Below are 113,808 nucleotides of genomic sequence, written 5' to 3'. Positions count from 1 at the left end.
AGTGAGTCCGGCAACTGGCTGTCGGCCTGGGCGCTGTTCGGCTACGCGGTGCTGTTTTCTTTCGCTTACCTCGAGCTCACGGCCGGGACCGGGGCCTTGTTGCTGTTCGGGGCGGTGCAGGTGACCATGATCGGGCTCGGGCTGAGGCGCGGCGAGCGCCTCGACATCGTGCAGGTCACCGGCGTGGTGCTGGCCTTCAGCGGCCTGGTCGGGCTGCTGTTGCCCGGGCTGTCGGCGCCGCCCCCGCTGGCGGGTGCGATGATGCTGGGCGCCGGGATTTGCTGGGGCGTGTACTCCATGCGCGGCCAGGGGGCGCGCGACCCGACGCGGGTGACGGCCGGAAACTTCATGCGCACAGTGCCTATCACCGCGGCGCTCAGCCTCTTCATGCTGGGGCAAGCCAGCATCGATACCGCAGGGTTCGCGTATGCGGTGGCGTCGGGCGCGCTGACTTCCGCGCTCGGTTATGTGCTGTGGTACTCGGTGGTGCCGTTGATAAAGTCGGTCACCGCGGCCACGGTGCAACTGTCGGTGCCGGTGATCGTGGCCGTGGGCGGGGTCGCGCTGCTGGGGGAACCGATCACCCTGCGGCTGGTGCTGGCCGCCGCAGCGGTGCTCGGCGGCATCGCGCTGGTGATTCTTGAAAAAAGCCGCAATGCGGCCGGAGCAGAATGATGAGTGATATCGACCGCGCTGCACTGGAACGCTTCTTCACCGCCGCTCCTTTCATCCGCGAGCTGGGTCTGGAACTGGTGTCGATAACGCCGGGCGAGTGCCGCAGCCGGCTGGAGATCGCTGCGCGGCACTTGCAGCAGGATGGTTTCGTCCATGCCGGTGTGCAGGGCGCCATGGCCGATCACACCGCCGGCGCCGCGGCCGCCTCGCTGCTGCGACCGGGCCAGCACATCCTCGGGGCGGAGTACAAGATCAACCTGTTGCGCGCCGCCCGGGGCGAGTCGATGTACTGCGTGGCGCGTGTCATCAAGGCCGGCCGCACGCTGACCGTGGCGGAAGCGGAGAACTGGTGTGTGGCCGGCGGTGAGGAAAAGCTCGTATCGAAGGCGCTGGTGACCCTGGCGGTGGTTGGTGAGACGCTCACAGGCGGGCGGTCCTGAGGCCATGCGCGGCTGCCGTCGACGTTACTGGCCGGCCGTGCTCGCGATGGGCGCGGCGGTGGCCCTTGCCGGGCCGGAGCTCGAACTGCGCGTCGGCGATTTCCGGCAAGGCCTGGAAGGCTGGCAGGCGCGTGAATTCAACGGCGCCACCACGTATCGGCTGGTGACTCTCGACGGTGAGCAGGTGCTGGAGGCTGAAGCCGACGGCGCCGCCTCAGCCCTGTTTTACGAGGCCGACATCGATCCTGGGCAAACCCCCTGGCTGAGCTGGCGCTGGCGCGTGGAGTCCACCTTTGGCCCCGCTACCGATGAGCGCCGCAAGTCCGGGGACGACTACGCTGCACGCATCTACGTGGTGCGCAGCGGCGGATGGGCCTGGTGGCGCACCCGGGCGCTCAACTATGTCTGGTCCAGCGGCCAGCCGGAGGGCGCGCGCTGGCCCAGCGCCTATGCCGGCGACAATGTCCAGCTCATAGCACTGGACAGCGGTGCGGATCGCGCCGGCGAGTGGGTGCACCATGTGCGCGACCTGCGGGCAGACTGGCGCCAGGCTTTCGGCGAGGAGCTGGACAGCCTCGACGGGGTTGCCCTGATGACCGACGCGGACGACACCGGCGGCAGCGCGCGTGCATGGTACGCTGACATCCGCCTTTCGGGCGCGCCACCGGAGCGCTGAACATGCTGCAGAGCTACGTCAAGAAGATTCTCTCCTCGCGTGTCTATGATGTCGCGATCGAGACGCCGTTGCAGCGCGCCCCGAACCTGTCGCGCCGGGCCGGTTGCCGCGTGCTGCTGAAGCGCGAGGACCTGCAGCCGGTGTTCTCGTTCAAGATCCGCGGTGCCTACAACAAGATCGCCCAGCTGCCCGAGCCGGCGCGTGCGCGCGGCGTGATCACGGCCTCCGCCGGCAACCATGCGCAGGGCGTGGCGCTCGCGGCCCGGGAGCTCGGGCTCAAGGCCACGATCGTGATGGGGCGCAATACGCCCAGCATAAAGGTCGACGCCGTGCGTGCGCTGGGCGCGAAAGTGGTGTTGCACGGCGACACCTACGACGACGCGGCTGCGCACACCGCCGAGCTGGTGGCACGTGAGGGCCTCACCTACATCCCGCCCTACGACGACCTCGACGTGATCGCCGGGCAGGGCACGGTGGGAATGGAGATCATGAAGCAGCATGCCGGTCCGCCCGGCGCGATCTTCGTGCCGGTGGGCGGCGGCGGGCTGATCGCCGGCGTCGCGGCTTTCGTGAAGTATCTCGCGCCCCAAGTGCGCATCGTGGGCGTGGAGCCGGAGGGTTCCGCCTGTCTCGCGGCGGCGCTGGCCGCAGGGCGCCGGGTGCGGCTGCCATACGAGAGCCTCGATTTGTTCGCGGACGGTGTGTCTGTGGCGCAAGTGGGCCGCGAGCCATTCAAGGTGGCGAAGCACTGGGTCGACGAGGTGATCGTCGTCAACACGGACGAGATCTGCGCTGCGGTGAAGGACCTGTTCGAGGACACGCGCTCCATTGCCGAGCCCGCCGGGGCGCTGGCCGTCGCCGGCCTGAAGAAGTACGCGGTGCGGGGACTGCAGAGCGGCGAGTGCAGCCCGGCAACGAGCCTGGTCGCCATCGTCAGCGGCGCCAACGTGAACTTCGATCGCCTGCGCCACATCTCGGAGCGCGCGGAGCTCGGCGAGCAACGCGAGGCCATCCTCGGCGTCACCATCCCCGAGGAACGCGGCAGCTTCCGCCGCTTCTGCGCCACGCTCGGCAAGCGTTCGGTCAGCGAGTTCAATTACCGTTACGCCGACCCAAGCGCCGCGCACGTCTATGTCGGCCTGCAACTGGGTGCGCCGCGGGATCGCGCCGAGGTGACGCGCAAGCTGGGAGAAGCCGGGTACGCCGTCGAGGACATGACGGAGAACGAGGCCGCGAAGCTGCACGTGCGCCACATGGTCGGCGGCCGCCCGCCGGGCGACAAGCCCGAGCTGCTGTTCCGCTTCGAGTTCCCCGAGCGGCCCGGCGCGCTGCTGAACTTCCTCACCGGCCTGGGCGCCGACTGGAACATCACCCTGTTCCACTATCGCAACCACGGCGCCGCCTGGGGTCGCGTGCTGGTGGGGTTCGAGGCCGAGCGCAAGGACCGCGCGCGCCTGCTCAACGACCTGCGCAACATCGGGTATCGCTTCTGGGAGGAGAGCGACAATCCCGCCTACCGGCTGTTCCTGCGTTGAGGTGACGGCCGCCTAGAGACCGCGCGCCCACGCCGGGCGGAACGGCGCGTGCTCCGGCCGCGCGATGGCGTCGCGGACCTGGGCCAGCAGGCGCGCCTTGTCCGTACCCAGCGTGCCCTTGAGCACCAGCCAGTTCGAGGCATGGTCGGAGCGGAACATGGTCCGGCGCAGCTCCAGCCCTTCCAGCAGCCTTTCCATCTCGTGCAACAGCCCGGGCAGGTCGAGGGGTTCCCAGTCCGGGAAACCGGCGCGGAAGCGCTGTTCTCCCATGGGGAAGCTCACGACCAGCGTGGCGAGGTACTCCGGCTGGGTGAGGTTGGCCAGCCGTGCCGAGTTGTCGGCATGCTGGCGGGACAAGGCGCTCCCGCCCAGTCCGTTGAGAATCATGACGGAGCGGCGGATGCCAGCTTCGGCGAGCTTGTCGAGCGCTGCGCGCGTCGACTCGAATGTCTCGCCCTTGCGGACCTTCTCCAGCACTGCGTCATCGCCGGACTCGGCGCCGACGTAGGCCAGTGCGAGCCCGGCGTCACGCAGCTCGGCCAGTTCCGCCACCGACTTGCGCCGCAGGTTGCGCGGCAGGCAGTAGCTCGAGACCCGCTCGACCGTCGGCATGTGGGCGCGGATCGCCTCGAGGATGGCCAGCAGGCGGTGCGTGGGGAGCACCAGCGCGTCGCCGTCCGCGAGGAATACGCGCCGCAGCTGGTCGCCCAGCAACTCACCGGAGCGGCGGATGCTGTCCATCACTTCCGCCTCGTCGCGGGCCCGGAATTTCTTCTGCGGCGCCGTATACATCTCGCAGAAGGTGCACTTGTTCCATGAGCAGCCGTCGGTCACGGGCAGGATCAGCGAGCGGGCCTCGCTGGGCGGCCGGAACACGGGCTCGATGTAACGGATGGGAAAGGCGCCGGGCATGGACCGAGATTGTATCTCGCCCGGCGACGGCCTACCTGGTTCAGATGAACTCGGCCGAGCGAGTGGCCGCGGTAACGATGAAGATGCGGTCGTTGTTGCTGTCCGGATCGGACGGGAAGACAAAGAAGCCGGGACGGTTGGGTGAATAGCCCTGGCAATAACCGACCAGCGTCTCGCCGTCCTCGAACTCGACGCGCATCTTTTTGCCGAAGCCGGTGCGATCGACGTCAGCCTGCTCCCGCCGCTCCGGGTCGCCGTCGAAGTCCTTGACGAAAAACACCGCCTTCAGGTCGGCGATGGTGATTTCCCGACGCTCGCCCGAGTCCCGTTCGACCACGTGGAAGCTCGGCTTGTTGGGAAAGAAATTGTTGGTGACGCCCTTCACGAGCGTCCCGTCCAGGCAATGCGCCACCACCGTGTTCTGCATCACAGTACCTCGCTGGGCTAGAAGGGTATGCGCCCCGTCAGCCCGTCCTTCAGCATCACCCAGTCGCCCATGAAGCTGTACAGCGGGTGCTTGAAGGTGGCTGGCCTGTTTTTCTCGAAGACGAAATGACCGACCCAGGCAAAGCCATAGCCGATCACCGGCAGGGCCAGCAGCAGCAACCACTTCTGCGTGAACAGCACATAACCCAGCACGCCCAGCACCAGCAGGCTGCCGACGTAGTGCAGGCGGCGGCACGCGGGATTGCTGTGCTCCTCGAGGTAGTAGGGGTAGAACTCGGCGAAGGAGCTGAATGTTCTTTGTGGGGTCACGGCGCTCATACCCGCTACATCCTCGACATCCGCGGCGACACAAACCGTGATTCTAGCCACGGTTTTTGCATTTGGCTCAATCGGCCTGGCAGCCGATGCAGCGCGTGGCAGCGGGATCGACCGGCGGACGGCACCGCCGGGTTTCCTTGGCCGCGGTCGGTCAGGGAAACAACTCGGCCAGGAAGTCCTGCAGCAGGCGCCAGGCGCGCCGATCTGCGGCGGCGTCGTACAGCAGTCCGCTTGCCGGGCTGGCCGCCGCCGGATTGGTGAAGGCATGCTGCACATGGCCGAAGGCATGCAGCTGCCAGTCCGCGCCCGCATCGCTCAGCTCGCGCGCGAGGCGGAGCACGGACTCAGGCGGCGCGAGCGGATCATCCCAGCCGTGCATGACAAGCACTTTCGCCCCGATCGATCGCGGCGACAGGTCCCCGGGGGGATCCAACAGGCCATGGAAGCTGGCCACGCCGGCGACCCGTTCCTCGCAGCGCGCGAGGTCCAGCACGCAGAGCCCGCCGAAGCAGAAGCCGATCGCGGCGATCCGCGCGGCGTCCACTTCGGGCTGGGCCATGGCGGCCTCGAGGCCGAGGCGCAGCCTGCGTTGCAACGCCGCGCGATCCTCGAGCAATGCCTGCATCCAGGGTTTCCCGGCGGCATTGTCGTCGGTGACGCGGCCCTTGCCGTACACGTCGAGCGCGAAGCCGGCGTAGCCGAGTCGCGCCAGGGCCTCGGCCTTGGCGCACTCGAAGCCGGTGCGCCCCCGGATGGCATGCGCCACCAGCACGACGGGCCGGCGCGCGCCCCAGTCATCGTCCACGGCCAGGTAACCCTCCAGGGGCTGGTCTCCGTCCATGTATTCCACGTGTCGCGGCTGGATGCTCATGCGCCTGGTCCTGCTGGCCTGGATCCCGTAACTCGTTGCACGCCCCGCAAGCGCTGCATCACGCTGAGTACGGTGACCAGCAGCGCCGGCAGGAAGGTCAGCGTCACCAGCGTCGCGAACAACAGGCCGGTCAACACCACCACGCCCACGCCGCGGTACAGCTCGGTGCCCTCGCCGGGAATGAACACCAGCGGCGCCAGGCCGAACAGCGTGGTGATCATGGACATCATGATGGGGCGGATGCGGGTTGCGACGGCATCGCGCACCGCTTCTACCGGGTCTTTCTCGCCCTCGCGCAAGCGCGCCAGCGTACGGTCGACGATCAGGATCGGGTTGTTCACCACCACGCCCAGCAGGATGAGGAAGCCGAGCATGGTGATCATGTCGAACGGCTGGTGGACGGCGTCGAGCCCCACGGCCGGCAGCATCGACCCGATCCAATTGAGCAGCGCCAGTCCGCCGATGCCCCCCGCGATGCCCAGCGGGACGGACGTGAGGATGACGAAGGGCCAGCCCCAGTGGCTGAAAATGGCTACCAGGACCAGCAGGCAGAGCACGATGGACACCAGGTAGTTGTCCGCCAGGGCGGAGCGGGTTTCCATGAGCTGGTCGGAGGCGCCGGAGATGTCGATGCCCACTTCGGGCGGCAAGTGGCCTTCGGCACGCAGCCAGTCGACGACTTCGGCCTGGACTTCGCCCAGCGCCGTCTCGAGCGGCACGGATCGAGGCGGGATGATGTTCAGCGTGACCGCGCGGCGGCCGTTGAGTCGCCGGATGGAGTCCGTATCCACCGTCTCGACGATCTCGGCCACCGCGGACAGCGGCACGATGCCGGCATTCGGCGCATAGATCGGCAAGTCCTCGACCGCCGACAGCTGCTGCTCGCTGCCCGCCTGGCTGAACAGGAAGATGTCGATCTTGTCGTCGCCGCGGAAGTACTCGTCGACGAAGGCGCCGTCGGTCAGTGCCGCCACTGTGAAGCCGATCTGGCGCGCGTCGAGCCCCATCTCTGCGGCCCGCTCCCAGCGCGGGCGGATTTCCACCAGCGGCTGGTCCAGCGACAGCGAGGAGGGCGAGGAACCGATCCTGGGGTTGTCGAAGATCGCCTCCGCGCGGTCGTAAGCGAGCTGTGCAACCTGGTAGATCTCAACCAGGTCGCGTCCCGTGATGTCGAGATTCACGCTGCGCGTGCCGCCGTCGTTGCTGGAGATGATGGAGCCGCGACTGGAGAAGGCGCGCATGCCGGGATAGCTGCGAAAGTGCTCGTCGAGCGCCGTCATGAGCGCGTCGATCTGTCCCGGGTCGACGGTCTCGGCCAGCACCCGCAGGTTGTCGGCGCTGACCGAGAGATTCATGTATTTCATCGCCGGCACCGCTGTCTCGCCGCGCGCGAAGCGCTCCGGGTCGTCGCCGACGAAGGGCAGCAGGTATTCCTCCACCTGCGCAGCGACCTTGCGCATCTCGGTGAGGTTGTAGCCGGGCGGCGCCAGCATGCGGGCGAAAGTCTTCGGCTCTTCACCCTCCGGCAGGTACTCGGCGGGTGGCGTGAGCAGCAGGATGATGGCCAGCACGCCCGCTACGGTCGCCCCGAGGACGGCCGCGCGTCGCATGCCGGTCGCGATGAGCCAGCCGACGCCCGAGACGAGGCGGTCCCGCAGCCCCTGGCCGACGGCGACGGGGGCGCTGCGCACGCCGAACTGGAGGCGGGCGCTCAGGCTGGGCACGACCGAGATGGCCACCAGCATGCTGGCGAGGATGCAGGCGGCGATGGCGATGGCAACGTCGGAGTAGAGCTGGCCGGCTTCCTGGCTGATGAAAAAGATCGGCGCAAACACCAGCACGGTGGTCATGGTGGAAGCGAGCACCGCAGGCCAGACCTGGCGCACGCCGTCGATGGCGGCAGCGTGGCGGTCCATGCCCTCGCGGCGACGGCGCTCGATCGCCTCCAGCACCACGATGCTGTTGTCCAGCGTCATGCCGATGGCGAAGGCGATGCCCGCCAGGGAGATCACGTTGATGGTGCGCCCGGCCGCCAGCAGGCCGAGGAACGCGGCGATGGTGCAGATGGGGATGCCGATCACGCCCACCAGGGTGGCGCGCATCGAGCGCAGGAACAGGAACATGACGGCGGTCGCGAGCAGCGCGCCGAGCGCCAGGTTCTGCCAGACGTTGGCGACCGAGGCCTCGACATAACGCACATCGTCGCTGGTCAGGCTCATTTCCATGCCGGCTGGCCCGAGCACCTGGCTGTTGATCTCGTCCACCGCGGGCAGCAGCGCGCGCTTGATGTCGATCACGTTGGAGCCGGGCTCGCGATCGACCGCGATGCTCATGGTCGGCCGGCCATTGGACGAGGAGACGCTGCGCAGCTCGTAGTGCGAGAGTTCGACCTCGGCGACATCGCGCAGGCGGATCAGGCTGTCCCCGCGTTGCGTGACGATAAGGTCCTCCAGCTCCTCGAGATCGTTGAAGCGGCCGATGGTGCGCAGCAGGTAGCGCCGCTTGCCCAGTTCCAGGTCGCCCCCGGAGGCGTCCCGGTTGCGCGCACGCACGGCGTCGCGGATCGCGTCCAGCGTGATGCCGCGCTCGGCCAGCGCGGCCGGGTCCACCAGGATCCGCACCTGCCGGTCGGCGCCGCCCCAGATGTTGATGCGCGACACGCCGTCGACGCGCTCCATGCGCGGCCGCACGTTCTCGTCGATGAAGTCGTACATCATTTTCATGTCCAGCTCGAAGGGATTGCCCTCGAGCGGCGCGATGCGGAAGAACATGAAGGAGTTCTGCGAGAAGGAGCTGGCTTCCAGCCGGGGCTCGTCCACGTTCTCCGGGTAGGCGGGCACCTGGCTCAGCGCGTTGTTGACGCGGATCAGCGCCTCGTTGATGTCCGTGCCGAAGGGGAACTCCAGCTCGATCTCGGCGCGCCCGTCGCTGGCGCGGGAGATCATGCGCTTGAGGCTGGGCAGGCTGCGCAGGTACTGCTCCTGCTCCACCAGGATCTCTTTCTCCACGTCCTGGGGCGTGGCGCCCGGCCAGCGCGTGTCGACACCGATGACGCGCACCTCGAGATCCGGGATCATCTGCACCGGGATGCGCGTCGCTGCGAGGATGCCCAGCACGCAGATCACCAGCACCACCACGGCGACTATGGTGCCGTGGCGCACCATGCCGGCGAACATCAGGAGATCGTTCCCGGACGACTCATGGCGCGTCGACGAAGGCGAGGGATTCGCCCTCGGCCAGGCCCTCGTTGCCGCGCGTCACCACGCGGGCGCCGGGCGGCAGCGCGCCCGCGAGTTCGGCATTCGCCCCGGCGAGGCGCAGCACTTCCACCTGCGCCTGTCGGGCGACCCAGCCGCCGTCCTGCGGCAGGGCCAGCCAGAGCGTGGTCGTGCCGTCCGGATAACGGAGGATGGCGTCGCGCGGCACCAGGGTGGCGGCCTGGCCACCGGGAATCGCTATTTCCACCCGCGCTGACATGCCCGGCGTCAGGCGCCCCGATTCATCGTGCACCAATAACCGCAGCAGGAAGGTGCGCGCCGCGGGGTCGTTCACAGGCACCCGGGCATTCACCTTCGCATCCAGCGCCTGCCCCGGCAGCGCCTCGGCGAAAGCCGCCAGCTCGACCTGGTCTCCGAGGCGGTTCCAGAATTGCTGCGGCACTCGCACGTCCAGCCACAGGTCGTCCACGGCGACCAGTTCCAGCACCGCGGTGCCTGTTCCAACCCATTCACCCGCCTCGGCGAGACGCTGACTCACGACGCCGTCGAACGGCGCACGCACCACGTGCTGCAAGACGCGTTCGCGGGCGATCGCGAGTTCGGCCTGGGCACGCGCCACTGTCGCTTCAGCCAGCTGCAGCGCCGCCTCGCGCGCCTGCACCTCGCTGTCCGGCAGCACGCGGCGTTCCAGCAGCCGCCGACCTTCGTCGCGCAAGCGCCGGGCCTCGGCCAGTGCGGCCTGCGCCTCACCCAGGACGGCGCGAGCGCGCGCCTCTTCCAGCTCCGCGGAACGTGCCTCGAGCTTGACCAGGATGTCGCCGGCGCTGGCCGTGTCCCCGGCGTCGACGCGCATCTCGGCTACCAGTCCTGGCACCTGTGGCGACAGGCGCGAGGCCTGGCGCGGCGTCAGGTTGCCGCTGAGCGATAGCGTCTGTGTCGCTTGCCCGGTCTCGGGGATCGCCACTGTGACTGGCGTGGCGGCCTGCAGCAAGGCGGGCAGCAAGGCGGCGGTCAATGCCAGGAGTCCTGGTAGTGCAGAAAGGTGGCGTGACAATATTGTTCCTCCGCCAGGTGTTTCGGCCCGGCGCGCAAGGCGGATTCGCATACCCTAACCGCCGCGTCGCGGCGCTTCAATTCAGGCCGGACAGGAAGTCCTTTACGACGATGACGGTATCGACGGGCGCTTCCTCGTGCGGTACGTGTCCGAGAGCCTCGAATACCACGAGCCGGCTGCCGGCAATGTCGCGCGCAAAACCTTCCCCGCTGGCGAGCGGAATGAGCCGGTCGCGACCGCCCCACAGGATCAGCGTGGGCTGGGTGATGGTCGCGATCCGCCTGGCGCGCGCGTCGGTCGGCATGACGTGCGCGAAGCGCAATCCGAGGGCGTGGCGATTGCCCTCGCGCAGTGCGAGCTCGTAGTAGCGGTCGACGAGGGCCTCATCCACGCGGTGCGGATCGCCATATACATCGTGCAGGCTGGCGCGGACCACGCGCCTTGGCAGCAGGCGCTCGATGAGCGGACGCAAGGCGGGATAGCGCGCCAGCTGGAACGCGAGCGGTACCGACTCAGGCGTGAAGGGGTAGCCCACGGCGTCGACCAGCACCAGCGCGGCCACGCGCGCCGGCATTTCGACGGCGCTCTCCCAGGCGACCTGGCCGCCAAAGGAGTTGCCGGCAACGACGACTCGCTGCAGCCCCAGCGAGTCGAGCAGCGCGGCGATGAACTCGATGTAGCGCTCGATACTGTAGTCGTCGTGCGGGAACGGACCGGTGAGCCCGAACCCGGGGAGATCGACGCGAACTACGCGCCGCTCCGGCGACAGCTCCCGCGTCCAGCCGTTCCAGGTGTGCAGGCTCGCCGAGGTGCCATGCAGGAGCAACAGCGGCAGGGGATCGTCTCGAGGCCCCTCGTCGCGCAGGTGTACCTGCATGCCCTGGATGGTGACGAACTCGGAGGGCGGCGGCGCCCAGCGCGCCGCCAGATCAGCCACAGGCCGGTCCGGCGCCCAGGCGTCGCCGACCGCCACCAGCACGGCGGCGAGAACGATGAGGGCCAGGGCGAGGAGAGCATTGCGCAGTGGCATTCAGGCGGTCTCAGTCCGGCTGGAATAAGCCAGGTTCCTTGCAGGGGGCGTCATCCTGCTTCGTTGCGGAATCACAGCCGGTCGTACTTGCGCGCATGGCCGCGTGCCTTGTCGGCGGGATATTTCTCTGCGTTGAGATCGATCTTGCGATGTGCCGCTGCGACGAGGTCGATGCCGAGGCGATCGGCCAGGCGCACCAGGTAGACCTGCACGTCCGCCAGCTCCAGCGCGACCGCGTCCAGCGCCTCCTGCGACAGCTCGGCGCTCTGCGTCTCGCTGAGCCACTGGAAGTGCTCCAGCAGCTCGCCGGTCTCGGCCGCCAGCGCCATGGCGAGGTTCTTAGGCGAATGGAACTGTTCCCAGTCGCGCTCGGCGGCGAACTCCGCCAGGCGGCGGCTGAGATCCTCGAAGCGAGGCTTGGACATGGACGGGCTCCCGGGCGTCAGCGCAGGCGTTTCAGGATAACCAGCGCCAACAGGTAGACAAAGGCCAGCGGCAGGGTGAACAGCATGATGAGCGGCCACAGGTTCGATCCGGCGGCGAGGGCGAACAGGGTGTAGGCCGTCACCGGCACCGTGCCCCACAGCGGGACCAGCGCCAGGCGCCGCCAGCCGCCGTCCCAGCGCCGCCAGAGAATGAGCTGCAGGGCAAAGTACCCCGGGACGGACCAGCCCATCAGCATGATCAGCAGTCCCCAGCCATCCATTCCGGTCTTCTCTCCGCGCCGCCAGTCGCGGCAATCTAGCATGCCGGGGGAGGGGGCATTAACCTTGTAGCGTCACCGTTCCCGGCAGATCGAGGCAGGCTGCAGGCACCGATGGACTACCGTTACGCCGCCATGGCCATGGCACCGCTGCTGCTCGCGCAGGGACTGCGTGTCCGGCGCACGGCAATGCGCCTGCCGGAGCCGCCGGGCCCGCGCAGCGGCACTGCGGGAGAAGGGACACCGTTGCGCCTGCTGGTGGCCGGCGACTCCGCCGCGGCCGGGGTGGGCGCGGCGAGCCAGGACGAGGGTCTCTCCGGCGCCATCGTCGGCGCCCTGCAGGGTCGTTTCCGCGTGAGCTGGGAGGTGCGGGCGACGACCGGGCTGCGCACTGCCCAGGTCTTGCGCCGGCTGGAGTCGGGTGCGGCGGCACCTTTTGACGTGGCCGTCATGTCGCTCGGCGTCAACGACGTCACGGGCGGGACGCGGTCCGCCGACTTCGTCGCCCAGCAGGTCCGGCTGGCCGCGCTCTTGCAGTCGCGCTACGCGGTGCGGCTCACGGTGCTGACGGGGCTGCCGCCGATGCACGCGTTCCCCGCCTTGCCGCAGCCGCTGCGCTGGGTGCTGGGTGAACGCGCCCGGGCGTTCACGCGCCTGCTGGAATCAGTGGCCGAGTCGGCACCGGGCTGCGTCGTGCTCACGCCGCGCCTGCCGCTGGACGTCCGGTACATCGCCGTCGATGGATATCATCCCGGACCGCTGGCTTATGCCGAATGGGGCAGGGAGGTGGCCGAGTTGGTAGTCCGGCAGTTCGGCTCCGGCTGAATCAGCCTGCCAGGGCGATCACCACGCGCTTGTTGCGCTTGCCCTTGCTCTCGACCTTGCGCACCTCGATCGGCCCGATCTCGCCGGTGGCGGCGACGTGCGTGCCGCCGCACGGCTGCAGGTCCACACCCCGAATCTCCAGCAGGCGGACTTTGCCCACGCCGCGCGGCGGTTGCACGGACAGGGTGCGCACCAGCTCCGGCTGCGCATCGAGCTCCGCATCCGTGATCCAGCGCGAGGTGACGGGCTGGTTGGCCATGACGAGCGCGTTCACGGCGTCGGTGACGCGGGCCTTGTCGATCTCGTCCTGGGTGTCGAAGTCGAGCCGGCTCTTCTCGGCGCCGACCTGGCCGCCGGTGACGCCGTAGCGCAGCACGGCCCCCAGCAGGTGCAGGCAGGTGTGCATGCGCATGTGGGCGTAGCGCCGGTCCCAGTCGATCTCGGCGTGGATGCGCGTGCCCGGCGCGGGCGGCGGATCGTTGCCCTCGAGCAGGTGCATGACGACGCCGCCTTCTGCTTTGCGCGTGTCCCGCACGCGCCAGGCGCGCCCGTCCTCGGTGCGCAGCCAGCCCGTGTCGCCCGGCTGGCCGCCGCCCAGCGGGTAGAACACCGTCTGGTCGAGCACCACGCCGTCCGGACCGGCCGCGACGACCTCGGCCGCGCAGTCGCGCCTATAGGCGTCCTCGGTGTACAGCGCACGCGTGGCCGTCATGGCGTGGCCTCCGCGTCGTAGCGGTCGAACCAGCCGATGATGTGCAGCACCTTCTCGATGGCGTTGCTGGGGCGATGCACGATGCTGTGCGGTGCTTCCGGGATGCGCACCAGCGCTGCCTCCACGCCCCTGAGCTTGAGCGCCTGGAAGTACTGCTCGGACTCGGACATGGGCGTGCGCCAGTCGTGCTCGCCGGTCAGCACCATGGTCGGCGTGACGACGTTGCCCACCAGCGAGATCGGCGAGCGCCGCAGGTACTCTTCCGGGGCTTCCCAGGGCATGGCGCCGAACCAGTAACGGGTGGCGATGATGGGGATGTCGGTGACGAAGGCGAAGCTGTACCAGTTGATCACCGGCTTCTGCACCACCGCGGCGCGGAAGCGGTCGGTCTTGCCGATGGCCCAGCTGGTGAGCACGCCGCCGCCCGAGCCGCCGGTGATGTAGAGGCGCGCGGGGTCGACGTAGCCCTGCGCGATGACCGCATCGATGCCGTCCATCAGGTCGTCGTGGTCATGGCCAGGGTAGGCCTTGTCGATGAGGCCCGCGAATTCCGCCCCGTAGCTGGTGGAACCGCGCGGGTTGGTATAGAGGACGACGTAGCCGGCCGCGGCGTAGGACTGCAGCTCGTAGGTGAAGCGCGGGCCGTAGTTGGCGAAGGGTCCGCCGTGGATCTCCAGCACGAGCGGGTATTTCTTTGCCGGGTCGAAGCCGGGCGGCTTGATGATCCAGCCGTGGATCCGGCGGCCGTCTACGGAAGACTCGTACCAGATTTCCTCGACCTCGCCGAGGCTGCGCTGGCCGAGCAGGTTCTCGTTCAAGGCCGTGAGTGTCTTGACGCGCCCACGGCGGTCGGCGACCGCGACCTCGGCCGGCCGCGCGGTGCTGGCCTGGGTGAACGCGATCGTACCGTCGCGCGCCACGCTGTAGCTGGCGCCCGGGTAGGGCCGGCCTATGGAGGCACCGCCGAGCCCGCTGGCCGCTTCCCGCGCGTTGCCACGCAGGTCGGCCAGCCCCACGCGCGTGACGCCGAACTCGTCGTACTGGAAGTACACGCCGCGACTGTCCGCCGCCCAGTAAAGCTCGCCGATGTCGCGGTCGAGCTCGCCGGCCAGCCTGCGAGGCGCTCCTCCATTGCGGCCGATGAGCCACAATTCCTGCTGCGTGTAGGCCCGCTCGCGGTCAGCGAAAGCGCGGAACGCCACCCACTGTCCGTCCGGCGAGACTCTCGGCCCGATGACCGGCCCCTCGTGCTCGAACAGCGTGACCAGCTCCCCGGTCCCGAGCTCGAGGCGATACAGCCCGGCGCGAAGCGGCTGGTAGTCGGCGTCGTCGCGGCGATTGGCGGCGAACACCAGGGCTTTTCCGTCGGGCGTCCAGGACACCGTGCCGCCATGGTCGAAGTCGCCCGCGGTGACCTGCAGCGGCGCGCCGCCGTCCGCGGGGACGACGAAGACATGGCGGTGACCGGCACGGCGGTAGCCGCGACCGTCGTTGCGATACACCAGCCGGTCGATGAGTTTCGCGCGCTCGGCCCACTGCGCGCCCTTGGGGGCCGGCGGCATTTTCACGAAGGGCTCGGGACGATCGGGCACGAACAGGGTGAAGGCGATGCGCGTGCCGTCGGGCGACCAGGCCAGTCCCGAGGGCGACTCGGTCAGCTGGGCCAGGCGTGCCTCGCGATCATTTTCCAGCCAGCGCACGTAGAGCTGGGCGCTGCCGTCCTGGTTGCCGACGTAGGCCAGCCGCGTGCCGTCCGGTGACCAGCGCGGCTGCACGTGGTTCTCGCTGCCGGTGGTGAGCGGCTGGTGATTGTCCCCGTCCACGTCGACCAGCCAGAGGTTCTGCCGGTAGCGGTCCGCCATGATGTCGGCGTGGTTGCGCACGTAGGCGATGCGGCGACCGTCGGGGGCGATTTTGGGGTCGCTGGCCCATTGCAGCTGGAACAGGTCCGCGGGCTGCAAGGCCGGCGGCGCGGCGAAAGCAGGCAGGCTGAGGGCGAGCGCGAGGGCCGCGAGAGTGAGATGACGCATGCGTATGTCCCGTCGGAGATCAGGACGCGCGATTATTGCAGAAATGCGGTCAGGAACGCGGGAGGAGGGCGAGCTTGCCTATGGTCTGGCCGGACTCCAGCCGATGCTGCGCTGCGGCAGCATCGGCGAGCGCGAAGGTCTCCACGGGGAGCGGCTGCAGGCGCCCGTCGGCGAAACGTTCCAGCAGCCACAGCATGCCCTCGCGCAGGCTGGGTGCATGCGACTGCAGGAAGCTGAGGTTCGCCGCCAGCACGCTGCGATTCTCCTGGGTCATGCGCAGCGGATTGAAGCGCGGCGTGCGCAGCCAGTCCCAGGCGAGCCGCGCCCAGTTCAGGCGGCCGTCATGCGGCAGCATGCTGTGAAAGCCGTAGATCACCAGTCGGCCGGTGGGCGCGAGGTGGCGATAGCTCTGGCGCAGGGTCGCGACGCCGTTGGCGTCGAAGATCGCCTGGTAGCCCTCGGGCGCATGGCGCCGTGCGGTGGTCCAGGTGTTCTCCAGTGACTTGTCGATCACCGCGTCGGCGCCCATCGCCACGGCATGCTCCACCTTGTGCGCGGCGCCGACCACGCCGATCGCGCGGGCATCCGCCAGCCGCGCCAGCTGCAGCAGCGCCGAGCCGACGCCGCCGGCTGCCGAGTGCACCAGCCAGCTTTCGCCCGGGACGGGGTGCACCTGGCGATGCACCATCCACCACGCGGTGAGAAATACCGTCGGCAGCGTCGCCGCCTGGACCCAGTCGAGCAGGGGCGGCTTGGCAAACACGCCCGCGGCGGGCAGCCGCAGGTGGCTGGCATAGCCATTGAACAGCGTCAGGCCGACGACCTCGTCGCCGGGTCGCCAGGCGTCGACGCCGTCACCGATCGCGGTGATCCGGCCTGAAACCTCGAAGCCGGGCGTAATGGGATAGCCGTGCAGTTTCTTCGCCGAGGCGTAGAGACCCATGCGGATGATGCCGTCCGCGTAGTTGACGCCGCAGGCCTCGCAGGCAATCACGACTTCGCCTGGGCCCGGCTCCGGGTCTGGCGCTTCGACCAGCTGCAGGGCGTCGTAGCCGCCGGGCTTTTGAATGACGATCTTGTGCATATTGGCCTAGAGTGTAATGCGACTGCGCACCAGTGAGGACTCCTGCTCCCATGTCTGCCGCGATCGGGATTCGTCGACTGAGGAAAGACGAAATGGAAACTGCCGCCGCTTTGCTGGCGCGCGGCATGGCGGACAACCCGAACCACGTCCATGCCTTTGGCGCAGATGAGGCGCCGCGGCGCGCGGCCCTCGAGGGGATGTTTCGCATGATCCTCGCGCACCAGGCCGACGAAGGCCGGGTGCTCGGTGCATTCCACGGCAGGCGGCTGGCTGGCGTGTGCGGCATGATGCCGCCCGGCAGGTGTCCCTCCACCCTGGGCAGCCGCTTTGCGGCCCTCTCCGCACTGTTCATGGGCAGCGGACTGCGGCATTCGCGCAGCGTGCTGGACTGGCTGGAAGACTGGACCGCGACCGATCCCGACGTGGAACACTGGCACCTCGGGCCGGCCGCGGTCGAGCCGACGCTGCGGCGCCGCGGTATCGGCGACGCCTTGCTGCGCGCCTGCTGCGAAATGCTCGACGCCGAGGGTGTCGCGGGATACCTCGAGAACGATCGCCGCGAGAACCTCGCCTGGCTGCGCCGCCATGGCTTCGAGATCATCGATGAGCACCAGGTCCTCGGCGCACCCAACTGGTTCATGCTGCGGACCCCGCCGGATGCCGCGGCGCAGCCGGCCGAAGGTTAAGATGCGGCCATGGCACTGAAACGCAAGCTCTACTCCGGGCAGGATTTCCGGCGCGCGCTGTCCATCGCCGAGCTGCGCGAGGTGGCACGGCGGCGGGAACCGCACTTTGCCTTCGAGTACGTCGATTCGGGGGCGGAGGACGAGGTGACCTTGCGGCGGAACCGCGCCGCATTCGAGGCGCTGGCCTTCGTGCCCGGGCTGCTGGTCGATACCACCGGACGCAACCAGCGCCGCATGATGCTGGGACAGGAAGCGGCGGCGCCGCTGGTCATCGCGCCGACGGCGCTCAACGGCGTGCACTGCCGTGACGGCGACCTGGCGCTGGCTCGCGCTGCCGCGGCCGCCGGAATCCCTTTCTGCCTCAGCACATTCGCCAACGTTCGCCTGGAACGGCTGGCGCGCGAAGTGGCGGGGCGGCACTGGATGCAGCTCTACCTGCTGACCGACCGGGCGATCGCGCGCGACATCGTGGCCCGCGCCGACGCGGCCGGCTTCGAGGCGCTGGTGGTCACCGCCGACGCCAACGTGTTCGGCCAGCGGGAGTGGGACAAGCGCAACTACCGCGGTCCCGGGCGCCTCACGCTGCGCAACATGCTGGATGTCATGCGTCACCCCCGCTGGCTGGTCGACGTCATGTGGCCGCAAGGCTTCCCGCGCTTCGCCAACGTGTACGACTTCCTGCCGCCCGAGGCGCGCAGCGCGCGCGCCGGCGTGGCCTACCTGCCGCGATTGTTGCAGCCGGACATCAGCTGGGCGGACCTGGAGTGGTTGCGCAAGGCCTGGCCGCGCAAGCTGCTGCTCAAGGGCGTGCTGAGTCCCGCCGACGCCGAGCGGGCTGCCGAGCTCGGCTGCGACGCCGTCGTGTTGAGCAACCATGGCGGTCGCCAGCTCGACGGCTGCGTGTCGCCGCTGGAGATGCTGCCGGAGGCGCGGGCGGCGGTGGGCGATACCTGCGAGCTGTACATCGACAGTGGCTTCCGGCGCGGCACGGACGTGCTGAAGGCGCTGGCGCTCGGCGCGCAGGGTGTGTTGATCGGTGCCGCGACGCTCTACGGTCTCGCGGCAGGCGGCGAGGCGGGTGCACGCCATGCCCTCGACATCCTCAGCGGCGAGATCGACCGTGCCCTGGGCCAGCTCGGTTGTCGCGAGCTCGGTGAACTGGGTCCGCAAGTCCTGCGTCGCTGCCCGGCCCCTTGATTGACCCGGTTTACTCGACGAGCTTCGCCCGGCGCAGCCGCTTCTCTATGGCCCGTGCAGCCTCGTCCATGATCTCGTAGCGCGTGTCCCGCGGCGGGATCACGACGTCGATGGTGTAGAGCAGCCGGCCGACGGACACGCTGTAGACATCGGCCGACAGCGACACTGCAGCCTCGGTGGCGAGATACGTCGGCGCCGCGACCACTTCGTAGTTGTAACGGAAGAAGTCCAGCGGGGTTTCGCTGCGGCGCTGCACCTTCACACTTTCGCGCTCCCCGGTCTCGGTGACGGCGAAGTCCTGGTGCTCCAGCCGGGTCACCACCACCAGCCCTGCGCCGGTCGAGGTTACCGCCGCGGCAACGGTTTCGCGCTGCAGCGGCACGGTGTTGTCAGTGTGGCGGCTGCTGGCCCAGGCCTGGTTGCCGGCTGCGCGCAGGCGGCCGGCCAGCAGGTCCTCGAAGGTCCTGCGGTTGGTCAGGTCGCGCCCGACGCCGACCACCAGCACGCCCTGCGGCGCCTCGGCCGGTGCCTCCGCATGCCAGGTGGAGGCCACGCGCGTCGGCTGGGCGCAGGCGGCGAGCAACAGGATAGCTGCGAGTGCGGCCAGGCGGCCCGTGTGCTGGATGCAAGACAAGTCAATCTCCTCAGAATTTCTCGGGGCGCAACACGCCGACGTCGCTGAAGAACAGGATCATGGCGTAGTGGTCGTAGTAATGCTTGCGCAGGTGGCCCGAGATTTTCGCCGCGATCGTGGCATCGCAGACAATCTCGACCCGGATGTTGCTGCTCGCGTCCCAGCCGGCGCTGCGCGCGCCGCGGCTGCCCTCGCCACGGGCGTCGCTGATGGTGTAGCCGTGGGCGCCGAGCCGCTTCAGGTCGTCCACGAGCCGGCGCTCGAGGGCGGCCTCGGTGACGATGGTGACCAGTTTGCGCGCGTCGGCCTGCATGTGCTCATCCTCCCAGTTGCGACAGGGTTTCCGCAAGCCGGTGATACAGCGGGATGCCGACCAGGATGTTGAAGGGGAAGGTGACGCCGAGCGAGGCCGTCAGCGACAGCGTGGGATTGGCTTCCGGCAGGGCGAGGCGCATGGCGGCCGGCACGGCAATGTAGGAGGCGCTCGCGGCGAGCACGGCCAGGAGCGTGATGCCGCCGGTGGAGAGCTCGAACAGCCAGCCCAGCGAGGCGCCCACCGTGGCGCCGAACAGGGGGAACAGGATGCCGAAGGCAGCGAGGAAGAGGCCGTGCCGACGCAGGCTGCCCACCTGGCCCGCCGCTACCAGCCCCATCTCCAGCAGGAACAGCGCCAGCACGCCGTGGAACAGGCCGAAAAACAGCCCCCCGACCGGCTTGAGCGCCTCGGGCCCGGCGGCCCAGCCGATCAGCAGGCCGCCCACCAGCAGCACGATGCTCTTGCCGAGAAATACTTCGTGCGCCAGTTCTTTCCAGTCGGTCTGCGAGGAGACGCCGCGCGCCAGCATGATGCCCACGACGATCGCCGGCATCTCCAGCAGCACCAGCATCAGCGGCATGTATTCCTCGTAGGGAATTTCCCGCGCCACCAGCCAGGCGACCGCGACCGCGTAAGTGCCGACGCTGACCGAGCCGTAGTGGGCCGCGATCGACGCTGCATCCGCCCGCTTCAGCCGGCCCAGGCTGCGCAACAGGGGATAGGCGACCAGCGGCAGCAGGGCGCCCATGAGGATCACGGCGAATATTTGTGGCAGGAGGGCGCCCAGCGACTGCCGCGCCAGCTCGGCGCCGCCCTTGAGGCCGATCGCCAGCAGCAGGATGACGCTGAGGAACTCGTAGATCGACCCGGGCAGGCGCAGGTCCGACCGGCCCAGGCCGGCCACGAGCCCGAGCAGGAAAAACAGGACGATGGGGTCGATGCCGCTCATGGAGCGCAATTATGGAGCAATGCGCCGCGCGGCGGTAATCGCAGCGCAGCTGCGCATGCAGGCCGGCCTGTGCCAGAATCCGGCGCCAGGACTCGACTGCCGGAGATCGCCATGCTGCGCCATGCCTTGCTTGCCTTGTTCGCTCTCCTCTTGTTGCCGGGCGTTGCACACGCCCAGCAGGATTTCAGCGACGTCACGATCAAGACCACGCCGTTGCGCGGCGGGATTCATCTGCTTACCGGCCGGGGCGGCAACATGGTCGCCAGCGTGGGCGATGACGGCGTGTTCCTGGTGGACGACCAGTACGCGCCGCTCACCGAGCGCATCCAGGCGGCGCTTGCCAAGCTGACCGACCAGCCGGTGCGCTTCGTCATCAACACCCACTGGCATGGCGACCACGTCGGCGGCAACGAGAACTTCGCCACGGCAGGCGCTGTGATCGTAGCGCACGAGAACGTGCGCGAGCGCATGAGCAGCGACCAGTTCATGGCCATTTTCGACCGCACCGTGCCGGCCTCGCCGCCGGGGGCGCTGCCGGTGGTGACCTTCGAGCAGGGCGTGAGCCTGCATCTCAACGGCGACACCGTACGCGTGATTCACGTCGCCAACGCGCACACCGACGGCGACTCGCTGGTGTTCTTCGAGAACGCCAACGTGCTGCACATGGGCGACGTGTTCTTCAACGGGCTCTACCCCTTCATCGACCTGGGCTCGGGCGGCGGCATCCACGGCATGATCGCCGCGGTCCGGAGCGGACTGGAGCTGGCGGACGAGGACACGATCGTGGTGGCCGGGCACGGGCCCAACTCCGATCGCGCCGGAATGCAGGCCTACCTGGAGATGCTGGAGAGCTTCCGCGACCGCATCGCGGCGCTGAAATCCGCCGGCAAGACGCTGGAGGAAGTCGTCGCGGCGAACCCGACCGCCGACTTCGACGCGACCCATGGCGGGCGTTTCATCTCTCCCGAGCGCCTGGTCGGCTTCATCTACGAGTCGCTCTGAGCGCGCTAGAAACGCACCGTGAAGCGCAGGTAGAAGTCGTCGTCGACACGCAGTTGCGGCGTGTCCGCGGGAACCTTGATTTCCTGGCGCTGCCGCAGCCGCGCGGTCATGGTCCACTTGCTTGAGATGCGCCACTCGTAGCGCACCTCCATGAGCCGGTCGTTGTTGCGGAAATCTGGCGACAGCAGCCAGCCGGCGTAGGCCTTGCCGTGCACGAAGGCGATGTCGTGCCCGGGCGCGAAGTCCCACAGGTTGACTGAGAACTGCCAGGCCAGGCCGTCGGCATCGCCGGTGTCGGCCGGGTTGTACAAGGCCGCCGCCGGCGTCTCCGGGGCATAGCCGGACTCGGCGCCGACTCCGCCGCGCATGGGGCCGACGGGCAACTCGGCGAACAGCTTGGCCGTGAACGCGAAGTAATCGTCCCGCGCCGGCGCGTCCAGGCCGTCTGTCGCCAGCGTCGCAGGCATCCAGGTCACGGCGAACAGCCGCTGGGTGAGCGGGCCGAGTGGTTCGGCGGCCTCCAGCGCTGCGAACATGATGATGTGACTGCTGTCGTCGTCAAACGTCAGCGGCGCGCGGGCCACCTGGCCGGAACCGCTGCTGGCGTTCGACTGCAACACCAGGTGGCTGCGCCAGGCCGCGCGCGTACCGTAGGTGAGATGCAGGCCGTCCGTCCAGTTGATGTCCGTGTTCGGGCTGTTGTAGCGGTCCAGGCTCTTGGAAGCGACGCCCTTGAGGGCGAACTTGCCCTGGAAACGGCCAGCACGCAGCGACCAGTTGCCGTCGACCGGAGCGTAATCCAGGTACAACTCGTCGATGGTGGCGTCGCCGAATTCGAGGCCGGTGCGCGTCGGCGCCCACGCCTTGAGCCAGAAGCGGGTGCGGTCCTGGTCCGTGCTGTAGCGGCCGGCGAGACGGGCACGGGCTTTCCATTCCTCGGAGAGGCGGGTCTCCGCGCCGAGCCGCAGCCGCAGGCGCAAGTCCTCCTCCCGGCTCAGGGTCTCGCTTTCCCGGGTTTCCCGTTCGCTGGCGGCGAACGCGATGCGGGCGTCGCCGAAGAACTTGTAATCTCCGGTCTCGGCGGCCGTGGCCGGTCCGCTCGCAAGCGCGATGCACAGGGCGATGGAAGTGGTTCTGCCGGGTTTCATGTCGATTCCTGCTTGTTGTTTTTTTCAGTCGGGCGTGCGCAAGTTGCCCTCGGCGATCGCCACCGCGGTGCCGCCCACGCGCACCGCGACCAGGTCGCCGTCATCGAGCTCGGCCTCGATCATCAGGGTGCTGGGACGTCCCAGCCCGGCGCCCTGCTCGATGGTCACGGTCAGGATGCCGTCCGTGGTCCCCAGCCGCGGGGCGAGCCACGCCGGGAAGGCCGTGGCCGCCGAGCCCGTGGCCGGATCCTCTGGAATCCCAAGCGCGGGCGCAAACATCCGCGCACGGTAGCGAGTGCCGCCCGGTCCTTCCATTGGCGCAACCACGTAGACCTGGTTTGCCCACCATCCCTTGAGGATCTCTTTCCAGCGCTGCAGGTCCAGCTCCGCGCGCGCCAGCACGTCGGCGTCCCGTACCGGGATGACAAGGTAAGGAATACCTGCGGAAACGGCCGCCGGTCCCCAGTCGCCGGCCAGAATGTCGGTGGGCCTGAGCCCCAGCAAGGCCGCCAGCGCGGCCGTCGGCGGCGCGGGGGGGCCGACCTCGGGCAGCTTCGCTGCCCACAGCCAGGCACTGCGCCGGTCCTTCTGCTGCCGCAGGCTGACGCGCACGGGGCCGATGGCCTGGCCGAACACCAGTTCCGGGCTCTCCCATCCCGCGTCCGCCAGCGCGAGTGCGGCCCCGATGGTCGGGTGCCCGGCAAAGGGCAGCTCCTGCGTCGGCGTGAATATGCGCAGGCGATGGGTCTCGCCGCGATTGCGCGGCGGCCGTATGAAAGCGGTTTCGGACAGGTTGAACTCGCGTGCGATCTGCTGCATCTGGGTCGTGGACAGCCCCTCGGCTTCCGGCAGCAAGGCCAGCGGATTGCCGCCGTAGGGGCGATCCGTGAACACGTCGAGCACGAGGTAACGGCGGCGGTTGCGGCTCAAGCAGGCGGCCTCCCCACTGTCGAGCGGCGCTCGTGTCGCCGGCGCAGCAGCCAAACCGGCAATGCCGCCATCATCAGGCAGCCGAAGACGAGCAGGCTGATGGCGGCAAGCGGCTCGGGCCAGGACGCAGGCAACAGCTGTGGGCCGGTGTCCAGCAGGTCGAGGATGCCGATCGCTGCCAGCACCGCGCCGGCGGCATCGACCAGCACGAGCCGCAGCGGCACGCGCACCCGGTGTACGTCTGCATGCACCCTCATGCGCGGGCCTCGAGGAACTGCGCTGCCACCCAGCTCGACCAGGCGGCGATGGTCATCGACGGCGGCCCGCCCGGCGCTGCCGGGAGCGCCGCGGCGTCCGCCACGAACAGGCCGGGGAAGCCGTAGACTTCGCCGCGGCCGTCGATCACGCCCGCTGATTCGTTGGCGCCCAGCGTGGCGCCCCCGAGTGGATGCACTGTGAAAGGCTTGCGCCGAATCCTGACCTTGCGGCCCGAGGCCTCGGCCACCTCCCGAAAGACGTGCTCCGCGCGCTGGAACACGGGGCTGGCGTCGCGGTCGTAGCGCACGCGCAGCCGTCCCTTGTGCAGCCGCACGCGACCGTCGGCCCGATCCGCCCCCATGGCCATGAGCATGAGCCCCCGCCGCAGCTTGCGCCGCAGCGGGGCGGGCATGGGCATGCCGTCGATGCCGACCAGCCCGACCTCGATCAGCATGGGGTCGTCCGGCCTGCGCCCGTCGCGCGGCGCGATGACGCCGTGACAGGGCAGCCCACGACTGTAGTCGGCCTCGGCGTCGTCCAGCGCCCACCACGCCACGGCGTCGCCGTTGGTGCCGAAACGCCGTCCGAGCGCGGGCATGCCGTCCAGCCCGCGTGCCTCGTCCCGGCTCGAGAGCAGCAGGCGCAGCGTATTCATCGTGCCGGCGGCCAGCATCACGTTCTCGGCGTAGAACGGCTCGATACGCCCGGTGTAGAGGTTCCGCGTCTGCACGCAGTAGCGCGCCGTGTGGGTCTGGCGGCAGAGATGCACCGAGATCGCTTCGTGCAGGTCGAGCACGCGCAGGCCGCGGCGCATGGCCGGCGCCAGGAAGGCGAAGTCCAGCGTGGTCTTGGTGCCGAAGCGGGAGCCGAGCAGGCCGCCGTCCTTCCAGTCCGCCTCGCGGCGACGGATGCCTTCGCCCCAGTCGATTTCCCGGCTGGTGCCGGGAGTCTCCGGGAACTGGACCGCATGCCACGGGCGCTCCAGCGTGGGAGCGGCGTCGAACTGGCGCGACTCCCGGTAACGCTGCGCCGTCAGGTTCGGGATGGCGTCCTCGAGGCGCGGCGGGCGGCCCCCCATCTCTTCCATGACGCGCTGGTAGTGGGGCTCCAGCGCCGCGCTCGAGACTTCGGGGTGATGGCCGTCCCAGTAGCCGTCCACCCGGGGGCGGTCGTTCAGGGCGGTGTAGACGTGGCTGCCGCCGCCGACGCCGGATGCGGACAGGGTGGTGACGTCGCCGGCCGCATGGATTTCGAACAGGCCGTAGCGGGACAGGCCGAGGCCCTGGCGTGGCAGCCAGCGCCCGTGCACCCGCCGCAACCCGCGCGTGTACACCTGCATGCCTGCCGGGTAGCGGATCCGGTTGCCGATCCCCATGGATTGGACCGGCAGGGTATCTCGCCACGGGCCGCGCTCCAGCAGCGTGACGTCGACGCCGGCCTCGGCCAGGCGGGCGGCGGCCACGCTGCCGCCAAATCCGCTGCCGATGACGAGTACTTCGTGTACGCGGGCCACCGTGTCTCCTTGCGACGGTTGTCGCCGTGATTATGGCGCATGCGACAAAAAGTTTGCCGCACTCACCAAATATACGTAAATCTGCGTAGAATCAGGCGCTGGCGCGAACAGTGGGGGGTGTTCGGTGCTTTGGCAACTGGCCGGGACTGCCTAGCGGTACAGGCATTTCCGGCTTAACACATATGGCCGCGCAACCTGGTCCTCCCGGCGGGGAGCGGCACCTGTGACGCTTTTCACTGAGCTGAGGCGCCGCAAGGTGTTCCGCGTCGCCGCCGCCTACGCGGTCATGGCCTGGCTGCTGCTGCAAGTGGCAGACATCCTCCTCGACAACTTCGGCGCCCCGGAATGGGTGTTCAAGTCTTTCACCGTGCTGCTGGTGCTCGGCTTCCTGCCCGCCGTGATCCTGGCCTGGGTGTTTGACCTGACGCCCGGCGGGCTGCAGCGCACCCCCGATGCCGCGCCAGCAGAAACTGGCGTGACAGCGGACAGCGGGATGGCCGGCCGCGAGCAGCTGACCAACCGCGTCATCCTCGTCGGCGCCCTCTTGATCATCGTCGTCATGGCGACCGAGCGTATCTGGTTCGCGGGCCGCGGCAACGCCTTGGACTTGCCGGCGGCGGCCCCGGCGGCCGGTCTCGCAGAGCCGGATGGCCCGCCGGCAGCGGCCGACCCCGCGCGCTCTATTGCCGTGCTGGCCTTCGAGGACCTGAGCCCCGAAGGCGACCAGGCCTATTTTGCCGAGGGCATTTCCGAGGAACTGCTCAACCTGCTGGCGCGCAGCGAGGGTTTTCGCGTCGCGGCGCGCACGTCCTCTTTCAAGTTCAAGGGCAGCGACGCCGACATCGGCGAGATCGGCCAGGCGCTGAACGTCGAGACCGTGCTGGAAGGCTCGGTGCGCAAGGCCGGAGACCAGGTGCGCATCACCGCCCAGCTGATCGAGGTCGACAGCGGCTTCCACATCTGGTCGGACACCTACGACCGTCGCCTCGAGAACATTTTCTCGGTGCAGGACGAGATCGCCTCGGCCATCGTGCGTGCCCTGCAGCTGGAGCTGGACGTCGGCGTCGAGACGGCCGGCCGCACGGAGAACGTGGCTGCCTACGATCTCTACCTGCGCGGGCGCCAGCTGGGGCGCGAACCGAGCCGGGCCGGCCTGCTGCGCGCCATCGAGCATTTCGAGGAGGCCCTGACGCTCGACCCGCGCTTCGCGGCCGCCTACAGCGGCATCGCCGAGGCCTGGGTCTGGCTGGAGGATTACGGCGGGGTGCCCTCCACCGAGGCCTACCCGAAGGCCGAGCAGGCGGCGCGCCGAGCCATTGCGCTGGACCCGCAGTCCGCGGAGGCGCACGCGGCGATGGCCTTCGTGCGGCAGCGCTACTACAACGACGCGGTAGGGGCCGCGCGCTCGTTCGAGCGGACTCTGGAGCTCAATCCGAACTACGTCACGGCGTACAACAATTACGGCGACGTGCTGCGTGACATGGGCAATTTAGAGCGCATGATCGAGGTGCATCGCAAGGCGGTGGAGCTCGATCCGCTGTCGGTGTTCATGCGCACGCGGCTGGCCTCGAAGTACATCGACGTCATCCGGTTCGACGCGGCGCGCGAACTGCTGGACGAAGTCCTCGCCGAATATCCGGATAACGATTATGCGAAGGAAGAGCTCGCCAACCTGGCGGTTGCCCAGGGCCGTCTGGCGGACGCGATCCCCGAGTATCGCCTCGTGCATTTTTCCCGTCCCGGCGACCCGTTCTCCGCTGCCATGATCGCCATCGTGGCGACCCGCCTGGACGATCGTGCGCTGGCCGGGGCCTGGATCGAAGCCGCGCGGCAGCAGGGCGAGAACAACCGCTGGGAACTGCTCGCCCGCCGGCCGCTGGTCGAACGGGACGGGGACTGGGCGGCGATGGCGGAACTTGGACGCGTCACCCCCGGTCCGGAGGGCGCCTTGTTGCGCGGCACCGCCGCGGCGCGCGCCGGGGACTGGCTCGAGGCCCGACGCCTCCTGCTGGAGGCCCTGCAGCTCGACGGTTACGACGCCACCCAGCCGGCGCGCCTGAGCCACATGCGCACGCTGACTGAGCTGGCGTGGGTGGAGCAGCAGCTCGGCCTGGAAGACTGGGAGGACCGTGCCGCAGTGGTTGAGGCCGTGGTCGAAGAGCTGCGTCGTCAGGGCGCCGGTTCTATTGACGAGAACGGGGTGAGCCCGGACTACGTCATGGCGCGGCTGGCGGCCATGCGCGGTGACCGGGCCGGGACGCTGGCCGGGCTGCAGGCCGTGTGGGACGCCCGTTTCCTGTCGCACTGGTTCCTGGCGACCGATCCCGTCCTGACGCCCTGGCGGGAGGACCCCGAGTTCATCGCCCTGGCCGAGCAGGTGCGCGCCCACGCCGCATCCGAGCGCGCGAAGCTGGCGGGCCTGGAGGTGTTGCCGTGACCTCGCCCGGGAGCAATGCGCCAGGGCATGCGCCCGGCCTGCTGGCCGACCTGAAACGACGCAATGTCTGGCGCGCCGGGCTCGCCTGGCTGGCGCTGTCCTGGTTCCTCATTGCGCTGGCCGACCTGCTGCTGCCGGCGCTCGGCCTGCCGGATGCTGCGGTGCGCTGGCTCATCATCGTGCTCGGGTTGCTGCTGGTGCCGGTGATGTCTTTCGCCTGGCTGATCGAGCTGACGCCGGAAGGTATCCGCATCGATCGCGGTCCGGAATTCGACAACCCGGAGAATGCGCGCACCGCACGCCGCATGGACCAGGTGACCATCGTGCTGCTGCTGCTGGCGATCGGGTTGTCGGCCATCCGCCAGTTCGTGCTGCCGCATCGGGTTGACGCGCCGGACGTCGGGGCGGCGCAGGTCGAGCAGTCGGCACCCGAGCCGGCCCCCCGGTGGACACCGGCGGGGGAGATCGATCCGCGCTCCATCGCGGTCCTGCCTTTCGCCAACCTCAGCCCGGACCCGGAGAACGCCTATCTCGCCGACGGCATGGCGGAGGAGATTCTCAACGTGCTGGCGCGAGTCGAGGGGCTGCGCGTCGCATCCCGCACTTCGTCTTTCAGCCTGCGCGACCGGCAGCTCGCCGTGCGCGACATCGGGCAGGAGCTGGGCGTGGCCCACCTTTTGGACGGTTCGGTAAGGCGACAGGGCGACGAGCTGCGCATCACGGCGCAGCTGGTCGAGGCCGCGACCGATCGCCAGGTCTGGTCCGGCAGCTTCGACCGGCGCCTTACGGACATCTTCACGCTGCAGGAAGAGATCGCCCAGGCCATCACCGACGTACTGGCCGACACGCTCGGCGTGCGAGAGGTGCAGGTGCGGCAGCCGACGACCGACCTCAAGGCCTACGAGCTGTATCTCCGTGGCCGGCAGATGTTCGCGCAGCGCGGGGCCAACCTGCCGCCGGCGCGGGAGTTGCTGGAGCAGGCCGTGGCGCGCGATCCGCGCTTTGCCGAAGCCTGGGCCGCGCTGGGCGGCGTGATGCTGGTGATGCCGTCTTATTTCTCCGACATGCCTTCAGACCAGGCGGCTGAACAGGCACGCTCCGCGACGAGCCGCGCGCTGGCGCTGGTGCCGGACCTGCCGGAGGCGCTGGCCGTCAGCGCCCGTCTTGCTGCCGAGCGAGGCGAGCGTCTCGCCGCGGTTCAGCTGGCGGAACGCGCGCTGGCGCGGGACCCGAACAACGCCAACAGCTGGATGTGGCATGGCCTCAACCTGCTGGAGGCCGGGCATGTGAAGGCGGCGCGGGAAGCGTTCGAGCGCGCCAACGGCCTCGACCCCCTGAGCGGCATCCACTTCGGCTGGATCGGCGCCACGCAGGTGATCGAGGGTGAGCATGAAGCGGCGGAGACCAGTCTTTTGCGGGCGCATGAGCTCGGCTGGCGCGGCCCCGCCAGCGCCTGGCTGGTGAAACTGGCGCTGGTGGACGGTTATGGTCCCGAGGCCGAGCGACGCTTCCGCCAGTGGTTCCAGGACGACGGACGCATCGCGCCTGAGCATCGCGTGGTCTACGAGCAAGTCGCGCCGGCAATGTCGAACCCGGCGCTGAGGGCTGAGGCCGGCGCCGCCGTGGCCGCGGCCGTGGCGGCCTGGCCGGAGCGTGAATGGAGCCAGCTCTACCTGATGCTGGGACTGCCCGACGAAGCCGTTCGCGAGGCGCTGCGCAGCAAGCCGGACGCAGGCCAGATCCTGCTACTGATGACCTGGTCGAGCGTGGACCGCGCTTTCCGCGAGCACCCGCGTTTCGCCGAGCTGGCGCAGCGTGACGGCCTGCTGGAATTCTGGGAGCGCTTCGGCGACCCGGATCATTGTCGCCGTGTCGGTGTGGCCCCGCAGCGACTGGAGTGCGAGCGTTGAGCCTGTACAACGAGCTCAAGCGCCGGAACGTGTTCCGCGTGGCGGCGGCTTACGTGGTGATCGGCTGGCTGATCCTGCAAGTGGCCGAGATCGTGCTGGGCTTCATCGGTGCGCCGGAGTGGGTGGGCAAGGCGCTGATCGCGCTGTTGCTGCTTGGCTTCGTGCCGGTGCTGGCGATCGCCTGGGTGTTCGAAGTCGGGCCGGAAGGCATCCGCCGCGACGACGGCAGCAACGCGCGCGACGCCAGCCCGCAGGCGCGCCGGCTCGACGTCATCACGCTCGGGGCGGTGGTGCTGGTGGTGATCCTGCTGGCCTGGCAGCACCTCGGCACGGCGCTGCAGGGGCCGCAGCAGGAGGCCGCGGGTGATGCTGCGCCTGCGGCTGTCGCACAAGGGCAACCTGCACCGGAACAGGCACGGCGGCCGCGCCTGGAGCCGCCGCCCTTCGAGCCGCTGCCGGGCTCCATTGCCGTGCTACCGTTCGCCAACCGCAGCGCCGAGCCCGACACCGCGTATTTCGTCGACGGCGTGCACGACGACCTGCTCACGCAGCTGGCGCGCAACGGTGATCTCAGGGTCATCTCGCGCACCTCGATGATGGAGTACCGCGACACCACCAAGAACGTGCGCCAGATCGGCGAGGAACTCGGCGTCGCCACCATTCTCGAGGGGGCGGTGCAGCGCGCGGGACAGAGGGTGCGCATCAACGCGCAGCTGATCGATACGCAGACCGACGCGCACCTGTGGGCGGAAACGTTCGACCGCGAGCTGACGCCGGAGAACGTGTTCGAGATCCAGTCCGACATCGCCGCGGCCATCGCGGCGGCGCTCGGCAGCGCGCTGGGCGTGGGAGAGCCAATGAGCTCGGGCGCGGCTGTGCCCACCAAGAGCGCCGAGGCTTACGACCTGTTCCTCAGGGCGCGCGCGACGCGCGAGGTCTGGGCCGAAGCGGAAACCCGCGCCAGGATGGCGCTGTATCGCCAGGCACTGGAATTCGACGAGAACTTCGTGCTCGCGATGGCCGAGCTCGGGCGCGAGTACACGAACATTTTCTGGCACCACAGCCGTCGTGATGAAGACCGGCGCGAGGGCGGCCGCTGGATCGACCGCGCGCTCGCACTCGAGCCCGACAATCCCGAGGTGCGGCTGGCGCGCGCCGAGTTCCTTTACCGGGCGTACCTGGATTACGAGGGCGCGCTCGAAGAGCTCGACCGGGCTGCGATCGGGCTACCGGGGAGCGCCGAGATGGTGGCGCTGCGGGGCTTCATTCTGCGTCGTGCCGGCCGTGTGCAGGAGATGATCGAAACCATGCAGTCCGCAGCACTGCTGGCGCCGCGGTCGGAGCAGGTCCTGGTCACGCTGATCGAGAATGCGTGGCTGGTCGGCGACGTGGACGAAGTGGAGCGCTGGCATACGCGCCTCGAAGCGCTCCAAGGCGACGCGCCTGCGCAGGGAATGGCCTGGCGCCCGCGGTTCAGGCTCCAGGTGCTCGGCGACCCTGCGCCACTGGAGCGCTTCGTCACGACGTCGAGCCGGGACCTGCCTGACTCCCAGGCTGCGTATCAAGAAGGACTGTTGTATTACCTGTCCGGGGACTACGCGTCGGTGGAGCGCCTCCTCGGCGACGACGGGGAAAAATGGTTCGAGGACCAGTTCGAACTGGTGCCGACAGCGTTGATGCGCGCCCGCCTGTCCTGGGCCCAGGGCAACAGCGCCGAGTCCGCCGCGCAGGCGAAGATGGCATTGACCACGCTCGACGCCGTGCTGGCACAACATCCGGATGACTACCGGGCCCTGATGGCGCGCGCGGAGGCGCTGGCGCTGCGGGGCGAGGACGAAGCGGCACGGGAAGCCGCTCGCCAGGCATTGGCGCAGCGCATCCCCTCGCGCGACATGGTGATCCGGTCGGAGCTGACCGCACAAAGGCTGATAGTGACGGGCCTGCTCGATTCGCCGGAGACGCTGGCGGCGGCCATGGACGACTACCTGAAGCTCGAGATGAAGTACTGGGGTTTCGACGGCCTGATGCTGCGTCCGGTGTTCAAGCAGCATCGCGACCACCCGGCCTTCCAGGCGCTGGCCGCCAAGTACTCGCGCAAGGGGTCCGGATCGTGAGCCTGTTCGCCGAGCTCAAGCGCCGCAAGGTGGTGCGGGTTGCGGTGGTGTATGCCGCCACGTCCTTTGCGCTGCTGGAGGCGGCGGACCTGATGCTGCCGCGCCTCGGCGTGCCCGACTGGTCCATGAACCTGATCGTCGGCCTGGTGGTGCTGGGTTTCCCCATCGCGCTGATCATGGGCTGGGCGCTGGAGCTGACGCCGGAGGGCGTGAAGCGGACGGATGACCTACCGGACCCGGCAACGCCCGAGGCAGCGCCCGCGCTGCTGGGCAAGCGCACCGTGTTCCTTGCGGCCTTGCTGGTGGCCGTCGGCATCGGGTTGGGCGCGGGCTGGTTCCTGAAGCCGGCCGTAGAAGACCCGGGCGAGGCGCCGGTCCCGACTGCCGCCACGACCGCGGCTGACGATGCGGTGCAGGCGGCCACGACGACGGCAGCGGCAGACACGGCGGACGAGCCGGACAAGAACACCATCGCGGTGCTGCCCTTCGTGAACATGAGCGCCAATCCCGACAACGTGTTCTTTGCCGAGGGCATAGCGGAAGAGTTACTGAACATCCTGGCCGGCGTGGACGGACTCAAGGTCGCGTCGCGCACGTCGGCCTTCTCGTTCCGCGGCAAGGACACGCCGATTCCGCAGATCGCACGCGAGCTCGGCGTGCGCCACATCCTCGAGGGCTCGGTGCGGCGGCAGGGCGATCGTGTGCGGATCACGGCCCAGCTCATCGAGACGGAGAGCGACACCCACCTGTGGTCGGAGACCTTCGAGCGCGACCTGGTCGACATCTTCCGCGTGCAAGAGGAAATCGCCCAGGCGATCACCCTGGCGCTCAAGGACGTACTCGGGGTGCGCCAGGTTTCTGTGGCTGCGACGACGACCGACCTCACGGCATACGAGCTTTTCCTGCGTGGCCGCACGCGTTTCTACCAGCGTTTCGGCCTGGATGAGGCAATTGCCGACCTGCGGTCTGCGGTCGAGCGCGACCCGGATTTCGCGGAGGCCTGGGCGTTTCTCGGCGCGGCCAGCTTCGTGGTCGGCAACGGCGGTTATCCCACCGAGCTCGATCGCGCGCGCCTGATGGACGAGGCCGGGGCCGCTGTGGAGCGGGCCCTCGCCCTTGACCCGGAACTCGCGACTGCAATGGCGGTCAAGGGCCAGCTGCTGACACGTAACAGGGACCCGGCCCAAATCGTGGAAGGCTTGCAGCTGCTTGAGCGCGCTGCCAGTCGGGTGACCGCCGATTCCTCTGCGCCGCTCTGGCTCGGCTTGTCCCTGCTGGAGCTCGGGCGTGTCGATCGCGCCCTGCCGTATCTCGAGAAGGCCAATGCGCTGGACCCGCTGGTCGGGATCAACCAGGGTTATCTCGGCATTGCCTATGTCACCGCTGGGCGAGCCGAGGAAGCGATTCTTCTCGGCCTGCGCTCCCAGGAACTCACGGGCAGTGTTTTCTGGTCTTTCCAGATGCTCATCGAGCTGGTGAACTCCGGTGCCGAGGCGCGGGCTTACGAGTTGCTCGGCGCCATGCTGGCCGCTGACGACCTCAACCCGGTAGACCGGCAGTTCTTTACCGAGATGCAGCTTGCAATCTCAGATCCCGCGCAGCGCGACGCGGTGTTTGTGTCCGGCGAGCCTGGCGCAGACGAGGTCGACCGTTTCCGGGCCGTGGTCAAGGACCTCATGTTCCGTAATGGTGCGCGTGCTATCAGCATGGGGGACTTGAGAGTCAGCCAGCTGATGCTGACGATCGGCGCGTGGTTGCCATCGCTGGGGTGGCTGCGGGAGGACCCCGCCCTTTATGCGTACATGGACCGCATCGGCACCGTGGGCTTCTGGGAGCTGGACGGTTTCCCGCCGGGCTGCCGGCCGGTCGATGGCCCCGCCGGGCGCCGGCTGGATTGCAGCGGGTACGGCCAATGAGTTTCTTTACCGAACTCCGGCGCCGCAAGGTGATCCGCGTGGCCGCAGCCTATCTCGTGGTGGGCTGGGTCATCATCGAGGTGGCCAGCACGGTGGCCCCGAACCTGAACCTGCCCGAGTGGACGGCGCGCATGGTGACGCTGCTGGTCATCCTCGGCTTTCCGCTGGCGCTGATCCTGGCCTGGATCTTCGAGGTCACGCCCGAAGGCATGCAGGTGACCGAGGGCCGCACGGGCAGCAAGCGGTTCTACGCGATCGTTGTGCTGGTGACGGCGGCTGCCTTGGGGTGGACGCTGTGGCCCACATCCGAGTCGGAGCAGGCGCCGGTGCAGGCCGAGGCGGACGGCTCTGATGAATCCGCGGGGGCGGCCCGCGCCACAAGCGATCCGGCTCCGCGCCCGGCCGTGCCCGTGCGGGCCAGCGCGGAGAAGTCCGTTGCAGTCCTGCCTTTCGTCAACATGAGCGCGGACCCGGAGAACGAGTTTTTCGCCGACGGCATCTCGGAAGAGCTGCTCAACGTGCTGGTGAAGGTCGAGGACATCGGCGTGGCCTCGCGCACCTCGTCGTTCGCCTACAAGGGCCGTGAGCTCGGCGCGGCCGTGATTGCGCAGGAACTGAACGTCAATCACATTCTCGAGGGCAGTGTGCGCAAGTCGGGGAACCGGGTGCGCATCACGGCCCAGCTCATCGACGCCGTGAACGACCGCCATCTCTGGTCGGAGACCTACGACCGCGAGCTGACGGACATCTTCGCCATCCAGGACGAGATCGCCAATGCCATCGTGGCGGCCCTGCGCGGGACGCTCGGCAGTGGCGGGAGCGAGCGCGCTGTAACGGTGCGCGCGGATACCGGCAACCTCGACGCCTACGAGCGCTACCTCAAGGCGCGCGAGCTGTTCCTGTCCCGTACCAGCCTCGACGAGTCGGTGCGCCTGTTCGAGGAGGTGGTGGCGCTCGATCCCGGGTTCGCGCGCGGCTGGGAGGGTCTTGCAGCCGCCGCCGCGGTGATCATCGACTGGGAGGCGGTTTACCCGGACACGGATGTCGCGGCCATGGATGCCCGGGCGCTCATGGCGGCAGAGCGGGCGCTGGCGCTCGATTCGACGCTCGCCATGCCATGGGCGGTGCGTGCCCTGCTGATGCAGTACCGCTTGCCAATCCCCTTTGCGGAGACGCTGGCCCTGTTCGACCGGGCCCTCAACGCCGACCCGATGCTGGCGTCGGTCTATCTCTGGCGCGCCATCACCTGGGTCAATCTCGGCTTCATGGACCGGGCGCTGGCGGACCTCGAGGCCTGCCTGGCCATCGATCCCGCCTACGGTAACTGCGTGCGCTGGAAGGCACTCGCGGTCGCCTTCTCTGGTGACGACGACCAGGCCCTGGCGCTGTACGAGCAGGGCGTGCTGGCAGGCTTCACGCACAATCGTGGCGACACCTTCCTGTTCCGCCTCGTGGCGCGCGGGGGGCGGCTGCCGGCCTTGCTGATGATGCGCGACCTGGACATGTCGCTGGAGCTGCAGCATGCAGTCCTCGCAGCGATCGAACAGGGCGAGACACCCGCGGACATGGATGGGCTGATGGCGCGCAATCCGCGTTTCGATACGCCCAACTGGCACTTCGTCCTGCACGACTACGAGCGCGCCGCTGAATCCTCCGCGCGGCTCACCACCATGGTCGCGCAGTGGGATCCGCTGCACGCGGCGTTCCGTGACTCTCCGGCCTTCCGCCGCATCGTCGAGCGGCAGGGCATCCCCGACTACTGGCGTGAGCACGGCTACCCGCCGCAGTGCCGGCCGGTGGGCGAGGACGATTACGAGTGCGCGCCATGAGCCTTTGGAACGAACTCAAGCGGCGCAACGTGGTGCGGGTCGGGGCGGCCTACCTGGTGGTGTCCTGGTTGCTGATAGAGGTCAGCGACACGATTTTTCCGCGGCTTGGGCTGCCGGACTGGACCGTGACGCTCGTGATCGCACTGGCGATCCTGGCCTTCCCGCTGGCGCTGTTCCTGTCCTGGGCCTTCGAGCTGACGCCGGAGGGCGTGAAGCGCACCGAGGAGGTCGAGCCTGCCGTATCGGTCACTCCGCAGACCGGGCGGCGTCTCGATCGCTTCATCGTCGTGGTGCTGTTGTTCGTCATCGGCGGGCTGGTGGTGGAGCGCATCTGGTTTGCAGGCAACCAGGATGACGTGCCGGCGTCGACCGAGGTGGCCGCCGCTGCCAAAGAGGCGGCTGAGCGGGCTGCGGTTCCTGTCGCTGCGGCAGAGACCGTCGCCGAGTCCGCGAGCGGCATTGCCGTGCTGCCGTTCTTGAATATGAGTCCGGACCCGGAGAACGAGTACTTCGCTGACGGAATTTCCGAAGAGCTGCTGAACATCCTGGCGGGGGTCGACGGCCTCAAGGTTGCCTCTCGCACCTCGGCGTTTTCCTTCAAGGGGAAGAATGTCCCGGTGGCCGAGATCGGCGAGCTGCTCGACGTGCAGCATGTCCTCGAGGGCTCGGTACGCAAGCAGGGCAGCCGCGTGCGCATCACGGCCCAGCTGATCGATGCGGAGAACGACGCCCACCTCTGGTCGGAGACCTACGAGCGCGACCTGGTGGACATTTTCCGGGTGCAGGAGGAGATCGCGGTGGCCATCACGACTGCGCTCGCGGACATCCTCGGCACGCGCCAGGTCTCGGTGGCTGTGCCGACGCAGGACCTCGAGGCCTACGAGTATTTCCTGCGCGGCCGCTCGCGTTTTTACCAGCGCGGCCTCGACATGGACGTCGCGATCGCGGACCTGCAGGCGGCCGTCGATCGCGATCCAGGCTTTGCCGAGGCGTGGGCCTTCCTCGCAGCAGCGACCGGTGTGGTCGCCGGTGGCGGCTATTCGACCGAGTCGGATCCCGCGGTCCTCATCGAGCGTTCGGACCAGGCATTGGCGCGGGCGCTGGCCCTGGACCCCGAGATACCGATCGCGCTGGCCAGCATGGGCCGCGGCATGGTCGAGCAGGGCCAGGTCGCGGATGGCCTCGCCATGCTCGAGGAGGCGGCCCGGCAAGTCTCTCCGGACACATCGCCCCGCCTCTGGCTCGGCATCTCGCTGGCGGAGTTCGGGCGCGTCGACTTTGCGTTGCCCTGGTTCGAGAGTGCGCATGCCCAGGACCCGTTGGTGTCAATCAATCACGGCTATCTCGGTTACGCCTATGCCGTGGTCGGGCGCGAAGACGAGGGCCTGCGGATTGCCAGGCGGGGACTGGAGCTGAATCCGAGCGGCTGGTACTGGACGCAGTTGCTTGCTATCGAGGCCGTCAACCGGGGCGACCTCGAGCAGTTCGTGGAGCTCACAGCATCATTGGACAGGGATTCCGAGCAGTTGCAGGCGATCCAGGCTGCCGTCATGGATGCTGACAAGCGGGACGCCCTCTTCGGCTCCATCCCCACCGAGGGCTCGGGCCCCAATACCTTGCGCGTCATCCTGGCGTTGATGATGCGAGATACGGACCGCCTGTTCGAGGCCGTGACGCTCACCAGTCGCAGCGGCCAGAACTACATGCGCTTCGCCGCCTGGCTGCCGTCGCTCGGCTGGCTGCGCGAGGACCCACGCTTCTACCAGTTCATGCGCGACAGCGGCGCCGAAGCCTACTGGGAAGCCGAGGGTTACCCGGGAGGCTGCCGGCCGGTGGATGATCCGGAGGGCCGGCGGCTCGATTGCAGCGAGTACGCGCCATGAGCCTGTTCGCGGAGCTCAAGCGGCGCAAGGTCATCCGTGTTGCCGTGGTCTACGCCGCGACGGCGTTCGCCGTGCTGCAAGGCGCCGACATCATGCTGCCGCGGATGGGGGTGCCGGACTGGGGCATGAACCTCGTGGTCGCGCTCATCCTGCTCGGGTTCCCGATCGCGCTGGTGCTGGCCTGGGCCCTGGAGCTGACACCGGAAGGGGTGAAGCGCACGGACGACGTGGCGGACGCGCAAGTTGCGCAGGAAACGACGCCGGCGCTGCTCGGCAAGCGCACCTTGCTCGTGGCCGGGCTGCTGGTGGCGGTCGGCATCGGGCTGAGCGCCGGATGGTGGCTGAAGCCGGGGACGGACGATCCCCAGGGACCGGTCGCCGGCGGGCCCACGCCACCGGCAGCCCCCGAGGCGCCGGCGGAGAATCCCGTGGCCGCGGCCGGCGGCGAGTCTGCCAGCCCGAGCGTGGCGCGCGAGGACGGTCTGATCGCCGTGCTGCCGTTTCGCAATCGCAGCGTGCGCGAGGAGGACGCCTTCTTCGCCGAGGGCATTCATGACGACCTGCTCACCCAGCTGTCGAAGATCGGCTCGCTGAAAGTAATCTCGCGCACCTCGATGATGCGCTATGCGGACACGGACAAGTCGGTGCCGGAGATCGCCCGTGAGCTGGGCGCGGCCGTGGTGCTGGAAGGGGCAGTGCAGCGGGCCGGCGAGCACGTGCGGGTCACCGTGCAGCTGATCGACGGCGCCAGCGACGTGCATCTGTGGGCGGAGAGCTACGATCGCGAGTTGACGACCGAGACCATTTTCGCGATCCAGGCCGACATCGGGCAGGCGGTCGCCAATGCAATGCAGGTGGTGCTGAGTCCCGAAGAAACCGATGCATTGCGCGCCGGGTCGACCCGCAACCTGCAGGCCTACGAGGCGTTCCTGCGCGGCAAACTGTTGTCGGGCTACTCGGGGATCTCGTCCGAAACCTCACGCCAGGCGATTGCCGAGTTTGACCGGGCCATCGCGCTCGATCCGGAGTTTGCCGAGGCCTATGCACGCAAGGCGGATATCCAGCTGGTGAGTTTCTGGCTCGCGGTTGGCCCGCGTTCGCTGCGCGAGGACGCCCGGAAAAGCGTGGCAGAAGCGAAGCGGCTGGCGCCGGATAGTATCGAGACCCGGCTGGCCGAAGCGCGACAGTACTACTTCGCCCAGCTCGATTTCGCCTCGGCCGACCGGATCCTGCAGGGGATCCTCGCGGAGGTGCCAGACCATGCCGAGGCCTGGGAGTCCAGCGCGTACGTGGCCCGCCGCGATGGCCGCTTCGACGATGCGATCTTCGCTTTCGAACGCGCGCTGGCGATCAATCCGCAGGCGGTCGACGTGATCAATTCCATGGTGGAGACGACCGCGCAGGCGCGCGGCGACTTCGCTGCGGCCGCCGCCTGGCTGGAGCGCGCGGAGCGGCTCGGCGGCGACACCCGGATTCGCGAGATCTGGTTGCATGAGTGGCAGGGCGACGTGGAAGCGGCCTGGGCGGCGATCGACGGGCCATTGCCGAATTTCGTCGATACCCCGGCACGTATCGCTATATTCTCCCGCGACGCCGAGCGTATCGAGTCTGCGCTGTCACCCGCGCTCTGGCCGGAGGACCAGCGATCCCCGGGCGATTTTCCCGAGACCTATGCGATGGCGAGGGCCTGGGCCTTGCTGGTCATGGGCCGGCAGGCCGAGGCCGATCGCCTGCTGGCGGAAATCAAGGACCGGATGGACCAGCGCAGCGACCCCTATCCCTCGCGTTGGCTCGGCAACGCCTACTATCAGCCTGTCGATCTGCCCGGCCTCATGGGCGACCTGGAGGGCGTGCGGGCGGCTGAGGCGGATTTCCTGGCAAACGCGCCGCGTGACGTCTGGGGCTTGCACTCGATCCTGCCCAGGCTGGCTGGCGCCTTTGCGCGTGCCGGCGATCCCGATCGGGCCGTGCATTACCTCGAACAACAGGTGGAGATCTTCGGCCCGCACCGGTTTCTCCTGTTCGCGATCGACCCGGATTTCGACTCGCTGCGCGAGCATCCACGCTACCTGGCGCTGCAGGCTCGCTACCAGGCGTGGGCGGAGGCGCAGACCAATGAGTAGCATTTTCGCGCAGTCGAAACCACGACTTGGCATTGCGGCGGATTCATGCCGGGCGCAGGGGGTCGATGACCTCCAGGAAGCCGAAGCGGTGAAAATCGGTATCGCGGGTCACGATGCGGGCGATGCCGTGCTCGCGCATCAGCGTCGCGGTATGCAGGTCATGCATCAGGTTGCCGCGCGCCTCCGGCAGTTCGTCGAGGCACTGGCGCAGCACGGCCGCGTGCCGGCGAGTCGCGGTCAGGACGCTGAGGCTGGGCGAGGCCAGCAGCGTCTCGATGAATCGCCAGGCCGCGGCGTTGGTCCACGGGCTGCGGTACACGCGCGGGTGCGTGCTGACGCGCAGGAACTCGTAGCAGATCCCCCAGGTCAGGAACCAGGGCGCCGCCTGGATCCGGGCCTGCTCGACCAGGTCGCGGCAGGGTGCGTGGTATTCGCTGTCGGCATCGGCGGCGTACAACAGCACGTTGGTATCGACGACGAACATCGCCGGCACTCAGTCCCGCTCCATCCGGTCTTGCAGTGCGTCGCGATCAGATACGTCCACATAGGCGCCGCCGCTTTGCCATTGCGGCAACGGCTCGCGCACCTGGTCGGCGCCTTCCTCCACCTCGTCCAGTACTCGGCGCAGCCCGGCCTCGACCAGTTCCGACATGGTCCGGCCCTGGCGCGCCGCCGCTTCACGCAGGCGCTGCATCACGCTGTCATCGATGTTCAGGGTGGTTTTCATATGGCAAACCATATGAACGGTATGGCTGTATGTCAAGGAGCCTGGTCTTGAGCCTTCTCGCGGAGCTGAAACGCCGCAAGGTGGTCCGGGTGGCGGTCGTCTATGCCGCCACGGCCTTCGCTGTCCTGCAGGCGGCCGACATCATGTTGCCGCAGATGGGCGTCCCGGCCTGGGGCCTTAGCCTGATCGTGGCCCTCATCGTGCTGGGCTTCCCGATCGCGCTGGTACTGGGCTGGGCGCTGGAACTGACGCCGGACGGTATCCGGCGTACCGCGGCAGCCGATGAGTCAGAGTATGCGCAGGGCGAATCGACTGGAGTCACGCCGGCGCTGCTGGGCAAGCGCACAGTCTTGGTCGCTGGGCTCCTCGTGGTGCTCGGTATCGGGCTGGGTGCGGGCTGGTTCCTGCGTCCACTGGGCGCGCCCGAAGTGGCGCCGGCAAGTGAATCAGCCGCTGCGACCGCCACCACCACGCCGGTCGTCACCGACAAGACCATCGCGGTGCTGCCGTTCGCCGATTTCAGCCCGGCGCGTGACCACGAGTGGTTTGCCGACGGCCTGACCGAGGAAATCCTCAATGCGCTGGCGCGGACGCCGGACCTGCTCGTCACCGCGCGCACCTCCTCGTTCCGCTACAAGGGCAGCACGCTCGACATCCCGCAGATCGCGGCTGAACTCGGCGTGGCGCATGTGCTGGAAGGGTCGATTCGCAGCACGCCGCAGCGCATCCGCGTCACGGCCCAGTTGATTCGTGCCGCGGACGGCTTCCACCTGTGGTCAGAGACCTATGATCGCGACCCGGCCGACATGATCGAGATCCAGGAGGACCTCGCCCGCAACATCGCCCTGGCCATGGAGACCACCATGGACCCGCAGGCCCTGGCGGACATGGCGAAGGTCGGTACCCGCTCGGTGGAGGCGTACCAGGCTTATATCCGTGGTGTGGCCACGACCTTCGGCGACGTCGGCGATATCAAGCGAGGCGGAGAACTCTTCGAGCTGGCGCGGACCCTGGATCCCGGCTTCGCCGCGGCTCATGCGCAGGCGGCGCAATTCTGGTTGTCCCAGCTCGACATCACGCGGATCAACTCCGGCCTGACCGAGTTGTCTCCGCCGGAAATCGAAGCTGAATTCAAGCAACGAATCCGACTGGCCATCGAGAACGCGGAATCGGCCGCGGAGCGGGCCGGCTACGAGGCAAGCGAGGCGCTGCTGGAGTCACGCTGGCGCAAGGCCATCGAGCTGTACGTAGCCTACCTGGCCGAGCGGCCCGGTGATTCGCTGGCGAGAGGTGAGTTGCTGAACGCGGCCACGCGCGCCAGTGACCGGGAAGCGTTGAGCCGGGCACTCGAGGCGATCTGGGACGATGCACCGGTGCGCCAGGAGGCGGCGTTCTGGTATGCCAACTACGACTACCGCACGGGTGACTATGCCGGCGCCGCGGACCGGGCGCTCATCCTGGCGCAGCGTTGGCCTGACAATTACGACCTCCTGTACCAGATGCATCGGACGCTGCTCTGGGACAGGCGGGTCGCGGCCGCCCGAGAGGTCCTGGAGCGCATGCAGCAGGTCGCGCGGGGCGATGAGCCGTGGGCCGTGGTGCCGCCGGCGCGCCAGGCTTGCGCGGAGGGCCGCCGCGCCGACGCGGAGCTGATTCTCGCCAACATGGATCCCGAAAACGTGCCTTTGCGGTGGCACCTCCTGATGGTGCTCGGCGACCACCAGGCTGCGACTGACCTGCTGATGCCACTCGATCGCGATGGGCGAGTCTATGCACTTGCAAGCTTCCTGACGTACCCGCATTTCGATCCACGGCCCTTCCCCTCGCTGATGCGCATCCTCGAGCGCGAGCAGATCCAGCGCCCGCCGCCGGTGCCCTTGCCGTTTGCTTGTCCGCCGCGGGAGCCGGAGGCATGAGCCTGTTCGCCGAGCTCAAGCGCCGCAACGTGTTCCGCGTCGCCATCTTCTACGTGGTCACCGCCTGGCTGGTGATCGAGGTGGCGGAGACCGTGCTGCCGATTTTCGACGTGCCGCACGGCGTGCTGCGCGGGCTGGTGGTGCTGCTGGTGATCGGGCTGGTGCCGGCGCTGGGGCTGTCGTGGATTTACGAGCTCACCCCGGAAGGGATCAAGCGCGACGCCGGGGCGTCCCCGGAGCAGGCGGCCACCACGAGCCACAAGCTCAACTGGGCCACGCTGGTGGTCGCGGTCGCAGCGATCGGCTTAGTCGTTTACGACCGGCTCACGCCCGAGGCGCCGGCAGTACCGGTTGCGGCGCAGGCGGTTGCCGATGCCTCTGGGGAGGAGACGGCATCGGAGGCAGGCCCGACACTGGCCGTGGCCAGCGATGCCTCAATTGCGGTGCTGCCGTTCGCCGACCTTTCGCCGGCGGGTGACCAGGAGTACTTCTCGGACGGCATGGCCGAAGAGATCCTGAATGCCCTGGTGAAGGTCGATGGGCTGCATGTCGCCTCGCGCACCTCGGCTTTCGGCTTCAAGGGCCAGGAAAGCCTGGGCATGCGCCGTATCGCGGAGCAGCTCGGCGTGCGCCACGTGCTCGAGGGCAGCGTGCGCAAGGCGGGCGACAACCTGCGCATCACTGCCCAGCTGATCGATGCACACGCGGACCGGCATCTCTGGTCGGATACCTTCGACCGGCCCTTGACGGCGGAGAACGTGTTCTCGATCCAGGACGAGATCGCGACTTCGATCGTTGCCGCCCTGATGGACTCGCTTGGCATGAGAGAGGCGGCCAAGCCGATCCTCGGCGCGCCTACGGCCAACTTCGATGCTTACGACCTCTACCTGCAGGCGCGAGCCCTTTTCCTGGCGCGTACCCGCCTGGACGAGGCCGACCAACTGCTCGCGCAGGCGCTGGAACAGGATCCGGGTTTCGCCAAGGCCTGGGAGCTGCGCGCTGGTGTGAACGCCATCATCTACGAGTACGGCTACTCGGACCTGTCCAAGGACGAGAGCACACGGTTGGCGACGGACTATGCCGAGCGGGCGCTGGCCCTGGACCCGGCAAGCGCCGGCGCGCTGGCCACGCTGGCGTTCATACGGACCAACGCGGTCATCGACCGACGGGCGCGGCACGACTGGGCCGAGATCATCCGCGACCTCGAGCGCGCCGCGGAGCTCGATCCGGGCAACGCCTCGACCCTGAACTGGCTGGGCCTTTCCCTGGGCTACGTCGGTCGGCTGGAGGATTCGCATGCGATGTTCAAGCGCTGCAGCGTCCTCGACCCTTACTTCGGTCCCTGCGCCGAGAACCTGTACGACATCCTGATGTCGCTCGATCGGCCGGAAGAGTCGATGCAGGCATTCATGGCAGCCCTGGATCGTGGCGCAGTGACCGGCGGCCTGTACATCAACTTCAACCTTTTGGCGTACTTCGAGGAAAAACTGGCCTTCATGCTTGCGGCCAACCAGCCGGACTGGCTCTTCGGCTGGCGGCGACACGAGGAGCTCTACGAGGCTTATCGCGATCCCGCCAGCGCTGACCCCGAGTTTCTCCAGGAGCTGCGCGAGTTCGTAGAGCGTGAGAAGAACCTCGAGTCGGGCTACCTGAAGGACCTGCTCATCCCGCTCGGCGCCTACGACCTGACGCCTTTCCCGATCCTGGTCTGGGGCCAGCGCTATGCCGGTTACCGTGCTTCGCCGCAGTTCAACCAGTTCATCCGCCAGACGGGTACTTTCGAATACTGGCGCGACCACGGCTTTCCGCCACAGTGCCGGCCGCTCGGGGAGGACGGGTTCGAATGCGATTGAGGAGTCGAAGATGAGCGACAAAACCAACGAAACCCGACGTAACTTCCTGCGCGGCTCCGTGGGCGCGGCGGCCGTGGTCGCCAGTGCGCCGCTTCTCGCAGCCACTACGCCGAAACAGACCGAGGGCCCCTTCTATCCGGTGCACGAACAGCGCGACACCGACGCCGACATGACACGGGTCGAGGGTCGGGCCGGGCAGGCGATCGGCGAGGTGGTGGAGGTATCCGGGCGCGTGCTCGACGAGGACGGCAACCCGGTCGCGGACGCGCTGGTCGATGTCTGGCAGGCCAATGCGCACGGCCGCTACGCGCACGAGCGCGATCGCAACCCGGCGCCGCTAGACGAAAATTTCCAGGGCTGGGCGAAGTTGATCACCGACGCCGAGGGGCGTTACCGTTTCCGTACCATCCGGCCCGGCGCGTACCCGGTGAGGGATGACTGGACGCGCCCACCGCACATTCACTTCAAGGTCGCGCGACGCGGCTACCATGAACTGACCACGCAGATGTATTTCGCCGGCGACCCGCTCAACGACCGCGACCTGTTGCTGCAGTCGGTGTCCGAGCCGGGCCGCAGCATGCTGCTGGTCGAGTTCACCGCTGCACCGGGTGCCGAAGTGAAGCAGGGTGTGTTCGATATCGTGGTGCGCCGTGTCTGAAGGATCCCGCCCCGGCCTGTTCAGCGAGCTGAAGCGCCGCAACGTGTTCCGCGTGGGTGCGGCCTACGTGGTGGTGGCTTGGCTGGTGCTGCAGGTGGGCGACCTGGCAGCAGATAACCTGGGTTTCCCGGGCTGGTTCATGCCCATGCTGTTCGTGCTGTTGGGACTGGGCTTCCCGGTGGCCGTCATCCTCTCCTGGGCCTTTGACCTGACCCCGGAAGGCGTGCAGCGCACGAGCGTCGACGACGTCGGCCCGCGGCGCCCGGGTGCGGGGCCGCTGGACTGGGTGATCGCGCTCGGCATCCTGGTGGTGATCGGGATGTTCGTGGTCGATCGCTTTGGCGTTGGGCCTGCCGATCCGTCACCGGAGGGCACCTCGGTCGCCAAGACTGGCGCCCTGGAGGATCGGGACGCGGGCTCGATCGCCGTGCTGGCCTTCGAGAACATGAGTCCCGACCCGGAGAATGCCTATTTCGCCGAGGGCATATCCGAAGAGATCCTCAACATCCTCGCCGACATCGACGGGCTGCATGTCGCTTCGCGTACCTCGGCCTTTTCTTTCCGCGGCAGTAATACGCCTATCCCGGAGATCGCGCAGGCGCTCGATGTGCGGCACGTGCTGGAAGGCTCGGTGCGCAAGCAGGGCAACCGCGTGCGCATCACAGCGCAGCTGATCCGGGCCGACACCGACGGGCACGTGTGGTCGGATACTTTCGACCGCGAGCTGGTGGATATCTTCGAGGTGCAGGAGGAGATCGCGCAGTCCATTACTGACGCGCTGGGCGAGGTGCTCGGCACGCGGCAGGTCTCGGTGACGGCGTCGACCTCGGACCTCGACGCCTACGAGCGCTTCCTCCGCGGCCGGGCGCGATTCCACCAGCGTCGGGAGTTTGCCGAGGCCATCGCGGACCTCGAGTTGGCTGTCGCGCAGGATCCTGCTTTCGGCGAGGCATGGATCTACCTCGCAGCGGCAAACTCCGTCGCGCCGGGCTATTACGAAGACGGCGCTTTCGATCCTGACCAGATGTTCCCGGCCGCACGTCGCGCGATCGAGCGCGCCCGTACTCTGCGGCCGGAAGACCCGATGGTATTCGCCATCGATGCGATGTTGCGCGCCGAAGAGGGTGACCAGGTCGCGGCGTTGGACCTGGTCCGCCAGGCCGCCGGAATGCGCTCGCAGGACTCGACCCCGGAGCTCTGGTTGGGCCTGACCTTGTACGTTGCCGGCTATGTAGCAGAATCCGTAGGTGCGTTCGAGCGCGCGGTCGAGATGGACCCGCTGGTCGGGATCAACCACGGTTACCTGGCTATCGCGTACCTCGCGACCGGGCGCGAGGAGGCGGCCGTGTCACTGGCCCGACGTGCCATGGAGCTCGGCTGGGGAGCCGCGATGTGGGTCTACGCTATTGAACTGGCGGCGCGCGGTGAGCGCGACCAGGCCCTCGTGGTGCTGCGCGGGTTGTCCGATGGCGCCAGCCAATTCGAGCCTTTCAGGGTCGCGCTGGCTGCCGCCATCGCCAACCCGGCTGTGGCCGGCGCCCAGCTCCAGGTGGATTCCGTCCGACCCCCGGAGGAACTGCTGGCTGTCGAGCGGACCGGCGAATATCTCGACCTGCTGGCCGCTACCGCCGCTGCCGGGCCGGTATCCAACCAGACCGGCTGGTTGCGCATGGCGTGGTTGCCGACATTCAGGGCAGTACGCGAGGACCCGCGATTCTTCAGGGCGGCGGGCGACATGGGCCTCGTAGAACTCTGGGAGGCGCGCGGCTATCCCGATGGCTGCGCCAGGGTGAGCGACGCCGCCGGCGACCGGCTGGATTGCGCGGGAAGCCACCAAGGGTCGCCCTAGACGACCCTCGGCGGCCCCAGGCAGGCGCCCTGGTCAGTCCCCGACCACCTCGGACTCGACCACGAGATCCAGCACGTAGATCGGTGTGGCCGGGAAGCCGGCCGGGACAGGGGGCTCGAACCGCTTCAGGCGCAGCACGTTGCGGATGCCCGGCTGGTGCTGGTAACCCTCGATGTCTGCCGTGAGGGGCTGCCATTCGCCCGGCGTGCCGACCCGCAGTCCCTGCTCGTCGAACAGCACCTCGCGCACCTGCAGGCACTGGCCGTCGCCGCGGGGCGAGCCCTCACAGGGCACGGTCTGTGCAGCAACCTCGAAAAAGACCCGGCTGGGCGCGCCGAACCGGGCCGCGGGGGTCAGTTCTCCCGTCAGTACCAGCGTATCGCCCGCCGCGGTCAGCAGCGCCAGCGTGGGCTGCGCGCCCGCCACCAGGACCGGCTCCAGCGTCCCGGCCATCAGTGCCGTAAGTGCGGCATCCGCCGCCATGAGCGGTGCCGGACAGGCCATCATGGTGCTCATCCCGCCCGTCACTTCGAGCATGCCGTCGGCGTTGACCACGAATGCGCCGCGCAACCCGTTGCAGCCGCCCTGCGCATGCAGACGCGACCCTTCGAAGGTCAACGCGAAGGCCCGCTCCGGGTCGGGGAACAGGGCGTCGATGCGCTGGTTGTTCGTGTCGGTCGCATTCACCAGCGCCCAGCGGTGGTCTACCAGCATCTCGCCCAGGCCCTGGCGGCTGACGTCTCCGGTCGCCGCTGACTTCTGCAGGACATGCTCCGACCTGTTCCATGCCGGCTGGGCCTGCCCGGGTTCCAGCAGCAGGAGCCGTCCCTCGCCCACGGCGAAGCGCTGCGCGTCACCTGCGGTGTCGAGGGCAATGATGTTGGCTTCCGGCCCCCACTCGAACTGCCCCCGTGCAGTGGTCGGCGCGGCGTCACGGACGAGGCGCCGGGAAGCTTTTTCGAAGCTGCCATCCTGGCCCAGGGTCAGCTGCAGGTGCAGCCCCGGGCAATCGGTGCAGGGCAGCAGGCCCTCGTAGGTCCCGGCCCAGTCGAGCGCATTGCGACTGGTGTGCATGTCGACGGCCGGGGCAGGGACCGGCTCCGCCGCCGGGGCCGGCTCCGCGGCAGGCGCTGCCGGGGCATCGGTGGCTTGTTCAGGCTGGCAAGCCGCGATAGCGACTGCCGAGAGCGCGAGAAGAAGGTATCGCATTTCCATGGGCCTCTTGAGGAGTATCAGTTATCAATCAAAGCGGCAGCAGCAGCGGCACCAGGACGACGCTGGCGACCAGGACCACCAGTGCAAACGGTACGCCAAGGCGGAGAAAGTCTGTGAAGCGGTAATTGCCCGGCCCGACGACCAGCGTGTTCACAGGCGACGAGACGGGGGTCATGAACGCCGCGGACGCCGCCAGGGCCACCATCATCGCGAAGGGTAAAGGGGAAGCCTCGAGGTACTTGGCAACCGCGATGGCCACCGGCGCCATGAGGATCGCAGTGGCGGTGTTGGAAATGAACATGCCGATCACCGCCGTGAGGACGAAGATCGTCCCCAGGACCATGCGGGGCGATTGCTCGCCCACGGCCCCCAGCAGCGTCTGTGCTGCCAGGTCCATGCCGCCGGTCCGCTCCAGGGCGAGGGCAAAGGGCAGCATGCCGACAATAAGTACCAGGCTCTGCCAGTGAATCGCGCGGTAGGCGCTGGTGACGTCGATGCACTTGAACGCCCCCATCAGCAGGCAGCCGAGCAGCACCGCGTGCACGTTCGGCACCAGGCCCGTGACCAGGAGTACGACGACCAGGGCCAGGATGCCCAGCGCCTGAGGTGCGCGGTCATGCGCCGGCAGGACGTCGTCGAGTTCGACCGGCAGGTTCAGCAGCACCAGGTCGTGGAAGTCACGCTGCAGTTGCTGGATCTCCGTCCAGAAGCCGGTCAGCAGCAAGGTGTCGCCGACGCGCAGCCGCTGCTGCAACAGGTCTTCGCCCATCACCTTGCTGCCACGCCTGAGGCCGATCGCGGTGAGGCCGAGATCGTCCCGCAGCCGCGCCTCCAGCAAGGTCAGGCCCACCAGGCTCGATTCGGCGGGCACGATCGCTTCCACCATGCCCAGGTCCTGCGTCCGGTCCGTCAGGTAGCTGTGGTTGGGGCACAGGGGCAGCCTTTCCACGCCATAGGTTTCGGCGAGCTCGGTGATCGTGACCTCGGGCGCGATGATGTCGAGCAGCAGGATGTCGCCGGCCTGGAACTCGGTCGTCGGCGCCGGCCGCAGCAGGCGCCCGGCCCCGCGCTCGATGGCGATCAGGTTGACGCCGGCGGAGCGCAGGTCGATGCGCTGCATGCTCTGGCCGAGCACGGGCGAACCCGGCTTGATGCGCACACGGATCTCGCGGTTCGCGAGCTCGTAGCGCTCGATCCAGTCGCGAAAACTGGGGCGCCGCCGTTCGGCCAATGTGCCCGGTGCTGCATCCGGAAGCCAGCGCCGCGCGACCAGCATGTAGAGGATTCCCAGCACGAGCACCGAGATGCCGAACGGGGTGATGGTGAAAAAATCGAACGCCGGCTTGCCCTGGCGCACGAGCTCGGCGTTGACCATAAGGTTCGGGGTCGTGGCGACCAGCGTCATCATGCCGCTGATCAGCGCGGCGACGCTCAGGGGCATCATCAGCTTCGAGGCCGCGATCCCGCCCTGCTGGCAGATCCTGAGCACCACCGGGATGAAGATGGCGACGATAGCGGTGGAGCTCATCATGGAGCCGACGACGCCGACTGACGCCATCAGCAGCACCATGAGCCTGGTTTCGCTGCCCCCCGCCTTGCTGCTGATCCAGTCGCCCAGGCGGCGTGTGACACCGGTGCGCACCAGCCCCTCGCCAAGGACGAACAGCAACGCCACGAGGACGATGTTCGGATTCGAGAAGCCGGCGATGGCCTCGCCGATGGTGACCACCCCGGTGAACGGCAGGACCGCAATCACCAGGAGTGCAACCACGTCCATCCGTGGACGGTTGCGTACGAACATGGCCACTGCTGCTGCGAGCAGCAGCAGTACCAGCGAAAGACTAGCCGTCAAGCTCAGTCACACAACAGGCGCACCCGGCGCTCGGCCCGGTCGAAGTCCTCGTCCGTCTCCGCGGCCAGCAGCTGTTCCTTGGCCGCAATGCAGGCACTTGCTGCGGCTTCGGCCTGGGCCGGCACAGCGGCTGCTGCTGCTGCGGCTGCTGCTGCAGCTTCACAGCGCTCGTCCGCTGCCAGACGGATGTTGTTGAACTGGCCCCGTTCCACTGAAACGCAATCGCCTCTGCGGAGTCCGGCCTGCTCGGTCACGATCCGGATCGTGTTGGTGCCGCCGATGAGGACGGTGTACTCAAAGCCGGTCGATGAGCCTGCCGCGCCGCCCACCCGGCCGCCGATCGCCGCACCACCGATGCCGCGCAGCGCCCGGTTGCTCCTCGACTGGCCCGAGCCGCTCGCCACGCCGGCGATGCCGCCGAGCAGCGCGCCCGCGGCCTGGGCGTCCGGGTTCTGCAACTCGACCTGGCGCACGGCCGTGATGCGGCCATAGTTGATGCTGGTGGCCTGGGCCAGCGCCTCGCCGGCGATGAGCGTACAGCCCAGCACTGCGACGCTGAGCAAATGAAGACGGGTAATGTGAAGGCGCATGATTAATTCTCCTGTCAAAGTCTGGGTTTTACCAAAATCACTCAACGCGCACCGAAGCGGTACAGGGCCCCGAGCGAGACCATGAACACCCGCGTGTCGTGGAAATCGACGTCGGAATCGTCCTCGCCCCACAGGACGCTACCCACGGCCTGCCAACGGCCGCTGGCGGTCGGCAACCGGTAGAACAGCGTCGTATCCAGAGCAAAGCCGTCGGAGTCGATCCGGCGCCCGTACAGCGGGTTCCGTTCATCCCGGCTGGTGCCGCCCAGGATGACGTTGGTGGCTAGGGTGTAAGCGCGCGTCAAGTAAACATAGCTGAGCTGTAAGCGATAGCTGTCCCCGGCCAGGGCGCCGCCATCGCGGTCGTCGACGGTGTAGCGCACAAAGGGGCGCAGCAGGTGGTTGCGGCCGGCGCCGAGACGATAGAGGTAGGAGACGTCGAATGCGTACTGGGTCCCGTCGCGCCGCAGCGCGGACTGGCATGCCGCGTCGCAGGCCACGCTGAAGACGCCCTGGCCGCTGCGCTCGGTGTCGAAGGACAGGTCGCGGTAAGTGAATCCCAGCTGGAACGCCGAACCCATGACACGGGCCCACTGCAGCCGCACGCCGTTGGCGTCGCGATCGGTTTCCTCGCGCCGGACGCCTTCGGCGTAGGGATCTTCCCAGGCCTTGGTCTGGATGCCGCTGGCCAGGGCGGCGACCTCGATCGTGCCCGCGTCGCCCACGTTGCTGCGCACGCCGAACTGGGTCACCGCATCCAGGGTGACCAAATCCTCGAGGGAGTTGCCGAAGAATAGCTGCCAGCCGCCAGCGGTGGTGTAGTTGATCTCGCCCGTGGCCAGGGGGTGGAAAGTGTCGTCGCTCGTCGGCCGCTGGTTGATCGAGCTGATGACCGGGTTGCCGACCTCGATGATGCTGTTGCCCACGACTACATTGCTGCGCACGTCGGTGGACCCGGCAGCCACCACCACGAAGCCGCGCCAGCCGGGCGTATCGGGCACCGGCTCGACCGCGAGCGCGGGCGCCGACAGGGTCACGCCCAGGGCGGTCAACAGTGCGAGCCGGACACGGCGGTGAAGCATCAGGGGGCTCCTAGAAGGACCATGCGACGCCGGCGCCCGGGCCCTGCTGGCTCAGGTCGTAGCGCTGGAAATTGATGCCGCTGCCGGTCTCGTAGTCGTAGGAAATGTAGCGGTAGCCCAGGTACCAGGAGAACGTTGGGGTCTGCTGGCGCACCAGCGTCGCCCAGCCGTGCAGCGTCAGGTCCGAGCCGACGCCGAACCCGCCGATGTCGCCCCGCAGGCTGAGTAACCACTTCTCGTCGAGCTGCGACTTGTAGTTCAGGCCGATGAGCGGATCGACCCAGTCGGCGTCGCGGCTGGCGGAGACGGTCTGGCCGGCCGCGCCGACGCGGAGATCGGCCGACAGGTCGAAGTAGGCGAGGGAAAACAGCGCCTCGACGCGCGGGCTGACGCGGCGGCCGACGGTGCCCATGACGGTCAGCTGGTCAGTGTTGATGCGCGCGCCGACGATGCCCTGTGGGCCGGTCCCCCGGTCGCCGAGGCTCATGTAGGTCGCGTCGGCGGCGAAGGACCAGGTGCCGTTCTCGATCCGGTACTGCGCCATGGCGCCGAATTTCAGCGCATCGAATACGTCGGAGATGCTCTTGTCGACATCTACCGTGACCGGACCGATCTGCGCCTCACCATCTATGCTGACGCCCATGCCGTACAGGTAGATGGTTTGCTGCCATTCGCTGGGCGCGTCCTGCGCCACGGCGGTTGAGGACATAATCAACGATGCGGCGAGCGCCACAGCTGTCTTGCTTGATCTGAACATGGTCCACCTTGGTTTTCTTGCACACGGGGCAGCCGGCTGGGCGCTGCGGCGCGGCCGTCTATACAAGTCCATTGCCAGGACGGGGCTAAAGTCTCTTGGGAAGAATCAATGTGCCCCACCGCTGCCAGCCCGTCTAATGTGTTTTTCCTGCTGCAGCGATGCTTTTTGCGCATCGAGATGCGTGGAACATACTGCCGCGCAACGCCGGCGCGGATGATGTCCTGGTTGCGACAGGCCAGTTGTGGCGCGCCGAAAAAGGGCGAAAATGGCTCCTGACGCATTACTGGTGCGAGGATGGCGCCTCGCTTTCGTCTCAGCCATGGGGTTTATTCGATGGCGGTCATGAATGATCGTTGGTTACGCAAACTCAGCCGGTTTCGACCCTCCTTGAGCATCGTCGGCGTGCTGGTCGGGACGGTCTTCTTCGCGATTTCACTGTCGCCTTCGCTGCTGCCGCGACCATTCGTGGTTCAGGGCGTCCTGTCGGGCGCATCGTTCGCGGTCGGCTACGGCCTGGGCGTCGCCGGGCTGGTCCTGTGGCGTTTTCTCAAGCTGCCGGTCGCCGGGCCGCGCCTCCGCCGCGCGCTGACCATCACTGGGAGCGTGCTGTGCGCGCTTGTGGCCATCGCTTTCCTCTGGCAGGCCTCGACCTGGCAGAACTCGATTCGCGCATTGATGGGCATGGAAGCGGACGGGGGGTTGCGACCGAGCGTCATCGGCCCGGTCGCGATCCTGGTGTTTGCCGTCCTGCTGGCGCTGGCCCGGCTGTTCCGGCGCCTGTTCAGGTTCCTGTCCCGGCGGCTCGACGTCTACGTGCCGCGGCGCGTGTCGTACCTGGTGAGCATCATGCTCGCCGTGGCGGTGTCCTGGTCGGCAATCGACGGGGTACTGGTGAGCGCGTTGTTAAGGACGGCCGACAACTCGTTCCAGCAGCTGGACGCGTTGATCGAGGACGACCTGCCGCGCCCGACGCGCCCGGAACAGACCGGCAGCGCGAACTCGCTGGTCGCATGGTCGAGTCTCGGGCGACAGGGGCGGCGCTTCGTTTCCGGCGGCCCGGATGCGGCGACGCTGAGCGCGTTCTTCGACGCCGACCTGCCCGCGCCGGTGCGCGTGTACGTGGGGCTCAACTCCGCGGACTCGCCCGAGGAACGCGCGCGACTGGCGCTCGAGGAACTGATCCGCGCCGGAGGTTTCGAGCGTTCCGTGCTGTTGCTGGCCACGCCCACGGGCACCGGCTGGATCGACCCGGCCGGGCAGGGCCCCGTCGAGTACCTGTTCCGTGGCGACATCGCGACCGTCGCCGTGCAGTACTCCTACCTGAACAGCCCCCTGGCGCTGTTGACCGAGGCGGCGTACGGGGCGGAAACGGCCAGGGCCGTGTTCCTCGAAATCTATGGTTACTGGCGCGAGCTGCCCGCGGAGTCGCGGCCGCGCCTGTTCCTGGGCGGGCTGAGCCTGGGTTCGCTCAACTCGGATTTGTCCTTCGACCTGTTCGACATCATCGATGACCCGTTCGAGGGCGTGCTCTGGGCGGGGCCGCCGTTCCGCAACGAGAGCTGGCAGCGCATGGTCCGGGACAGGGACCCTGGTTCACCCGCATGGTTGCCGAGATTCCGCGACGGGGCGGTGGTCCGGTTCACGCTCGGGGCCACCGACGCGGCTGCGGGCCGGGCGGCGGACTACGCGCCGTGGGGCGATTTCCGCATCGTCGTGCTGCAGTATCCCAGCGACCCGATCACTTTCTTCGAGCCTAGCGCGGCGTGGCGCCGCCCCGCGTGGATGCAGGAGCCGCGCGGTCCGGGCGTGACGCCGGAGCTGCGCTGGTTCCCCATCGTCACGATGCTGCAGCTCGCCGCGGACATGGTGGTCGGCACGGCGCCGCAGGGCTTCGGTCACGAGTACTCCCCAAGGGACTACATCAGCGCCTGGCTGGCGCTGACCGAACCGCCAGGCTGGACGCAGGCCGAGATCGAGCGGCTGGAGAGGCTGTTCGAGTGATCCCAGCGACGGGGAGAGCCGGGTGACCTAGGCCATCCGCTCGATGTCCGGCATCTTCCAGCTGAAGTCGAACAGCGCCGGCTCGGGGCCGTAGAAGCGCGCCATCAGCTCGAACCGTCGGTTCGAATCGGTCGGCAGCCAGTTGCGTTCCCAGCCCTTCGGTGCAGTCGGGCCCATCCAGAGATCGACTGAGCCGTCGCGGTTTTTCCGCAGCCCCGGCGTCTGCGACGATCGGCTGGTGGCCGAGACTTCGCGCACGAAGGCATGGGTCATCCGGTCGTAAGCCGTCATGGACCAGTACTGGCGAACGGGCGCGTTGGGTGGCACGCGCAGCCGGTAGCTTTGGCCGCCCTCGAGAGCCGCTCCCGTCGAGTCCTGGTGACTCATGAGCCAGAACTGGCCCCGGCCCAGGCGCCGCGGCGCGAAGAAGACATAGGAAAACAGCAACCCGCGTTCATCGCGCGCATAGCGGTTCGGATCGGGGAAGTCCTGGGTCAGTTCGAGCGCCAGGTCCTGCGAGGCCGGGAACGCCCAGCGAGTGTCGGGCCAGTATGGGGTGTCGAACAGGCGCTCGAACTGGTCGTCGAGCAGCGCATGCCCCCGAACGGCCGCGGCTTCGAGCACCTGGCGTTGCGCGCCATCGGGCGCGAAGGGCTTGCCTTTCTCGATGCCGATGGTGCGCAGGGTATCGATCATGGCGCGGTCACGCTGCAGCCATGGCTCCTTCTGGACCACGCGGTCGAGATGCTCGTAGAAGCGCAGGTCGTAGGGAATCGTCGAATCGAACAGCGTGCCCTGGGTGTCCACGAAGGTCGTCGGCGGCGGGTTGCCGGCCGCGGACAGCGGGTAGATCTTGAGCCGCCGCGCATACTCGACCGCCTTGGCGAGGTCCGCGGCGCTCCCGCTGCGCAGGATCGAGCGGAACAACCCGTAGCCGCTGAACGTGGCCGGCCGGAACACGTAATAGCCGGAGGGTACGGCCCCGTCGTAACCGGGAGGCAGAAGCAGATAGCGCCCACCCGCCCCGGCATCCAGGCCCGCGGGTCCCACGTCCTCGAGCGGCGACTGCCAGGCGTCCATCAAGGTGCCGTTGATCACGCCGTCGTCCGCGGGCGGCACCTCGACGACGATCGGGCCGACCTCGCGCGTGTCGAAGAAGGGCTTGATGTAGATGACGTCGGAGTTCGGCGTCAGCGTCTGGCACTTCCAGTCGAGCAGCTGGGACCAGTAGAGCATCAGGTTGGTCCGTCCCTGGGTCACCTTGAGCATCGCCTGGCGCATGAGCTCGAGATTGACGGCCGGCATGCCCCAGGTCAGGGCCTCGATGCCGCGCCACTGCAGCTTGTCCAACTCCGGCAGGAGGCCGTTGTCCGGGCGGGGCGCCGGTGACGATGTGGCGCTGGCGTGGGCGGCGGGCCCCAAAAGTGCGCCGGTGGCGGCCACCAGGCCGGCCGCCGGCAGCATCTGTAGCAATTCGCGACGCTTCATGGTTCGAGGCTCCGTTTGAGACTTGCGGACGACGCGCTTGATTCTAGGAAGCGCCCCCCGGAAGATTGCACGAGCGCGCACAATCCGGGGGTTTTTTCCTATGTCCCGACTGCCGATTCCTGAACGGCTGGCGATCCTCAAGGACAACGAGGGCTGGTTCGGGCGCGCCCCAAAGGAGTTCCAGGACGCGGTCCTCGGCCGCTGCGCATGGGTGACCTGCGCCGCCGGCCAGCCGATCTACCGAGCCACCGATACGTACGTCAATTTTTGCGGCATCGTCGACGGAGCCGTCGAGATCTACTCGCGGTTCGGCGCCGGCGACAACCCTTTGCTGCATATCCTCCACGAGGGCGCCTGGATCGGCTACGGCACCGTCGTGGGCCGGAGCGCGCCGCGGGTCAGCGCCTTGGCGCGCGTCGAGACGCTGATGGCGGCCATCCCGGACCGGGTCCTCCGCTCGCTGCTCGGGGAAAGGCCCGAATGGTGGGAGGCGATCGCCAGCGGCATCATGGAGTACGGTGATACGGCGATCTCCGCCTACGCCGACTCGCTGCTGGACGACCATGAGCGCCGCTGCGCCAGCGTGCTGCTGCGCATCACTGGGCTGAATTCGCCGCGGCGCTCGCGCCCGGGGCGGACCGACGTGCCGGTGACGCAGGAAGAGCTGGCGACCATGGCGCACGTCTCCCGCACTACGCTGGTGCAGGTGCTGAGGGCATTCGAGGCCCGCGGCCTGGTCGAGCGGGGTTACCGGACGTTGCGCGTTGCCGATGCGCCCGGTTTGCGAGCCCTCGCGACGGGGTGGTGAGAAGCCTCAGGCCGCTGGGGCGGCGGCCTGGAAAACGTCCTCGAGCAGCGCCTCGTTGCGCGCCACGACCTCGAGCTCGAGCTCCCGCACCTGGTCCTTGAACCGCTCGACGGCCGGCGCCGCGGCGCGCGACGCCAGCGTGATGAAGCCATAGTCCACCCGCAGCCACGGCCGGCGGAACGGCAGCACCGCCAGCTCGCCCTGCTGCAGCCAGGGCTCGAGCAGGAGCGGCACGGCCACGCCGAGGGCGTCGGTGCCGGCGACGATGTTGCAGGCGGCGTGGAGGTCCTCCACCAGGATCGGCGGGAACAGTTCGCCGGTGTCCGGGTCGAGGTGACGATTGTGCGGGAACAGCCGCGCGAGGCGGAACGGGATCGGGATGCCGGCGAAGGGATACTCGTCCAGGTCGGCGTGGGAGAGCGCGTCGTCGCGGTCCAGCAAGGGATGCCCGGTGCGGCAGTAGAACACCATCTCGTGGCGCGCGACCGCCTCGACCTCGAGCTCCGGCACGTCGTGCAGGTGCCCGATCTCGCCGAAACCGATGTCCACCTGCCGGTTGCGCACCCGTCGTTCCACGTCGCGGCAGGTCCTCGTTTCGAGGCGGGCCTGCAGGCCCGGATACTCGCCCAGCAGCCGCGCCACGGCGCGGACCCCGGACAGCCGGGCCGCCGTCACGCTCATGCCGACCGCGAGGCGTCCGACGCCCAGGCCTTTCATGGCGCTCATCTCGCGTTCCAGCTCGGCGGCCTCGGCCAGGATGGCCTCCGCCCGGCGTAGGAACACCTCGCCGTAGGGCGTCAGCGTGACCTCGCTGGATTCGCGATCGAACAACGGCACACCCAGCGCCTCCTCGAGGTTGTGGATGCTGCGGGAGAGGGCGGGCTGCGACAGGTGCTGCGCCTCGGCGGCACGCCGAAAGCCGCCGTGACGCGAGACGGCGAGGGCATGGGCGATCTGGCGCAGCTTCATTTTCAAGACGGTGCGGCCTCAAGGCAGCAGGCACTGATACTGCTTGATTCTATTGAGCCGCCCCCCGAAGATTGTTCGACGTCGCACAATGTCGCGACAAAGTTGGCGCATCGGAGGCTGCCGGACCCCGCCCATGACCCTCGAGTCCCTGTTCGCGATCATCGTGTTACTGATGATGGCCATCGTCGGCACCGACATCACGCGCGGGCAACTGGACGCCTCGCTGCGCATGCGCCGGGCGCTCGCCGGGGGTACGCTGGGGCAGCTGGTGCTCCTGCCGCTGCTGGCGTTACTGATGATCTGGCTGCTGCAGCCGGATCCGGTCCTGTCCTTCGGGCTGCTCCTCGTGGCCGTCAGCCCGGGCGGCGTCCTGTCCAACTACTACTGCTCCGTCGCCCGGCTGAATGTGGCGTTCTCGATTGCGCTGACGGCAGTGTCGGGGGTGGTCGCCCTGGCGGCGATGCCCCTGCTGTTTGCGGCGCTCGTGCCGGCCGCGCTCGGGCTCGAGGCGTTCCGGGTGCCGGTGGGCGAAATGACGGCCCGCCTGGTGTTGTTCCTGCTGCTGCCGGTGGCGCTCGGCATGGCGCTGCGGCACCGCTTTCCGGCTGTCTTCGAGCGCGGCCGGCGGGTTGTGCGGGTTTTCGGCTTCAGCCTGCTCGCGCTGTTTCTCGCTCTCTTGTTCGCCGATCAGCGCGAGGCCGTCGCCGCGCTGTTCGGCGAGGCCGTGGTGCTGACGGCCGGCTTCACGCTGCTGGCCCTCCTGGCCGGATGGCTCAGCGGCCGCCTGCTCCAACTCGAGCGCAGCGACCGGGCGGTCCTGGCGATCGAGTTCGGGGTGCGCAATGCGGGTATCGCGGCGCTGCTGGCGGTGACGACCTTCCAGCACCGGGAGTTCGCCGTCTTCAGCGCGTTCTTCGTGCTGCTCCAGGCGCCGGTACTGCTGATCGCCGTGATGCTGCGCCGTCGCCTGACGGACTCGCCGGACCCCGGCCTGGGCGTCGGCTGACACGCAGGCCAGGGTCCGGCGGTAGCGGCCGCTATCAGTCGACGGGAACGGCGTCGCCGGGCCGCCAGGTCTGGTCGAACCACGGCTCGAGCGGGCCGAAGAGGCGCATGATGACGAAGTAGCCGCGGCCAGGCCATGTCTGCACCCAGTTGCCCTCGCGGCCCTCGGGCGGCTGCGGGCCAAACCAGACGGTGTAACTGCCGTCCGGGTTGGGGGTCAGGCCTTCCCGGTTGCTGTCGATGCCCGCGGAGCGCTGGTCGGTCTCGAGCAGGGAGCGGGTCTGGTTGTCGTAGACGGTGAAGGCCCAGAAGTTGCGGGCGGGGACCGGGCCGGGGAGGGTGAGGCTGTAGGTCCTGCTGCCGTCCAGGTAGTCGCCGTTGACGTCGCGCGTGAAATAGGGATAGACCGAGCCCGCGCCGACCTGCGGCGTGACCATCGATTCGGAGTGGCCGGTCACGCTGTAGTACCAGCGCGTCCGGTCATCGAGCGACAGGCTACCGTCCACCACGAAATCCCAGGTCCCTTTCCAATCGAAGTACTGCCGGTCCGGCCAGACCCGCAGCCGCTCCGCGTCACGTGGCGCAAAGGTGATGGTGCGGGCGTACGCATTGCCGATGGCGACCGCCTCGGTCAGGAGCTTCCGGGTGCGCGCATCGGGCTCGAAGGGCTGTCCCTTGCGGATGCCGATGGCCGCAAAGGTGGCGTAGAGCTGCCGCTCGAACAGCTCGGGCGGCTCGTTCTGCACCACCCGGTTCAGTTCTTCGAAATACGTAAAGTCGTTGCTGAAAATGGTGTTGAACTGCACACCTGTCGCATCGACGACGCGCACGGGCGGCGCCTTGCCGGCCAGGGCGAGGGGATAGATGTTGAAGTCCCGGCGCGCCGAGTCCACCGCCGCGTCGACGTTCCCGCCCTCGATGAAGAACCGGAAGAACAGGAGGTTGCGGTTGGACGGCGTGCGGATGACGAAGTAGCCGTCGGGGATCGGGCCCTCGTAGTCCGACCGCACGAAGAGATAACGGCCGCCCTTGCCCTGGTCCGGGCCGACGAAGCCGACATCGGTGATGTAGTGCATCATGCCGTCCATCACCGGGCCCAGCACGCGGGGCGGAACCACCATCACGATCGGGCCGTCGGCCACGTTCAGCTCGGCCGACCCGTAGACGGTCGAGGTGTTGGGGGTCAGGAACAACATGCGGGCGTCCATGAACCGCGTGATGACCAGGTCGCCCGGGTTGACGCCGATGCTCTTGTAGCCATCCATCATGCCCTGGATCGAAGTGGCCGACAGGCCCGAGAGAAAGGCCTCCACGCCCCTCGACACCGTGAGGAAATCATGCGCCTTCTCGGCGGTCTCGGCGCTCGGCATGCCGTCGCGGAAGCTGAGCGTTCCCAATAGCTCGGTTTCTGCTTGATCCGGCGTCGTGATCGACGGCGGCACTTTGGCGCTATAGCGGGGGGGCTGGTCCGCGGCGTTGGCCGGCGCCATCCATGCGGCGACCGCGCAGGCACAGGCAAGGACGAGATGATTCCTGGTTTTCATGGCAACAACTCCGTGAGATGCGGCGCCTAGTGATGACCGGCGGCAGCCGGTTCTACTGCTCCGGATTCTATGGAGCAGCGCTCGGGGAAATTGCTCGGCCGCGCGCAATCCGGAGCTTCTCCGACTTGCCCCGGCGTGTCCTGCGCATGACACGCCGCCTCAAGTGCCGATGGGCCCGCCGTCCAGCTTGCGGATCGCCACGGTGGCCGAGCGCGGCCGGCCGTCCGGCCTGAAGTCGGGCCAGTTCGAGTACTTCCTCGGGTCCGCCGGGTTGCTGTGCAGGTTGGGCACCTCGAGGTTGTCCTCGCGCGGGGTGAGGGGCTCGCCCGGGTGCTGGATATTGACGAACATCGTGCTCCCGTCCGGGGTGAGCGTCAGGCCGGTGATCTCGCAGCCGACCGGGCCGGTGAGGAAGCGCCGCACCTCGCCCGTGGCCGGGTCGCAGGCCAGCATCTGGTTGTTGCCGAGTCCCTGGAACTCGCCCCGGCCTTTCTCGTCGGAGGTGATGTCGGTCTGGATCCAGAGCACGCCGCGCGTGTCCATTGCCAGCCCGTCCGGGCAGGCGAAGCTGTCGCCGCGGATGTTGCCGCGCGCCTCCGGCCGCTCGTTGTCCGGGTCGCCGGCCAGCAGCAGGTGTCGCCAGGAGAACGTGGTTGCGTCGAAGTCCTTGTCCTCGGTCCACTGGATGATGTGGCCCATGGTGTTGTTGGCGCGCGGGTTGGCCGCATCCACTCCGGGACGGCTCGGCGCACCCCGCCGGCTGTTGTTGGTCAGGGTGCAGTACAAGGTGCGCCCGCCCTGGTCGATTGCGATCCACTCCGGCCGGTCCATCTTCGTCGCGCCGAGCAGGTCGCTCGCCTGGCGGCTGCGGACCAGCACCGCGCCCTGGTCGGCGAAACCGTTGTCGGCGGTCAGCGGCCCCTCGCCCTGCACCAGCGGCAGCCAGCGGCCGGTACCGTCGGCGTCGAAGCGCGCGACGTACAGGGTGCCGTGGTCGAGGAGGGTGGCGTTGGCCCTGGCGCCGCCAGGCGCGATCCGGTCGCGGCTGACGAACTTGTAGATGTACTCGAAGCGCGCGTCCTCGCCGGAGTAAGCCACCGCACGGCCGTCGCGGGTGGTCGCGACCCAGGCGCCCTCCTTCGCGCCGCGGCCGAGCGCGGTGCGCTTCACCGGCATCGCCGCCGAATCAAACGGATCGATCTCGACGATCCAGCCGAAGCGGTGGAACTCGTTCGGGTGGCGGCCCGCGTCGAAGCGCGGATCGTGCTCGCCCCAGCGCGACAGGCCGGTCCGCAGCAGGCCCCAGCGGCGCTGGTCGGCACCGCGCTCGGCCGGGCCGTCGAAGTAGAAGGCCCAGTTCTCCTCGGCGCTGAGATAGGTGCCCCAGGGCGTCATCCCGCTGCCGCAGTTGTTCAACGTGCCGAGCACGGTGCGGCCATCCGGGTCGGCCTCGGTCTGCAGCAGCGCATGCCCGGCCGCGGGCCCGCTGACCTTGAACGGCGTGCGCGCGGTGTAGCGCCGGGCGTACTTCGACGGGCGCACCATTTCCCAGCGGCCGTCCCGCAACTCGACTTCGATTACCGCCACGCCGTGGGCCGTCTGCGCCTTGGCGACCTTCTCCGCGGTCCAGTTGCTCTTCCCGTCCGGGAACAACAGGCCGTCGTCGGTGTACTCGTGGTTCATCACCAGCAGGCCGCGCTTGCTGCTGCCGTCAATGGGGTAGTAGTGGATGCCGTCGTGGTGCATGCCCATCTGCGCCGCCTGGTCGGCCGCGCTGTTGCCCGCGTCCCAGCGAAAGGCCGGCATGTTGCCCGGCACGCCAACCGGCTCGCCCCACGCGGCGATGGGCACGGCCTCGTAGCCCTCCGGCACCAGCACCAGGTCCGCCTCGCTCACCGGCACCGGCTGGAAGCCGAGCAGCGGGCCGCGGCCGGCGGCGAAAGCCCGGCCGGCCAGCCAGGGCGAGAGCGCGCCGACCGCCAGCGCGCCGATGCCGCCCAGCAGGAACACCCGCCGCGCCGGGTCCGAGACTTCGTGGATGGACGGGTTGGCGCTGCGGTTGCTGTCCTCCATCGAGTCGAAGTCCTTGGCCATCGCTCACTCGATCTCGACGATGTTGCCCATCTTCCACGAGCGGTCGAAGAACGCCTTCGTCGGCGAGTACCAGCGGAAATAGGTGAACCAGCCCTTCTCCGGGTTGGTCTGGATCCAGTTGGCCTCGGGCACGCCGTCCGGCTTCTCGGGGGAGAACACCAGGCGCACGGCGCCGTCGGCGTTGGCGACCAGCGGTTGGCGGCTGTTGACCTCGGTCTTGCCCTGCGGGTTGATGATCATGCCGCGGGTGTCGACGTCGTAAAGGACGACCGACCAGAAGTTCAGCATCGGCACGTCCTTCGGCACGACCAGTTCGTAGGTCTTCGCGCCGTCCAGCCACCGGCCAGCGTCGTCCTTGTACGAAGCGAGGTACTGGATGCCGGCGTCGACGATCGGTGTCGTGTTGGCCTCGGTGACGGTGATGGCCTCGTAGAAATAGGCAGATCGCGCATCAATCTCCATGTGGGTCGCGGCCATATGGTCGAGCGGACTTTCCATGAACAGGATGTACTGCCACTGGGACTTCGGATCATCGGTCCAGTGCCTGACCGGGTCCCGCTTGAAAAAGCTGTTGCCCATTGCCCAGGTCTCGCCGACCAGCACCGCCTCGGTGAGTATTTCCTGCTGGTAGGGCGTCGGATTGAATGGCTTGCCCTTTTCGATGCCGAGGTTCCTCAACCCCTGCAGCACGGCCATGTCGCGCTCTTCGATCGGATTGATCTGAAGTACCTCGTGGACCAGCCGCCAGTATTCCAGTCCGCGGGGCTGGTAGTTCCACCAGTCCCGGTTCGGCGCCTCGAAGATGCGGATTTTCGACTCCTGGCCGAGGCCATGGATCTTGTGCGCCTTGAGAATGCGCTCCCCTTCCTCCGGGTCCGGGGTCAGGATGCGGGTGCCGATGAACACCGTGTTGGCCTTGGAAGTGATGACAAAATCGGCCCCGTGATTTTCGGGAACCGGCGTGCCTTCGAGCACGATCAGGAACTTACCGCCCCGGCCGCGGTCCGGGCCGACCATGCCGGTATCCGAGACCGGCCGCTGCCAGATATCGAGAACGCCGCCGCCGGTGGGCCCGGGCGGCACCTCGTACATGAGCAGGCCACCGGTGTCGCTCAGTTCGGCCCAGCTGACAATGTAGGTCGTGGTGTCGTTCGGGGTCAGGATGGGCAGTTTCTGCTCGGTAGTGCGGTAAATGACCAAGTCACCCGCCTTGCCGCCGAGAGGGCCAAAATGCGCGTTGCGAAACGTCTGGAAGCCGACGGCCGGAAGGTAATGGATGTAGGCCTGCACGGCGCGCTGGTAGTCGACCTCTTCGCGCACGCGCTCGACGGTGGCGTCGGTCGGATAGCCGTTGGCTTCGAATTCGAGCACGCCGGCGCGGGTTTCATGTCGGGCCGGCTCGGCCGCATTGGCCAGCGGTGCCCATGCAGCGACTGCGCAGACGCAGGCGATGGCGAGATGGTTCATGTGCTTCATGGCAACAGCTCCGTGAAATTCAGCGCTTGGTGATGGCCGGCGGCAGCCAGTCGCCGGTCAGGATCGGCGGGCGCGGTGAGTAGTGCCGCGTCACGAGGTAGAAACGCCCCTGGGGCGCGGGCAGCCAGTTCGCCCGCTCTTTCGGATCGGTCGGTTCCGCGTGCTGGAGGAAGACCTCGAGCGTGCCGTCCTCCTCGTACACGATTCCCCTCGTGCGGTCGCCGAATGAGTAGCGGTCGATGGGGTTGGGGACAAAGAGCTGGTTCTCGGCCGAGTACATCGTGACCGACCAGAAGCCCGCGACCGGCGGTGGCGGGGCGTAGCGCAGGACGTAGCGGTTGGCGCCATCCAGCGGCACGCCGGCGCCGTCGACGAAGGCGACGTCATAGGTGCTGATCTCGGCCGGGTTCCACAGCAGCCCGAGCATCGACGCGGCAGCCGCGATGACGGGATCGCCGCTCTTGCGCTTGGCCAGGCGGGCGAGCTGCCAGTTGTTCTCGACGGGCACGGCCCGCGGCATGCGTTGCGCGATGATCCGGTGCGCGTCTGCCGTGGCCCGTTCAAGGCCGCGTTGCGCCTGGGGCGAGAGCTTGTCCCAGTCGAAGCCGGTGGCCGGGTCCATGCCGATCTCGCGCAGCCAGCCGGCCATCGCGTCGTCCATCGGGTTGCCGAGGCGGGGCGAGAGCCGAAGCACCTGGTTGAGGGTCGTGAAGTAGGCCTTCGCGTTGGTCAGTTCGTGGCGCGTGAAGCGCGGGAAGTCGGCCGGATTCGGCTTGGGCCGGGTGACCTTGTCCGCGCCCCACTGGCTGAGCGGGACGAGCTTGAAGCCCTTCTGTAGCGCAACCGCTGCGGGCAGGTCCGGGTCGCCGTCAACGGCGATGCGGGGCAGCGTCCAGATGATCGGCGTGCCCATGTCGACCCGCTGCACGCCCTCGGGCAGCACGCCCTGCCAGCCGGGCGCGCACAAGGCAAAGGCGCCGCCGCGGGTGCCGACCGTGTCCCACGACAGGTTGGCGTCGAAATCGTGGTGCATGTCGCTGACGGGCACCCAGTACTGCCGGTCGCCCATCGGCGGGATCACGAGGACGACCGGTTCGGCGCGCAGGTCGAGGAAGGCGCGCAGGTAGATCGTGTCGTTGTTGGGCGTGATGACCCAGTCGTCCTTGCTCGTGATCAGGCGGTCGAAGACGAAGTACTCGTTCAGCGTCCGGTCGTGGCCGCGGCCGGGGTCGAACGACGTCTCCCACAGCGTCCGGTACAGGTCCATCAGCGGAAAGTGGCTGATGTAGGCCTGTACGCCGACGGTGTAGGCGAGGTTCTCGTCCTGCGCGGGCTCGGCGGCGCGCGCCGGTGAGAATGCTGCAGCAGCAACCAGCAGGCCGGCAGCGAGCCAGCCCTCCAGGAATCTTGATCCAGACACGACCTGACCCTCCCATGCCCACATGCGTGGGTTTGAGCTCGATTCTAGGGAGAGTTCCTTGGAACATTGTGCGAATTCGCACAATCGGGAGCGCCCGTGCACGGCCCGCACGCGGCGGGCGGGTGACGGTCCTCAGGTCGCCGGGGCTGCGCGACCGAACAGCTCTGCCATCAGCGCCCGGTTGCGCTGCTCGAGCTCGGGCTCGGCCGCCCGGACCAGCGCCATGAAAGCCGCCGCGGCGGGCGACACGCTGCGGGCCGCGAGCCGGATGAAACCGTAATCCACCCGCAGCCAGGGTGCCTGGAATGGCACTACCGCAATCTCGCCGCTACGCAGCCGGTCCTCGATCGCGACCGGAATTGCGGCGCCGAGGCCGTCTGTCCTGGCCACGATAGCGCACACCGCGTTGAGTTCCTCGACGACGATCGGCGGGAAGATGTCCCCGGTCTTCTCGTCCACCGTGCCGTTGCGCGGAAACAGGTGCGCCAGGCGGTAGGGGACCGGGGGGCCGACGAAGGGATAAGCGTCGATGTCCCCGGCTGAAACCGGGGTGGTCGGGTTCAGCAGCGGATGACCGGCCCGGCAGAAAAAAACCACCTCGTGCTGGCCGACCGATTCCACGTGCAGCTCCGAGGCTTCCTGCAGGTGGGCGAGCTCGCCGAAGCCCAGGTCCACCTGCCGGTTGCGCACCAGCCGTTCGGTGTCCCGCCAGTTCTGGTTCTCGACCCGGACCTGCAGGCCCGGATGCTCCGCCAGCAGCTGCGCCAGCGCGGGCACTCCGGCGACCCGGGCGGCATAGGCGCCCATGGCGACGGAGAACCGCCCGACGCCCAGGCCCTTCATGAGGTTCATCTCCCGCTCGAGCTCGTCGGCCTCGACCAGCAGGGCCTGGGCCCGGTGGAGGAAGACCTCGCCGAAGGCGGTCAGGGTGACCTCGGTGGCCTCCCGGTCGAACAGCTGCACGCCGAGGGATTCCTCGAGGTTGTGGATACTGCGTGACAGGGCCGGCTGGGAGATGTGCTGCTCCTCGGCAGCCCGCCGGAAGCTGTGGTGCTTCCAGACGGCGAGGGCGTGGGACAGCTGGCGGAGCTTGAAACGCATGCGCAAAAGGTATCAGCCACGGCACGAGAATGCACCGCCTATCGGGCCAGGCCCCGGGCAGCGAAAAAGGCATGGGTGATTGACCACAAAAGCATTAGACGGGGCTCTGAGCCCGTCCCGATACTTGGTGCCTCCCCCGTGTATTCATGGAAGGTATTGCCATGGCCTCTCGTACCTCTCGACTGGCGCGGACTGCGCTGTTTTTCCTCGGCGCCGGCTGCCTGGTGGCGGCTGCGACCGTCGCTGCCCCGGCCCTTGCCGCGGACCCGCCGGGGCACTTCGACCCGAAGGGCAAGCCGCCATCGACCTTCACCCTCGAGCTCCGCGACGGCCTGAAGGCGGAGCTGCCCTTCGACGACAAGCGCGATTTCGAGGAAGCCAAGAAGGGCTTCATCACCGCGCCGCCGTACAAGCAGATCATGGGCGACGCCGGCCACGTCGCCTGGGACATGGAAAGCTACCAGTGGCTGCTGTCGGGACAGGACTTCCCGAGCATCCACCCCTCGCTCCAGCGCCAGGCCGTGCTCAACATGAACTGGGGGCTCTTCGAGGTGGTGCCCGGACGGGTCTACCAGGTGCGCGGCTTCGACCTCGCGAACATCACGTTCGTCAAGGGCGACACCGGCTGGATCGTGTTCGATCCGCTGACCGCCGCTGAGACCGCGCGGGCCGCGCTCAAGCTGATCAATGACACGCTCGGCGAGCGCCCGGTCGTCGGCGTCGTCTACTCGCACTCGCATGTCGACCACTGGGCCGGCGTGCGCGGCGTGGTGGACGAGGCGGACGTGGTCAGCGGCAAGGTGATGCTGATCGCGCCCGCGGGTTTCATGGAAGCGGCCATCGCTGAGAACGTGTTCGCCGGCAACGTCATGTCGCGGCGCAGCCAGGTGCAGTACGCGACGCTGCTGGAGCGCAATCCCTTCGGCCACGTGGACCAGTCGATCGGCAAGAACGTGGCTCGCGGCGCGGTGGGCCTGATCGCGCCGAATCGTGAAATCACCGAGGACATCGAGGAGATCACGCTCGACGGGGTGATCATGGTGTTCCACGACGCCACGGACACCGAGGCGCCGGTCGAGGTGAACACTTACTTCCCGCAGTTCAAGGCGCTGTGGACGGCGGAGGTCGTCACCGGCACCGTCCACAATGTGTATACGCTGCGTGGGGCGGCGGTGCGCAACGCCCTCAACTGGTCCAAGAACATCAACGAGATGCTGTGGAAGTTCGGCCAGGAGGCCGAGGTGATGTTCGCCTCGCACAGCTGGCCGCGCTGGGGCAATGACCGCATCCAGGAGGTGCTGCGCACGCAGCGCGATGCCTATGCCAACCTCAACAACCAGGCGCTGCACTACGCCAACCAGGGCGTGACCATCAACGAGATTCACAACGTGTACGAGGTGCCGAAGAGCCTGCAGCAGCAGTGGGCGGCGCGCAGCTACCACGGTGCGGAGAAGAACAACGCACGCGCCGTGATCAACCGGTTCCTCGGCCACTGGGACGGCAACCCGGCGACGCTCATCCCCCTCTCGCCGAGCGACTCCGCGCCGCTGTACGTCGAGATGATGGGCGGCAGCGACAAGATCATGGCCAAGGGACGTGAGCTCATCGGTCAGGGCAAGTACCTGCACGCGGTCGAGATCCTCGACAAGCTGGTGTTCGCCGAGCCGCGCAACCAGCCGGCGCGTGACCTGCTGGCCGACGCCTACGAGCAGCTGGGCTACCAGATGGAGAGCACCAGCATGCGCAATTCCTTCCTGCAGGGCGTCTACGAGCTGCGCAACGGCATGCCGACTGGCACCGCCCCGAGCACCGGCAGCGCCGACGTGATCCGCTCCATGCCGACCGGCTTCTGGCTGGATTTCCTCGGCATCAGCATGGACCCGAAGCGCTCCGAGGGGATGGAGCTCACGATCAACCTCGTGCTGCCGGACATCGGCGAGAAGTACCTGGTCGAACTGCGCAACGCGACGCTGACCAACATCGAGGGCGTCCAGGCGCCGCAGCCCGACCTTACGCTGACGCTGGATCGCGCAGACCTGAACCGGGTGATGCTGGGTATCGCCACGTTCGACAGCCTGGGCCAGGAGGGCAAGGCGCACTTCGACGGCGACCGGACTGCAATCCGCACGCTGCGCGACCTGATGGTTACCTTCACCCCGGACTTCGAGTTCATCCCGGGCTCGGCGCCGGACCAGCGCCAGGTGCCGCCGGGCCGGCCGTTCGTGCTGCCGATGGAGGCCATCTGGTTGATGGCGGAGTGACCCCGAGTCCCCGGTCCGCCCGCGCCGCGGGCGGACCGGGGACGACCGCCCTGGTCCCGATCGCCTGAATGTTCCCGCCTGATTGTGCGCGACCGAACAATCTTCCTGCGGCGGCTCACTAGAATCTGGCTGGTATCACGTCCCGTCCGGCCCTGGAGTCCCTGACCATGTCGAGAACCAGACACCATGTTGCCCCGATCTGCGCCGTCCTGCTGGGCGCGACCGCCGCCACGACGCCGGCACTCGCGACCGAGTCCGAGCAGGAGCTGGCCCGGCAGCTCACCAACCCGGTCGCGGCCCTGATCAGCGTGCCCCTGCAGCTGAACTACAACAGCAACATCGGGCCCGTGGACGACGGCGAGCAGTGGGTGCTCAACCTGCAGCCGGTCATCCCGTTCTCCCTGAATGACGACTGGAACCTGATCTCGCGGACCATCCTGCCGATCGTCGACCAGAGCGACATCTTCCCGGGTGCGGGCAGCCAGAGTGGCATCGGCGACACGGTGCAAAGCGTGTTTTTCTCGCCCAAGGCGCCCACTGCGGACGGCTGGATCTGGGGCGCCGGTCCCGTGTTCCTGCTGCCGACGGGAAGCGACGACCTGCTGACCACCGACAAGTGGGGCATCGGCCCGACCGGCGTCGCGCTGCGCCAGCAGGGACAGTGGACGGTCGGCGTGCTGGCGAACCACATCTGGTCCTTCGCCGGGGAAAGCGCCCGCGACGACATCAACGCCACTTTCATCCAGCCCTTCATGTCGTTCACCACGCCCACGGCCTGGACTTACACCCTGCAGTCCGAGAGCACCTATGACTGGGAAGGCAGCGACTGGCAGATCCCGGTCCGGGGCGTAGTCTCGAAGGTCACGCGCGTCGGCAACCAGCTGATGAGCGTCGCAGGGGGCGTGAATTACTGGGTGCAGAGCACCGATCGCGGGCCGGAGGGATGGGGCTTCCGCTTCACCGTCACCCTGCTGTTCCCGAGGTAGGGCAAATCGAACGAGGCTCGCGCGGGACCTGGGCGAGTCTCGGCCTCGCGCTGCTGCTGCAGGCCTGCTCGGGTCCGACGCTGAGCCCCTGGCACACGGAGAAGCTGGACGAGGAGTTCACGGCGCGCAAGGCCGAAGAGGTGCGCAGTTTCGGGGATTACCTGCAGCTCGAGGAGCGCCTGTTCGCGCAGCTCGAGGACAAGGTCTACGCGCAGACCGGGACGGGCCCCGAGTACGCGCTGGTGCGCTTCAGCAAGGGCAGCATCGCCGATCCGGCGGTCCGCGAGCCGAACTGGAACCGCAGCTTCGAGTTGCTTCCCGAGGCGGCTCCCGTCGGCGGCGTATTGCTGCTGCACGGCATGTCGGACTCGCCCTACAGCCTGCGCGCGCTCGGTGAAGCGCTGCAGGCGCGCGGCTACCAGGTTGTGGGCCTGCGACTGCCGGGCCACGGCACCTCGCCTGCCGGGTTGCGCACGGTCTCGGTCCCGGACATGGCGGCGGCGGTGCGGCTCGCCATGGAGCACCTGTCGACCCGCCTCGGAGAGAAGCCGGTTCATATCGTCGGGTACTCGAACGGCGCGACGCTGGCGCTGGATTACACGGTGACGGCGCTGGAGGAGGGGGCGGCACCGGTGCCGGCAAGCCTGGTGCTGGTTTCTCCCGCGATCGGCATCAGTCGCGCGGCTGCGTTCGCGGCGTGGAAGCGACGCCTGTCGCACATCCCCGGGCTGGGCGGCCTCGGCTGGCTGGCCGTCGAACCGGAGTTCGATCCCTACAAGTACAACTCCTTTGCGACCAACGCTGGCGAGCAGGTGCACCGGCTGACGAGTTCGGTCGCGCGCCGCATCGAGGACCTGGAGCGCCGCGGCGCAGCCACGGATTTTCCGCCGACCCTGGTGTTCAAGTCGGATGTTGATGCCACGGTGTCCACGACTGCCGTGGTGCAGCGCCTGCTCGGCCGGCTCGATGCCAGGCGCCACGAGCTGGTGCTGTTCGACATCAATCGATTCGCGGCCAAGTCGGTCCTGACGGTCTACGATCCGCGGGCGCTCTCGGCCAGCGTCATGGGTGCGGCGGGACTGCCGTTCGCGGTCACGCTGGTGACCAACGAGCATGCGGACAGCGCCGTGGTGGTGGCGCAGCGCCAGGCGCCGCTGTCCGGAGAGATTTCGGCCGCGGAGCCGCTCGGGCTCGACTGGCCGAACGGCGTGATCTCCCTGTCGCACGTGGCCCTGCCGTTCCCGGCGGACGACCCGCTCTATGGCCAGCGCCCGCCGGACAACGAGGACGTGCTGTTCCTGGGGCAGATGGCGATCCAGGGCGAACGCGGCTTGCTGCTGTTGCCGTCCGACTGGCTGCTGCGCATCCGGCACAACCCCTTCTACGACTACCTCGAGTTGCGGGCGCTGGACTGGATTGGCGCTAACGCTGGACCGTAGCCGCGTCCAGCGCCTCCACCAGCTGCTCCACCTCGCTGAAGGTGTTGTACAGCGGCGCGGGCGCGGCGCGGATGATGTCCGGCTCGCGCCAGTCGCACACCATGCCCATCTCGCCGAGCCGGTCGAACACCACCCGGCCCGACTCCGCGCCGCCGCGCAGTCGCATCGACAGCTGGCAGCCGCGCCGCGCCGGGTCGCGCGGCGTGACGATCTCGATGCGGTCGCTCACGGTCTCGCCGAGACGGCGCTCGAGGTAGCCCGTCAGCGCCACCGACTTCTCGCGCAGCCGCTCCAGCCCGGCGTCCATGAAGTCCTGCAGCGAGGCGCGCAGCGTGCAGGTGCTCAGCACCGGCGTGTTGGAGATGTGCCAGCCCTCGGCGCCCGGCACCGGCTTGAAGTCCGGACCCATGAGGAAGCGCGTCGGCTTGTCCTGGCCCCACCAGCCGGCAAAGCGCGGCAGCGACGGGTCGTGGCCGTGGCGCCGGTGCACGAAGGCGCCCGCAGTCGCGCCCGGGCCGCCATTGAGGTACTTGTAGCTGCACCAGGCGGCGAAATCGACGTTCCAGTCGTGCAGCCGGAGCGGGACATTCCCGGCGGCGTGCGCCAGGTCCCACCCGGCGATGGCGCCCACCGCGTGCGCCTCGGCCGTGAGGCCCTCGATGTCCAGCACTTCGCCGGAGAGATATTGCACGCCGGGCAGCAGCACCAGCGCCAGCGAGTCGCCGGCCTCGCGCATCGCCGCCGCCAGGTCGTCGCGGCGCAGCAGGTATTCGCCCTCGGGCGGCCCGACCTCGATCAGCGCCTCGGCCGGGTCGAGGCCGTGGTGCTGCAGCTGGGAGACCACGGCATAGCGGTCGGAGGGGAAGGCCGGGCGCTCCATCAGGATCTTGAAGCGCTTGGACGTGGGGTGGTAGAAGCTCACCATCATCAGGTGCAGGTTCACCGTCAGCGCGTTCATGCACACGACTTCGTCTTCCTCGGCGCCGACCAGCGCGGCCAGCGGCGGGATGAAGTTCGTTGCGTAGTCCTTCCACGGCCGCGGGCCGATGAAGTGCCCACCGATGGCGTGCGTGCGCCAGGTCGCCAGCTCTTCCTCGACGTACTCGGCGGCCTTCTTCGGCTGCAGGCCGAGGGAGTTGCCGAGGAAGTAGGCGCAGGCGCGGCCGTCGTGCAACGGCAGGTGATAGCGCTCGCGGAACCCGGCGAGCGGGTCCTGGCGGTCGAGTTCGGCAGCCTGTGCGCGTGACATGTCGGCCCCTTACAGGCTGGCCATGCGGCCGCCGTCCACCGGCACGTTGATGCCGCTGATGTAGGCGGCCTGCGGCGAGGCGAGGAAGCCGACGGCCCAGGCGATCTCTTCCGGGCGGGCGAAACGCCCCGCGGGCACCTGGGCGATGGCGGCGCGCTCCACTTCCTCGACTTCGTTGCCGGAGTGTTGCGCACGCTGGCGGAACAGGTAGTCCAAGCGCTCGGTGCTGGTGAAGCCGGGCAGCACGTTGTTCACCGTGATGCCCTGCGAGGCCAGCTCGCGCGACAGGGTCTTGGCCCAGCTCGCCACGGCGGCGCGGATGGTGTTCGACACGCCGAGCCCCGGGATGGGTTCTTTCACCGAGGTCGAGGTGATGTTGATGATGCGGCCGTAGCCGGCCTTGCGCATGCCCGGCACCAGCGCCTGCGCAGCGACCTGCGCGGCGACGACGTGCTGGCGGAAAGCCCGCTCGTAGTCCTCCGGCTTGCCATCGAATGCCGTGCCTGCGGCCGGGCCGCCGGTGTTGTTGATCAGCACGTGGACCGGGGCCTGCGCCGCCATCTCGCTGAAGCAGGTTTTCACCGCCGCGGTGTCGAGCAGGTCGAGGGCGCGGATGCCATGCCGCTCGCGCCCGCCGGGCAGGCCTTCCGCCACGGCCGCGAGTGCTGCTTCATCGCGCGCCACCAGGATGAGCTCGGCGCCCATCTCGGCCAGCACGCCCGCGATGGCCTTGCCGATCCCGCGGCTGGCGCCGCACACCACGGCGCGTCGTCCTTCCAGGCTCAAATGCATCTCGAGTTACTCCTTCGGGCGCAGCCCGGGCCCGCATTCCACACAGTGCCGTGTTCCCGCGTCAAGCTGCAGTGCGGTCAGGCGGCCGCCCCACACGCAGCCGGTGTCGATACCGGACACGCCGTCGTGCTCCAGGTCGCCCAGTGTCGACCAGTGGCCGAAGACGATGCGCCGGCCGGCGCTGCGCCGGCCGGGGAAAGTGAACCAGGGCACCAGCTCCTGCCCGGCCCGACTGACCGGGCCCTTGTTGGCGAACTCCATGCTGCCGTCGGGCCGCAGGTAACGCAGGCGAGTCAAGGCGTTGATGATGAAGCGCAGGCGCTCCACGCCCTGCAGCCCCGGGCGCCATCGATCCGGCTGGTCGCCGTACATCTGGCGCAGGAAATCCACGAAGCGGTCGCCGCGCAGCACCGCTTCCAGCTCGCCCGCTGCCTGGCGTGCGTCCTCGATGTCCCACTGCGGCGGCAGGCCGGCGTGCACCATGGTGAAATCGAGCTCGGCGTCGTGATGCAGCAGCGGCTGGCGCCGCAGCCACTCGAGCAGCTCCGGGCGATCCGGCGCCTCGAGAATCTCCGTCAGCGTGTCTTTTTTCTTGGGCGGCCGGTTCTCGGCCCAGGCAATCGCCAGCAGGTGCATGTCGTGGTTGCCGAGCACCGTGGTGGCGCAATCGCCCAGCTCCCGCACGAAGCGCAGCGTGGCGAGCGACGCCGGCCCGCGATTGACCAGGTCGCCGGTGAACCACAGGCGGTCCCCGGCCGGGTCGAAGCGGATTCGATCCAGCAGGCGCTTGAGAGGGTCCAGGCAGCCCTGGAGATCGCCGATGGCGTAAACCGCCATCAGTGCAGGGTGCCCGGCCTGGCCAGCGTGAACGCTGCGATGGGCGCCTGGAACTCGTGGCCGGAGGCGTCGATCATGGTGTAGGCGCCGCGCATGGAGCCTACCGGGGTCGGCAGGATGGCCCCGCTCGAATAATGGAAGTGCTCGCCGGGACGAATCAGCGGCTGCTCGCCGACCACGCCTTCGCCGCGCACTTCCTGCACGCCGCCGTCGGCATCGGTGATGATCCAGTGGCGCGACAACAGCTTCGCCGCGACGGGGCCGTCGTTGTGGATGGTGATGCTGTAGGCGAAGGCGTAGCGGCCCTCGTCGGGCTCGCTCTGGTGATCCAGGTACGCGGTCTCGACCTCGATCCGGATCGGGCAATCGGCCATGTGGCTCTCCGTCAGGCGGCGTATACGGGAGCCCGATTTTACACGAGGTCGCGCGCTATCCCGGCAGGCGCACTGCGAGGACGTCGCAGGGCGCGGCGTGCAGCACCGCGTCCTCGGTGAGGTTCACGATCAGCGCCAGGCCGTGGCGCTCGCGGCTGCCCAGCACCACCAGGTCCGCCGGCCACTCGCGCGCCTCGCGCAGCACCTCGCTCTTGATGGTGCCGGCGATGACCTGCTGCTCGCGGTCCTCGAGGCCGCTGTCCCGGGCCAGCTCGGCGAGCCGCTTGCGCGCGCCCGTGACCAGCTCCTCCTCGATGTTCACCGCGGGGAGCAAGGCCTCGCCCATCGGCTCGACCGGGACGTATTCCACCACGTGCAGCAGCTTGAGCTCCGCCCCGGCCACGCCGGCCACTGCCTTGGCGCGCGCCAGCACGCGCTTGCTGTGTTCACCGAGGTCCATCGCCGCCAGGATCCGCTTGTATTCCATGTGCGCACCTATCTGGGTGGGGACTGACCTGAGTTTAGCAGCGCGCGAGGGCAAGGCGCGCGAAGGCCTCCGGCGGCAGGGTCTCGGCGCGTGCCCCGGGATCGCAGCCCGCCTCGCGTATGCCGTCCGCGTCGACCAGGCCGGAGAGGGCGTTGCGCAAGGTCTTGCGGCGCTGGCCGAAGGCGCGGCGCACCACCTCGGCGAAGCGGCCGGGGTCCGGTACCGCGAAGGACGGCTCCGCCCAGGGCGTGAGCCGTACCACCGACGACCAGACCCTGGGCGGCGGCCGGAAGGCGCCCGGCCCGATGTCGAACAGCGGCTCCACCCGGCAGGCCACCGCCAGCATCACGCTCAGCCGGCCATAGGCCTTGCTGCCGGGGCCGGCCGCCATGCGCTCGACCACCTCGCGCTGGAGCATGAAGTGCATGTCGCGGATCACCGCGAGCTGCGCGATGAAGCGAAACAGCAACGGCGTGGAGACGTTGTAGGGCAGGTTGCCCACGAGGCGCAGGCGCTCCCCGGGCGCGGCCAGGTCCGCCAGCTGTATCTTGAGCGCATCGCCCTGGACCACGGCCAGGGTATCTCCGGCCTCGGGGCGGGCCTCCAGTCGCGCGGCCAGGTCGCGGTCCAGCTCGATGACCGTCAGGCGTGCGCCGCGGGCGAGCAGTGGCAGCGTCAGCGCGCCTTCGCCCGGCCCGATCTCCACCAGCCGCTCGCCGGATGCCGGGTCGATCGCCCGCACGATTCGCTCGATCACCGTCGGGTCGTGCAGGAAGTGCTGGCCGAAGCGCTTGCGCGGCTGGTGTTTCATCGCGCCGCGCTGCTGCGCGCGGCGATTTCCAGCGCCGCTTCCAGCGCGGCCGCCAGGCTCCCCGCATCGGCCCGTCCTGTGCCTGCGATGTCCAGGGCCGTGCCGTGGTCGACCGAAGTGCGGACGATGGGCAAGCCGAGGGTGATGTTCACCGCGCGGCCGAAGCCGGCGTACTTCAGGACCGGCAGGCCCTGGTCGTGATACATGGCGAGCACCGCGTCGGCGCCTTCCAGCCGGCGGGGCGTGAACAGGGTGTCGGCAGGCAGCGGGCCCTCGAGATGCATGCCTTCGCGCCGCAGTGCCTCCAGCGCCGGGGCGATCACCTCGATTTCCTCGCGCCCCAGGTGGCCCGACTCGCCTGCATGCGGGTTGAGCCCGGCGACCAGGATGCGCGGCGCCGCGATGGCGAAGCGCGTCTGCAGGTCGCGGTGCAGCACGCGCAGCACGCGATGCAGACGCTCACGCGTGATGGCCTGCGGGACCTGCGCCAGCGGCAGGTGCGTCGTGGCCAGGGCGACACGCAGCGAACCGGCGGCAAGCAGCATCACCGGGTCGCCGCCGGTGATGGCGGCGAGATACTCGGTGTGGCCGGAGAAGGCGAAGCCGCCTTCGTTGATGACCGCCTTGTGCACCGGCGCGGTGACCATGGCGTCGAAGTCCCCGCACAGGCAGGCCTCGGCAGCGCGGCGCAGCATCCCGAGCACGGCCGGCGCATTGCGCGGGTCAGGCGTGCCCGGCACGGCCGGCACCGCCAGCGGTACGTCGATGACCTGCAGCTCACCGGGACGGTGCGCAACCGGCGCGTCAGTCAGCGTGACCTTGACCGGCAGGCCGAGCTGCTGCGCCAGGTCTTGCATGTGCGTGGCCGGGCCGAGCACGGCCAGGCGCGCCGGCCAGTCCCGGGCAGCGAGCGCCAGGCAGAGTTCCGGCCCGACGCCGGCAGGTTCGCCGGCGGTGATGATGATGGCCGGCAGCGCCATGCGCGTCGTCGGCCTAGCCGCCGCGAATCTCGACCCAGGCTTCGTCGCGCAGCTTGCGCAGCCAGAGCTCGGTCTCCTGCTCCAGCTTGCTGGCGCGGATCGCCTGGATGGCGCGGCGCCGCTTCACTTCGTCCGTGGTGTCGCGTTCCTGGCGGTCCTCGAGCAGGATGATGTGCCAGCCGAATGGGGAACGGAACGGTTCGCTGAGTTCGCCGGGCTGCAGTTCGGCGAGCACCGCCTCGAATTCCGGCACGAAGGTGCCCGGTGGGTTCCAGCCCAGGTCGCCGCCGCGGGTTGCGGAGCCGGGGTCTTCCGATTCGATCATGGCGATGTCGGTGAACGACTCGCCGGCCAGCACGCGGTCCCTGATCTCCTCCAGCTGGCTGCGCACGGTGGCGTCGTCCAGCACCTCGTTGGTGGTGATCAGGATATGGCGCGCACGCGTCTGCACTTCGAGCACCGTATCGTCGCCGCCCCGGGTCTCGTTGACGCGGAAGATGTGGAACCCGCTGCTGCTGCGCACGGGCTCGCTGATCTCGCCCGCAGACAGGCCCTGGATGGCCGGGGCGAACTGCTGCGGCAGCTGCGCGCCCTGGCGCCAGCCGAGCCTGCCGCCCGACAAGGCCTGCTGCCCGGCGGATTCCGCCACCGCCATGGCAGCGAAGTCCTCGCCGCCGAGCAGGCGGGCGTGGATGTCACGGGCGCGAGCCTCGACTTCGGCGACCTGCGCCTGCGTGGCGTCTGCCGGGAGCGCGACCAGGATCTGGGAGATGTCGTAGTCGATCTGGTTGCCGCGGTTGGCTTCGTACTGTTCCAGCCAGCGCTCGATCTCCCGTTCCGATACCGCGATGCGCGCCATCACGTCCCGCTGGCGCAGCGCATCGATCACCATTTCGCGACGCAGCTGATCGCGGAACTCGCTGTAGTCGATGCCGTCGGCGGCCAGTGCTGCCGGCATTTCGGAGAAATTGAAGCCGTTGCGCTCGGCCACCCGGGCCAGCGCAATGTTGAGCTGCTCGTCGCTGATACTGATGCCGAGCCGCTCCGCGCGCTGCATCTGCACCTGCTGCACGATCAGGCTCTCCAGGATCTGCTCGCGCAGCACCGATTCGGGTGGCGCCGCCGTGCCCTGTTCCTGCAGGCGGCGCGTCACCATCGCTACCTGGGTTTCCAGCTCGGAGCGGAGCACGACGCCGTCGTCGACCAGGGCGACGATGCGGTCCAGCAACACGCCGGAATCGCTCAACGTAGCCGCGCGCGGCGCGTCGGCGAGGCCGGACAGGCAGGCGAGAAGCAGGATAAATCGCAATAAATCCAGTCGCATAGAATTAGGGTTGGTCGTAGGCGGAGTAGCCTAGGATATCACTCTCGTAGCGGCGCCTTGCACTCTGGCCGCCGAGGCCCTTGAACTCGACCTGCAGGCGAATGGCGTTATCGGTGCTGCCGTCGCGACGGCTGACCTGCTCGGTGGCCGCGAAGCGTATGGCCCAGCAGCAGCTCTCGTATTGCACGCCGAGGACCTGGTCCACGGTGGTCTTGTCGCGCAGGGAGTATTCCAGCGCGGTGACGAAGCTCCAGCGGTCCGACAGCGGCCAGCCCATGGAGAAGGCGATGTCTTCCAGCAGGTCCGGCCGGTAGCGATAGGCGAGGTTGACCACGCGGTTGGGCGCGGGCTGGTACTGCAGCCGGAACTGCGCCAGCCGCGTGGTGTCGCTGACGTTGTCCCACTGGTAGCCGATATCGGCGTTCCAGTTGTTGAACAGGCCGAGGCCGAGCTCGAGCACGATGGGCGAACTGCCTGCAGTCTGCAGGCTTTCGCCCGGCAGCGTCACGCGCGGGTCCTCGAAGTACCACGCCTTGCCGATGGCGGCAGTGAGGAACTCGCGGCCCGACCCGGTTTCGAGCAGGCGGGTGGTGACGCCGAAGCTGAGCTGGTTGGTGTCGCCGAGACGGTCGGCGCCGAGATAGCGGTTGGGCCGGAACAGCTGCACGTAGTTGAAGTCGGGGCGGCCGCTGTCGAACAGTGGCTGGTCCTCCTGGTCGCGGAACGGTATGTAGGCGTAGAGGACGCGCGGTTCCAGGGTCTGTACGAATCGCCCCGACGACAAGGGGCGTTCAAAGCGCAGGCCGGAGTCCACGCTCAGGATGGGCGCGACGTATCCGGGCGCATCGTCCGCCCCGGGGGTCTCGCCGCTGAGGGCGTACTGCACCATGCGCAAACGCGCGGCAGGGGTAAAAAAGAACCCCGGGGCCTCGACCGGCAGGCTGATTTCGGGTTCCAGCATCGCGCGCGCGCCCTCGGGCCCCACGCCGCGCGTGAAGCCGGCGGCCTCTGAGCGCAGCCGCAAGTCCATCCCGAGCGGCCCGTCCAGCCACAGGCCGTCGGCGACCAGCTGCGGCATGCGTGCATAGGGGCGCTCGTCCTCCGGGATGTCCAGGTCGAGCGTACGGAAGTTCTGCGCCCGCGCGGTGATGCGCCAGGTCGGGCCGGCGTAGTCCACCTGAAGGCGCCGTTCGACGTGGGTGCGGCTGGTGACCGCCGGGGACTCGCCCAGATTCTGGAAATAATCGGTGTCTGAGACGTCCTCGAGCTCGGCCGTGAAGCGCCAGCCATTATCGAGCCGTGTCAGGTGCGACAGGTTGAACCAGACCCGGGGACTCTGCTCCGGCACCTCGCTGTCGCGATGCAGGTAGTCCAGCCTGATCGCGCCCCGGCTCTCCGGCCTCAGGTAGCGGAAATGGTTGTCGAGCTTGAGGCCGCGGTCCGACAGGAACACCGGCGTGAGGAGGTGGTCGTAGTTCGGTGCCAGGTTGAAGTAGAAGGGTGCGCTGATCTCCAGGCCGTTGCGCGTGGACTGGCCGAATTCCGGCACCAGGAACCCGGTCTTGCGGCGGTTCGACAGCGGAAAGGACAGGTAGGGCAGGTAGGCGACGGGTGCGCCGAAGAAGCGCAAAGTGACGTTGTCGGCTTCGCCGATCTCGTCGCTGGTGTCGAGTTTCAGCTCGCCGATGCTCAGCAGCCAGTCAGGGTCGTCCCCCGGGCAGGTGGTGTACGTCACGTCATCCATGCGGATGCGGCCGTTGCCGCGTGCCCGGATGGTGTCCGCACCGCCGCTCGCCGGCCGGGCAGGGAGCCGGTAACGGTTCCCTGTCAGGATGGCCGTGCCTTCGCCGGGAAGGTACTCCAGCCGGTCGGTCTCGACCTCGAGGCCAGGCTGCGTGAAGCGCGCGCCGTCGACCGCCAGGACCCGGCCCTCGGCCCGGTTCCAGGTGGCGCCTTCGGTCTCGAGTCGCTGGTTGCCTCGTTGCACCACCACGCCGCCGCTGAAAACCGAATCGCCCGCCGTGTTCAATTCGGCCCGGTCGGCCGAGACTTCGATCGGGGTCGATTTGTCCAGCGGCTCGAACTCCACCGGCTCCGGCACCGGGCACACAGGCGCGGCGCCGAGCGGCGCGCTGCCCATGAGAATCGCTAGAAAGGCCAGGAGACGGGGCATCAGGCTGTCCGGGTGAGACTGGCTAACATGGCATACTTTCGCCGCAGGATTCCATTATCGCGGCTGGACGGCCGACGGGGGAAATAGCTTGAAAGCGATGGTGCTCGCGGCCGGCCGCGGCGAGAGGATGCGCCCACTCACCGACCGCATGCCGAAGCCCCTGCTGCCGGTGGGCGGCGAGCCGCTGGTCGGCCACCAGCTGCGCATTCTCGCGGCGGCAGGATGCCGTGAGGTGGTGATGAATTGCGCCTGGCTGGGCGAGGTGCTGCGCGCAGCGCTGGGCGACGGCAGCCGCTGGGGTGTCGACATCACTTATTCTCCCGAACCCTGGCCGGCGCTCGACACCGGCGGGGGCATCTTCCAGGCGCTCCCGCTGCTCGGCCCGGAGCCTTTCCTGCTGGTCAACGGCGACGTGTGGTGCGAGTGGTCGCCGTCGGCGTTGCAACTGGAACACGGCATGCTGGCCCAGCTGCTGCTGGTGCCGAATCCGCCGCACAACCCGGGCGGCGATTTCGCGCTCGAGCAGGGCAGGGTCGTGCCGGGCGGGGAGCTGCGCCATACCTATGGCGGCATCGCCCTGCTGCATCCCGAGCTGTTTGCGGACTGCAGCCCCGGTCGTTTCCCGCTGGCGCCCTTGCTGCAGGAAGCGGCGGCCCGGGGCAAGGTGAGCGGGGTGCTGCACGAGGGGGCCTGGCTCGACGTCGGTACGCCCGAGCGGCTTTACGCGCTGCAGGCCAGGCTGGCGGAATCCTGAAGCTCGGCCAGCAGGGCCTGCTCGAGGTCGTCGGCCACGGTGTCGAACGGCACTGCGACCCCGAGATCGGCCAGCTGGGTCACCTCCAGGCCGCTGAAGCCGCAGGGGTTGATGCGCCGGAAAGGCTCGAGGTCCATGTCCACGTTCAGCGCCAGCCCGTGGTAGCTGCAGTTGCGCCGGATGCGCAGGCCGATGCTCGCAAGTTTTTTTTCGCCGACGTACACGCCCGGTGCTGCGCGGTCGCCGCGCGCCTCTATGCCGTAGGCGCCGACGCAGCGGATCACGGCGCGCTCCAGAGCGCACACCAGCGCCCTGACGCCCAGCCCGCTGCGACCGAGGTCGAGCAGCGGGTAGACCACCAGCTGCCCCGGGCCGTGATAAGTCACCTGGCCGCCGCGATCGACCTGCACCACCGGGATCTCGCCCGGCGCCAGCAGGTGCGCCCGGCTGCCGTTCAGGCCCAGCGTGAACACCGGGGGATGCTGCAGGAGCCAGATCTCGTCCGGCTGGTCGGGCCCGCGGGTATCCGCCAGCGCCTGCATGCGGCGCCAGGTCGGCTCGTAATCGACCATGCCGAGCCGCCGCACCACCGGCGCCTGCATCACAGCACCATCAGCACGCGCTCGTGCGCGCTGAGCTCGGCGTAGATGGCGTCCAGCTGGGACTTGCTTTGTGCGCGCACGACCACGGTGAGGGCGACGAAGTTGCCATCCCGGCTGAGGCGTTCGCTGACGCGCAGGTCGGGACCCGGGCCGGCATGGCTCTCCACCAGTCCGGTCACCAGGGTCGCGAAGTCATCGGCCTTCCGGCCCATCACCTTGAGCGGGAAGTCGCAGGGGAACTCGAGCAGCGTGTCGTCGCTCATTCGAACCAGAGCTGGACCGAGTGGAGGGCGCGCCGCAACAGGCCGCCTTCGGCGACGTGCGCGAGGGGGTAAAGCTGCAGGTCGGCGAGGGACTCTCCCTCGAGCGTCAGCCGCAGCCGTCCGACCGCGTCGTCCGGGGCCACCGGTGCGACCAGGGGCGTCTGCAGCTCCATCGTGGCCTCGATGAGCTCGTAGCGGCCGCGCGGCAGCGTGACCCACAGGGCTTGCTGCAGGCCCAGGGGCAGCTCCTCGACCTCGCCTTTCCACAGCCGCGCGGTGGTGACGGGCTCGCCCGCGGCGTAAACGCGGTGACTCTCGAAGAAGCGGAAGCCCCAGTTCAGCAAGGCCTGGGTGGCATCGGCCCTCGCCTTGTCGCTGCTGGTGCCGAGCAAGACCGAGATCAGGCGCATGTCGCCGCGCTCGGCGGAGGAGACCAGGCAATAGCCCGCGGCGTCGGTCATGCCGGTCTTGATGCCGTCGACGCTGGGATCGCGCCACAGCATCTTGTTGCGATTGCGCTGCGTGATCTCGTTGTAGGTGTACTCGCGCTCCGAATACAGCGAGTAGAACTCGGGGAACTCGCGGATGATGGCCGCCGCCAGCAGCGCGATGTCGCGCGCGGAGCTGTAGTGGTCCTCCGCGGGCAAGCCTGTGGCATTGCGGAAGTTGGTGTTGCGCATGCCGAGGCGCCGTGCGTACTCGTTCATGAGCTGGGCGAAGGCCGCTTCGGTGCCCGCGGTATGCTCCGCGAGGGCCACCGAGGCGTCGTTGCCGGACTGGATGATCATGCCGCGGATCAGCTGGTCGATGCGCACGCGCGTGCCGACCTCGATGAACATGCGCGAGCCGCCGGTGCGCCAGGCGCGCTCGCTCACCGTCACCATGTCGTCCAGCGCCATCTCTCCCTTGCGCAGCTCGCTGAATACCGCGTAGGCGGTCATCAGCTTGGTGATGCTGGCCGGGTCCATGCGCTCGTCCGCGGCGTTCTCCGCGAGTACCGCGCCCGAGTTGAAATCCACCAGGATGTGGGCCCGGGCCGCCACTGCGGGGGCCGCGGGCACCGGCGGCAGCATGGCCGGTTCGGCTTGCGCGGAGGCATGCAGCGGGGCGAGCAGGAGGGGCAGGGCGAGGCAGAGGGCGGTGATCAGGCGCATGGAATCCTTTGGCGGCCGGTTGCCGGCGGGTTGTGGGGGGAATGGACGGAAATCTTACACCGTCCGGCCGCGAGGGTCAGTCCGAGGACAGGTGCGCGTCATCGATGCCCAGCGCGCGCACGGCCGCGAGCATGCGCTCGATCTCGTCCACGGTGGCGAGCGGGCCGATGCGCACGCGGTAGACGGTGCGGCGCAGGCTCCTTTCGTGATGCGTAACCACCTCGTCGATGCCCTGCTCGGCGAGCCGGGCCTGGAGCCGGGCGGCATTGCCGGCATCAGAGAAGGCGCCCACCTGCAGCCACACCGGCTCCGCTTCCGCGGGCGCGGCTTCCCGCGGCGGGGCCACGGCGGCAGTGGTGCCCGCCTCGGGACCGATCACCTCGATGTCCACCAGCGCGGTGCCGTCGTTGTGCATGCCGAGGCGCACCGCGGCGGCGTAGGACAGGTCGATGATGCGGTCGCCGACGAAGGGGCCGCGGTCGTTGACGCGCACGATGACGCTGCGGCCGTTGTGCACGTGGGTGACGCGCACGTAGCTCGGCAGCGGCAGCGTCTTGTGTGCCGCCGTCATGGCGTACATGTCGTAGGGCTCGCCGCTGGAGGTCAGGCGGCCGTGGAACTTGGTGCCGTACCAGCTCGCGACGCCGCGCTCGCGGTGGCCTGCAGCGTCCTTCATGACGTAGTAGCGCCGTCCCATGACCTCGTAGACGGGCGGGTTGCCACGCGCGCTGCGCGGCTCTGCACGCGGCACGGCGTCCGGAACCCCGCTGACGTCGCGGGGTCGCGCCGGCGCCGCGTCCTGGTCCACGGGGGTCGTGCCGCAACCGCCCAGCGCCGCGGCCAGGACGAGCAGGCCGGCGAGTGCGCCGCGACGGCGCACGCCGCGGCTAGCCGGCATCGACGCCGGCCTCGACGCGGCTGCGCACGGCCTGGCCGAGCTCGTGCACGGCCAGGGCGTACATCAGGCTGCGGTTGTAGCGCGTGATGACGTAGAAATTGTGGAAGCCAGCCCAGTACGCGGTGCCGTCCTCGCGCTCCTGCGCGAACAATCCCGCAGCGGCGTCGGGATCTGCCGGGGCGGGGCCGGCCAGGCCGATGCCGGCCTGCCACAGTGCGCCCACGGTCGTGTTCGCCGACAGGCCCTGGTGCGCCAGCGGCGCCGGGTCGCTGCCGCCCGGCACGGCCGGTGCGACGACCGGCTCCCCGGGACGCCAGCCATGCACGCGGAAGTAGTTGGCGACGCTGGCGAGGATGTCTTCCTTGCTCTCCCACAGGTCCACGCGCCCGTCGCCGTTGCCGTCCACGGCGTAGGCGCGGTAACTGGAGGGAATGAACTGCGGCAGGCCCATGGCGCCGGCGTAGGAGCCGACCGGGCCGTCGATCTCGAGCCCCTGCTCGCTCGCCAGCAGGATGAACTGCTCCAGTTCCTTGCTGAAGAATGCGCTGCGCGGCGGGTACTCGAAAGCCAGCGTGGCGAGTGCGTCCAGCACGCGGTAGCGGCCCAGGATGCGACCGTAGTAGGTCTCTACGCCGATGATCCCGACCAGCATTTCCTCCGGCACGCCGGACTCCGCGGCCACGCGTTCGAGCTGGTCGCGGTGCTGGCGCCAGAACTCGGCGCCCGCGGCGATCCGCTCCTCGGTGATGAAGATCTTGCGGTACTCGTGCCACGGCCGCACGCGTTCCGCCGGGCGGCTGATGGCCTCGATGATGGGCGGCTGGATGCGGGCGAGGCCCAGCACGGCGCGCACTGCGTCGGGCTCCAGGCCATGGCGCTCCTGCGCACCCTCGATGAAGGCGCGCACGTCGTCGCGCGCCAGGTCGAGCGGCTGCTCCGCGGACGCCGCCGCGGGCCCGAGGCCGGCCGCCAGGCCGACGCAGCAAAAGAGTTGCAGTAAACGGTTCACCTGGCGAGCAAGTTCCGGTGGCCTTGGACGGACATGAGCATACCGAAACCCGCCATGAGGGTCACCATGGACGTGCCGCCGTAGCTCACCAGCGGCAGCGGCACGCCGACCACCGGCAGCAGGCCCGTCACCATGCCCGTGTTGACGAACACGTAGACGAAAAAGGTCAGGCTGATGCTGCCGGCGAGCAGGCGGCCGAAAGTGTCCTGGGCCTGCAGGGCGATGTAGAGGCCGCGGCCGATGATGAACAGGTAGGCCGCGATGAGCAGCGCCAGGCCGATGAGCCCGAACTCCTCGCCCAGCACCGCGAAGATGAAATCCGTCGAGCGCTCGGGGAGGAACTCCAGCTGCGCCTGGCTGCCGTTGCCCCAGCCCTTGCCGAACAGGCCGCCCGAGCCGATGGCGATCTTGGACTGGATGATGTGGTAGCCGGCCCCGAGCGGGTCCGACTCGGGCTGCAGGAAGGTCAGCACCCGGCGGCGCTGGTAATCGTGCATGAAATACCACAGCACTGGTGCGAGCGCGGCGCCCAGGGCGCCGAGCAGCACGATCATGCGCACGCGCAGCCCGCCGAGCAGGACCACCAGGATGCCCGAGCTGGCCACCAGCAGGGCCGTGCCCAGGTCGGGCTGGCGCGCGATCAGGAACGCCGGCACCACCACCATCAGCAGCAGCACGCACAGTTCCAGAAACCGCGGCGGCAGCGGCCGGTCGTGCAGGTACCACGCCGCCATCATCGGCACCGCCAGTTTCATCATCTCCGAGGGCTGGAAGCGCACCACGCCGAGGTCCAGCCAGCGCTGCGCGCCCTTGCCCATATCGCCGAAGAACAGCACGGCGAACAGCAGTCCTAGCCCGATGACGAACATCCACGGTGCCCACAGGCGCAGGATCTTCGGCGGCAGCTGGGCGATGACGAGCATGACGCCGAAGGCGACGCCAAGGCGCACCAGCTGGCGCACGAGCAACCCCTGGTCCTGGCCGCCGGCGCTCCACAACACCACCAGGCCGAAGGCCGTTACCGCGAGCAGCCCCGTGAGCAGCGGCGCGTCGAGCTTGAGCGCGGCCATGATGCGGGCGCCGAGCCCGAGCGACTGCTTGTCACCGAAAACCGATGAAGACACGGCCACGTCAGTCGCCCTCCCTGCCGAGCCAGTTGTCGATCAGCGTGCGTGCGATCGGCGCCGCCGCGGCGCTGCCGCTGGCACCGTTCTCCACCAGCACCGCGATGGCAATGCGTGGATTCTCCGCCGGGGCGAACGCGACGAACAGGGCGTGCGGCCGATGCCGCTCCTCGACCTTGTCTTCGTCGTATTTTTCGCCCTGGGCGATCCCGACCACCTGCGCCGTGCCGGTCTTGCCGGCGATGGTCCACGGGGAGTCGACGCCGATGGCGCGCGCCGTGCCGCGAGCGCCGTGCACCACGGCGACCATGGCATCGATGGCTTCCTCGACCTGCGCCGGCGCCAGCTGGAGCGGCGGCAGGGGCTCGGGAGCGAATTCCTCGCGCGCGCCGCTCAGCGGCTCCTCCACCGCGGCCAGCAGGGTGGGGCGAAAACCCTGCCCGCGGTTGGCCAGGATGGCGGTGGCCTGTGCCAGCTGCATGGGCGTCGCGAGCATGTAGCCCTGGCCGATGCCGGTGATCACGGTTTCGCCGGGGAACCAGACCTGGTCCTGCGGGCGACTGAAGGCGCTGCGCTTCCAGTCGCGCGACGGCAAGAGCCCGGCCCGTTCGCCGGGGATGTCGATCCCCGTCTCCGCGCCGAGGCCGAACAGTGCGAGGAACTCGTGCATGCGGTCGATGCCGAGCGTCACGGCGAGGCGGTAGTAGTAGACGTCGCAGGACTGGGCGACCGAGTCCTCGAGGTCGATCGAGCCGTGTCCCTCGCGCTTCCAGTCGCGGTAGCGGTGCGAGTGGTTCGGCAGGCTGAACCAGCCGGGGCACCACACCGTGTCCAGCGGCGTGGTGACGCCGTAGTGCAGGCCGGCGAGCGCCAGGATCGGCTTGATGGTGGAGCCCGGCGGGTACTGGCCGCGCAGCGCGCGGTTGAACATGGGCTGGTCGATGTCGTCCTGCAGCGCGCGGTACAAGGGCGCCGGGATGCCCATGCTGAACAGGTTGGGGTCGTAGCCGGGCATGCTGGCGAACGCCAGGACATGGCCGTTGCGCGGGTCGAGCGCCACCACCGCGCCGCGCCGCTCGCCCAGCGCTTCCTCCGCCGCCGCCTGCAGTTCCAGGTCGAGCGTGAGGTAGACGTTGCGTCCCGGCACGGCGTCGTTGCGCTCGAGTTCCTGCAGCGCGCGCCCCTGGGCGTTCACCAGCACCTGCCGGAACCCCGTGGTGCCGTGCAGCAGGTCCTCCCAGGCGCGCTCGGCACCCACCTTGCCGGTCTGCGCGGTGCCGGCGTAATTCGCGGTGTCCAGTCTTTTCAGGTCCTGCTCGCTGATGGCGCCGACATAGCCTACGGCGTGGGCAGCGACTGCGCCGAGCGGGTAGCGGCGCGCCAGCCTGGCCTGGATGTCCACGCCGGTGAAGCGCGGGCGGTGCACGGCGAAGCGGGCCGCCTCCTCGTCGCTCAGCCGGGCGCGCAGGATGGCGGGCTCGAAGCGCCGCTGGCTCCTGACCTGGTTGTGAATGCGCGGCAGGTCCTCGCTGCGCACCAGGTCCAGCTCGACCAGGCCGTCCAGCGTGGCCTGGAGGTCCTTCACCTGCTCGGGCACGAGTTCCAGCTGGTACACGGGCTGGTTCTCGGCCAGCGCACGGCCGGCGCGGTCGAACAGCAGCCCGCGCACCGGCGGCACCGGCTCGAGCCGCACGCGGTTGCCTTGCGAAAGGCGGCTGAAATGCTCGAAGTGCACCACCTGCAGGTCGACCAGCCGGTACATGAGCAAGCCGGCGAGCAGCGTGACGATCACCCCCGCGGCGATGATCCGGCCGAGGAACATGCGCTGTTCGCGCCAATGGTCCTTGAGGCGGTCGATACTCATGCCTGCATGCGCAGCTGGAAGCGCAGGCGATCGAGGATGGCAGTGAGCAACGGCCAGGCGATCGCCGCCGCCGCGACCGGCGTCAGTCGCTGCCAGCCCAGCACGGCGTCCCCGGCCACGCCGTCGACCCAGAACACCAGGAACTGGTGCGCCAGCACCATCGCGGTCACGGCCATGGCCTGCTGCCAGGGCGGAAACACGCGCAGCCGCAGGTGAAAGTACAGCGTGATCCAGACCGCGGCCGTCATCGCCAGCGCATGCTGCCCGAGCACGCCGCCCTTGAGGACGTCGAGCACCAGGCCGGCGACCCACGCCAGCGCGAGGCCGTAGCGCCGCGGATAGGCCAGCACCCAGTAGATCGCCACCAGCGCCAGCCAAGGCGGGCGCCAGGCGGCCAGTTCGGCCGGCAGCGGCGCGACTTCCAGCGACATCGCCACCAGCAGCGAAATCATCACCGGCCAGTGCCGCACGCGTCCGGCCGGGCTCACGGGTTATCCCCGCGCGGCGCTGTGCCGGACGGCTCCGCCGTGGTCTCGGCCTCCGTATCGGGCTCGGTGTCGGCCGCGGTGGCGGCTTCATCCTCGGCCGTATCGGCGGGTACGGCGAGGGGCTCTGCTTCGCCGCCTTCCCACAGCAACAGCACCTGCCGGCTGCGGTTCAGTGCTGCCGTCGGTTCCGCCTCGATGCGGGCGAAGGATTCGCCGGGCCGCCGCTCGACCCGGGTCACGCGGGCCACCGGGTAGCCGTGCGGGAAGGCATCGCCCAGGCCGGAGGAGACCAGCAGGTCGCCGACGCGCACGTCGGCGCTGTTGGGCAGGAAGGGGAGCTCGACGCGGCTCACGTCGCCGACGCCGAGCGCTACAGTGCGCAGCCCGTTGCGGATCAGTTCCACGGGCGTGGCGTGGCTCGGGTCGCTGATCAGGATGGCCTCGGCGCCGAGCGGGTCGACCCGTATGACCTGGCCCACGATACCGTCTGCATCCACCAGCGCCTGGCCGGCGTAGACGCCGGCGTACTCGCCGCGGTTGATGGCGATGCGATGCCGGTAGGGATCGAGGTCCACCGCGAGGATCTCGGCCACCTGGACACGATCAGCGAGCTTGGCGGGGGAATCCATCAGCGCCCGCAGCCGCGCGTTCTCGGCCTCGAGCGCGACCATCTGCTGCAGGTGGACCCGCTGGCGCAGGCTCTCCGCGCGCAGCGAGCTGTTTTCCTCCAGCAGCCGGGCGCGCTCCGCCAGGGATTCGCGCGCCCAGAGGAACGCTGCCGAGGGCATGTCGACCAGCACGCGAATGGGGTAGACGGCCACCGAGAGCGCGCGCCGCACGGAGTCCATGTGGCCTTCGCGGTGGTCGAGGAACATCAGCGCCACGGACAACACCACGAGCAGCACCGCGCGGGTGCCCAGCGAGGGCCCGCGGTCGAACAGCGGCTTGTTGTCGGACGGGGTGAAAGGGCTCACGGCAGGCTCTGGGCTGACCGCGGCCTATTGTGGACTGCTGCGTGGGGCCTTGGCCAGCGCCTCACTCGATGCCGAACAGGCCGGGGCCGTGCTGGTCCAGCAGCTCCAGCACCTTGCCTCCGCCCAGCGCCACGCAGGTCAGCGGGTCGTCGGCGATCACCACCGGCAGGCCGGTCTCTTCCATCAGCAGCTTGTCCAGGTCGCGCAGCAGCGCACCGCCGCCGGTGAGCACGATACCGCGGTCGGCGACGTCGGCGCCGAGCTCGGGGGGCGTCTGCTCCAGCGCCGCCTTGACCGCGCCGACGATGCCCTGCAGGGGCTCCTGCAGTGCTTCCAGTATCTCGTTGGAATTCAGCGTGAAGCTGCGCGGCACGCCTTCCGAGAGGTTGCGGCCGCGCACCGAGATTTCGCGCACTTCCTGGCCGGGGTAGGCGGCGCCGATCTCGTGCTTGATGCGCTCCGCGGTGGCCTCGCCGATGAGGATGCCGTAGTTGCGGCGCACGTAGCTCATGATGGCCTCGTCGAAGCGGTCGCCGCCGATGCGCACGGAGGCGGCGTAGACGATGCCGTTGAGCGAGATCACCGCCACTTCCGAGGTGCCGCCGCCGATGTCCAGCACCATCGAGCCGCGCGCCTCGCCGACCGGCATGCCGGCGCCGATCGCTGCGGCCATGGGCTCCTCCACCAGGTAGACCTTGCGGGCGCCCGCGCCCTCGGCCGACTCGCGGATGGCGCGGCGCTCCACCTGGGTGGAGCCGTAGGGCACGCACACCAGCACGCGCGGGCTGGGGCGGAAATAACGGCTGCCGTGGGCCTTCTTGATGAAATGCTGGAGCATCTTCTCGGTGACGGTGAAGTCGGCGATGACGCCGTCCTTCAGCGGCCGGATGGCCGTGATGTTGCCGGGGGTGCGGCCGAGCATCATCTTTGCCTCCGCGCCCACGGCCTGCACGGTGCGGCCGCCGCGCGCGGTCTCCTCCCGGATCGCGACCACGGACGGCTCGTCCAGCACGATGCCGCGGCCACGCACGTAGATCAGCGTGTTGGCCGTGCCCAGGTCGATGGACAGGTCGTTGGAGAAATATCCGCGGAGATTCTTGAACATAGGTTGACCGAGCAGGGACCAGTGAGGGGGCGACGGGGCGGCGCGCGGCGTCCGGCGGGGCCGGGGTGCACAAGCACCTAAATCTAGCAACGGGGGCGACTTCGGGCAAGCGCAACGGTATCATTGACGACTTGCCCGCACACCTGTGCAGAGCTTTCAGGAGACCCGCATGAAGTTGAGCCGCGACGAGGTCGAGTCCATTGCGCACCTCGCCAGGCTGGGCATCTCCGGCGAGGAAGTGCCCACCTATGTCGACAACCTGTCCCGGATCATCGATTTCGTACAGCAGCTGGAACGCGCCGATACCGAGGGCGTGACGCCCATGGCGCACCCGCTCAACATGACGCAGCCCCTGCGCCAGGACGTCGTGACGGAAAGCGACCAGCGCGACCTCTACCAGCAGAACGCCCAGGCCGTCGAGGCCGGGCTGTACCTGGTCCCCAAGGTCATCGAGTAAGCAGGGAGCGCGGATCTATGCATGCCATGACCCTGGCGCAGATGGCGCGCGGTCTTGCCGCCGGCGAGTTCAGCAGCGAGGAACTGGTGCGCCACCTGCTGGCGCGGATCGGCGCGCTCGACGGCGAGCTCAACGCCTTCGTCACGCTCACCGGCGACGCCGCCCTCGAGGCCGCCCGCGCGGCCGACGCCGCCCGCGCTGCAGGCACGGCGGGGCCGCTGGCCGGGTTGCCCATCGCCCACAAGGACATTTTCTGCACCGCGGGCGTGAAGACCAGCTGTGGCTCGCGCATGCTCGACAACTTCGTCGCGCCCTACGACGCCACGGTTGTCGAGCGCCTGCGCGAGGCCGGCGTGGTCATGCTGGGCAAGACCAACATGGACGAGTTCGCCATGGGCTCGTCGAACGAGACCAGCTGGTACGGCCCGGTGCGCAACCCCTGGGACACGGCGCGCGTGCCGGGCGGCTCGTCCGGCGGCTCCGCGGCCGCGGTGGCGGCGCGCCTGGTGCCGGCGGCGACCGGCACCGACACCGGCGGCTCCATCCGCCAGCCGGCGGCGCTGACCGGGATCACCGGCATCAAGCCGACCTACGGGCGGGTGTCCCGCTACGGCATGATCGCTTTCGCCTCGAGCCTCGACCAGGCCGGGCTGCTGACGCAGACGGCGGAGGATGCGGCGCTGCTGCTGGGCGCGATGTCAGGCCACGATCCGCGCGACTCCACCTCGGTCGACGCCCCGGTGCCCGACTACGTCGCCGGCCTGGACGCGCCGCTCGACGGCCTCCGCATCGGGCTGGTGGAACAGTTCATGGACGAGGGCCTGGATGCCGAGAACGCGGCGGCGATCGAGGCGGCGCTCAAGGTCCTGGAACAGCTCGGCGCCACCGTGCAGCGCGTCAGCCTGCCGAACATCGGCCTCTCGGTGCCGACCTACTACGTGGTCGCGCCGGCCGAGTGCTCGTCCAACCTGTCGCGTTTCGACGGCGTGCGCTTCGGCTACCGCGCCGCCCGGCCGCGCGACCTCGAGGACCTGTACAAGCGCAGCCGCGGCGAGGGTTTCGGCCCGGAGGTCAAGCGCCGCATCATGACCGGCACCTACGTGCTCTCGGCGGGCTACTACGACGCCTATTACCTGAAGGCGCAGCGCGTGCGGCAGCTCATCGCCGCCGACTTCCACCGCGCCTTCGAGGACGTCGACGTCATCGTCGGGCCCACGTCGCCGACGCCGGCCTTCGCGCTGGGCGCCAAGGTGGACGACCCGGTGACCATGTACCTGAACGACATCTACACCATCGGCGTGAACCTGGCCGGGCTGCCGGGGCTCTCGGTGCCCTGCGGCTTCGTCGACGGGCTGCCGGTGGGACTGCAGATCGTGGGCCGGGCCTTCGACGAGGGGCGGATCCTCAACGTCGCGCACCGCTTCCAGCAGGCCACCGACTGGCATGCGCAGGCGCCCGGCGGCGCCTTCGCCTGAGGAACGAGCACATGGAATGGGAAACCGTCATCGGGCTGGAGATCCACGCCCAGCTCGCCACCCGGAGCAAGATCTTCTCCGGCGCCTCCACCGCCTACGGCGCCGCGCCGAACACGCAGGCCTGCCTGGTCGACCTGGGCTATCCCGGCGTCCTGCCGGTGCTGAACAACGGCGTGGTGCGCATGGCCATCGCCTTCGGCCTGGCCACGGAATCCAGCGTGGCTGCGCGCTCGGTGTTCGCGCGCAAGAACTACTTCTATCCCGACCTGCCCAAGGGTTACCAGATCAGCCAGTACGAACTGCCCATCGTGCATGACGGGCGCATCGAGATCCGGCTCGAGGACGGCGCCCGCAAGACGGTCGGCATCACCCGCGCGCATCTCGAGGAGGACGCCGGCAAGTCCCTGCACGAGGACTTCCACGGCCAGTCGGGCATCGACCTGAACCGAGCCGGCACGCCGCTGCTGGAGATCGTGTCCGAGCCCGACCTGCGCTCGGCGAAGGAAGCCGTGGCCTACATGAAGGCCATCCACCAGCTGGTGCGCTACCTCGGCATCTGCGACGGCAACATGCAGGAAGGCTCGTTCCGCTGCGACGCCAACGTCTCCGTGCGGCCCTTCGGGCGGCACGAGTTCGGCACCCGCACCGAGACCAAGAACCTCAACTCCTTCCGCTACGTCGAGCGCGCCATCCTGTTCGAGGTGGAGCGCCAGATCGACATCCTCGAGTCCGGCGGCAAGGTGGTGCAGGAAACGCGCCTCTACGACCCGGACAAGGACGAGACGCGCCCGATGCGCAGCAAGGAAGAGGCGAACGATTACCGCTATTTCCCGGATCCTGACCTGTTGCCGCTGGAAATCGGCCCGGAGCAGGTCGAGGCGGTGCGCGCCGAGCTCCCCGAGCTGCCGTGGCACAAGCGCGAACGCTTCGTCGCGGCGTACGGCCTGTCGGACTACGACGCCGGCGTGCTCAGCGCGGGCCGGGCCGTGGCGGATTACTTCGAGAACGTCGCCGCGGGCCTGGACGACAAGAAGCTCGCCGCCAACTGGGTCATGGGCGAGCTCGCCGGTGCCCTCAACAAGGCCGGCCTCGATGTGTCTGCCAGCCCGGTGAAGGCGGACGCGTTTCTCGGACTGCTGCGCCGGATCGAGGACCAGACCATCTCCGGCAAGATCGCCAAGGAAGTGTTCGAGGCCATGTGGAACGGCGAGGGCGACGCCGACGCCGTGATCGAGGCGCGCGGGCTGAAGCAGATCACCGACACAGGCGCGCTCGAGGACGTGGTACGCGAAGTCATCGCGGCGAACCCGGGGCAGCTGGAGCAGTACCGGTCCGGCAAGGACAAGCTGTTCGGCTTTTTCGTCGGCCAGGTGATGAAGGCCACGGGCGGCAAGGCCAACCCGGCGCTGGTGAACGAGTTGCTGAAGAAGCTGCTGGCCGGTTGATGAGCGGCGGCGACGCGCTGCGGCGCTTCATGTTCGAGGACTTCCCGGTCCGCGGCCAGCTGGTGCGGCTCGAGGACAGCTGGCGCGAGGTGCTGGCACGCCAGGAATACCCGCCGGCCGTGCGCAGCCTCTTGGGCGAGGCCATGGCGGCCTGCGTGCTGCTGGCCTCGACGCTGAAGTTCGACGGCCTCCTGACCATGCAGATCCAGGGCGAAGGCGTCCTGAGCCTGCTGGTGGTCCAGTGCAGCAGCGATCTTGCCGTGCGCGGGCTGGCCAAGTGGGAGGGCGACGACCCGCAGGGCTCGCTGGCCGAGCTCACCGGCCACGGCCGCCTCGCCATCACCATCGAGCGCCGGTCCGGTCGCGAGCGCTACCAGGGCATCGTGCTGGCCGACACCGACACCCTCGCCAGCTGCCTGGACGGGTATTTTGCGCAGTCCGAGCAGCTGCCGACCCGGCTCTGGCTGGCCGCGGACGGCAGCGGGGCGGCCGGGATGCTGTTGCAGCAGCTTCCCGTCGGCGAGAGCCGCGCCGAGGAAGACACGGACGGCGATGCAGACGGCTGGCAGCGCGTCGGGCTGCTGGGCGACACGCTGACCGCGGAAGAGCTGCTCGGCCTGGAGCCGCGCCAGCTGCTGCGACGCCTGTTCCACGAAGACGACCTGCGGCTGGCCGATGAGCGCGCGGTCAGTTTCCGCTGCAGCTGCACCCGCGACCGCGTGGAATCCGCCCTGCGCCTGCTCGGCCGGGACGAGCTGGACGAGCTGCTCGCCGGAGAGGGACGGATCGAGGTGCGCTGCGAATTCTGCAACGCCGCCTACGAGCTCGACCGGGTCGACGTGGCGCGGCTGCTGGCCGACCAGGACGCCGTGCCGCCGCAGTCAGACCGCTTGCACTAGCCGGCGGCGGGCGGTTCGACGCGGGCCACGAACTCCCCTGAAAAGCGCGCCGCCGCGCTTTCCCCCGACGTGCCGATGTCGACCGCCACCATGAGCCGGGCACGTCCCTCTGTGGCCAGCCGGTTGCGGAAGGCCGCCACTGTCTCGGCCTCCGGCCAGGCAGCGGTGGCGATCAACTCGCCTTCCACCGGCGCCAGGAAGCGCATGCGGCACTCGCGGATGACCACCCTGGGGGCGCCGTGGCCTGCTGCGGCGACGAGGGTCACCGCCCAGCCCGCGAGGGTGGCGAGCCCCTGGAGGCTGCCGCCGAAGGCCGTGCCGACGTGGTTGCGGTTTGGCGCCAGGGGCGCGGCAAGCAGCAACCCGGCGCGGTCCAGCCGGCGGATTTCCACCTGCATGGCCTGCGCCAGGGGGATGCGTTGCGACCACAGCGCCTGCAGCCGCTGCCGCCATTCGCGGGCCGAGTTCTCGTCGAGCATGTTGAAGCCTATATAACGATATGTTTATATGCGCACACCATGATTTCCGTCGCAAGCTCATCCATGCAGCCGGTGCTGGAGGCCTTCAAGGCCCTGGCCGATCCCAGCCGGTTGCGCCTGCTTGCGCTCTGCGCCCGCGGCGAGCTTACCGTGACCGAGCTTACCGAGGTGCTGGGGCAGAGCCAGCCGCGCGTCTCGCGGCACCTCAAGGTGCTGTGCGGGGCGGGATTGCTGGACCGCTTTCGCGAGCAGAACTGGGTGTACTACCGCGTCCCGCTCGGCGGCCCCGGCGCGGAAGTGGCGCGCGCGCTGTTGCGGCTGGTGCCGGCAAGCGATGCCGCGCTGCGGCTCGACCGCGAGCGCCTCGACCGGGTGCTGGCGCGCCGCGCGGAGCAGTTGCGCGGGCGCGCGATGGATGCAGCGACGCCGACCCCGGCCGGCGTGGACGCGCGCATCATCGACCTGATGGCGGGGGAGCACCTGGGCGAGCTGCTGGACATCGGCACCGGCACCGGCCGCATGCTGCGGCTGCTGGGCGTGAATGCAGATTCGGCGGTCGGCATCGACATCTCGCGCGAAATGCTGGTGCTGGCGCGCAGCAACCTGCACGCGGCCGGCCTCGACCACCTCTCCGTGCGCCAGGGCAACATGTACCAGCTGCGCTTCGCCGACGCGAGTTTCGACACCGTCACCATCGACCAGGTGCTGTACCAGGCGGAGCAGCCGGACGAGGTGTTGCGCGAGGCCGCTCGCGTCCTGCGTCCCGGCGGTCGCCTGCTGCTGGTCGAGTACCTCACCGGCGCAGGCGCCACGCCTGCCTCGTCCGGCGCCGCGATCCCGCTGGACCAGGACCGGCTCGCGACGTGGTGCGTGCGAGCCGGACTGCGCCAGGAAGTCGTCGAGCAACTGCCCGCGAGCCCGTGGCCGCTGCTCGTGTCCATTGTCCGCCGGCCCGGCGCCCAGCGCGTCGCGGCCGCCTGAAGCCAGGGAGTCCCGGCGTTGAGTTCACCGCACATCAGGTTTTCTTTCGAGTTTTTTCCGCCCCGCGACGCGGCGATGGAAGAACGGCTGTGGCAGACCGTGGCCCGGCTGGCGCCGCTGCAGCCATCGTTCGTCTCCGTCACCTACGGCGCCGACGGGTCCACGCGCGAGCGCACGCACGACATCGTCACGCGCATTCATGCCGAGACCGGGCTCGTGAGCGCGCCGCACCTGACCTGCGTCGGGTCCACGCGCGAAGAGGTGCTGGAGATCGCCCGGCGCTACTGGGACGCGGGTATTCGCCACATCGTCGCCCTGCGCGGCGATCCGCCCAAGGGCAGCACGCATTACACGCCGCACCCCGGCGGCTTCGCCTACGCCGCGGACCTGGTCGCCGGCCTGCGCAGCATCGGCGATTTCGAGATCTCGGTGGCCGCCTACCCGGAGGTGCATCCTGAGGCCGGGAGCGCCCAGGCCGACCTCGACAACCTGAAGCGCAAGGTGGACGCCGGCGCGGCGCGGGCGATCACCCAGTTCTTCTTCGACCCGGCGGCATTCCTGCGCTTTCGCGACGCCGCAGCCGCGGCCGGCATCAGCGTGCCGATCGTGCCCGGCATCCTGCCCATCACGCGCTTCCCGCAGATCACCAAGTTCGCTGCCGCCTGCGGCGCCAGCATCCCCGACTGGCTGCGGGAGCGCTTCGCCGGCCTGGAAGACGACGCGGACACGCGCGCGCTGATCTCGGCCAGCGTGGCCATCGACATGGTCGAGACCCTGCGTCGCCACGGCGTGCAGGATTTCCATTTCTACACCCTGAATCGCGCCGGGCTGGTGTACGCCATCTGCCACTGCCTTATGCAGGGGCCGGCGCCGCAGGTGGCGTATGCCTGAGCAGCGCGCGCGACATCGCCAGCCGGACCGGAGCGCCGAGCTGGCCGAGCTGATGCGCCGGCGCATCCTGCTGCTGGACGGCGCCACCGGGACGCTGATGCAGGAGCGCAAGCTGGTCGAGGCGGATTTCCGTGGCGAGCGCTTCGCGGCCCACCCGTCGGACCTGAAGGGCAACTTCGACCTGCTGTGCCTGGTGCGGCCCGATATCGTCGCCGACGGACACCGGGCCTACCTGGACGCCGGCGCCGACGTCATCGAGACCAACACCTTCAGCGCCACAGCGATCGCCCAGGCGGATTACGGGCTGGAGTCGGCGGTGGCGGACATCAACTATGCCGCGGCGCGCATCGCGCGCGAGTGCGCCGATGCGGCCGCCGCCGACGGGCGCCCGCGCTTCGTCGCCGGCGTGCTGGGGCCGACCAACCGCACCGCCTCGATCTCGCCCGACGTCACCGACCCCGGCAAGCGCAACGTGCGCTTCGACCAATTGGTCGCGGCCTATCGCGAGGCCGCGCTGGCGCTGGCCGACGGCGGCGCCGACATCCTCATGGTCGAGACCGTGTTCGACACGCTCAACGCGCGCGCCGCGCTGTATGCGCTCGACGCCATGTTCGAGGAGGAGGGCTTCCGCCTGCCGGTCATGGTCTCGGGCACTATCACCGACGCCTCCGGCCGCACGCTCTCCGGACAGACGGTCGAGGCCTTCTGGAATTCCGTTCGGCATGCCCGCCCGCTGGCGGTGGGCTTCAACTGCGCCCTCGGCGCCGAGCAGCTGCGGCCGCACGTCGAGGAGCTGTCCGGTCTCGCCGACACCTTCGTCAGCGTGCACCCGAACGCCGGGCTGCCGAACGCTTTCGGCGGCTACGACCAGGACGCCGCCACCATGGCGGCGCTGATCGGGGAATTCGCCGACAGCGGCTTCGTCAACATCATCGGCGGCTGCTGCGGCACCCGTCCCGAGCACATTGCCGCGCTGGCCGAGGCGGTGCGCGGCAAGCCGCCGCGCGTCATCCCGCAACGGCCGCCGGCCTGCCGCCTGAGCGGCCTGGAGGCGCTGAACATCACGCCCGAGTCGCTGTTCGTGAACGTGGGCGAGCGCACCAACGTCACCGGCTCGGCGCGCTTCCGCAAGCTCATCGAGGCGGGCGACTACGCGGCGGCGGTCGACGTGGCGCGCCAGCAGGTGGACAGCGGCGCGCAGATCGTCGACGTCAACATGGACGAGGGGATGCTCGACTCCGAGGCGGCGATGCAGACCTTCCTCGACCTGCTGGCGGCCGAACCCGACGTGGCGCGCGTGCCGGTGATGATCGACTCCTCGAAGTGGTCGGTGCTGGAAACCGGCCTGAAGTGCCTGCAGGGCAAGCCGGTGGTGAACTCCATCAGCCTCAAGGAAGGCGAGGAGACGTTCCTTGGCCAGGCCCGCGAGATCCGCCGCCACGGCGCCGCCGTCATCGTCATGGCCTTCGACGAGCAGGGCCAGGCGGAGACGCTGGAGCGGCGGCTGGAGATCTGTCGCCGTTCCTGGCGGCTGCTCACAGAGACCATCGGCTTCCCGGCCGAGGACATCATTTTCGATCCGAACATCTTCGCTGTCGCCACCGGCATCGAGGCGCACGACCGCTATGCGCTGGACTTCATCGAGGCCACGCGCGCGATCCGCGAGGATCTCGGTGCGTTGATCAGCGGCGGCGTGTCCAACGTCTCCTTCGCTTTCCGCGGCAACGACCGCGTGCGCGAGGCCATGCACTCGGTGTTCCTCTACCACGCCATCCGCGCCGGCATGAGCATGGGCATCGTCAACGCCGGCCAGCTCGCCATCTACGAGGACATCCCGGCCCGGCTGCGCGAGGCCGTCGAGGACGTGATCCTGGCGCGCCGGCCCGACGCCACCGAGCGGCTGCTCACCCTCGCCAACGAGTTCCGCGGTGGGCCGGGCGCGAAGCGCGAGAGCGAGGACCTGGCCTGGCGCGAGTGGCCCGTGATTCGCCGCCTCGAGCATGCGCTGGTGAAAGGTATCGATGAATTCATCGTGGCCGACACGGAGGCCGCGCGCGTGGAACTCGGCCGGCCGTTGGACGTGATCGAGGGCCCGCTGATGTCCGGCATGAACGTGGTCGGCGACCTGTTCGGCGAAGGGAAGATGTTCCTGCCGCAGGTGGTGAAGTCGGCGCGGGTGATGAAAAAGGCGGTGGCGCATCTCGTGCCCTACCTGGAGCAGGAGAAGGAAGCCGACCGGCAGCCGCGCGCCCGCATCATCATGGCGACGGTGAAGGGCGACGTGCACGACATCGGCAAGAACATCGTCGGCGTGGTGCTCCAGTGCAACGGCTTCGAGGTCGTCGACCTCGGCGTGATGGTGCCTTGCGACCGCATCCTCGAGACCGCACGCAAGGAAGGCGCGGACATCATCGGCCTGTCGGGCCTGATCACGCCGTCGCTGGACGAGATGATCCACGTGGCGGCGGAGATGCAGCGGCTCGGCTTCGAGCAGCCGCTGCTGATCGGCGGCGCCACCACCTCGCCGGCGCACACCTCGGTGAAGATCGACCCGGCGTACGCAGGCCCGGTGGTGTACGTGAAGGACGCCTCGCGCGCGGTGGGCGTGGTGCAGCAGCTCATCAGCGTGGAACAGGGCGATGCCTTCCGCGCCAAGGTGGAACAGGAGCACGAGCAGCGCCGCGTCCAGCACAGCCGGCCGCGCAGCAAGGGCCCGCAGTTGAGCCTGGCCGAGGCGCGGGCGAACCGTTTCGACGGCGGCTGGCAGGACTACACGCCGCCCGCGCCGCTGCAGCCCGGCATCCAGGTGCTGGACGATGTGCCACTGGAGACGCTGGTCGAGTACATCGACTGGATGCCTTTCTTCAACGCCTGGGAATTCTCGGGGCGTTTCCCCGCCATCCTGGACGATCCGGAGCGGGGCGAGGTCGCCCGTTCCTTGTACGCCGATGCACGCGAGATGCTCGACCAGCTGGTGCGTGAACGCTGGTTGCGCGCGCGCGGCGTGATCGGCCTGTTCCCTGCCGCCAGCGACGGCGACGACATCCGCGTCTACGCGGGCGAGGATCGCGACGAGGTGCGCCTGGTCCTGCACCAGTTGCGCGAGCAGAAGCGCAAGGCCCCGGGCCAGCCGAACCTGTGCCTGGCCGACTTCGTCGCGCCCGTCGACAGCGGCAGAGCGGACTGGATCGGCGCCTTCGCGGTGACCGCGGGCGAGGGCATCGACGCCCACGTGGCGCGCTTCGAGGCCGAGCACGACGACTACCGCGCCATCCTGCTCAAGGCGCTGGCCGACCGGCTCGCGGAAGCCTTTGCCGAGTACCTGCACCTGAAGGTGCGTCGCGAAACCTGGGGTTATGCGCCCGGGGAGCAGCTCGGCAACCAGGCGCTCATCGCCGAGGACTACCGCGGCATCCGCCCCGCACCGGGGTATCCGGCCTGCCCCGATCACACCGAGAAGGGCACGCTGTGGCAGCTGCTGGACGTGGCGACGCGCACCGGCATGCGCCTGACCGAGCACTACGCCATGATGCCGGCGGCCTCGGTGAGCGGCTGGTACTTCGCCCACCCCGGGGCGCGCTATTTCCAGGTCGGCCGTATCGACCGCGACCAGGTCGAGGACTACGCCGCGCGCAAGGACTGGAGCGTCGCCGAGGCCGAGCGCTGGCTGGCGCCGATCCTTGGTTACACGCGTTCCGCCGCATGATTTAATGGCGCCATGACTCCCGAAATCGTCGAGCCCAGCCGGGCCCTCACCGGCGTCAAGTACGAGATCCGCGGCCGCCTTGCGCGGCGTGCCCTGGAGCTCGAGCGCATGGGTTACGAGATCATCGCGCTGAACATCGGCAATCCCGGGCTGTTCGGTTTCCGCACCCCGGAGACCATGCGCCTGGCGATGATCGAGAACCTGCAGGCCAGCGAGCCCTACTGCCACCAGAAAGGCATTTTCCCGGCGCGCGAGGCCGTGGTGATGCAGCAGCAGAGTCGCGGCGTCGTCGGCGTCACGGCCGAGGACGTGTTCATCGGCAACGGCGTCAGCGAGCTGATCGACCTGACCCTGCGCGCGCTGGTCAACGACGGCGACGAGGTGCTGATCCCCAGCCCGGACTACCCGCTGTGGACCGCCGCGACGGTGCTCAACGGCGCCCGCGCCGTGCACTACCCCTGCCGGCCGGAAAACGGTTTCCTGCCGGACCCCGAGGAGGTCGAGCGCCTGGTCACGCCGCGCACCCGTGCGCTGGTGGTGATCAACCCGAACAACCCCACCGGCCGCGTCTATCCGCGCGCGCTGCTCGAGTCGCTGGCGCGCGTGGCCGAGCGCCACCGGCTGGTGGTGTTCAGCGACGAGATCTACGACGCCATGACCTACGACGGCGCCGAGCACGTGCCCATGGCGACGCTGGTGCAGGACACCCTGTGCGGCACCTTCTCCGGCCTGTCCAAGGTCTATCGCGCCTGCGGCTACCGCGTCGGCTGGGTGGTGTTCTCGGGCAGCCGGGACACCGCCGACCGCTACCTCGAGTCGGTCGAGCTGCTGTCGGCGCTGCGCCTGTGCGCGAATGTGCCGGGGCAGTGGGCGGTGCAGACGGCCATCGGCGGCTACCAGAGCATCCGCGACCTGGTCAGCCCCGGCGGGCGGTTGTACGAATCACGCCAGGCGGTGATCGACGGTGCGGCGGGCAGCAAGTTCATCGACCTGGTCACGCCCGACGGCGCCATGTACGCCTTCCCGCGCATATGCACCGACGAGTTACCGGACTTCGACGACGAGCGCTTCGCCTACCAGCTGCTCGAGCACAAGCACGTGCTGGTGGCGCCGGGGGTGAGCTTCAACACCCGCTATAACAACCACTTCCGCATCACGACGCTGCCCGAGCCTGCGGTGATCGGCGAGGTCTTCAGCCGCATCGAGGACCTGTTGCACGACTGGTCGGTGGCCAAGGCGTCCTAGCCTGTGCTGCTCGGGCGCACCGCCGCCAGGCCGCGCGCCCGAGCAATCTATTCGGACGTTTCCGGCGGCGCCAGCCGCTCCAGCAGGTAGGCGTAAATCAACGCGTTGAGGTAAGCGCGCTGCTGCAGGTTGGCCGCCGCGCCATGGCCGCCCTCGATGTTTTCGTAGTAGAGCACCTCGTGACCCTGGTCGAGCATTTTCGCCACCATCTTGCGCGCATGACCGGGATGGACGCGGTCGTCCCGAGTCGACGTGGCGAAGAAGGCGACGGGGTATTCGGCCTCGGCGGAGACGTTCTGGTAGGGCGAATAACGGCTGATGTAGGCCCATTGCTCGGGATCGTCTGGATTGCCGTACTCGCCCATCCAGCTGGCGCCGGCCAGCAGCAGGTGGTAGCGCTGCATGTCGAGCAGGGGGACCAGCGAGACCACGGCGTTGAACAGGTCCGGCCGCTGCACCATCACCGCGCCCGTCAGCAGGCCGCCGTTGCTGCCGCCGAGGATGCCGAGGTGCTCGGGCGCAGTGATCTTGCGCTCGACGAGGTCTTCGGCCACAGCGATCAGGTCGTCGAATGCGCGTTGCCGTTTCTCCTTCAGCGCCGCCTGGTGCCAGCGCGGGCCGAACTCGCCGCCGCCGCGAATGTTGGCCAGCACGTACACGCCGCCACGCTCCAGCCACGCGGAACCCGTAATGCCCGAGTAGCTGGGCAGGTAGGGCACTTCGAAGCCGCCGTAAGCGAAAACCAGGGTCGGGTTGTCGCCGTCGGCCTCGAAGCCGGGCGGCGTGACCACGAAGTAGGGGATCTTCTCGCCGTCGGCTGACACCGCCTCGTATTGCGCCACCCGCATTCCCGTGGCGTCGAACCACGATGGTTCGACGCGCGCCTGCCTGCCCTGGCCGCTTGCCGCATCCGCCTCGTACAACGTGGTCGGGCTGAGGAAACCGGTGTAGGTGTAGAAAAAGCGGTCCGAGCGGTCATCGGTCGTGACCACTTCCACGTTGCCCAGGCCGGGGACCTCGAGATTTTTCCCGTGCCAACCGTTTTCGTCATGGGTGAAGCGCAACAGGCGGCCGATGACGTTGTCCAGCACGGAGACCAGCACCACGCCCTCGGTCTTGTACACGGCGGTGATCGACGAGCGCGCATCCGGCGCATGCACCAGCGCAATCTCCGGCGTGTCGCCCATGAAGCTCGCCACCGGGCCCGCCACCAGCGCGCCCTGGGGGAAAACCGCTGCGCCCACCTGCCAGTCGGATTTCAGCTGCAGCAGCAGCTGGCCGTCGAGGACGCCGGCGATGTCGGCGTCGCGGGGCGCATTCAGCTCGCGGATTTCGTCGCCGATCACGAGGTGGTAGATGCGCGAGAAGGTGTCGGGCACCCGGATGATGAAATCGTAGTACGCGTCGCCGTCCCAGTAGCGCGAGCCGAAGGTGCCGACGTCGTCGCGTGCGCCGGCGAACAGCGTCTCGGCTTCCGCCATGGGTGTCCCGCGGCGCCAGACCTGTACCAGCCGCGGGTAGCCCGAGGTGGTCATCTGCTCGTCGGTGAACGCCGGGCCGAGAAAGACCGAGTCGCGGTCTCTCCAGCCGATGTTGCTCTTGGACTCCGGCAGGACGAAGCCGTCGGCGACGAACTCCCCTTTTTCCAGGTCGAATTCGCGCTGCACGGCGGCGTCGGCGCCGCCGACGGAGAGCCCGACCAGGCAACGGTCGTAGTCCGGATAGCGACAGCTCGAGCCGGCCCAGACCCAGTTCCGGTCCTCGGCCGCCGCGAGCTTGTCGAGGTCCAGCAAGACCTCCCACGCCGGGGACTCGCCGCGGTAGCTGTCGAGCGCGGTGCGGCGCCACAGGCCGCGCACGTGCTCGGCGTCACGCCAGAAGTTATAGACCATGCCGCCGCGCAACGCGGGCATGGCGATGCGGTCGTCCGAGTTGAGGATCTCCAGGGCGCGCTCGTGAATGGACTCGAATGCCGGGTGCGCTTCGAGGCGCGCCTGCGCGCGCTGGTTCTGTGCCCGGGCCCAGTCCAGGGCGCGCTCGCTCTCGACCTCCTCGAGCCAGAGGAAGGGATCGTCTGCAGCCATTGCGTTTCCTGTCATCGCCAGCGCGCCGCACAGCGCGATCGCGGTTGCCTTTTTCATGCACCTGCTCCACACACCGGACACGCCGGATCACGTTCCAGCTTCAATGTACGCCAGTCGTTTTCGATGGCGTCGTACAGCAAAAGTTTCCCGCTCGCCGCAGGTGCGCAGCCGCTGGCGATCTTGAGGGCCTCGACGGCCATGAGGCTGCCGATGACCCCCGGCACCGGGCCCAGCACGCCGTTGCCGCGGCAGTTTTCGAGGCCCTCCGCCTCCTCCTGCCACAGGCAGCGATAGCAGGGCCCGCCGGGCCGGTCGAGGCGGAACACCGCCAGCTGGCCCTCGAAGCGGATCGCGGCCCCGGACACCAGCGGCTTGCGCGCGCTGACGCAGGCGCGGTTCAGGGCGAAGCGGGTGCCGAAATTGTCGCAGCAATCCAGCACCACGTCGGCGGCGGCCACGGCGTCCAGCAGGGTGTCGTCCATGAGGCGCGCATTGACCGGCACCACCCTGGTGTCGGGATTGAGCGCGGCGAGGCGCTCGGCGGCCGCCTCTGCCTTGGGCCGGCCGAGGTCGGCCCCGGTGAACAGCACCTGGCGCTGCAGGTTGGTCACGTCCACCGTGTCGAAGTCGCTCACCACCAGGCGCCCGATGCCCGCCGCGGCGAGGTAGAGCAGCACCGGCGAGCCGAGTCCCCCGGCGCCGATCACCAGGGCGGTCGCCGCGCGCAGGCGCGCCTGCTCGTCCGGGCCGAAACCCGCCAGCGCCAGGTGTCGGGCATAGCGTTCAGCGCTCATCGGCTCACTCCACGAAGCGACACTCGGTGACGCGGTCGCGCCCCGCCGCGTCCTTGTGCAGGGTGATGTCATGGTAGTGCTGCGCCTCCATGAGGCGGCGCAGCGCCATGTGCTGGTCCGGGCCGTGCTCCAGCAGCAGCCAGCCCTGGCGCACGATGTAGTTGTGGGCGCGCTCGAGGATGGCACGGAAGCAGTTCATGCCGCCGACCCCGGCGTCCAGCGCCAGCCTCGGCTCGAAGCGCGCATCGCCGCGCCCGAGGTGCGGGTCGTCTTCCGCCACGTAGGGCGGGTTCCCGACCACGATGTTGAATTTCTCTCCCCGCACCGCGTCGAACCAGTCGCTCTCGCGGAATTCGACGTTGTCGATTTTCTGCAGCTTGGCATTGCCCCGCGCCAGTTCCAGCGCGGCGAGCGAGATATCGACGCCGATCACCTGCGCGCGCGGCCGCTCGCGCGCGATGGCCAGGGACACGGCGCCCGAGCCGGCGCCGAGGTCGAGCACGCGTGTCTCCTCGTCCTCCGGCAGGCGTAGCAGCGCCCGCTCCACGAGGAGCTCGGTCTCGGGGCGCGGGATCAGCACGGCCGGCGTCACGCGCAGCGGCATGGACCAGAACTCGCGGATGCCGGTCATGTAGGCAATCGGCTCCCCGGCGAAACGCCGGCGCAGCAGCTCCTCGTAGCACGCGGCCTCTTCCTCGCTGAGTTGCTGCTCCGGCCAGGCATGCAGGAAGCTGCGCGGCTTGCGCAACACCATCCCCATGAGCAGCTCGGCGTCGAGGCGCGGGCTGTCGCTGACGCGGCGCAGGATGGCCGTGCCGTCCTCCAGGTATTGCCGTATCGACAGGTCGTAATCGCTGTCAGCCATGAGTGGCCCGGTGACCTCAATTGGGGCGTGTAGAATACGCGCAGCTTGCCGGGCGCGCGACACCTGCGCCGGCCGTCGGCGGCTGGAGGAGTCATGAGAATCTACCGCAACGTGCTCGAAATGGTCGGTGAAACGCCCATGCTCGAGGTCACCCGCATCGACACCGGGCCGTGCCGGCTGTTCCTCAAGCTGGAGCTGGCCAACCCGGGCGGCTCGATCAAGGACCGCATCGGCATCTCCATGATCGAGGAAGCCGAGAAGCGCGGCGACATCCGCCCCGGCGACCTCCTGGTCGAGGCCACGGCGGGCAACACCGGCATCGGCCTGGCGCTGGCTGCGGCGCAAAAGGGCTACCAGCTGGTGCTGGTGCTGCCCGACAAGATGAGCCAGGAAAAGATCTTCAACCTGCGCGCCATGGGCGCCGAGATCGTGCTGACCCGCTCCGACGTCGGCAAGGGCCACCCGGAGTACTACCAGGACCTGGCCCAGAGCATTGCGCGCGAGCGTGGCGGCTACTACATCAACCAGTTCGGCAACCCCGACAACCCGCGTGCACACGAGCTGACCACGGCGCCGGAAATCTGGCAGCAAATGGAGCACGATGTCGACGCGATCGTGGTCGGCGTCGGCTCCAGCGGCACCATCTCCGGAATGACACAGTTCTTCCGCGAGGCTGCGCCGGATCTCGAGTTCGTGCTGGCGGACCCGGAGGGCTCCATCCTCGCGCATTACATCGAGACCGGCGAGATCGTGCCCGGCGGGCCCTGGCTGGTGGAGGGTATCGGCGAAGACTTCGTGCCCGATATCTGCGACCTGTCGATGGTCGGCAAGGCCTATACGATCAGCGATGCCGAGTCGTTCTCCGCCGCGCGCGAGCTGCTGCGCAAGGAAGGCGTTCTCGCCGGGTCATCTTCCGGCACGCTGCTGTCCGCTGCGCTGCGCTACTGTCGTGAGCAGACCAAGCCAAAGCGGGTGGTGGCTTTCGCCTGCGACACCGGCAACAAGTACCTGTCGAAGCTCTACAACGACTTCTGGATGGAAGACCAGGGCTTCATCAAGCGCCCGCAGCACGGCGACCTGCGCGACCTCATCGGCCGGCCGCACGAGCATCGTGCCACCATCACGGTGGGCGCCGACGACATCATCACCACGGCGCACAACCGGCTGCGCAACGCCGGTTTCTCGCAGCTGCCGGTGATGGAGGGGGAGCGCCTCGTGGGCGTCATCACCGAGGACGACATCATTCGCTACACCTTCGGCCGCCCGCCACGGATGGCGGAGAAGGTGCGCAACGCCATGCGCACCAGCTTCCTCAAGGTGGACAAGGCGACCTCGCTGGAAAACCTGGTCGCCCTGCTGCACGGCGACTCTTACGCGGCGGTCACCGAGGACGGCGGGCAGCGTTTCCTCGGCCTCATCACCCGCTCCGACGTGCTCAATTACCTGCGCCGACTGCACCAGGACGACAACCATGACCAGCAAGACTGACGGGCTCGCTTTCGGCACTCGCGCCATCCATGCCGGCCAGTCGCCGGACCCGGCCACGGGCGCCGTGATGCAGCCGATCTACGCCACCTCGACCTACGCCCAGTCCAGCCCCGGCGTGCACCAGGGCTACGAATACTCGCGCACCCAGAACCCGACGCGCATGGCCTGGGAGCGCTGCCTGGCGGACCTCGAGGGCGGCAGCCACGGTTTCGCCTTCGCCTCCGGCATGGCAGCCATCGCCACGCTGCTCGAACTGCTGGATGCCGGCAGCCACGTGGTGGCGATGGACGATCTCTACGGCGGCACGGGCCGGCTGTTCAACCGGGTGCGGGCGCGCACGGCCGGGCTGCGGGTCAGCTACGCCGACCTCTCCGACCCGGACAGCCTCGACGCGGCCATGCGCGACGACACGCGCATGGTATGGATCGAGACGCCCACCAATCCGATGCTGAAACTGGTGGACATCGCTGCAGTGAGCGCGGCGGCGAGAGCCCGCGGCGCCCTCGTGGTGGTCGACAACACCTTCGCCAGCCCCTGGGGTCAGCGGCCGCTGGAACTCGGCGCCGACATCGTCATGCACTCCGCGACCAAGTACCTGAACGGCCATTCCGACGTGGTCGGCGGCGTCGTGGCGGTGCGCGACGCGGCCCTGGCCGAGCAGCTGGCCTTCCTGCAGAACTCCATCGGCGCCGTGGCGGGCCCTTTCGACAGCTTCCTCGCGCTGCGCGGGGTGAAGACGCTGGCGCTCAGGATGGAGCGCCACAATGCCAACGCGCTGCAGATCGCGCGCTGGCTGGAGGGGCGCGCCGGCGTGGAGCGTGTGATCTATCCGGGGCTGGAGTCGCATCCGCAGCATGCGCTGGCGCTGCAGCAGATGGCCGGCGGCGGCGGCATCGTCAGCTTCGACATCGCCGGCGGGCTGGATGCGGCGCGCCGTTTCCTGGAGAACACGCACCTGTTCACCCTCGCTGAGAGCCTCGGCGGCGTGGAGAGCCTGGTGAACCATCCCGCCATCATGACCCACGCCTCGGTACCGCCAGAGACGCGCGCGCGCCTGGGCATCAGCGACACGCTGATCCGGCTGTCGGTGGGGGTCGAGGACTGCGCCGACCTGTTGGCCGACCTGGAGCATGCGCTCGCCGCGGCAACCGGCTAGGCGCGTGTTGCCGAGTCGCGCAGGAACGCCGGCACCGGCAATCCCTTCGAGGCCAGGAACTCGGGGTTGAACAGTCGCTGCCGGTAGCGCAGCCCCGAGTCGCACAGGATGGTCACGACGGTGTGGCCTGGCCCGAGCTTATGCGCCAGGCGGATCGCACCAGCCACGTTGACGCCGCTGGAGCCGCCCAGCAGCAGCCCTTCTTCCTGCAGCAGGCGGAACACCAGCGGGATCGACTCCGTGTCCGGCACCTGGAACGCGTGATCGACCACGGCTTCCGCCAGGTTCTTCGTCACCCGGCCGTTGCCGATCCCCTCGGTGATGGAGTTGCCCTCTGACTTCAGTTCGCCGTGGGTGAAATGGTTGTAGAGGGCTGAGCCGCAGGGGTCGGCCAGGCCGACCTGCACGCGCATGTCCCGCGCCTTGAGCGCGCGGCCGACGCCGGCGAGGGTGCCGCCGGTGCCCACGGCGCAGATGAAGCCGTCGATGCGCCCCGCGGTCTGCTGCCAGATCTCCGGCCCGGTGGTGGTGAGGTGGAAAGCGTAGTTGGCGGTGTTGTCGAACTGGTTGGCCCACAGGGCGCCGCTGGGCTCGCTTGCCGCGAGTTCTGCGGCGAGGCGCTGCGAGACGTGGACGTAGTTGTCAGGGTTCTTGTACGGCACGGCCGGGACCAGCCGCACTTCCGCACCATAGGCGCGCAGCGTGTCGATCTTCTCCTGGCTCTGCGTCTCGGGCATGACGATGACGGTGCGATAGCCCAGCGCATTGCCGACCAGCGCGAGGCCGATCCCGGTGTTGCCGGCGGTGCCCTCGACGATGACGCCGCCGGGCCGCAGCTGTCCGCGGGTCTCGGCGTCGCGCACGATGCCGAGCGCGGCGCGGTCTTTCACCGAGCCGCCCGGGTTCATGAACTCAGCCTTGCCGAGAATCTCGCAGCCGGTCTCCTCGGACGGGCCGCGCAGGCGGATCAACGGCGTGTTGCCGATGGCCTCGAGTACGCTCGGTAGCACTCCCATGCGACTTCCTCCAGTGCGCTCACTCGCCCAGGGCGGCCAGCTGGTCGGCCTGGTATTCGTCCGCCAGCGGCCCGATGACCTGGTCGAGGTCGCCCGCAAGGATATCCTCGAGCCGGTACAGCGTCAGGTTGACGCGGTGGTCGGTGACGCGTCCCTGGGGAAAATTGTAAGTGCGGATGCGCTCGGAGCGGTCGCCGGACCCGACCTGCAGGCGGCGGCTCTGGGCCTGCGCCGCGTCGCGGCGGCTGCGCTCCGCGTCCATCAGGCGCGCCTGCAGCAACGACATCGCGCGCGCCCGGTTCTTGTGCTGCGAGCGCTCGTCCTGGCACTCCACCACGATGCCGGTGGGCAGGTGGGTGAGGCGCACCGCCGAGTCGGTCTTGTTGACGTGCTGGCCGCCGGCGCCCGAGGCACGGTAGGTGTCGACCCTGAGTTCCGCCGGGTTGATCTCGATCTCCTCCATCGCCTCCGGCTCCGGCAGCACGGCCACGGTGCAGGCGGAGGTATGGATGCGGCCCTGGGACTCGGTTTCGGGCACGCGCTGCACCCGGTGCGCGCCGGACTCGAACTTGAGGCGCGAATACACGCCATGGCCGACCACGCGGCTGATGATCTCGCGGTAGCCGCCGTGCTCGCCCTCGCTGGCGGAGAGGATCTCCATGCCCCAGCCCATGCGCTCGGCATAGCGGCTGTACATGCGGAACAGGTCCCCGGCAAAGATGGCAGCTTCGTCGCCGCCCGTGCCGGCGCGGACTTCCAGGAAGATGTTGGCGTCGTCCAGCGGGTCGCGCGGCACGAGGTGCTTCTTCAGCGCGGCCTCGAGGTCTTCCAGGCGGGTCTCCAGGCCGGCGAGTTCCTCCTCGGCCATGGCGCGCAGCTCCGGGTCGCGGTCGTTCGCCATCTCTGCGGCGGCGTCCTGTTCGGCGCGGGCCTGGCGCCAGGCCCGGTAATCACGCACCACCGGCTCGAGCCGCGCGTACTCGCGCGACAGCTCGCGGAAGCGCGCCTGGTCGGCGATGGTCTCGGCGTCCGACAGCAGCGCCGCCACTTCCTCGTGGCGGTCCACGAGGTCCGCCAGCTTGCTGACGATGGAGTCTTTCACTCCTGGTCTGCTTCGAGGCCGAACAGGCGGCGCGCGGCGTCGAGCAACTCCTGGTCGCCTTCCTCGCCGGCACGCCGCAGGCTGACGCTGGGCAGGTGCATCAGCTTGTTGGTGAGGGTCTTGGACAGGAAGTCCATCACCTCCGCGGGCGAGCGGCCGGACTCGAGCATGCGCTGCGCCTGGGCGTTGACGGCGTTGCGGATCTCCTCCGCGCGGCTGCGCACGGAGCGGATGGTCGGCGCCGCATCGCGCGTCTTCAGCGTCTGCGTGAAGCGCACCACCTCGACGTCGATGAGGCGCCGGGCGTGCGCCGCCGCTTCCTCGCGCGCCTTGATGTTTTCGTCCACCACGCCCTGCAGGTCGTCCACGGTGTAGAGGTAGACGTCCTCGAGCTCCGACACTGCCGGCTCGACGTCGCGCGGCACCGCGAGGTCGACCATGAAGATCGGCTTGCGCTTGCGTGCTTTCAGGGCGGCCTTGACCATCGGCTTGGTGATCAGCGGGTCGGGGCTCGCGGTGGAGCAGATGACCATGTCGGCGGCCGGCAGGTGGTCGGGGATCTCGCCGAGCTCGATGGCGAAGCCCTTGTGTTCCTGGGCCAGCTTGCGGGCGCGCTCGATGCTGCGGTTGGCAATAACGATGCGACCGATGCCGCGGCCCGACAGGTGCTGCGCCACCAGCTCGATGGTCTCGCCCGCGCCCACCAGCAGGGCCGAGTGCTGCGAGAAGTCGGCGAAGATCTGCCGCGCCAGGTTGACGGCGGCGAAGGCGACCGAGACCGCGGAGGCGCCGATCTCGGTATCTGTGCGCACCATCTTGGCGACCGAAAACGCCTGCTGGAACAGCGAATGCAGCATGGGGCCGGCGCTGCCTGCCTCGGTGGCGATGCGGTAAGCCTCTTTCATCTGCCCGAGGATCTGCGGTTCCCCGAGCACGGCGGAGTCGAGGCCGCAGGCCACGGTGAAGGTATGGCTCACGGCCAGCTGGTTCTCGAGCTGGTACAGGCAGTCGTTGGCGCGATCGCCGAGGTGGTGATAGTCGTTCAGCCACTCGCGCACGTGCGCCAGCCCCTTTTCCGCGCAGTGCCCGTAGAACTCGGTGCGGTTGCAGGTGGAGACGATCAGCATCTCGTCCACCTGCGGCAGCCGCACGAGTTCCTGCAGCGCCACCGGCAGCCGCTCCGGGTTGAAGGCCAGCTTCTCCCGGATCTCGACGGGTGCCGAGCGATGATTGACGCCGAGGACTTTGATGGACATCAGGTTATGAAGCGCTTTCGCCCGGTGGGGATGACGGGTAATTGTCCGGTAAGCCGTACCGCGGTGACAAGCGACGCATGTTCACGGAGCTCTGTTTTCATGGGGTATAGTGGCTTTCCGAGAGCCGGCCAGACCCCATGAGACTGCTTGCCCTACCTTTGCTGCTGATGCTCGCCGCGTGCGCCGGGCCTGGCCCGGGCACGCCCGCGCCCGACGAGTCCGCGCCTGATTTCGGCCGCCCCGGCGAGCCGGACTACCACGTCTTCATGGGGGAGCTGGCGCTGCAGCGGGAAAAGCCGGCGCTGGCCGCGACCGAGTTCCTGCGCGCCGCACGGGTGAGCGAGGACACCGCGCTGGCGGAACGCGCGGCCCGCTTCACCGCGGCCTACGGCACGCCGGAGGAGGCCCTGGAAGCGGCGGAGCTGTGGGCCGCCCGCTCGTCCGAGTCACTGCATCCCCAGCGCCTCCTGGTGCGCGCCAACCTCGCGCTCGGCCGGTCCGGCCCGGCGGCCGCGGGTCTCAGGCGCCTGCGTGACGCCGGCGGCGATGGCGGGCGCGCCTTCATCGCCCTGCTGCCCCTGGCCGGCGAGGCGCGTGACCCGGGCGTGGCGCTGGAAGCCATGAGCGCCGTCACTGCGGATTATCCCGCCGATCCGAGCGCAGCCTACGTCGAGGGCTACCTGGCGTTGAGCACGGGGCAGACGGAAGCCGCCCGGGACGCCGTCCGGCGTGCGCTGGCGCTGGAACCCGGCTGGATCGACGCTGCGCTCCTGTATGCGCGCACCCTCGAGGCAGCCGGCGAGGCGCAGGCGGCGCTTGACTGGCTGGCGGCCCACGAGGCTGCGGCAAGCCGCGAGCTGCGCCTGGAGCGCGCCACCATCCTGATCAACGCGGAGCGCGCGGACGAGGCGCGGACATTGCTGGAAGCCCTGCTGGACGAGGCGCCGGCGGACCCGGAGGCGCTGCGCGCCCTGGGTTACCTCGAATTCCATGCGGGCAGGGCGGCGGAGGCCAGGACGGCCTTGATGACCCTGCTCGAGCACGGCGAGTACACCAACGACGCGCTGTTCTACCTCGGCGGCCTGGCCGAGCAGGAAGGCAATATCGAGGAGGCGGCGCGCCTGTATTCGCGCGTCGATGCCGGGGAGCACCTGGTCACTGCACAGGTGCGCCTGGCGCTGCTGATGTTCCGCATGGGCCGGCCGGAGCTGGCGCTGCAGCACCTGGAGCTGTTCGCCCAGCGCAACCCGGGTGCGGCCATCGAGCTCGGCGTGGCACGCGCCGAGCTGCTGTCGCGGCTGGGCCGGCCCGAAGAGGCGGTCGCCGTCTACGACGGATTGCTCGAGCGCCTGCCGGACGAGGTGGGGCTGCGCTACGCGCGCGCCATGCTCGGGGTCGAGCTCGGCCGGGTCGATGCTGCGGTGGCCGATTTCAGGCACATCGTCGGCTTGCGGCCGGACGATCCCGTGGCCCTCAATGCCCTGGGCTACACCCTGGCGGACCTGACCGAGCGCCACGACGAGGCCTATGAGCTGATCAGCCGCGCCCTGGCGCTGGACCCGGAGAACCCCGCCGTGCTCGACAGCATGGGCTGGGTGCTGTTTCGCCTCGGCCGGCCCGTAGATTCGCTGCCCTACCTGGAGCGCGCGCTGACGCTGCAGAACGACCCGGAGATCGCCGCGCACCTGGGCGAGGTCCTGTGGACGCTCGGGCGCAAGGAGGATGCGCGCGCCACCTGGCTGGAGGCGCTGGTCGAATTCCCCGGCAGCAGGATTCTCCTCGACACCATGGGCCGCCTGGACCCCTGAGTCATGCTGCGCCTTGCAGTACACTGTCGTGCGTTTAGCCGCAGGGGCGTCCGGTTTCTTATAATCCCGGTCCTGGCCGCGTTGTTCGCGGGTTGTGCAGGACCGGCAGAGCGACCTCAGGCGCCGGGAGTGGATTGGTTGGAAAGGCGGGATATGCTGCGCGAAATCGAAGAGTTCCGCATGGAAGGGCGGCTGTCGCTGAACACGGGTCGGCGCGGCTACAGCGGCACGGTGTCGTGGGAACAGAACGACGACATCGTGGACTTCCGTTTCCGCGGGCCGTTCGGCTTCGGCGGATTCCGTATCCACGGCGACCCGAACCAGCTGCGCGTGAAGACGACCTCCGGCGACGAGCTCCTGCTGCGCGACCCGGAAAAGGAAATGAGCGAGCGTTTCGGCTGGAGCCTGCCGGTGCACAGCATGCGTTACTGGATTCTCGGCGTCTCCGACCCGGGCCTGCCGGCGAACGAGGTGCCGGACGCCGACGGCCTGCTGGACAGCATGGAGCAGGCCGGCTGGCTGGTGCGCTACGACAGCTACGGCGAGGCGGAGGGCCTACTGCTGCCGCGCCGCCTCGACATGGAGCGCGGGGACGTGCGCATCCGGGTGATGACCGACCGCTGGGACATCCCGGGCGCGGGCACGCTGGCGCGGAGATGAGCCCGGCGTGGCCGGCGCCGGCCAAGCTGAACCTGTTCCTGCACGTGACCGGCCGGCGCCCTGACGGCTATCACGAGCTGCAGACCGTCTTCCAGCTGCTGGACTATGGGGACGAAATCGTCGTCGAGCCGCGTGCGGACAGCCTCGTGCTGAGGCCGGAGGGGGCTGCCGGCGTCCCGGCAGAGTCCGACCTGGTGGTGCGGGCGGCGCGGCGCCTGCAGGCGGCCGCGGGGTGCCGCCAGGGAGCGGAGATACGGGTCAGGAAGCGCATTC

At 68.8% G+C, this 113,808-nt stretch carries 98 protein-coding genes (2 of these 98 cut by a window edge); 39 read left to right on the top strand and 59 right to left on the bottom strand.

Features of this window, described 5'->3' with window-relative positions:
• The 4 genes in view from G8346_RS09020 to ilvA are tightly spaced (at most 2 nt apart) and all read left to right on the top strand, a layout consistent with a single transcriptional unit that may run on beyond the window.
• Positions 1-675 carry the 3' portion of a DMT family transporter gene (locus tag G8346_RS09020; RefSeq protein WP_206202676.1) on the top strand. The gene continues 162 nt to the left of window position 1, outside the view, so only the last 675 of its 837 coding nucleotides appear in the window; its start codon lies off the left edge, out of view; its stop codon occupies positions 673-675.
• Positions 675-1,115 (top strand): PaaI family thioesterase, encoded by a 441-nt coding sequence (locus G8346_RS09015; RefSeq protein ID WP_166050367.1) that lies wholly within the window; start codon positions 675-677, stop codon positions 1,113-1,115. The genes G8346_RS09020 and G8346_RS09015 overlap by 1 nt, the downstream gene beginning before the upstream one ends.
• On the top strand, positions 1,087-1,791 hold the full coding sequence (locus G8346_RS09010) for a DUF3047 domain-containing protein (protein WP_206202651.1): 705 nt from the start codon (positions 1,087-1,089) through the stop codon (positions 1,789-1,791). Before G8346_RS09015 ends, G8346_RS09010 begins: the two co-directional genes overlap by 29 nt.
• Positions 1,792-1,793: 2 nt before the next feature.
• A complete protein-coding gene (gene ilvA / locus G8346_RS09005) occupies positions 1,794-3,326 on the top strand; it encodes a threonine ammonia-lyase, biosynthetic (RefSeq protein WP_166050365.1) in 1,533 nt (510 codons plus the stop codon).
• 12 nt (positions 3,327-3,338) lie between these two features.
• On the opposite strand, the gene G8346_RS09000 is transcribed toward ilvA, so the two are convergent.
• From G8346_RS09000 to G8346_RS08960, 9 genes are all read right to left on the bottom strand, one after another.
• A complete protein-coding gene (locus tag G8346_RS09000; protein ID WP_166050363.1) occupies positions 3,339-4,238 on the bottom strand; it encodes a radical SAM protein in 900 nt (299 codons plus the stop codon).
• Positions 4,239-4,278: 40 nt separating this feature from the next.
• Positions 4,279-4,665 (bottom strand): hypothetical protein, encoded by a 387-nt coding sequence (locus G8346_RS08995; RefSeq protein WP_166050361.1) that lies wholly within the window; start codon positions 4,663-4,665, stop codon positions 4,279-4,281.
• A 17-nt stretch (positions 4,666-4,682) separates the two neighbouring features.
• Positions 4,683-5,003 carry an Mpo1-like protein gene (locus tag G8346_RS08990; RefSeq protein ID WP_166050358.1) on the bottom strand — a complete coding sequence of 107 codons (321 nt, stop codon included), beginning with the start codon at positions 5,001-5,003 and terminating at the stop codon, positions 4,683-4,685.
• Positions 5,004-5,154: 151 nt separating this feature from the next.
• Positions 5,155-5,874 (bottom strand): dienelactone hydrolase family protein, encoded by a 720-nt coding sequence (locus G8346_RS08985; protein ID WP_166050356.1) that lies wholly within the window; start codon positions 5,872-5,874, stop codon positions 5,155-5,157.
• Complete coding sequence (locus G8346_RS08980) at positions 5,871-9,050, bottom strand: efflux RND transporter permease subunit (RefSeq protein ID WP_166050354.1); 3,180 nt, start codon at positions 9,048-9,050, stop codon at positions 5,871-5,873. The genes G8346_RS08985 and G8346_RS08980 overlap by 4 nt, the downstream gene beginning before the upstream one ends.
• Positions 9,051-9,072: 22 nt before the next feature.
• Positions 9,073-10,107: an efflux RND transporter periplasmic adaptor subunit gene (locus tag G8346_RS08975; protein ID WP_166050352.1), complete on the bottom strand. Its 1,035-nt coding sequence runs from the start codon at positions 10,105-10,107 to the stop codon at positions 9,073-9,075.
• Positions 10,108-10,222: 115 nt separating this feature from the next.
• Positions 10,223-11,176: an alpha/beta fold hydrolase gene (locus G8346_RS08970; RefSeq protein WP_166050350.1), complete on the bottom strand. Its 954-nt coding sequence runs from the start codon at positions 11,174-11,176 to the stop codon at positions 10,223-10,225.
• A gap of 71 nt (positions 11,177-11,247) precedes the next feature.
• Complete coding sequence (locus G8346_RS08965; RefSeq protein ID WP_166050348.1) at positions 11,248-11,601, bottom strand: nucleotide pyrophosphohydrolase; 354 nt, start codon at positions 11,599-11,601, stop codon at positions 11,248-11,250.
• Positions 11,602-11,618: 17 nt separating this feature from the next.
• On the bottom strand, positions 11,619-11,882 hold the full coding sequence (locus G8346_RS08960; protein ID WP_166050346.1) for a hypothetical protein: 264 nt from the start codon (positions 11,880-11,882) through the stop codon (positions 11,619-11,621).
• Positions 11,883-11,993: 111 nt separating this feature from the next.
• On the opposite strand from G8346_RS08960, the gene G8346_RS08955 reads away from it, so the two are divergent.
• Positions 11,994-12,704 (top strand): SGNH/GDSL hydrolase family protein, encoded by a 711-nt coding sequence (locus G8346_RS08955; protein WP_166050343.1) that lies wholly within the window; start codon positions 11,994-11,996, stop codon positions 12,702-12,704.
• Between the two features lies 1 nt (position 12,705).
• On the opposite strand, the gene G8346_RS08950 is transcribed toward G8346_RS08955, so the two are convergent.
• The 3 genes from G8346_RS08950 to G8346_RS08940 are packed head-to-tail and all read right to left on the bottom strand — an operon-like array spanning position 12,706 to position 16,530.
• Positions 12,706-13,416: an alanyl-tRNA editing protein gene (locus G8346_RS08950; RefSeq protein WP_166050341.1), complete on the bottom strand. Its 711-nt coding sequence runs from the start codon at positions 13,414-13,416 to the stop codon at positions 12,706-12,708.
• Positions 13,413-15,446, bottom strand: a complete 2,034-nt coding sequence (locus G8346_RS08945) for a S9 family peptidase (protein ID WP_166050339.1) — start codon at positions 15,444-15,446, stop codon at positions 13,413-13,415. The genes G8346_RS08950 and G8346_RS08945 overlap by 4 nt, the downstream gene beginning before the upstream one ends.
• A gap of 49 nt (positions 15,447-15,495) precedes the next feature.
• Positions 15,496-16,530, bottom strand: coding sequence for a zinc-binding dehydrogenase (locus G8346_RS08940; RefSeq protein ID WP_166050337.1), 1,035 nt, complete (start codon positions 16,528-16,530; stop codon positions 15,496-15,498).
• Positions 16,531-16,622: 92 nt separating this feature from the next.
• Between G8346_RS08940 and G8346_RS08935 the strand changes: the two genes are divergently transcribed.
• Together G8346_RS08935 and G8346_RS08930 are read left to right on the top strand one after the other, a co-directional pair.
• Positions 16,623-17,216, top strand: a complete 594-nt coding sequence (locus G8346_RS08935) for a GNAT family N-acetyltransferase (protein WP_166050335.1) — start codon at positions 16,623-16,625, stop codon at positions 17,214-17,216.
• A 9-nt stretch (positions 17,217-17,225) separates the two neighbouring features.
• Positions 17,226-18,413 (top strand): alpha-hydroxy acid oxidase, encoded by a 1,188-nt coding sequence (locus G8346_RS08930; protein ID WP_206202650.1) that lies wholly within the window; start codon positions 17,226-17,228, stop codon positions 18,411-18,413.
• Positions 18,414-18,423: 10 nt separating this feature from the next.
• On the opposite strand, the gene G8346_RS08925 is transcribed toward G8346_RS08930, so the two are convergent.
• The 3 genes from G8346_RS08925 to G8346_RS08915 are packed head-to-tail and all read right to left on the bottom strand — an operon-like array spanning position 18,424 to position 20,312.
• A complete protein-coding gene (locus G8346_RS08925; protein WP_166050333.1) occupies positions 18,424-19,047 on the bottom strand; it encodes a hypothetical protein in 624 nt (207 codons plus the stop codon).
• A gap of 10 nt (positions 19,048-19,057) precedes the next feature.
• A complete protein-coding gene (locus G8346_RS08920) occupies positions 19,058-19,360 on the bottom strand; it encodes a transcriptional regulator (protein ID WP_166050331.1) in 303 nt (100 codons plus the stop codon).
• A gap of 4 nt (positions 19,361-19,364) precedes the next feature.
• Complete coding sequence (locus G8346_RS08915) at positions 19,365-20,312, bottom strand: sodium-dependent bicarbonate transport family permease (RefSeq protein ID WP_166050329.1); 948 nt, start codon at positions 20,310-20,312, stop codon at positions 19,365-19,367.
• A gap of 111 nt (positions 20,313-20,423) precedes the next feature.
• Between G8346_RS08915 and G8346_RS08910 the strand changes: the two genes are divergently transcribed.
• Positions 20,424-21,314 (top strand): MBL fold metallo-hydrolase, encoded by an 891-nt coding sequence (locus G8346_RS08910; RefSeq protein WP_166050327.1) that lies wholly within the window; start codon positions 20,424-20,426, stop codon positions 21,312-21,314.
• Between the two features lie 5 nt (positions 21,315-21,319).
• Here G8346_RS08910 and G8346_RS08905 read toward each other — a convergent pair whose 3' ends face one another.
• The 4 genes from G8346_RS08905 to G8346_RS15130 are packed head-to-tail and all read right to left on the bottom strand — an operon-like array spanning position 21,320 to position 25,163.
• The gene (locus G8346_RS08905) at positions 21,320-22,462 is read right to left on the bottom strand and encodes a putative porin (RefSeq protein ID WP_166050325.1); all 1,143 of its coding nucleotides are present in this window, start codon (positions 22,460-22,462) and stop codon (positions 21,320-21,322) included.
• A gap of 24 nt (positions 22,463-22,486) precedes the next feature.
• Positions 22,487-23,392 (bottom strand): PhzF family phenazine biosynthesis protein, encoded by a 906-nt coding sequence (locus G8346_RS08900; RefSeq protein WP_166050323.1) that lies wholly within the window; start codon positions 23,390-23,392, stop codon positions 22,487-22,489.
• Complete coding sequence (locus tag G8346_RS08895; protein ID WP_166050321.1) at positions 23,389-23,649, bottom strand: hypothetical protein; 261 nt, start codon at positions 23,647-23,649, stop codon at positions 23,389-23,391. Before G8346_RS08895 ends, G8346_RS08900 begins: the two co-directional genes overlap by 4 nt.
• A complete protein-coding gene (locus G8346_RS15130) occupies positions 23,646-25,163 on the bottom strand; it encodes a GMC oxidoreductase (protein ID WP_166050318.1) in 1,518 nt (505 codons plus the stop codon). The genes G8346_RS08895 and G8346_RS15130 overlap by 4 nt, the downstream gene beginning before the upstream one ends.
• Positions 25,164-25,386: 223 nt before the next feature.
• On the opposite strand from G8346_RS15130, the gene G8346_RS15125 reads away from it, so the two are divergent.
• From G8346_RS15125 to G8346_RS08855, 7 genes are read left to right on the top strand one after another with little or no spacing between them, the layout of a single operon-like run.
• Positions 25,387-27,600, top strand: a complete 2,214-nt coding sequence (locus G8346_RS15125) for a tetratricopeptide repeat protein (protein ID WP_166050316.1) — start codon at positions 25,387-25,389, stop codon at positions 27,598-27,600.
• Positions 27,597-29,510 (top strand): hypothetical protein, encoded by a 1,914-nt coding sequence (locus G8346_RS08880; RefSeq protein ID WP_166050314.1) that lies wholly within the window; start codon positions 27,597-27,599, stop codon positions 29,508-29,510. The genes G8346_RS15125 and G8346_RS08880 overlap by 4 nt, the downstream gene beginning before the upstream one ends.
• Positions 29,507-31,624 carry a hypothetical protein gene (locus tag G8346_RS08875; RefSeq protein ID WP_166050312.1) on the top strand — a complete coding sequence of 706 codons (2,118 nt, stop codon included), beginning with the start codon at positions 29,507-29,509 and terminating at the stop codon, positions 31,622-31,624. Before G8346_RS08880 ends, G8346_RS08875 begins: the two co-directional genes overlap by 4 nt.
• On the top strand, positions 31,621-33,540 hold the full coding sequence (locus tag G8346_RS08870) for a tetratricopeptide repeat protein (RefSeq protein ID WP_166050310.1): 1,920 nt from the start codon (positions 31,621-31,623) through the stop codon (positions 33,538-33,540). Before G8346_RS08875 ends, G8346_RS08870 begins: the two co-directional genes overlap by 4 nt.
• Complete coding sequence (locus tag G8346_RS08865; RefSeq protein WP_166050308.1) at positions 33,537-35,369, top strand: hypothetical protein; 1,833 nt, start codon at positions 33,537-33,539, stop codon at positions 35,367-35,369. The genes G8346_RS08870 and G8346_RS08865 overlap by 4 nt, the downstream gene beginning before the upstream one ends.
• On the top strand, positions 35,366-37,252 hold the full coding sequence (locus G8346_RS08860) for a hypothetical protein (RefSeq protein ID WP_166050306.1): 1,887 nt from the start codon (positions 35,366-35,368) through the stop codon (positions 37,250-37,252). The genes G8346_RS08865 and G8346_RS08860 overlap by 4 nt, the downstream gene beginning before the upstream one ends.
• Complete coding sequence (locus G8346_RS08855; protein ID WP_166050304.1) at positions 37,249-39,375, top strand: tetratricopeptide repeat protein; 2,127 nt, start codon at positions 37,249-37,251, stop codon at positions 39,373-39,375. Before G8346_RS08860 ends, G8346_RS08855 begins: the two co-directional genes overlap by 4 nt.
• A 43-nt stretch (positions 39,376-39,418) precedes the next feature.
• On the opposite strand, the gene G8346_RS08850 is transcribed toward G8346_RS08855, so the two are convergent.
• The gene (locus G8346_RS08850; RefSeq protein ID WP_240901414.1) at positions 39,419-39,859 is read right to left on the bottom strand and encodes a TA system VapC family ribonuclease toxin; all 441 of its coding nucleotides are present in this window, start codon (positions 39,857-39,859) and stop codon (positions 39,419-39,421) included.
• Positions 39,860-39,868: 9 nt separating this feature from the next.
• Entirely contained in the window at positions 39,869-40,102 is a 234-nt protein-coding gene (locus G8346_RS08845; protein ID WP_166050300.1) for a ribbon-helix-helix protein, CopG family, read from the bottom strand.
• Between the two features lie 47 nt (positions 40,103-40,149).
• Between G8346_RS08845 and G8346_RS08840 the strand changes: the two genes are divergently transcribed.
• From G8346_RS08840 to G8346_RS08825, 4 genes are read left to right on the top strand one after another with little or no spacing between them, the layout of a single operon-like run.
• Entirely contained in the window at positions 40,150-42,018 is a 1,869-nt protein-coding gene (locus G8346_RS08840; RefSeq protein WP_166050298.1) for a hypothetical protein, read from the top strand.
• Complete coding sequence (locus G8346_RS08835; RefSeq protein WP_166050296.1) at positions 42,015-43,871, top strand: hypothetical protein; 1,857 nt, start codon at positions 42,015-42,017, stop codon at positions 43,869-43,871. The genes G8346_RS08840 and G8346_RS08835 overlap by 4 nt, the downstream gene beginning before the upstream one ends.
• 10 nt (positions 43,872-43,881) lie before the next feature.
• Positions 43,882-44,529 (top strand): protocatechuate 3,4-dioxygenase, encoded by a 648-nt coding sequence (locus tag G8346_RS08830; RefSeq protein ID WP_166050294.1) that lies wholly within the window; start codon positions 43,882-43,884, stop codon positions 44,527-44,529.
• Positions 44,522-46,378: a hypothetical protein gene (locus tag G8346_RS08825; protein ID WP_166050293.1), complete on the top strand. Its 1,857-nt coding sequence runs from the start codon at positions 44,522-44,524 to the stop codon at positions 46,376-46,378. The genes G8346_RS08830 and G8346_RS08825 overlap by 8 nt, the downstream gene beginning before the upstream one ends.
• A gap of 33 nt (positions 46,379-46,411) precedes the next feature.
• Here the strand turns inward: G8346_RS08825 and G8346_RS08820 are convergent, their stop codons facing one another.
• From G8346_RS08820 to G8346_RS08800, 5 genes are read right to left on the bottom strand one after another with little or no spacing between them, the layout of a single operon-like run.
• Entirely contained in the window at positions 46,412-47,587 is a 1,176-nt protein-coding gene (locus G8346_RS08820; protein ID WP_166050291.1) for a copper resistance protein NlpE N-terminal domain-containing protein, read from the bottom strand.
• A 34-nt stretch (positions 47,588-47,621) separates the two neighbouring features.
• Entirely contained in the window at positions 47,622-49,445 is a 1,824-nt protein-coding gene (locus tag G8346_RS08815) for an SLC13 family permease (RefSeq protein ID WP_166050289.1), read from the bottom strand.
• A 2-nt stretch (positions 49,446-49,447) separates the two neighbouring features.
• Complete coding sequence (locus tag G8346_RS08810) at positions 49,448-50,035, bottom strand: hypothetical protein (protein ID WP_166050287.1); 588 nt, start codon at positions 50,033-50,035, stop codon at positions 49,448-49,450.
• A 41-nt stretch (positions 50,036-50,076) separates the two neighbouring features.
• A complete protein-coding gene (locus G8346_RS08805; protein WP_166050285.1) occupies positions 50,077-51,117 on the bottom strand; it encodes a DUF2860 family protein in 1,041 nt (346 codons plus the stop codon).
• A gap of 10 nt (positions 51,118-51,127) precedes the next feature.
• Positions 51,128-51,826, bottom strand: coding sequence for a hypothetical protein (locus G8346_RS08800; protein ID WP_166050283.1), 699 nt, complete (start codon positions 51,824-51,826; stop codon positions 51,128-51,130).
• A 435-nt stretch (positions 51,827-52,261) separates the two neighbouring features.
• Here G8346_RS08800 and G8346_RS08795 point away from each other — a divergent pair, with 435 nt between their 5' ends.
• Positions 52,262-53,875, top strand: coding sequence for an alpha/beta-hydrolase family protein (locus tag G8346_RS08795; protein WP_240901376.1), 1,614 nt, complete (start codon positions 52,262-52,264; stop codon positions 53,873-53,875).
• A 27-nt stretch (positions 53,876-53,902) separates the two neighbouring features.
• On the opposite strand, the gene G8346_RS08790 is transcribed toward G8346_RS08795, so the two are convergent.
• Positions 53,903-55,363, bottom strand: coding sequence for a DUF1254 domain-containing protein (locus G8346_RS08790; RefSeq protein ID WP_206202649.1), 1,461 nt, complete (start codon positions 55,361-55,363; stop codon positions 53,903-53,905).
• A 100-nt stretch (positions 55,364-55,463) separates the two neighbouring features.
• On the opposite strand from G8346_RS08790, the gene G8346_RS08785 reads away from it, so the two are divergent.
• Positions 55,464-56,171, top strand: a complete 708-nt coding sequence (locus G8346_RS08785) for a Crp/Fnr family transcriptional regulator (protein WP_166050279.1) — start codon at positions 55,464-55,466, stop codon at positions 56,169-56,171.
• A 6-nt stretch (positions 56,172-56,177) separates the two neighbouring features.
• On the opposite strand, the gene G8346_RS08780 is transcribed toward G8346_RS08785, so the two are convergent.
• Entirely contained in the window at positions 56,178-57,140 is a 963-nt protein-coding gene (locus tag G8346_RS08780) for a LysR family transcriptional regulator (RefSeq protein WP_240901413.1), read from the bottom strand.
• Positions 57,141-57,273: 133 nt separating this feature from the next.
• Between G8346_RS08780 and G8346_RS08775 the strand changes: the two genes are divergently transcribed.
• Positions 57,274-58,146, top strand: a complete 873-nt coding sequence (locus G8346_RS08775) for a bile acid:sodium symporter family protein (protein WP_166050275.1) — start codon at positions 57,274-57,276, stop codon at positions 58,144-58,146.
• A gap of 34 nt (positions 58,147-58,180) precedes the next feature.
• On the opposite strand, the gene G8346_RS08770 is transcribed toward G8346_RS08775, so the two are convergent.
• The 5 genes from G8346_RS08770 to G8346_RS08750 form a co-directional block, all read right to left on the bottom strand.
• Positions 58,181-59,689: a DUF1254 domain-containing protein gene (locus G8346_RS08770; protein ID WP_166050273.1), complete on the bottom strand. Its 1,509-nt coding sequence runs from the start codon at positions 59,687-59,689 to the stop codon at positions 58,181-58,183.
• A 159-nt stretch (positions 59,690-59,848) separates the two neighbouring features.
• Positions 59,849-61,783 carry a PhoX family phosphatase gene (locus tag G8346_RS08765; protein ID WP_166050271.1) on the bottom strand — a complete coding sequence of 645 codons (1,935 nt, stop codon included), beginning with the start codon at positions 61,781-61,783 and terminating at the stop codon, positions 59,849-59,851.
• 3 nt (positions 61,784-61,786) lie between these two features.
• Positions 61,787-63,259 (bottom strand): DUF1214 domain-containing protein, encoded by a 1,473-nt coding sequence (locus G8346_RS08760; RefSeq protein ID WP_165347549.1) that lies wholly within the window; start codon positions 63,257-63,259, stop codon positions 61,787-61,789.
• Between the two features lie 19 nt (positions 63,260-63,278).
• Positions 63,279-64,679, bottom strand: coding sequence for a DUF1254 domain-containing protein (locus G8346_RS08755; protein ID WP_166050269.1), 1,401 nt, complete (start codon positions 64,677-64,679; stop codon positions 63,279-63,281).
• Positions 64,680-64,811: 132 nt separating this feature from the next.
• Positions 64,812-65,780, bottom strand: a complete 969-nt coding sequence (locus G8346_RS08750) for a LysR family transcriptional regulator (RefSeq protein WP_166050268.1) — start codon at positions 65,778-65,780, stop codon at positions 64,812-64,814.
• A gap of 161 nt (positions 65,781-65,941) precedes the next feature.
• Between G8346_RS08750 and G8346_RS08745 the strand changes: the two genes are divergently transcribed.
• The 3 genes from G8346_RS08745 (at position 65,942) to G8346_RS08735 (ending at position 70,466) form a co-directional block, all read left to right on the top strand.
• Positions 65,942-68,041, top strand: coding sequence for an alkyl/aryl-sulfatase (locus G8346_RS08745; protein ID WP_166050265.1), 2,100 nt, complete (start codon positions 65,942-65,944; stop codon positions 68,039-68,041).
• A 167-nt stretch (positions 68,042-68,208) separates the two neighbouring features.
• Complete coding sequence (locus tag G8346_RS14800; RefSeq protein ID WP_166050264.1) at positions 68,209-69,027, top strand: transporter; 819 nt, start codon at positions 68,209-68,211, stop codon at positions 69,025-69,027.
• Positions 68,985-70,466: a carboxylesterase gene (locus G8346_RS08735; RefSeq protein ID WP_166050261.1), complete on the top strand. Its 1,482-nt coding sequence runs from the start codon at positions 68,985-68,987 to the stop codon at positions 70,464-70,466. The genes G8346_RS14800 and G8346_RS08735 overlap by 43 nt, the downstream gene beginning before the upstream one ends.
• On the opposite strand, the gene kynU is transcribed toward G8346_RS08735, so the two are convergent.
• The 9 genes from kynU to G8346_RS08690 are packed head-to-tail and all read right to left on the bottom strand — an operon-like array spanning position 70,450 to position 79,493.
• A complete protein-coding gene (gene kynU / locus G8346_RS08730; protein WP_166050259.1) occupies positions 70,450-71,715 on the bottom strand; it encodes a kynureninase in 1,266 nt (421 codons plus the stop codon). The genes G8346_RS08735 and kynU overlap by 17 nt on opposite strands.
• A gap of 9 nt (positions 71,716-71,724) precedes the next feature.
• The gene (locus tag G8346_RS08725; RefSeq protein ID WP_166050258.1) at positions 71,725-72,507 is read right to left on the bottom strand and encodes an SDR family oxidoreductase; all 783 of its coding nucleotides are present in this window, start codon (positions 72,505-72,507) and stop codon (positions 71,725-71,727) included.
• 6 nt (positions 72,508-72,513) lie between these two features.
• The gene (locus G8346_RS08720; protein WP_166050256.1) at positions 72,514-73,344 is read right to left on the bottom strand and encodes a symmetrical bis(5'-nucleosyl)-tetraphosphatase; all 831 of its coding nucleotides are present in this window, start codon (positions 73,342-73,344) and stop codon (positions 72,514-72,516) included.
• Positions 73,344-73,718, bottom strand: a complete 375-nt coding sequence (gene apaG, locus G8346_RS08715) for a Co2+/Mg2+ efflux protein ApaG (protein ID WP_166050255.1) — start codon at positions 73,716-73,718, stop codon at positions 73,344-73,346. The genes G8346_RS08720 and apaG overlap by 1 nt, the downstream gene beginning before the upstream one ends.
• 55 nt (positions 73,719-73,773) lie before the next feature.
• The gene (locus G8346_RS08710) at positions 73,774-74,205 is read right to left on the bottom strand and encodes a universal stress protein (RefSeq protein ID WP_166050253.1); all 432 of its coding nucleotides are present in this window, start codon (positions 74,203-74,205) and stop codon (positions 73,774-73,776) included.
• A gap of 34 nt (positions 74,206-74,239) precedes the next feature.
• Entirely contained in the window at positions 74,240-75,016 is a 777-nt protein-coding gene (gene rsmA / locus G8346_RS08705; RefSeq protein ID WP_166050251.1) for a 16S rRNA (adenine(1518)-N(6)/adenine(1519)-N(6))-dimethyltransferase RsmA, read from the bottom strand.
• Positions 75,013-75,996 carry a 4-hydroxythreonine-4-phosphate dehydrogenase PdxA gene (gene pdxA / locus G8346_RS08700; protein ID WP_166050249.1) on the bottom strand — a complete coding sequence of 328 codons (984 nt, stop codon included), beginning with the start codon at positions 75,994-75,996 and terminating at the stop codon, positions 75,013-75,015. The genes rsmA and pdxA overlap by 4 nt, the downstream gene beginning before the upstream one ends.
• A 13-nt stretch (positions 75,997-76,009) precedes the next feature.
• A complete protein-coding gene (locus G8346_RS08695; RefSeq protein ID WP_166050247.1) occupies positions 76,010-77,305 on the bottom strand; it encodes a peptidylprolyl isomerase in 1,296 nt (431 codons plus the stop codon).
• A 19-nt stretch (positions 77,306-77,324) separates the two neighbouring features.
• Positions 77,325-79,493, bottom strand: coding sequence for an LPS-assembly protein LptD (locus G8346_RS08690; RefSeq protein WP_166050244.1), 2,169 nt, complete (start codon positions 79,491-79,493; stop codon positions 77,325-77,327).
• A gap of 88 nt (positions 79,494-79,581) precedes the next feature.
• Between G8346_RS08690 and murU the strand changes: the two genes are divergently transcribed.
• Positions 79,582-80,247 carry an N-acetylmuramate alpha-1-phosphate uridylyltransferase MurU gene (gene murU / locus G8346_RS08685; protein ID WP_166050242.1) on the top strand — a complete coding sequence of 222 codons (666 nt, stop codon included), beginning with the start codon at positions 79,582-79,584 and terminating at the stop codon, positions 80,245-80,247.
• Here murU and lipB read toward each other — a convergent pair.
• The 10 genes from lipB to G8346_RS08635 all read right to left on the bottom strand — a co-directional run bounded on the left by lipB (position 80,214) and on the right by G8346_RS08635 (position 89,728).
• On the bottom strand, positions 80,214-80,849 hold the full coding sequence (gene lipB / locus G8346_RS08680; protein ID WP_166050643.1) for a lipoyl(octanoyl) transferase LipB: 636 nt from the start codon (positions 80,847-80,849) through the stop codon (positions 80,214-80,216). The genes murU and lipB overlap by 34 nt on opposite strands.
• Complete coding sequence (locus G8346_RS08675) at positions 80,849-81,112, bottom strand: YbeD family protein (protein ID WP_166050240.1); 264 nt, start codon at positions 81,110-81,112, stop codon at positions 80,849-80,851. Before G8346_RS08675 ends, lipB begins: the two co-directional genes overlap by 1 nt.
• Positions 81,109-82,266, bottom strand: coding sequence for a D-alanyl-D-alanine carboxypeptidase family protein (locus tag G8346_RS08670; RefSeq protein WP_166050238.1), 1,158 nt, complete (start codon positions 82,264-82,266; stop codon positions 81,109-81,111). The genes G8346_RS08675 and G8346_RS08670 overlap by 4 nt, the downstream gene beginning before the upstream one ends.
• Positions 82,267-82,342: 76 nt before the next feature.
• Complete coding sequence (locus G8346_RS15020; protein ID WP_166050237.1) at positions 82,343-83,164, bottom strand: septal ring lytic transglycosylase RlpA family protein; 822 nt, start codon at positions 83,162-83,164, stop codon at positions 82,343-82,345.
• A complete protein-coding gene (gene mltB, locus G8346_RS08660) occupies positions 83,154-84,173 on the bottom strand; it encodes a lytic murein transglycosylase B (protein ID WP_166050235.1) in 1,020 nt (339 codons plus the stop codon). Before mltB ends, G8346_RS15020 begins: the two co-directional genes overlap by 11 nt.
• Complete coding sequence (gene rodA, locus G8346_RS08655; RefSeq protein WP_166050641.1) at positions 84,170-85,243, bottom strand: rod shape-determining protein RodA; 1,074 nt, start codon at positions 85,241-85,243, stop codon at positions 84,170-84,172. Before rodA ends, mltB begins: the two co-directional genes overlap by 4 nt.
• 61 nt (positions 85,244-85,304) lie before the next feature.
• Positions 85,305-87,161, bottom strand: a complete 1,857-nt coding sequence (gene mrdA / locus G8346_RS08650) for a penicillin-binding protein 2 (RefSeq protein WP_166050233.1) — start codon at positions 87,159-87,161, stop codon at positions 85,305-85,307.
• Positions 87,158-87,649, bottom strand: a complete 492-nt coding sequence (gene mreD, locus G8346_RS08645; RefSeq protein ID WP_166050231.1) for a rod shape-determining protein MreD — start codon at positions 87,647-87,649, stop codon at positions 87,158-87,160. The genes mrdA and mreD overlap by 4 nt, the downstream gene beginning before the upstream one ends.
• The gene (gene mreC / locus G8346_RS08640; protein WP_166050229.1) at positions 87,646-88,623 is read right to left on the bottom strand and encodes a rod shape-determining protein MreC; all 978 of its coding nucleotides are present in this window, start codon (positions 88,621-88,623) and stop codon (positions 87,646-87,648) included. The genes mreD and mreC overlap by 4 nt, the downstream gene beginning before the upstream one ends.
• 61 nt (positions 88,624-88,684) lie before the next feature.
• Positions 88,685-89,728 carry a rod shape-determining protein gene (locus tag G8346_RS08635; RefSeq protein WP_166050227.1) on the bottom strand — a complete coding sequence of 348 codons (1,044 nt, stop codon included), beginning with the start codon at positions 89,726-89,728 and terminating at the stop codon, positions 88,685-88,687.
• Positions 89,729-89,897: 169 nt separating this feature from the next.
• On the opposite strand from G8346_RS08635, the gene gatC reads away from it, so the two are divergent.
• Genes gatC through hslO form a run of 4 tightly spaced genes read left to right on the top strand, consistent with a single transcriptional unit; the run spans position 89,898 to position 94,004 of the window.
• Positions 89,898-90,185 carry an Asp-tRNA(Asn)/Glu-tRNA(Gln) amidotransferase subunit GatC gene (gatC, locus tag G8346_RS08630; protein WP_166050225.1) on the top strand — a complete coding sequence of 96 codons (288 nt, stop codon included), beginning with the start codon at positions 89,898-89,900 and terminating at the stop codon, positions 90,183-90,185.
• 17 nt (positions 90,186-90,202) lie between these two features.
• On the top strand, positions 90,203-91,660 hold the full coding sequence (gene gatA / locus G8346_RS08625; RefSeq protein WP_166050223.1) for an Asp-tRNA(Asn)/Glu-tRNA(Gln) amidotransferase subunit GatA: 1,458 nt from the start codon (positions 90,203-90,205) through the stop codon (positions 91,658-91,660).
• A gap of 11 nt (positions 91,661-91,671) precedes the next feature.
• A complete protein-coding gene (gene gatB / locus G8346_RS08620; RefSeq protein ID WP_166050221.1) occupies positions 91,672-93,105 on the top strand; it encodes an Asp-tRNA(Asn)/Glu-tRNA(Gln) amidotransferase subunit GatB in 1,434 nt (477 codons plus the stop codon).
• Positions 93,105-94,004 carry an Hsp33 family molecular chaperone HslO gene (hslO, locus tag G8346_RS08615; protein ID WP_166050219.1) on the top strand — a complete coding sequence of 300 codons (900 nt, stop codon included), beginning with the start codon at positions 93,105-93,107 and terminating at the stop codon, positions 94,002-94,004. Before gatB ends, hslO begins: the two co-directional genes overlap by 1 nt.
• On the opposite strand, the gene G8346_RS08610 is transcribed toward hslO, so the two are convergent.
• The gene (locus tag G8346_RS08610) at positions 94,001-94,483 is read right to left on the bottom strand and encodes a YiiD C-terminal domain-containing protein (protein ID WP_166050217.1); all 483 of its coding nucleotides are present in this window, start codon (positions 94,481-94,483) and stop codon (positions 94,001-94,003) included. The two genes, hslO and G8346_RS08610, sit on opposite strands and share 4 nt — an antisense overlap.
• Positions 94,484-94,522: 39 nt before the next feature.
• On the opposite strand from G8346_RS08610, the gene G8346_RS08605 reads away from it, so the two are divergent.
• The 4 genes from G8346_RS08605 to G8346_RS08590 are packed head-to-tail and all read left to right on the top strand — an operon-like array spanning position 94,523 to position 101,306.
• Complete coding sequence (locus G8346_RS08605; protein ID WP_166050216.1) at positions 94,523-95,464, top strand: metalloregulator ArsR/SmtB family transcription factor; 942 nt, start codon at positions 94,523-94,525, stop codon at positions 95,462-95,464.
• Positions 95,465-95,482: 18 nt separating this feature from the next.
• Positions 95,483-96,355, top strand: a complete 873-nt coding sequence (metF, locus tag G8346_RS08600) for a methylenetetrahydrofolate reductase (protein ID WP_370520572.1) — start codon at positions 95,483-95,485, stop codon at positions 96,353-96,355.
• Positions 96,348-100,061: a methionine synthase gene (metH, locus tag G8346_RS08595; RefSeq protein WP_166050214.1), complete on the top strand. Its 3,714-nt coding sequence runs from the start codon at positions 96,348-96,350 to the stop codon at positions 100,059-100,061. The genes metF and metH overlap by 8 nt, the downstream gene beginning before the upstream one ends.
• Before the next feature lie 12 nt (positions 100,062-100,073).
• Positions 100,074-101,306, top strand: a complete 1,233-nt coding sequence (locus G8346_RS08590) for an aminotransferase class I/II-fold pyridoxal phosphate-dependent enzyme (protein ID WP_166050212.1) — start codon at positions 100,074-100,076, stop codon at positions 101,304-101,306.
• 47 nt (positions 101,307-101,353) lie between these two features.
• On the opposite strand, the gene G8346_RS08585 is transcribed toward G8346_RS08590, so the two are convergent.
• Genes G8346_RS08585 through prmC form a run of 3 tightly spaced genes read right to left on the bottom strand, consistent with a single transcriptional unit; the run spans position 101,354 to position 105,049 of the window.
• A complete protein-coding gene (locus G8346_RS08585; protein WP_166050209.1) occupies positions 101,354-103,447 on the bottom strand; it encodes a prolyl oligopeptidase family protein in 2,094 nt (697 codons plus the stop codon).
• A complete protein-coding gene (locus G8346_RS08580) occupies positions 103,444-104,184 on the bottom strand; it encodes a HesA/MoeB/ThiF family protein (RefSeq protein WP_166050208.1) in 741 nt (246 codons plus the stop codon). The genes G8346_RS08585 and G8346_RS08580 overlap by 4 nt, the downstream gene beginning before the upstream one ends.
• A 4-nt stretch (positions 104,185-104,188) precedes the next feature.
• Complete coding sequence (prmC, locus tag G8346_RS08575) at positions 104,189-105,049, bottom strand: peptide chain release factor N(5)-glutamine methyltransferase (RefSeq protein ID WP_166050207.1); 861 nt, start codon at positions 105,047-105,049, stop codon at positions 104,189-104,191.
• A gap of 93 nt (positions 105,050-105,142) precedes the next feature.
• Here prmC and G8346_RS08570 point away from each other — a divergent pair, with 93 nt between their 5' ends.
• Both G8346_RS08570 and G8346_RS08565 read left to right on the top strand, forming a co-directional pair.
• Positions 105,143-106,537, top strand: a complete 1,395-nt coding sequence (locus tag G8346_RS08570) for a pyridoxal-phosphate dependent enzyme (protein WP_166050205.1) — start codon at positions 105,143-105,145, stop codon at positions 106,535-106,537.
• Complete coding sequence (locus tag G8346_RS08565; protein WP_166050203.1) at positions 106,521-107,693, top strand: cystathionine gamma-synthase; 1,173 nt, start codon at positions 106,521-106,523, stop codon at positions 107,691-107,693. The genes G8346_RS08570 and G8346_RS08565 overlap by 17 nt, the downstream gene beginning before the upstream one ends.
• Here the strand turns inward: G8346_RS08565 and G8346_RS08560 are convergent.
• Genes G8346_RS08560 through hemA form a run of 3 tightly spaced genes read right to left on the bottom strand, consistent with a single transcriptional unit; the run spans position 107,690 to position 111,067 of the window.
• Positions 107,690-108,709 carry a cysteine synthase A gene (locus tag G8346_RS08560; RefSeq protein WP_166050201.1) on the bottom strand — a complete coding sequence of 340 codons (1,020 nt, stop codon included), beginning with the start codon at positions 108,707-108,709 and terminating at the stop codon, positions 107,690-107,692. The two genes, G8346_RS08565 and G8346_RS08560, sit on opposite strands and share 4 nt — an antisense overlap.
• A gap of 19 nt (positions 108,710-108,728) precedes the next feature.
• On the bottom strand, positions 108,729-109,811 hold the full coding sequence (prfA, locus tag G8346_RS08555) for a peptide chain release factor 1 (protein ID WP_166050199.1): 1,083 nt from the start codon (positions 109,809-109,811) through the stop codon (positions 108,729-108,731).
• Positions 109,808-111,067, bottom strand: a complete 1,260-nt coding sequence (gene hemA / locus G8346_RS08550) for a glutamyl-tRNA reductase (protein ID WP_166050197.1) — start codon at positions 111,065-111,067, stop codon at positions 109,808-109,810. The genes prfA and hemA overlap by 4 nt, the downstream gene beginning before the upstream one ends.
• Before the next feature lie 137 nt (positions 111,068-111,204).
• Between hemA and G8346_RS08545 the strand changes: the two genes are divergently transcribed.
• The 3 genes in view from G8346_RS08545 to ispE are tightly spaced (at most 3 nt apart) and all read left to right on the top strand, a layout consistent with a single transcriptional unit that may run on beyond the window.
• Positions 111,205-112,875: a tetratricopeptide repeat protein gene (locus tag G8346_RS08545; RefSeq protein ID WP_166050195.1), complete on the top strand. Its 1,671-nt coding sequence runs from the start codon at positions 111,205-111,207 to the stop codon at positions 112,873-112,875.
• Between the two features lie 3 nt (positions 112,876-112,878).
• Entirely contained in the window at positions 112,879-113,535 is a 657-nt protein-coding gene (lolB, locus tag G8346_RS08540) for a lipoprotein insertase outer membrane protein LolB (protein WP_240901375.1), read from the top strand.
• Positions 113,532-113,808, top strand: the 5' end (the start) of a protein-coding gene (ispE, locus tag G8346_RS08535; protein WP_166050191.1) for a 4-(cytidine 5'-diphospho)-2-C-methyl-D-erythritol kinase. 569 nt of this gene lie beyond the right edge of the window; 277 of the gene's 846 nt are visible here — the first part of the coding sequence; the start codon lies at positions 113,532-113,534; its stop codon lies off the right edge, out of view. The genes lolB and ispE overlap by 4 nt, the downstream gene beginning before the upstream one ends.

Origin of the sequence: Thioalkalivibrio sp. XN279 (genome assembly GCF_011089885.1) — a bacterium.
In the GTDB taxonomy this organism is placed as follows: Bacteria; Pseudomonadota; Gammaproteobacteria; order Steroidobacterales; family XN24; genus XN24.
The sequence above is the reverse complement of the archived record's forward strand: the minus strand, read 5'-3'. Positions and strand labels throughout refer to the sequence as shown.

Bases quoted from the DNA above. Each gene is read 5' to 3' on its own strand.
- metH (WP_166050214.1), top strand. From the start codon at position 96,348: ATGCCTGAGCAGCGCGCGCGACATCGCCAGCCGGACCGGAGCGCCGAG.
- G8346_RS08560 (WP_166050201.1), bottom strand. From the start codon at position 108,709: ATGGGAGTGCTACCGAGCGTACTCGAGGCCATCGGCAACACGCCGTTG.
- G8346_RS08765 (WP_166050271.1), bottom strand. From the start codon at position 61,783: ATGGCCAAGGACTTCGACTCGATGGAGGACAGCAACCGCAGCGCCAAC.
- G8346_RS08545 (WP_166050195.1), top strand. From the start codon at position 111,205: ATGAGACTGCTTGCCCTACCTTTGCTGCTGATGCTCGCCGCGTGCGCC.
- G8346_RS08805 (WP_166050285.1), bottom strand. From the start codon at position 51,117: ATGCTTCACCGCCGTGTCCGGCTCGCACTGTTGACCGCCCTGGGCGTG.
- G8346_RS08895 (WP_166050321.1), bottom strand. From the start codon at position 23,649: ATGAGGGTGCATGCAGACGTACACCGGGTGCGCGTGCCGCTGCGGCTC.
- G8346_RS08770 (WP_166050273.1), bottom strand. From the start codon at position 59,689: ATGAAAACCAGGAATCATCTCGTCCTTGCCTGTGCCTGCGCGGTCGCC.
- G8346_RS08935 (WP_166050335.1), top strand. From the start codon at position 16,623: ATGGAAACTGCCGCCGCTTTGCTGGCGCGCGGCATGGCGGACAACCCG.
- G8346_RS08855 (WP_166050304.1), top strand. From the start codon at position 37,249: ATGAGCCTGTTCGCGGAGCTCAAGCGGCGCAAGGTCATCCGTGTTGCC.
- G8346_RS08990 (WP_166050358.1), bottom strand. From the start codon at position 5,003: ATGAGCGCCGTGACCCCACAAAGAACATTCAGCTCCTTCGCCGAGTTC.
- rodA (WP_166050641.1), bottom strand. From the start codon at position 85,243: ATGGCCGCGCTCAAGCTCGACGCGCCGCTGCTCACGGGGCTGCTCGCG.
- G8346_RS08940 (WP_166050337.1), bottom strand. From the start codon at position 16,530: ATGCACAAGATCGTCATTCAAAAGCCCGGCGGCTACGACGCCCTGCAG.
- hemA (WP_166050197.1), bottom strand. From the start codon at position 111,067: ATGTCCATCAAAGTCCTCGGCGTCAATCATCGCTCGGCACCCGTCGAG.
- G8346_RS08725 (WP_166050258.1), bottom strand. From the start codon at position 72,507: ATGCATTTGAGCCTGGAAGGACGACGCGCCGTGGTGTGCGGCGCCAGC.
- G8346_RS08970 (WP_166050350.1), bottom strand. From the start codon at position 11,176: ATGCCACTGCGCAATGCTCTCCTCGCCCTGGCCCTCATCGTTCTCGCC.
- G8346_RS08910 (WP_166050327.1), top strand. From the start codon at position 20,424: ATGCTGCGCCATGCCTTGCTTGCCTTGTTCGCTCTCCTCTTGTTGCCG.
- G8346_RS08960 (WP_166050346.1), bottom strand. From the start codon at position 11,882: ATGGATGGCTGGGGACTGCTGATCATGCTGATGGGCTGGTCCGTCCCG.
- G8346_RS08865 (WP_166050308.1), top strand. From the start codon at position 33,537: ATGAGTTTCTTTACCGAACTCCGGCGCCGCAAGGTGATCCGCGTGGCC.
- G8346_RS08780 (WP_240901413.1), bottom strand. From the start codon at position 57,140: ATGAAGCTGCGCCAGATCGCCCATGCCCTCGCCGTCTCGCGTCACGGC.
- lipB (WP_166050643.1), bottom strand. From the start codon at position 80,849: ATGCAGGCGCCGGTGGTGCGGCGGCTCGGCATGGTCGATTACGAGCCG.
- G8346_RS08720 (WP_166050256.1), bottom strand. From the start codon at position 73,344: ATGGCGGTTTACGCCATCGGCGATCTCCAGGGCTGCCTGGACCCTCTC.
- G8346_RS08860 (WP_166050306.1), top strand. From the start codon at position 35,366: ATGAGCCTTTGGAACGAACTCAAGCGGCGCAACGTGGTGCGGGTCGGG.
- G8346_RS08570 (WP_166050205.1), top strand. From the start codon at position 105,143: ATGAGAATCTACCGCAACGTGCTCGAAATGGTCGGTGAAACGCCCATG.
- G8346_RS08920 (WP_166050331.1), bottom strand. From the start codon at position 19,360: ATGCAGGCCGACGCGCGCAAACTGGTCACCATCGTCACCGAGGCCGCC.
- G8346_RS08690 (WP_166050244.1), bottom strand. From the start codon at position 79,493: ATGCCCCGTCTCCTGGCCTTTCTAGCGATTCTCATGGGCAGCGCGCCG.
- hslO (WP_166050219.1), top strand. From the start codon at position 93,105: ATGAGCGGCGGCGACGCGCTGCGGCGCTTCATGTTCGAGGACTTCCCG.
- G8346_RS08905 (WP_166050325.1), bottom strand. From the start codon at position 22,462: ATGAAACCCGGCAGAACCACTTCCATCGCCCTGTGCATCGCGCTTGCG.
- G8346_RS08735 (WP_166050261.1), top strand. From the start codon at position 68,985: ATGGGGCTTCCGCTTCACCGTCACCCTGCTGTTCCCGAGGTAGGGCAA.
- G8346_RS08775 (WP_166050275.1), top strand. From the start codon at position 57,274: ATGACCCTCGAGTCCCTGTTCGCGATCATCGTGTTACTGATGATGGCC.
- G8346_RS08915 (WP_166050329.1), bottom strand. From the start codon at position 20,312: ATGAGCGGCATCGACCCCATCGTCCTGTTTTTCCTGCTCGGGCTCGTG.
- G8346_RS08580 (WP_166050208.1), bottom strand. From the start codon at position 104,184: ATGAGCGCTGAACGCTATGCCCGACACCTGGCGCTGGCGGGTTTCGGC.
- G8346_RS08710 (WP_166050253.1), bottom strand. From the start codon at position 74,205: ATGGAATACAAGCGGATCCTGGCGGCGATGGACCTCGGTGAACACAGC.
- G8346_RS08835 (WP_166050296.1), top strand. From the start codon at position 42,015: ATGAGCCTGTTCGCCGAGCTCAAGCGCCGCAACGTGTTCCGCGTCGCC.
- G8346_RS08745 (WP_166050265.1), top strand. From the start codon at position 65,942: ATGGCCTCTCGTACCTCTCGACTGGCGCGGACTGCGCTGTTTTTCCTC.
- rsmA (WP_166050251.1), bottom strand. From the start codon at position 75,016: ATGAAACACCAGCCGCGCAAGCGCTTCGGCCAGCACTTCCTGCACGAC.
- G8346_RS08985 (WP_166050356.1), bottom strand. From the start codon at position 5,874: ATGAGCATCCAGCCGCGACACGTGGAATACATGGACGGAGACCAGCCC.
- G8346_RS08980 (WP_166050354.1), bottom strand. From the start codon at position 9,050: ATGTTCGCCGGCATGGTGCGCCACGGCACCATAGTCGCCGTGGTGGTG.
- gatB (WP_166050221.1), top strand. From the start codon at position 91,672: ATGGAATGGGAAACCGTCATCGGGCTGGAGATCCACGCCCAGCTCGCC.
- ilvA (WP_166050365.1), top strand. From the start codon at position 1,794: ATGCTGCAGAGCTACGTCAAGAAGATTCTCTCCTCGCGTGTCTATGAT.
- G8346_RS09015 (WP_166050367.1), top strand. From the start codon at position 675: ATGAGTGATATCGACCGCGCTGCACTGGAACGCTTCTTCACCGCCGCT.
- G8346_RS08760 (WP_165347549.1), bottom strand. From the start codon at position 63,259: ATGAAGCACATGAACCATCTCGCCATCGCCTGCGTCTGCGCAGTCGCT.
- G8346_RS08800 (WP_166050283.1), bottom strand. From the start codon at position 51,826: ATGTCCTCAACCGCCGTGGCGCAGGACGCGCCCAGCGAATGGCAGCAA.
- G8346_RS08610 (WP_166050217.1), bottom strand. From the start codon at position 94,483: ATGCTCGACGAGAACTCGGCCCGCGAATGGCGGCAGCGGCTGCAGGCG.
- kynU (WP_166050259.1), bottom strand. From the start codon at position 71,715: ATGTCACGCGCACAGGCTGCCGAACTCGACCGCCAGGACCCGCTCGCC.
- gatC (WP_166050225.1), top strand. From the start codon at position 89,898: ATGAAGTTGAGCCGCGACGAGGTCGAGTCCATTGCGCACCTCGCCAGG.
- G8346_RS08930 (WP_206202650.1), top strand. From the start codon at position 17,226: ATGGCACTGAAACGCAAGCTCTACTCCGGGCAGGATTTCCGGCGCGCG.
- gatA (WP_166050223.1), top strand. From the start codon at position 90,203: ATGCATGCCATGACCCTGGCGCAGATGGCGCGCGGTCTTGCCGCCGGC.
- G8346_RS08605 (WP_166050216.1), top strand. From the start codon at position 94,523: ATGATTTCCGTCGCAAGCTCATCCATGCAGCCGGTGCTGGAGGCCTTC.
- G8346_RS08790 (WP_206202649.1), bottom strand. From the start codon at position 55,363: ATGAAGCGTCGCGAATTGCTACAGATGCTGCCGGCGGCCGGCCTGGTG.
- G8346_RS14800 (WP_166050264.1), top strand. From the start codon at position 68,209: ATGTCGAGAACCAGACACCATGTTGCCCCGATCTGCGCCGTCCTGCTG.
- G8346_RS08850 (WP_240901414.1), bottom strand. From the start codon at position 39,859: ATGTTCGTCGTCGATACCAACGTGCTGTTGTACGCCGCCGATGCCGAC.
- G8346_RS08965 (WP_166050348.1), bottom strand. From the start codon at position 11,601: ATGTCCAAGCCTCGCTTCGAGGATCTCAGCCGCCGCCTGGCGGAGTTC.
- G8346_RS08955 (WP_166050343.1), top strand. From the start codon at position 11,994: ATGGACTACCGTTACGCCGCCATGGCCATGGCACCGCTGCTGCTCGCG.
- G8346_RS08945 (WP_166050339.1), bottom strand. From the start codon at position 15,446: ATGCGTCATCTCACTCTCGCGGCCCTCGCGCTCGCCCTCAGCCTGCCT.
- G8346_RS09000 (WP_166050363.1), bottom strand. From the start codon at position 4,238: ATGCCCGGCGCCTTTCCCATCCGTTACATCGAGCCCGTGTTCCGGCCG.
- G8346_RS08750 (WP_166050268.1), bottom strand. From the start codon at position 65,780: ATGCGTTTCAAGCTCCGCCAGCTGTCCCACGCCCTCGCCGTCTGGAAG.
- pdxA (WP_166050249.1), bottom strand. From the start codon at position 75,996: ATGGCGCTGCCGGCCATCATCATCACCGCCGGCGAACCTGCCGGCGTC.
- prmC (WP_166050207.1), bottom strand. From the start codon at position 105,049: ATGGCTGACAGCGATTACGACCTGTCGATACGGCAATACCTGGAGGAC.
- G8346_RS08995 (WP_166050361.1), bottom strand. From the start codon at position 4,665: ATGCAGAACACGGTGGTGGCGCATTGCCTGGACGGGACGCTCGTGAAG.
- G8346_RS08950 (WP_166050341.1), bottom strand. From the start codon at position 13,416: ATGACGGCCACGCGTGCGCTGTACACCGAGGACGCCTATAGGCGCGAC.
- G8346_RS08590 (WP_166050212.1), top strand. From the start codon at position 100,074: ATGACTCCCGAAATCGTCGAGCCCAGCCGGGCCCTCACCGGCGTCAAG.
- G8346_RS08635 (WP_166050227.1), bottom strand. From the start codon at position 89,728: ATGTTCAAGAATCTCCGCGGATATTTCTCCAACGACCTGTCCATCGAC.
- G8346_RS08565 (WP_166050203.1), top strand. From the start codon at position 106,521: ATGACCAGCAAGACTGACGGGCTCGCTTTCGGCACTCGCGCCATCCAT.
- G8346_RS08845 (WP_166050300.1), bottom strand. From the start codon at position 40,102: ATGAAAACCACCCTGAACATCGATGACAGCGTGATGCAGCGCCTGCGT.
- G8346_RS08585 (WP_166050209.1), bottom strand. From the start codon at position 103,447: ATGAAAAAGGCAACCGCGATCGCGCTGTGCGGCGCGCTGGCGATGACA.
- G8346_RS08810 (WP_166050287.1), bottom strand. From the start codon at position 50,035: ATGCGCCTTCACATTACCCGTCTTCATTTGCTCAGCGTCGCAGTGCTG.
- G8346_RS08820 (WP_166050291.1), bottom strand. From the start codon at position 47,587: ATGCGATACCTTCTTCTCGCGCTCTCGGCAGTCGCTATCGCGGCTTGC.
- lolB (WP_240901375.1), top strand. From the start codon at position 112,879: ATGCTGCGCCTTGCAGTACACTGTCGTGCGTTTAGCCGCAGGGGCGTC.
- G8346_RS08785 (WP_166050279.1), top strand. From the start codon at position 55,464: ATGTCCCGACTGCCGATTCCTGAACGGCTGGCGATCCTCAAGGACAAC.
- G8346_RS08830 (WP_166050294.1), top strand. From the start codon at position 43,882: ATGAGCGACAAAACCAACGAAACCCGACGTAACTTCCTGCGCGGCTCC.
- mrdA (WP_166050233.1), bottom strand. From the start codon at position 87,161: ATGAGTATCGACCGCCTCAAGGACCATTGGCGCGAACAGCGCATGTTC.
- apaG (WP_166050255.1), bottom strand. From the start codon at position 73,718: ATGGCCGATTGCCCGATCCGGATCGAGGTCGAGACCGCGTACCTGGAT.
- G8346_RS15020 (WP_166050237.1), bottom strand. From the start codon at position 83,164: ATGCCGGCTAGCCGCGGCGTGCGCCGTCGCGGCGCACTCGCCGGCCTG.
- G8346_RS08670 (WP_166050238.1), bottom strand. From the start codon at position 82,266: ATGCGCCTGATCACCGCCCTCTGCCTCGCCCTGCCCCTCCTGCTCGCC.
- G8346_RS08675 (WP_166050240.1), bottom strand. From the start codon at position 81,112: ATGAGCGACGACACGCTGCTCGAGTTCCCCTGCGACTTCCCGCTCAAG.